Here is a 115,343-nt window from a genome sequence, read left to right as displayed (position 1 = left end):
GTTCCTGGAACGATAGTGTCAAATCCAGCATCTCGCAAAGTTTGAACCAACTCATAACCATACCGCTCTTTTTGACCAATCATATCCAAGACACAACCTTCAAGAACACCTTTTAATAGTTGAGTTTCTTTCATCCCTTCTCCCTTCTAATCTATTTTGTAATACCTACTAGTAGCTTCATCTATAATATACCACTTTCACACTAGTTTGTAAAGCATAATAGTTAATGCTCTTCGAAAATCTCTTCAAACCACGTCAGCATCGCCTTACCGTATGTATGGTTACTGACTTCGTCAGTTCTATCCCCAACCTCAAAACAGTGTTTTGAGCTGACTTCGTCAGTTCTATCCACAACCTCAAAACAGTGTTTTGAGCTGACTTTGTCAGTTTCATCTACAACCTCAAAGCAGTGCTTTGAGCAACCTGCGGCTAGCTTCCTAGTTTACTCTTTGATTTTCATTGAGTGTAAATAAAAAACAGAACTAGCATGAACTAGTCCTGTCTATTTTTACCCAATCACACTTCCGTTTGGTACAGCTGGATCAACTGTAAGAAGGGTTAATTGTCCATCATGTTCAGCTGATAGGATCATACCTTGGCTGACATATTTCTTCATCATTTTACGAGGTTTGAGGTTAGCAACAATTTGGACTTTCTTGCCGACCAATTCTTGTTCATTTGGATAGTATTTTGCAATTCCTGAAAGAATTTGACGATCTTCACCATCACCAGCATCCAAGCGGAATTGAAGTAACTTATCTGAACCTTCCACTTTGGAAACTTCTTTGACTTCTGCAACACGGATTTCAACCTTATCAAAGTCTTCAAACTTGATTTCTTCCTTGTTTAGTTTGAGTTCAACTTCATCTGGATTCCATTCTTTCTCGACTGCTGGTTTGTTACCTTCCATTTGTTCCTTGATATAGGCGATTTCTTCTTCCATATCCAGACGGGGGAAGATTGGTGTCCCTTTGGAAACTACAGTTACACCTGCAGGGAAGTCAGCCAAGCTCAAGTTCTCAAGGCTAGCAACTTCTGCTAAACCAAGTTGAGTCAAAACTGCACGACTGGTTTCCATCATAAATGGCTCAATCAAGTGTGCTACGACGCGAAGGCTAGCTGCCAAGTGGCTCATGACACTTGCTAATTGGTCACGAAGTGCTTCATCCTTGGCCAAGACCCATGGTGCGGTCTCATCGATGTATTTATTAGTACGTGAAATAAGAGTCCATACTGCTTCTAGGGCACGTGGGTAGTCAACTGCTTCCATGTGAGTGTGGTAGTCAGCGATTGATTCAGCAGCTACTTGAGCAAGAGCATTGTCAAACTCTGTTACACCCTCTACATAGGCAGGGACTTGCCCGTCAAAGTATTTATTAATCATAGAAACCGTACGATTAAGGAGGTTCCCAAGGTCATTGGCCAATTCGTAGTTGATACGGCCTACATAGTCTTCTGGAGTGAAGGTTCCATCTGAACCAACTGGAAGGCTACGCATGAGGTAGTAACGAAGTGGATCTAGTCCATAACGCTCTACCAACATTTCAGGGTAAACGACATTCCCTTTAGATTTAGACATTTTGCCGTCTTTCATGACGAACCAACCGTGAGCAATCAAACGATCTGGCAATTTGATATCTAACATCATAAGAAGGATTGGCCAGTAGATTGAGTGGAAACGAAGGATGTCTTTTCCTACCATGTGGAAGACTGTTCCATTCCAGAATTTGTCAAAGTTACCATGTTCATCTTGACCGTAGCCAAGAGCTGTCGCATAGTTAAGAAGGGCATCAATCCAAACATAGACAACGTGTTTTGGATTAGATGGCACTGGCACACCCCATGTAAAGGTTGTACGAGAAACTGCCAAATCTTCCAAACCTGGCTCGATGAAGTTGCGAAGCATTTCATTCAGACGACCATCTGGAGTGATAAATTCAGGATGAGCTTTGAAAAATTCGACCAAGCGGTCTTGGTATTTGCTGAGGCGAAGGAAGTAAGATTCTTCTGAAACCCATTCAACCTCATGACCTGATGGAGCGATACCACCAGTCACATTTCCAGCTTCATCACGGAATACTTCTGCAAGCTGACTTTCTGTAAAGAATTCCTCATCTGAGACTGAATACCAGCCAGAATATTCACCCAAATAGATATCATCTTGAGCAAGCAAGCGCTCAAAGACTTGAGCCACTACTTTTTCATGGTAGTCATCAGTTGTACGGATGAATTTATCGTATGAGATGTCTAGTAATTGCCAGAGTTCTTTGACTCCAACTGCCATCCCATCAACATAGGCTTGAGGGGTGATTCCAGCTTCTTCCGCTTTCTGCTGGATTTTCTGACCATGTTCATCAAGACCTGTCAGATAAAAGACATCATAACCCATCAGGCGTTTGTAACGTGCTAGGACATCACAAGCAATGGTTGTGTAGGCAGATCCGATATGAAGTTTTCCAGATGGATAGTAAATCGGTGTTGTAATATAAAAATTCTTTTCAGACATAATTTTTCCTTTCCAGGCAAATGAAACCTGTTTTTCTAACACTTCATTATATCACATTTTTAAGGATTTTCGATAGGGAAATCCATACAAAAACAAGATGGACGAGTGTCCATCTTGTTGATTTTATTCATAACGAAGGGCTTCGATTGGATCAAGTTTCGATGCCTTGTTGGCTGGCAAGACTCCAAAAACTATACCCACGCTAGCCGAAACTGCGAGACTAAATAGGGCAACTGGAATTGATACTCCAACTTCTATACCCGCAATCAAGCCTTGCAATAGCAAACCTGCTAAGGCAGTTAAACCACTTGCAATTGTCAAGCCAATTAATCCACCTAACAAGGTCAAAATCATGGATTCAATCAAAAACTGGATTAAAATATTGGCACGAGTTGCACCCAAAGCCTTACGGAGACCAATCTCACGGGTACGCTCTGTCACCGAAACCAGCATGATATTCATAACACCAGTTCCTCCAACAAAGAGGGAAATACCTGCAATGGCACTAATAATCGTCGTCATAAAACTAAACGATTGTTGAACTTCTGCAAATGCAGCTGACTCATCTGATACTTGATATTCTCCCTGTTGCAAGCCAGCAAGCTCTGTCATTTTTCGTGCTAATTCTGGACCCAGAGTTTGAGTCAAGCTTGTGTCATTCACTCGAAAGACAATATTAGCTATTTCATCTACATTAAAATTCGCAGCAAGGGAAGTATTTGTAGTAATGGGCAAGCCACCAAAACCATATATTTTTGAACGTTTAGCCTCTGGACTAGTATAAACCCCAATGACCCGGTAACTAAATCCATTGACTTCTACAACCATGTTAATAGCCTCTTGAGGAGAGCCAAATAAACTAATGGACAATTCTTCATCAAGCAAAATAACACTTGCAAATTCTTTGAAATCTTGCTCTCTCAGACTACGACCTGCAATGATTTCATTCTTAACAGCGTCCATATAGGTTCTATTCCCGCCTGTCAAATTGGCATTTTCAACCTTTTTATCTTTATAAGTCAAGATGGCGTTCGTTGAGTTGGTTACATAGTAATTATCCACTCCCTTGAGTTTGGCTGCCTCTTTAACCCAGGATTCTTGCGGTTTTGGCGGTTCAACATGAACTTCCTCTTCTTTTCCAGAAACCGTAAAAGCTGATTGTTTCTGAGTAAAAGACCCATCTTTACTTTTTTTAGAAGAGAAAAAGACACTAATATTCTTCTGAGATTTGGTCATATCTTTGTTGAGTTGACGAGATAGGGAATCACCTAGAGCCATAATCACAACAACTGATGAAACACCGATAATAATCCCAATCATAGTAAGAAAAGAGCGCATCTTATGTGCCATGATAGATGAAAAGGCAAATTTCAGATTCTGCATCTTAGTTTTCCTCCTTTTCTAACTGCGCACTGTCAGATGAAATAACTCCATCGCGAATGACAATCTGGCGTTTGGCATAAGCAGCGATTTCAGGCTCATGCGTTACCATGATAATAGTTTTTCCTTCTTTATTTAGTTCAAGCAATAGTTGCATGATTTGGTTACCTGTTTTGGTATCCAAGGCTCCTGTCGGTTCGTCTGCTAGGATAATAGAAGGATTGTTTACCAAGGCACGCGCAATAGCCACACGTTGCTTTTGACCACCAGATAATTCTGAAGGTAAATGGTGACTACGCTCAGTCAATTCAACCTTATCAAGATATTCCTCAGCTAACTTGCGCCGTTTTGAAGCCGAAACTCCTGCGTAAATCAAGGGCAATTCTACATTTTGCAGAGCATTAAGTTTGGATAGAAGAAAGAACTGCTGAAAGACAAAACCGATTTGTTGGTTGCGGACCTTGGCTAGTTGTTTTTCACCCAATCCAGCCACTTCTTGACCTTCAAGATAATACTCTCCACTACTTGGTGTATCCAACATGCCAATCGTATTCATGAGAGTAGACTTACCCGAACCAGATGGTCCCATGATGGCAACAAATTCACCCTCATTCACTTCTAGGTTGATATTTTTGAGAACCTGCAGTTCTTGGTCACCATTACGGTAACTCCTGCAGATATTTTTTAGACTAATTAGTTGCTTCATCAGCCTTCACCTCTTTTCCTTCCTCTAGAGAAGACGTTGGGTTACTGATGACCTTGACTCCATTTGTCAGACCTGAAGTGATTTCTTGGTTGTCTGCATCAGCATTGCCCAAACCAACTTCCACTTTCTTGGCCTTTTTCTGCTCGTCAAGTACCCAGACATAGTTCTTATCATTTTCAGTCACAACACTTGTTAGAGGAACCAAAATGGCTTTACTCTTATTCTTGACCTCAATACTTACTGAGAATCCTTGTTTCAAATCACCGATTTCACTTGTAACATCGATGGTATATGGATATTTAGAACCAGAATTACCACCTGCTGCGACAGTAGCTGCACTTGCTGCTTCACCATTGTTTTTAGGGTAGTCAGAAATGTAGCTAATCTTACCAGTCCAGCTCTTATCTTGGTAAACTTTAGAAGTAAAGGTTACTTCTTGTCCTACAGAGAGGTTGGCAAGGTTATATTCAGATAGTTCCCCCTTAACTTGCAAGTTTTCATTGCTAACGACATGAACTACCACCTGGCTAGCTCCAGTTGGAGATTTAGAAATATTACGGTTGACTTCGACCACAGTTCCCTCTAAGGTACTGAGAACCGTCATTGCATCCAACTGACTTTGAGCCTTGCTTAATTGCGCTGCTGCATCTGCACGGGCATCACGAGCATCACCCAGTTGTGCATCAATAGATGAAACGGAATTTCCTGAGACTGGAGCTGGAGTTTGCGCTGCAGCTCCTTCGCCTCCTGCTGGTACTGGTAACTGGGGAGCAGAAGCGGCTTCATTTCGCGCTTGGTTGAGTTCGTTGATATGACGATCTGCCTTAGCAACTGCTCGACTCGCTGAATCATAGGCCGCCTGGGCTTCTGAACTACTGTACTTGACTAAAGCCTGCCCTTCACTCACTTTATCACCCACAGAAACAAGGATTTCATCTAAATCTCCCTTACTAGCATCAAAATAAACATATTGTTCATTTTTTGCTGTTACTGTCCCTGATAATAAAACAGAGGATGCCACGCTTCCTTCCTTAGCAACAACAAGATGAGTAGCCTCATCTTTTACAGCAGTCTGAGAAGGTTGTCTAAAGAGCAAAATGCCCCCAGCACCCAATACAACTACACTTGCAGCACCAATTGCTGCATACAATTGCCACTTTTTAGCTTTACCATTCTTTTTCATAATGAAACTCCTTTTTGATTTAAAGTTCTTAACAATATTATACAAAAATTATCAATTTGAAACAATAACATTTCAGAACGAAATAATGACATTTCAGGATTTAATTATTGTTCGGAATTTATTTTACAATCGTTGTACTAGTTATATAATACACTTTATTTTTCTTTTTTGCAAGCCTTTTCTTTAAATTTTTTGAACGTAGCAGATTTTTGCAATCAGATAAAAAAAAAGATAGAATATGACTATCAAAAAATGACACTCTACTATTTAAAAGAGTACAAAGGAGTTTTCAATGAGAGAATACGATATCATTGCTATCGGTGGAGGTAGCGGAGGAATTGCTACCATGAACCGTGCTGGTGAACACGGAGCCAAAGCGGCCGTTATTGAGGAAAAGAAACTAGGTGGAACTTGCGTCAATGTCGGCTGTGTTCCTAAAAAAATCATGTGGTACGGGGCGCAAATCGCTGAGACTTTCCATCAATTTGGAGAAGACTACGGCTTTAAGACTACTGATCTTAACTTTGACTTTGCAACCCTACGTCGCAATCGTGAAGCCTACATTGATCGCGCTCGTTCTTCTTATGATGGCAGTTTTAAACGCAACGGAGTAGACTTGATTAAAGGTCATGCTGAATTTGTAGATTCTCATACTGTTAGCGTAAATGGTGAACTGATTCGTGCTAAACATATTGTGATTGCTACTGGTGCCCATCCAAGTATTCCAAACATTCCTGGTGCTGAACTAGGTGGCTCTTCTGATGATGTATTTGCTTGGGAAGAATTGCCAGAGTCAGTTGCAATTCTAGGCGCTGGTTATATCGCCGTTGAATTGGCTGGCGTACTCCACACTTTTGGTGTCAAGACAGACCTCTTTGTTCGTCGTGATCGTCCTTTACGTGGTTTTGATTCTTACATCGTTGAAGGTCTGGTCAAGGAAATGGAAAGAACAAACTTACCACTTCACACTCACAAAGTCCCTGTTAAGTTAGAAAAAACTGCTGAAGGCATTACCATTCATTTCGAAGATGGTACTAGTCACACAGCTAGCCAAGTTATCTGGGCTACAGGCCGCCGTCCAAACGTTAAGGGCTTGCAACTTGAAAAAGCTGGAGTAACTTTGAACGAACGTGGCTTTATCCAAGTGGATGAATACCAAAATACTGTTGTTGAGGGAATCTACGCTTTAGGTGATGTAACAGGTGAAAAGGAACTGACTCCAGTTGCTATCAAGGCTGGACGTACTTTATCTGAACGTCTCTTTAACGGCAAAACAACTGCAAAAATGGACTACACAACTATTCCAACTGTTGTCTTTTCACACCCTGCTATCGGAACTGTTGGTTTGACAGAAGAACAAGCTATTAAAGAATACGGTCAAGATCAAATCAAGGTTTACAAATCAAGCTTTACGTCTATGTACTCTGCTTGCACTTGCAACCGTCAAGAAACACGTTTCAAATTGATCACAGCTGGTTCTGAAGAAAAAGTTGTCGGACTTCATGGAATTGGCTACGGTGTTGATGAAATGATCCAAGGATTTGCCGTTGCTATCAAAATGGGAGCAACCAAGGCAGACTTTGATGCAACTGTGGCGATTCACCCAACTGCATCTGAAGAATTTGTAACTATGCGTTAATCGAAATAAAAGAAGCAGAGCAAAAAACACTTCTAAATATCAAAAATCGAGTATTGCCGTAGTTGGAGATACTCGTTTTCTTATGTTTTATTTTATAGTATGTTGAAATAAGATATGCAAAAATCAATTAACAAACCATAACAAAATATAAGGATTATAACACAATCATTTATTCTTTTCTTTAAAAGATTCATATATTTTTTTATATAACTCTTTCATATCTTTTTTCTGAGAATTCAACTCTTCACTACCGTAGTCAAAATTTGCTACTACAAATCCCTCGTCAGCATTAGAAAAAGTAAAAAATTCTATTCCAATGAGTTTATTACGCTTAGAGTCCTCAATAGTGTCTCCTAAATTATTATTAAATTGCTTCACTTCTTCTTCACGAACTCCGAACCCCGCAGCAGCTCCATTTGCAATGATGTTTGAAAATACTTCTTCTGAAGACGCTACTTCTTTCACAGTTATGATATATGTAGCTTCTTCCGTTTCTACTTGTTTCACTTTATTCCATTTTTCTGTATCACTAGAAGAAAGCGTATAGACTATTAACTCCAGTGTTGGTTTATTGGTATTTTCTTTTGTGATCATTTGTTTTCCAAAGAAGAAAATGGCAAGCATTCCAGCTACAAAGATCAAAGCAATATAAATTATCTTTTTCATACATTATCCCCTATATCTTTCATATCAATGATCACATCAACTTCGTTATAGACAGCTGGATCATGCGTCGCTATAATGACATATTTATCTTCATCTCTTTCATTCAATAATAAACGAATAATTTCTTTTCCAATCTCACCATCTAAAGCTCCTGTAGGCTCATCTGCTAAGATAATTTTACGTGGTTTCATTAACATTCTGGCAATAGCTACACGTTGAGCCTGCCCTCCAGACAATTCATATATTTTTTGATGTAAATAGTCACTTGACAGTCCTACTTTTTCAAGTACATCAGTTATTGTTTTTTTGTCTTTAGTGATAAGTTTCAAATTATCATATACTGTTTTGTTATCTATTAAAGAATAATTCTGAAATACATATCCAACAGTATTTTTAAAAAAAGTTCTTTCTTTTATCTTCCAAATATCTTGTTTATCAACTAAAACATTCCCACTGTCAATTTTTTCTAATCTTCCTATAATATTAAGAAGGGTACTTTTACCAGAGCCAGAACCTCCAATCAATGCATAACTTTTTCCAGATTCAAATTTTAAATTTAAGTCTGTAAAGATCTTTTTTGAGCCGAAACTTTTTGAAACGTTCAAAAGGTCAATTGTCATGTTTCATCTCCTTTTAAAATTTTAGTGTAGCTTTCAGATAATTTTCTAAAACTCATGATTATTGACAACATCAAAACGAGCAGAGAAGCAAGACCAATATATAGCAACTCTATTTGACCTGTCATAAGAAATGTAAATAGGATAACGATTGTAATAGTCATCATAAAATACTTGAGACTTGAAATTGCTATATATGTTTTTGACAGACCTAAAATGATTTTCTTCACATATTCATTCTGTTTTAGGGTAATATAAAGTTGGACATATTGATAAATGAGTATAAAGACAATACTGTAAATTATCTTCTGCAAAATTTGTGAAAGTAGAATTTGGTGCTCTAAGGACTGGATCTTTAATTTCACAATTTGGTAAACATCTACTGGATTCATTGAAACATTCAACTGGGTAGCCATTTCATTTATTTTATTTACCGCCTCAGGACTAAAAAGAGACTTAGTTGTTATATTACTAGCCAAAGAAAACTTGTTGTTTTCAATCATTTTGTCTGTATCTAACACAACAACAATGTTATCTGTGCTATCTGCTACACTTGCCATTGGTAAAAGCTCTTTCATTTTATGATTATCATCAGCATCTTCATTGAAATAAAAAATTTTATCACCATCAGGAATTATTTGTACTGCAATTTCTTCTTTTGTATAGTTTGTTCCAATAAATTGTTCTGCTACAACTGTATTCTCAATAGATTTCTGATTTTCTTTCCATTTCTCAGGAATATAAATGGTTGCTATCTTATTATCTAAAAGATGATAGTTTGTTCCATTCACTTTATTTTGTAGGTTAGCACCTGTTTGATTGATATAAATCAACTCTTTATTTATTTCTGGATTCGTTATTCCGTCATTTTCTAATTGTTTAGAAAAATTTTCCATAACATGTGAAGTTTTCATGAAATCTGGAACATATGCTGAGGATCGATCTATATATAAATAATCTAAGTTTTTTAAGGAAGCAGCTATCTGTAGATACTGACCATCCGAATCATTAACTTCTCCATTTTTAGTAGAGTTACTTTCAATTCCAAGGAACTCAATCCTTCTCCAGTCTTTTACTGTGTCCCATGGTACTAAATTCTGTATCTGAATGTTAATACTGGATTGACTACTCTTTGTTTCTTGTAAAAAAACTCCTGAGATAAGGATAATAATCGAAATAATGGCAAGCCATACGACAAAAATAAGTTTATTTTTTGCCTTGTTTTTAATAATTTCAATAGGCTTTTCAACCTGAATCGTCAACCAAAATAAAACAAAGGTGATGAGATCAATGATTTGAAATAGTATAAAATTCGTTAAAATCAGAGAGAAAAATAACTTAGAACTATAGGTGAAGAAACCATTTCCCAAAAAAGAACTGTAAGAAATCATCAATAAAGCCATCATAATCAGTTCAAAAATAAGAGAAATACCATAATCTCTTCTTAGATCGTATACAGGCAATCCCAAAGAACGTCGTATCACTCCTTCTTTAATCTGCTTCGTTCTAACAACAAATAACACAACTAATAAAGTTAAGTAAATTGAACCCATTAACAGTATTCTTAAAGTTCCAGTAAATTGTAAGATTCCTCCTATATACCAAGGATAAGCCATATATACTGTTTGCAACCCCGTCATCGTAAGTGGTTTCAAACTATCTATATCCATTTTCCCAAGGGTGTAATACATCCCTATTATTGGTGTTGACTTTAATTGTTCATTATTTACATCATCAAAATTTACATACCTCAACTGACCCGAACTCTGAACGATGGGCTTGTAAATGGTAACCTTTTCCGATTTTGATAAATCACGAACCATTTCGTATATTTCGTTATTTGAAAGATTGCTTTTTCCTTGAATAGAAAAAGCACCATCAATTGGTAAAGGTATGGGCATTTCTGTATCGCTAATAGTGACCCAACCAATTGCAGCAATCAAACAGAAGAAGAATCCAATGATACATAATTTTAATTTCATAAGCAATTACCATATTACAAGAGACCCTATTTTATAATTGGGTCTCTTGTTTTCATAAATTATTTTTAAAATCTATAATAATCCCAATATGCATTTAATCGAACATCGCTCCAAGATTTTGTAGCACTTGAATATGCCCATCCATAATCTTGTTTATCCTGAGCTTTAACTGTTCCCCAAAAATTCGTTACTGAAGATTTTGAACCAATATTATCTGGAGAACTAACAAAGTAATTCGAATAACCAGAGTTATCATTTACACCATATTCCCATACATCAATAATGGGACTTGGAGCAGGGTGTGCTGTAGTTGCACTAACAATACTAGCTACAGTAGCAAAGCTAAAACTTAAAACACTTGCGACTAGAAAAACAGATGCTTTCTTGTTAATTCTTTTTTTCATTTTACTTCTCCTTTAATTAAAATATTTGATGAAGAATAAGCAACAGTCCCCTTTTTAGTCCATCCATATTACTTTAATATGAATTGATTATATTTAGGTTTTTAATCACCGTTATGGTATCTAGAGTCGTTAAAATATCTCATAACTACCCCTCCTTTTAAAATTGAACACATATAAATGTATCCGTTTACATTTATTAATGTAGCACTTATTTTTTAGTTTGTCAAGTATTTATAGTATATTTTTTATGTATAAAATGGGATTATCTATATATAAAACTGATTTACAAATCGATAAAAAACAATTATCAAATTTCTCTTGTCAATCAAATCGGCCGTTACAGTTTTTGTTACCCATGTTACTTAAACAGGTTGACAATAGTGTTGATTTAAGTATAATAGTTACTATATATCAGAAAAGAGGTTAACTATTTTGAAAAAAGCTCACGTTTATGCCATCCCTGCTATTGGGGCTGCTCTCATTGCTGTATTGGCACAAATCACCCTTCCAATTGGACCTGTTCCCTTCACTCTGCAAAACTTTGCAATCGGCTTGATTGCTACTGTCTTTAGACCGAGAGAGGCTGTACTTTCTGTCGGACTCTATCTTCTTCTAGGTGCTATCGGTCTTCCTGTCTTTGCAGGAGGTGGAGCTGGATTGCAGGTGTTGGTTGGTCCTACTGCAGGTTATCTTTGGTTTTATCTTGTCTACTCTGGACTTACTTCTTCCCTAACTAACAGCAAGAGTGGTGTTGTCAAGATTTTTCTTGCAAACCTCTTGGGTGATACACTTGTCTTTGTTGGCGGGATTCTCAGCTTACATTTTCTTGCTGGAATGGCATTTGAAAAAGCTCTTGTTGTGGGAGTTCTTCCCTTTATTATCCCAGACCTTGGTAAACTTCTAGCTATTAGTTTTATTAGCCGTCCACTACTTCAACGCCTTAAAAATCAGGCTTACTTTGCTAACTAAAAAAGGATATCGAGTTGTCATAACTCAGTATCCTTTTCTTTTATTTTGATAACTTAGTTACCTTTAAAAGCATCCACCATTGTTTGAAATTCTTCATTGGAAAGAGTAATCCCTTTGCCCATTTTAGTATGATCTGGACTCCAAGCACGAATATCAAACTTTGCAGGGGCACCATTAAAGCTCACACGGTTGATTTCCTTGGTCCAACCTTTTTCGTTTTCAGAAAGAGTCAACAAGTGCTCTTCAATTTCAAATGTAAATTCTGCCATTTTCTTCTCCTTTTTTAGCTTTCATTTGATTATTCGTAAAATCTTGTAGATTTTAGGAAAATTTTATATAATATTGATATAAAAGAAGGGAGGCCAATATGAGACATAAATTCCAGCAAGTTCTAGATAAAATACATGATTTTTTAAATGGACATGAAGAACCAGACCATACTGAAAGCAACTCCCTTACAGCTACTATTGAAGAGGCTATCCAGAAACAAACCGCTGTTCACCTTATATTGTCTGAGACAAGTTTTACAGGTGACATCATCAAATACGATCAGCAACGCCAGCAAATTATCGTGAAAAATTTTGCCAAAAATGTGACCCGTATTATCCGCATAAGCGATATTCAACGCCTACGATTTGTCCCTTCAACCGTCCAAACAGCCCAAAAAAATAGATTTAAGAAAGAGTGAGATGTAGTTGCTTCATCCCACTCTTTTTTCTTAGCGAATTTGTTCAAAATGTAAATGAACTGCGATATGATCTCCATAACCACTTCTTTCCAAATCACGTTGTAGACGATAGGAAATGTAGTGTTCTGCAATGGTAATGTAACCTGCTCCCAGTAAACGATGTTCAACCATAGACTGAATCATGCTAATGGTAGCACGTTCCACCTTGGCCTCTTCCAAATCCAAAACCACTTTCTTAGTGACTTGTGCAAGGTTTTGACGCAAATCATCTGTCAATACATAGACTGTCTGGGCTGCCTTTAAGATAGCTTGGTAAATCTTGTCTGGATTAAATTCAGCAATTTCTCCATCACGTTTGATTACTTGCATAGGTTTCTCCTTTATTATTTGTTTTCTTTAATTTCTGCCAGCATTTTTTCTTCTTCTGCTGTCAGTTGATAATGTTCAAGCAAATCCGGTCTGCGTTCATAGGTTTTCTTTAAACTCTCATACAGGCGCCACTGACGAATCTTTTCATGGTGCCCGCTCATCAGAACATCTGGGACAACCATGCCTCGATAATCATAGGGACGCGTGTACTGAGGATACTCGAGAAGCCCAGAAGAAAAACTATCATCTTGGTGGCTAGACTCCTTGCCAATCACTTCTGGAATCAGGCGTACTGTAGCATCAATCATGGTCATAGCTGCCAATTCCCCACCAGTCAAGACATAGTCTCCCAGGGAAATCTCATCTGTCACCAAGGTCTTAATACGCTCATCATAGCCCTCATAGTGACCACAGATAAAGATCAGTTCCTCTTCTTGAGCCAAATCCTCAGCATAAGCCTGATCAAACTGCTTTCCAGCTGGATCGAGGAGAATAACGCGCGGATTTTTCTTTTCAATAGCATCAAAGGCATCGAAAATGGGTTGGGCTCGGAGCAACATCCCCTGACCACCTCCGTAGGGCTCATCGTCTACATGGCGGGCCTTTTCAGCATTTTCTCGAAAATTATGATACTGGATATCCAAGAGCCCTTTTTCTCGAGCCTTTCCTACAATTGAGTGCTCCAGTGGAGAAAACATCTCTGGAAAGAGGGTTAAAATATCAATCTTCATCGTCTAACCCTTCTAAGATTTCCACATCGACGCGGTTATTTGGAATATCAACATTGAGAACTACTGGTGGGATATAAGGCAAGAGCAAGTCACGCTTGCCTTTTCGCTTGACCACCCAGACATCGTTGGCACCTGGTTGCAGGATTTCTTTGATGGTTCCAATCAAGTTATCACCCTCATAGACTTCCAAACCGATAATCTCGTGATAATAAAATTCACCATCGTCTAGGTCATTCAAATCTTCCTCAGCAACCTTGAGACTGTATCCCTTATACTTTTCAATAGCATTGATATGGTACATATCTTTGAATTTAATAATGTCAAAGTTCTTCTGTTTACGGTGGCTAGCAATGGTCACTGTTTGAACAAACTGATCTTTTTCATCAAACAAAGCCAGCTCAGCCCCTTTTTTAAACCGTTCTTCTGCAAAATCCGTCACAGACAAGACTCGCATCTCACCCTGCAACCCCTGTGTATTGACGATTTTCCCAACATTAAAGTAGTTCATCTTGTCTCCTGTAGTCTCCTTCTTTCCATCTTATTCTGACAATTCTCGAATAATAGTCGCAATTTTTTCGGCTTCAGACCACTGTAAATAATGGTGATTCCCTCCTAAAATGAGTTTAGTATTGGAAGTCCAATATTTTGATTCTCTGTACTCTTTTTCTCTATAAACCTGACAAAAAATAAATACAGGGGTATAAGCTTCTATCGACAAATTCTCAAAATCTTCCTTAGTAATCTCTCCAGATATCTGAAATCCTGGATCTTGATTTTCCAACTCTGAGCCTTTTTCCTGCATTATTTCCCAGATTTCTTTATTAATTTCAGGGCTAAATGTTGCTTGAGTTAAGTTCTTAAAATAAAGTTCAGGACCATACTCGTCAATCAGTCTCATCTGCTCTTCCATTTCTGGATAAGGATTTTCTGAAAAATCAGCAAACATGACTTTTTTAGTTGTCGGTTCAATTGCTACTAAAGCCTGACACTTAATTGGTTTGTTGAGCAATTTACAAGCTAAAATTCCACTCAAACTATGTACACAAAGTATATATTCAGAAATCCCTAATTCTTCAAATACTTCATAAACCGCATCTGCAAGATTATCTAGATTTTTTCCAGCTTGGTCATGAATCGGACTCCTACCTGTGTTCGGAAAATCAATTGTCAAATAACCAATTGTAGGAGGAAGTTTTTCAAGTATAAGTGAAAAATTTTCATAACTTGGTAGAAAACCTGCGCCACTTAAACAAACTAGTATTTTCTTTTGCTTTTGATAAGTAACAGAGAGACTACCAATCTCTGTAGATACTTCAAACCTCTTCATAAAGAAATCCACTCGTTCTATATAATGAATTATTAAAAATCCTTATCCTTTATTTTATCACGTTCCATGGATTTTCTCAAGTTGGAGTAAGAGTACAATACCTTTACTTCCCTTTCAAAAATCCTTCCAAATCACGTTCATGTTGGTACTTAATGGCTGCAGTTTTATCTTTCTCAAAGATGGTTTTGGTTAGATCAATATCGTTGATAGCCGCGGTTGCGATGGTGTAGTGAATGATATCAGCAAGTTCTTTTGCTAGTTCCTCGTTAGAATCCTGAACGCCCTCTTTTCTACCAGAACGACCATTCAAAACCTCAGCTACTTCCCCGACTTCCTCCACTAACTTCATAAAAAGACCTTCCTCAGTCCGAAACTGCTGGTAATGTTCGAGTAAGTAGTCTTGTAATTGTCTAAACGTTAAATCCTTCATATCCTGCTACTTGCAAAAAAGCGAGACATCCGTCCCGCCCTTCTTATTTTTCGTCAATAACGATTCTTACTTTTTTGTCTTCAGTTGGGACAGAGTAGACAATCGTTCTTATCGCAGAAATAGTGCGACCCTTACGACCGATTACACGACCCACATCACTTTGATCAAGATCCAAATGATATTCCAAAAACTCTGGTGTATCTTCAATCTTGATAGTTAAGGCATCTGGTTGTGAAATCAAGGGTTTCACAATCGCAATAATGAGATTTTCAATCGTATCCATCTGTCAACCTACTTTAAACTTATTTTGAGAATTTAGAATCGTGGAATTTTTTCAATACACCTTCTTTTGAAAGGATGTTGCGAACTGTATCTGAAGGTTGAGCTCCATCAGCCAACCATGCAAGAACGCGGTCTTCTTTCAAAGTTACTTGGTTTTCAGCAACAAGTGGGTTGTAAGTTCCAACTGTTTCGATGAAACGTCCGTCACGTGGTGAACGTGAATCTGCTACGTTGATACGGTAGAAAGGTTTTTTCTTAGAACCCATACGAGTCAAACGGATTTTAACTGCCATTTTTAAAGTCTCTTTTCTTATTTTTTATTTCGGTGAAATAGCTGAGCTATTTAGCACATGTTCTATTATAGCAGATTTCTGGCAGGTGTCAAGAAAAAAACTTGACAGACTATAAAATTTTTAAACCATTTAGAAATTTGTTATATTTTTAAAGAAAAATCAGAAAGAGAATGTCATAAATACTATTTTAGAAACATTTTATAAAGACCATCAACTCAAACCCTTCATCTCTCCTGAACGAGATTTGGATGCTTGGCTCCTAAATTCCCAAACGAAATATCAAGGATTTTAAGAATGATATCTACTAATTAATTTATAAAATATGAATTAATAGATTCTAAATAGGGAAATAATTTAGTTCTGTAAAAATTAACTTCTACACCTATAACTCTTATTCTGACAGACTTTATAACAGTCTAAGAAAAAAAGTAGAGATTCATACAGTATCTAGATTTTTCAAAAATTCTTTATCATCAAATATTATTAACGAAACTATCCAAACCAAATCCGATGCATTGCTTCAAAGAATTCTTAGTTGTTTGACTATCAAGGGCTTTTATTAAAAAATTTTTTCAAATAATTGCCACCTTGGCACATAAATTCTTGCTTTCTAAATTTAAATGTGATATATTTATAACATAAAATTTAAGTGTTATGTATTTATAACACAAAAAAGGAGTCTATCATGAAAAAAAGTCAAAAAATGCGTGGCCTCATTGCAATGATTGCCGTAGCTCTCTTTATTGATTTTATTGTTTTATTTGGTTCTAATCTTAGTTGGGGACCCAAGTTAGTTATTACTGGTATTTCAGTGTTAGGTCAAATTATAGCTATTTGGGGCTGGCTACATATGAAACCATGGCCTCATAAAAGTCAGAAAGGTAAGGGAAAGATTATTTTCGACTTGTCTGTTAAGCTTTACACGATACTTGTGTTTGCAGCAAGCATTTTTTATACAGTAGGGATTTGGGTTGCAACCCCTAGCGTAAGTTCTGGTATTAAAGAATGGAGTTTCGGAATTATCCTCGTTATTGAAGTGATTCTATTTGGTTTTTTCTCTTTAAAAAATGTCAAGGAAACTCCGGACGAACGCTTTTATGCTAATTTAGCAAAGGCAGCTAGCTTGATGTTTGTTTTTATGCTAGGTGCACTGATGATCCTAGCAGTTAGCATTGGATATATAGGGTCTCTCACGCTTTACATGGGCCAGATCTTTATTAGCATAGCTGCCTTGATTCTCATCTTTGCGGTTGTCTATTTTATCTTGGAACGGAGAGGATAAGCATGGCCAAAGAAAGCAAGATTATTACTAATCTCAAATCTGTTCGTGAGTCCACAGGCATGACCCAGCAGGAGTTAGCCGACCTCATCGGCATGCGACGCGAGACAATTCTGCACTTGGAAAATAACCGTTACAACCCTTCGCTGGAAATGGCTCTTAGAATTGCTCAAGTTTTTAATCTGAAAGTAGAAGACCTCTTTGAACTCAGACAGAACGAGGAAGCATAATTCTTTTCGAGACCTAGTATTAAGTTCATTGATTAATTAGGAATTGAATTCAAAAGAAAAATCCTTTGAAAATGTGTTCTTTTAAAATATAGTAATTCTTTCGAATTAACCTTTACTAATTGTGATGCTTTACGAGCTTTCTTAAGATCTGGTTTCCTAAATACTTCGAGTACACTTATGGCATTGATGCCCCTAAACATTTAAAAACTCTGGTGGAAAAACGTTATGCAGTCATTGAAACAGCTTTTGACTCACTTGATCATCTCAATGCTACTATGAAAAAGAATATTCTGAAAAGCAAGGGAATTACAGGACTATCTAAGATGAAGGCTGCAGATCTGTACCAAGCCCTTCATAACAACTTTTCAGAAGAAGAATTAGCAAGTCACTTTACCGTTCGTAGCTACAAATTAACTCCAAAGGGGAGCAGATACTGGAACAATACAAGGGAATTATCGACCGTCATCCAAAGAAGAATCTTTAATCAAGCGACTTTCTGGTTGGCTTCCTCTTAAACTGTCTTGTCACTAACATTTGAAATCCACTTCCTTTTAGGGTACAATGGTAGAAATGAATTTTTGAGAGGAATAGAATGAAAAAACTAGCAACCCTTCTTTTACTATCCACTGTAGCCCTAGCTGGATGTAGCAACATCCAACGTAGTTTGCGTGGTGATGACTATGTAGATTCTAGCTTGGCCGCTGAGGAAAGCTCCAAAGCAGCAGCTCAATCTGCCAAGGAGTTAAACGATGCTTTAACAAACGAAAACGCCAATTTCCCACAACTATCTAAAGAAGTTGCTGAAGACGAGGCTGAAGTGATTCTCCACACAAGTCAAGGCGATATCCGTATCAAACTCTTCCCTAAACTCGCTCCTCTAGCGGTTGAAAACTTCCTCACTCATGCTAAAGAAGGCTACTATAACGGTATTACCTTCCACCGTGTCATCGATGGCTTCATGGTTCAAACTGGAGATCCAAAAGGGGACGGTACAGGTGGTCAGTCCATCTGGCATGACAAGGATAAGGCTAAAGACAAGGGAACTGGTTTCAAAAACGAGATTACTCCTTATCTCTATAACATCCGTGGTGCTCTTTCTATGGCTAATACTGGTCAACCAAACACCAATGGCAGCCAGTTCTTCATCAACCAAAACTCTACAGATACCTCTGCTAAACTCCCTACAAGCAAGTATCCAAAGAAAATCATCGAAGTCTATAAAGAAGGGGGAAACCCTAGTCTAGATGGCAAACACCCAGTCTTTGGCCAAGTGATTGACGGTATGGATGTAGTAGATAAAATTGCTAAAGCCGAAAAAGATGAGAAAGACAAACCAACGACTGCTATTACTATCGATAGCATCGAAGTGGTGAAAGACTACAATTTTAAATCTTAAAAACCAAAAAAATACAGTATCCACATTCGGTACTGTATTTCTTTTATCCTCATTTTTAAGTTAGATTATTAAAATCCCAGATTTGGTCCATCCAGCCTTCATAGAAGTCTGGTTCGTGGCAGACCATAAGAATAGATCCCTTGTATTCTTTGAGGGCACGCTTGAGCTCATCCTTGGCATCCACATCCAGGTGGTTGGTCGGCTCGTCCAACACTAAAACGTTGTTTTCACGATTCATCAAGAGACAGAAACGAACCTTGGCTTGTTCCCCACCTGACAAGACCTGAATTTGGCTTTCAATATGCTTAGTGGTCAAACCACAACGGGCAAGGGCTGCACGGACTTCAGCTTGGTTGAGAGCTGGAAATGCATTCCAAACTGCTTCTAGTGGTGTTTGACGATTACCACCTTCTACTTCTTGTTCAAAATAACCGAGTTCTAGGTAGTCACCGCGTTCCACTTCCCCAGCGATTGGTGGAATAATTCCCAAGAGACTCTTCAAGAGAGTTGTTTTCCCGATACCATTTGCCCCGATAATAGCAACTTTCTGATTACGTTCAAAAGTAAGATTTAGTGGCTTAGTCAGAGGACGTTCATATCCAATCTGCAAATCCTTGGCTTGAAAGATAAAGCGACCTGGTGTACGAGCTGGTTTAAAATCAAAGGATGGCTTTGGTTTCTCACTTTGCAGTTCGATAATATCCATCTTATCCAATTTCTTCTGGCGGGACATGGCCATGTTTCGTGTTGCAACACGCGCTTTGTTTCGAGCGACGAAGTCCTTAAGGTCTGCAATTTCTTTTTGCTGACGTTCGTAGGCTGCCTCTAGCTGAGATTTCTTCATAGCATAGACTTCTTGGAACTGGTAGTAGTCACCAGAATAACGCGTCAGCTGTTGATTTTCCACATGGTAGACAATATTAATCACATCGTTCAGGAATGGGATATCATGTGAAATAAGAACAAAGGCATTCTCATAGTTTTGGAGATAGCGCTTGAGCCAATCAATATGCTCAGCATCCAAGTAGTTGGTCGGCTCATCCAAAAGTAGGATATCAGGCTTTTCAAGGAGAAGTTTAGCCAAAAGCACCTTGGTTCTTTGTCCACCTGACAAAGAGGTTACATCTGTATCCATGCCAAAGTCCATGACACCAAGGGCACGTGCCACTTCATCAATCTTAGCATCCAAGGTATAGAAATCACGACTCTCCAGACGATCTTGCAGTTCGCCAACTTCTTCCATTAGAGCATCAACATCCGCACCGTCTTCAGCCATTTCCATATAAAGGTCATTGATACGAGCTTCAGCTTTGAAAAGCTCATCAAAGGCCGTACGGAGAACATCGCGAACAGACTGACCTTCTTCCAAGACAGAATGTTGGTCCAAGTAACCAGCAGTCACATATTTAGACCACTCAACCTTCCCTTCATCTGGCAACATCTTACCAGTCACGATGCTCATAAAGGTTGATTTCCCTTCACCATTAGCACCGACCAGACCGATATGTTCTCCCTTGAGGAGACGGAAGGACACATCTTCAAAAATTGCACGGTCACCAAAACCGTGACTCAGATTTTTAACTTCTAAAATACTCATTTTAATTCCTTATCTTGTTTTTATGTAATTGTTTATAGAGGAGCCAAGCCAAATAGCCACCCAAGGTATTGGTCCACAAATCATCAACCTCAAAGACGCGATTAAAATCAAAGAAAAAATCCAAGACCAACTGCGTACACTCGATTCCAAGACTCACTAGAAAACTGAAAAAAATCACTTTTCTTGTCTTACGCAAGTTTGGAAGGAGATAAAGGAGTTGGAAAACAAGAGGAAAAAGCAAGAAGACATTGAGGATATTTTGTAGAAAAATCCAACATAATTGTCCAATGTCACTTACTTCACCCAGTTTCCAGAGAGAATTGAAAGGAGTCAAAAGAAAAACCAGGCGTCCAAGATGCTGAATACCTGGAGTTTCCACTCCCACGGGAGATTGTTCTTGAGGAGTAAAGCAAAAATAGACAATGCAAATGCTATAGAAAATGACTCCCCAGACCAAAATATGATTATAAGTCTTCTTCATCATTAAGGATTGACTGCTGCGACTGCTTTCTGGCGGTCACGTTTCATTGTATTGGAACGCAATTGTCCACAAGCTGCATCAATATCTGTTCCGTGCTCTTGACGAACCACACAGTTAACCCCTTTTTTCTTAAGCGTATCATAAAAGGCCAGGACGCGCTCTTTAGGACTACGGCTATATTGGTCATGCTCACTAACTGGGTTATAAGGAATCAAGTTTACATAAGACAATTTCTTGATGTTCTTGAGCAATTCAGCCAATTCCAAGGCTTGTTCTACACCGTCATTGACTTCATTGAGCATGATATACTCAAAGGTCACACGGCGATTGGTTGTTTCGATATAATACTCAATAGCTGCAAAGAGTTTTTCAATCGGAAAGGCACGGTTAATCTTCATGATGCTTGAACGCAACTCATTGTTAGGTGCGTGAAGGGAAACGGCAAGATTGACCTGAACACCTTCATTAGCAAAATCACGAATTTTATGGGCCAAACCTGAGGTTGAAACCGTAATGTGACGAGCACCGATGGCCATTCCCTTGTCATCATTGATAGTACGAACGAAATTCAAGACATTGTTGTAATTATCAAATGGTTCACCAATTCCCATGACAACGATATGGCTGACGCGTTCGTCCTGACCACGCTCATCAAAGTACTTCTGAACCAGCATGATTTGCGCTACAATTTCACCATTATTGAGGTCACGTTGTTTCTTAATCAAACCAGAAGCACAGAAGGTACAACCGATATTACAGCCGACCTGAGTGGTCACACAGACAGACAAACCATAGTGTTGACGCATGAGTACCGTCTCAATCAACATACCATCTGGCAATTCAAAAAGATATTTAACTGTCCCATCAGCAGACTCTTGAACGATACGTTGTTTCAAGGGATTGACCACAAACTGGTCATTAAGCTTAGCAATCAAATCCTTGGAAAGGTTGGTCATCTCTTCAAATGACTGGACACGTTTACGGTAAAGCCATTCCCAGATTTGATCTGCACGGAATTTCTTTTCTCCCTGCTCCAAAACCCATTCCTGCATGGTTTGACGTGTTAAACTATAAATTGACGGTTTCATTTCTTCTCCTTATTCTCTACTCACTTCTGACGAATGACGAAATGACGTTGCCCCTTGTCCTCTTTCTGAGAATGCTGGTCTTTCTGACGACGTCTATTTTTCTTATCTGCATTCGGTTTTCGTTTTGTTTGAGCCGGTTTCTTTCCTTTTTTAGAAGGTGTTTCTTCTTCCTTCTTACGCATTTTCTTGTCAAATGATGCTCGCTTAGGGGCTTCATTTTCTAGGACAAAATAGGCACAACCATAACTACAATATTCTAAAAGGTAGTCTTGTAAACGACTTATTTTTTCAAGTTTTTCTTCTGTTCGATCATCCTTGTAAAAACCACGAAGTCGAAGCTGTTCGTTGCTCCAGTCCCCCACGATATAATCAAACTTGGTTAAGACTTCTGAAAAACGCTGATTAAAAGCCGTCACACCAAAGGCATCCTTGATATTTTCCACCAAGGAAAAAGCTATCCCTTCTGTTTCGACCTTGTCCCCGTGTAAATGGAACTCAGGACCAGGAAACTTGTTATAGTTGTATAATTCAGGTGCAATTTCTTTTCGCATAGATATCCTTTTTCCACGATTACTTAATACTTTATTCTACCATAATTTCTAGCAGTTAGCACGTTTCTCATAAAAATGAAAAAAGTCTGACGATTTTGTCAGACTCGAATCATATGACCTAAAAAAATCATATAACCTAAAAAAGAGAAGAACCATTCTTCCCTCCATATACCATTATTTAGCGGCTGCGTACAATTCATCTACTTTGTTCCAGTTGATCACTGAGAAGAAAGCTTTGATGTAGTCAGGACGCACGTTGCGGTATTTCACATAGTAAGCATGTTCCCAAACGTCCAAGCCCAAGATTGGTTTTTTACCTTCTGAGATTGGTGTGTCTTGATTTGCTGTTGAAGTCACTTCAAGCTTCCCTTCTTTATTGACAACTAACCATGCCCATCCAGAACCGAAACGAGTTGTTGCTGCTGCAGTGAAGGCTGCTTGGAATTCTTCGAATGAACCAAATGTTGCATCGATTGCTGCTGCAAGTTCTGCTGATGGAGCTGTTTTCTCAGGAGTCATCAATTCCCAGAAAAGAGCGTGGTTCAAGTGTCCACCACCATTGTTGATAAGCGCTTGACGGATATCAGCTGGGATAGATTCTACATCAGCAAGCAAGGCTTCAAGATTTTCACCGATTTCAGGGTGTTTTTCAAGAGCTGCATTAGCATTGTTGACATAAGTTTGATGGTGTTTGTCATGGTGCAAGTGCATTGTTTCCGCATCGATGTATGGTTCCAAAGCGTCATATGCATAAGGAAGATCTGGTAAAATAATAGCCATCTGTAATACCTCTTTTTCTTTCTATATGAAAATGATAACGCAAACATTCACTTTTTTCAAGTTTTTTGCTTATAGATGAAGAAATCACTGAAATACTTTCTAATAATACTCTTCAAAAATCTCTTCAAACCGCGTCAACGTCGCCTTGCCGTAGGTATATGTTACTGACTTCGTCAGTTCTATCCACAACCTCAAAACAGTGTTTTGAGCTGACTTCGTCAGTTCTATCCACAACCTCAAAACAGTGTTTTGAGCTGACTTCGTCAGTCTTATCTACAACCTCAAAGCAGTGCTTTGAACAACCTGCGGCTAGTTTCCTAGTTTGCTCTTTGATTTTCATTGAGTATAAAACAAGCAAATCAGCAAGAAACCCACGACAAGATAATCTTGACACTGGTTGTAGTTTCAAAAAAATGTCAATTGATCTGACTAGCAATCTGTAAGAGTGCCTTTTCAAAAAGGAAACCTTTTTCATAAAGACCTGTCTTAATCTGATAGTCTGTCTCAATCAAATAAGAAATAGCTTGCTTCAAAAAGCTAAAGGAAAGTCCTCGCGCATCTCTCAGCGCAAACTTGATTTGATAGGGATTAGGATTGCGTCCGAGAAAACTGCCTAAACTACTTGCAATCTGCGCTTCTGTTTGGCCAGACTCCGACAAAATTTTCACCTGAGTAAAAGTTCGAAATTGTCCTAGCATGACTGCAATCAGTTTAATTTCATCTTCACCTTGCAAGGTCAAGTCTCTAACCAAATCGCACGCCTGGTCCATCTTTTTAGTCAGAATAAACTGAGTTAAATCAAAAATATTATCCTGTAAGGTCTTGGGAATAGCGTTGACAATATCCTCTTCCTCGATAATAGAATCTGCCTTATAGGACTGTAAAAAGAGGAGATTTTTCTGGATTTCGCTAAATTGAAAACCAGACTTGATGAGGAGATTTTCAAAAGAATGATTAGCAAACTGCAGACCTTGTTTCTGGCTCCACTTTTGAAAATACTGGCGCAATTCTTGTTCTTTGGCTTCTACTGCATCAAAGATCTTGGCATCACGCTTAAGTAATTTAACCAACCGTCTTTTGCTATCCAGCTTTCCTTCCGCAAAAATCAACAACTTGGTTGTTGGTGAAGGGTTATCAAGGTATTCCTCAAACGACTTAAGTTCATCATCTGTTAAAAAGCGTTTCTTGCCTGTTGTCATATCGACAAAATGATCCAATATCACGATTTTCTCATCCGCAAAGAAAGGAAGGCTGACCAACTCCAGTTCCACATCCTTGTAAACTACTTCTTTCATATCAAAGTAGGCAAAGTTAAGGTCGGCAGAATCATAACCAATCTGTTTCAATACTTGACTCTTCATAACTTCAAACTGTCCCTGATCTGTCCCTGTAAAAAGGCTCAGGCTCGGTAAATTTGATAAAGTCAACTTCTGGCTCTCTTCAATAGCTAGCATCGTCTCTCCTTTCTTCTGACTTTTTAGTTCATTTAATCAATATAGCGCAATTTCCCACGAAAATCTTCTAGGCTCTCGTATCCTTTTTCTTCCATGATTGCTTTCAATTCATTGGTAATACGATCAAAAGCACCGACGCCTTCTTTGTGAAGGGTGGTTCCCACCTGCACCATACTCGCTCCACAGAGGATATGTTCAAAGGCATCACGACCAGTCAACACGCCACCTGTTCCGATGATTTGGATTTGAGGATTTAAGCGTTGATAAAAGGCATGAACATTAGCTAGAGCAGTCGGTTTGATGTACTCTCCACCAATCCCACCGAAACCATTTTTAGGACAAATAACGACGGACTCATCTTCTATATAAAGGCCGTTTCCGATAGAGTTGACACAGTTGACAAACTTGAGCGGATAATTGTTGAAAATAGCTGCCGCTTGGTCAAAGTGAACAATATCAAAATATGGCGGCAATTTAATTCCCAGAGGTTTGGTAAAGTAGGCAAATACTTCTGCCAAAATCCGGTCTGTTGTCTCAAAATCATAGGCAATCTGAGGTTTTCCTGGAACATTTGGACAGGAAAGGTTTAGCTCAGTCAGACCACAAAACTCACTCTCTTGGACTTTTTTCAAGATAGTATGGGTTTCCTCTGGAGACATGCCGACTAGAGATAAAAAGAAAGTTCGATTCGGCTCTTTTTCCTGCAGATCCAAAAGGTAGTCCAGATAATAGTCTAAGCCATTATTTGGCAAGCCCATAGAGTTGATAGAACCAAGTGGAACATCTTGATAGCGTGGCTCAGGATTTCCCTGACGAAAGTCCAAGGTCGTTGTCTTTGTGACAAAGGTTCCTGCCGCTGAGTTTTTAACGCCCTCTAACTCTGCTATCGTCATACAAGACACACCTGCTGCATTCATCAAGCAATTGGCAAACTCAAAACCAGCAATTTGTGTTTTCGTTGATACCATGATTCTGATCCTCCAGATTCCATTTATTTCTAATATTATACCATATTTTCAGCTTTTCTCTTTGAGAAAGTCATTTATAAGAAAAATGTTCGTTTTTTATCCACTTTCAAAAAAATCCAATTTCAAACAATCCCAAAAATCAAATTGAAAGAATTTTTAGAAAATTTTTGTTTTTCTCTTTACAGTTAAAAAAAATTCTGCTATAATGACACACATAATTAAATTAGAATTTAAGGAGAACGATATGACATCTGCTAAAGAATATATCCAAAGCGTGTTTGAAACTGTAAAAGCTCGTAACGGGCACGAGGCTGAATTCCTCCAAGCTGTTGAAGAATTTTTCAACACTTTGGAACCTGTATTTGAAAAACATCCTGAGTATATCGAAGAAAATATCTTGGCACGTATTACTGAGCCTGAGCGCGTGATTTCTTTCCGTGTTCCTTGGGTTGACCGTGATGGAAACATTCAAGTAAACCGCGGTTACCGTGTTCAATTCAACTCAGCTGTTGGACCATACAAAGGCGGACTTCGTTTCCACCCAACTGTAAACCAAGGGATTTTGAAATTCCTCGGATTTGAACAAATCTTTAAAAACGTCTTGACTGGACTTCCAATCGGTGGAGGTAAAGGTGGATCAGACTTCGATCCTAAAGGTAAAACAGATGCTGAAGTGATGCGCTTCTGCCAAAGCTTCATGACTGAATTGCAAAAACACATCGGACCATCACTTGACGTACCTGCTGGTGATATCGGTGTTGGTGGACGTGAGATTGGTTACCTTTACGGTCAATACAAACGCCTTAACCAATTTGATGCTGGTGTCTTGACTGGTAAACCTCTTGGATTTGGTGGTAGCTTAATTCGTCCAGAAGCAACTGGTTACGGTTTGGTTTACTACACTGAAGAAATGCTTAAAGCTAACGGTAATAGCTTTGCTGGTAAAAAAGTGGTTATTTCAGGTTCTGGTAACGTGGCTCAATACGCTCTTCAAAAAGCGACTGAACTTGGTGCAACTGTTATCTCTGTATCTGATTCAAATGGTTATGTCATCGATGAAAATGGTATCGACTTCGATCTTTTGGTTGACGTTAAAGAAAAACGTCGCGCTCGTTTGACTGAGTATGCAGCTGAGAAAGCAACTGCTACTTATCATGAAGGTTCTGTATGGACTTACGCTGGTAACTACGATATCGCTCTTCCATGTGCGACTCAAAACGAAATCAATGGTGAAGCAGCTAAACGTTTGGTTGCTCAAGGCGTTATCTGTGTATCTGAAGGTGCCAACATGCCAAGCGACCTTGATGCCATCAAAGTTTACAAAGAAAATGGTATCTTCTACGGACCTGCCAAAGCTGCCAACGCTGGTGGTGTAGCCGTTTCAGCCCTTGAAATGAGCCAAAACAGTCTTCGCCTCTCATGGACTCGTGAAGAAGTTGATGGACGTCTTAAAGACATCATGACAAACATCTTTAACACAGCTAAAACAACTTCAGAAACATACGGTCTTGATAAAGACTACCTTGCAGGAGCTAACATTGCTGCCTTTGAAAATGTAGCAAACGCTATGATTGCACAAGGTATTGTTTAAGATTTATTTTCTCAATCCTCAATCACTACGATTGGGGATTTTTTGGTTGAATTAAAAAGTTGGAAAATTACTTACTCGCCCCCTTTTTTACCCCTTCTTGAACAAAAAGAAAAACCACTACTCCTAAGAATAGCGGTTTAATCATGTCTTTAAGCTACTAATGTATTCGCTCTATTATTTGGCGTTTTTTCTTTTAAAGACTTTTTGCCCAGTTTAACTTCTTAAGAAAGCCAAATGATATTCTCCATTCAATTTAACTGCTACTTTCTCATGGATAGACTGATTTTTTAAAGAACAAATTTCTCCATATTTCCAACTTTCGTGCTCCCCTGATAATCTAGTGACTGACTTCACTTGATTATCTAAGTTAGCAACTGTAGCACTAAGCTCTTCTTTGGGAATAATTTCTTCAGTAATTGTAAACGATTGTTCCCCTACCTTCAACTCTCTGGCTTCTTGCTCATTGATAGCAAATCCTCCTACTAAGCGAACATTAAATAAGTCAGAAACTTTTAGTAGTTCTTCTTTAGAAATATTATCAAGTAGTCTACATTTATAGAAAGTACTATCAATTTTTATGGCAAATTCTCTATTCTTGGTCTGATATAAGTCACCAATCTCCAATAAATCATTCTTTATTTCATTATTGGAATCATCGTAAGATATTTCATAAATATCATAATGATTGCTTACTTTACTTTCAATATCTTCATATAAAATTAATTGATTAGTTACACCATAATGCTCTCCTTTATAATCAAATCGATTATAACTTGAGTCGAGAAATTTAACATCATACTTCTCATATGTGCATCCAGTCAATCCAAGTAAACTTAAGAAAAAAATTACGGAAAGATAGATTTTTTTGAATTTCATAGTTCTCCTCCTAATTTTCTATAGTTAAATTATCAAAAATCAATAACGCCTCTCTCCAATATGTCTTTACAGACTTATTTTGGATATGAAGTAAAGTCAAAACAATTCCCAAACTTCCATCCAAAAATTTAACACTCCCTTCATTTCAATCATAGTATATAATTAAACACCTTTTCTGCTTACAACTACTAAATTAGCAACAAACAATAATACAACATAAAAAGTTAAAGCTAATAAATTAGTTGTGCTTCTAAAATTATTTTCTAAAATTATATTAACTGGTAAAATTACTGGAATCCAAAAAATATTAAGAAAAACTTTATTTGTTGCAAATAATATAAATAAACTTTCTACAACAGCAATAAGTAAATTGCCACCTTTCGCAATAAACAATGTCAATAGCATGTGGAAATGATTTAGCAATATTAGTAATAACCAACTAACTATTCCTACGTAAAAATAATATGAAAAGTGTTCTAACTCTATACCTACAACTACCCATAAAGGAATAGTGAGTAAAGATAATAGTAAATCTAACACAAAAAGTTTCGCTCCCCATATACTAGATATATTTCTCCCGCTCCTAATATTCTGATAATTATTAGCATTGATTTCTTGTTCAGATACTAATAAAGTGATTATCGTAGTTATCATACAATAGCCTAACATGGGTAAAAAGATAATATTTTCCAATACAATTGTGTTATTTACAGATAATATGTAAATTGGAATTGTCAATAGTTGTATAGTAGACAAAATCAAAATAATGTATAGTTGATACGAACCTTTAAATTTAATCATTTCACTTTTTAGCAATTGGATCATTACTTAACCTCCAATTTAACATTAACAAAGAAACAATAAATAGAATCAATGATAGAAATACGGTAAATACTACCATTTTAACGTCTGTTACATGATTTGTTAAATCTAAATCTCCTGACGGTTTTATATACATAAGACTATAAGCAATTTTATAATGATATGTAAAAGGAAAGAAGAACCAAAAGCTACTTTGAGCGATAAAAGGTGCAACCAAAAAACAAATCAAGGAGTTAATAGATACTAAGATATAGGGGTTGATCCGTTTCGAAAATAGATACAAGAGTGGCAATACCCATATGGATGTTATCGAAATAAGTACTAAACAAATTAAGTCACCAATTATATTCAATGATATTAAGTCGCCATACAAAAAATTACTTGTAAATAATAATATAGCTAAAAACCATACGTTCGAAATGAGTAAATCTTTTAATTTTAAAAGTATCTTTACGATATATATTTTTATGCTATCATTTCGAAAGTATATATTCTGGAAGTTTCCTGCAGCTTCTTCTGCTTTATAATCATATAAAAATAACAATCCAATAAGCGTGTACAAAAAGACGGCTTCCCACCAATATATTGAAAAACTTTCTAGAATACTCGGTCCAACAAGTAATACAGCTATTAAAATCGACAATCCAGGAGCTATTATCAAGAATTTTTTGGATGTATTTTTTCGCTGTTTTAACCATTCTGATTTAAATATTTTTATCATATTGCGTCACCTCCATGAACAATTCTTATAAATAAAGATTCTAAATCATCACTTTGAACATTCGAACCATCGTAAAAAATTTGACCATCATGTAAAATAACAACTTTATCTGCCACTTTACTAACTTCATACAGTTGATGGCTAGATAAAAGAATTGTCATTCCTGATTTCTTTAAAGAAATCATTAAATTCAACAATTCCTTTATACCATCTGGATCCAATCCATTGGTAGGTTCATCTAAAATGAGCAAATCTGGACTAGTAATTATTGCCATACCTAATCCCAAACGTTGTTTCATACCTAAAGAAAAGCTTCCTGCTTTTTTCTTTCCCGTATTAGATAGCCCAATCAAGTTTAATACTTCATTAATTCGTTCGTCAGAAATGTCATATAACAATGCTCTAGTTTTTAAATTATCAAATGCAGATAAGTTCATATAGATAGCAGGAGTTTCAATAAGCGCTCCAATCTCATATATGCTCGCATTTTTTCCCCCATTAAAAATAACCGTACCACTATCAGCGTTTTCAAGACCAAAAATAATCTTCATAATTGTTGATTTTCCTGCACCATTGATACCTAATAATCCACAAATACTCCCCTCTTTTATTTCAAAAGAAATATTTTTCAGTACTTCTCTATCCTTATATGATTTTCTAAGTTTTTGAACTTGTATATTCATAACTATAATTCCTCCTTGTTTTATACTTATATGTTATACTTTATTTTTCAAAATTTGTTCAGAATTTCCAATTTTACAAAATTAAAAAAATAGACAGTCCTCAATTTAGAAAACCATCTATTTTTATACATAACTGTTATATGGAAGCTATCTAATATATCCTTACAGAATTATTTTTTAATAAGCAACGTCACTTGAGCGCCACCTCTATCTGGATTTGATAAAAACAATTCTCCTAAATGTCTAGTTGCAACTTGTTTAGCAAATGCTAACCCTAAACCATAGTGCTTATTATTCCTACCTTTATTCTCAGTATAAAATAACTTATCTGCATTTAACAAGGACTGTTCAGTAAAAGGCAGACCATTATTCCACACTACGAAATTAATATACTCTGTTTCCTCAATGATAGTAAGCGTAACTTTTTTTTCTCCAGAACTATATCTTGCTGCATTTGCTAAAATGTTAATTAATGCCCGATTTAAATTAAAGCGATTTCCCTTAAAAAATATTAATGTTGTAGTATTAATAATTTTGAAATCAACCTTTGCATTATTCAATACAGATTTCGCTTCTACTGACAGCTCACTTAAAAATTCGGATAAATGTATCTGTTCTCCATAATCTTTATCTTCAATTAGTAATCTTGAATAATCAATCATTGAACTAAAGTATCTTTCAAAAACTACTATACTGTTATTCATTGACTGAGTGTATTCCTTCTGTTGGTCAGTCAAGTTAGTTAATTCAAGCAACTCTAAATTTCCCTTTAGTACTGTTAAAGGAGTTTTTACATCATGAGCTAATGCACCAACTTGAAAAGATAAATCTTCCTTCTCCCTTCTCTCTAATTTGAGTAAATTAGTTAACTCGTCGTCCTTTTGATATAATACAGAAAGAATTTCATCGAACTCTTGTATTTGAGCAGGAATGTATTTATCTTTAAATGTTAACTGTCCCATGTTTAAAGTCTTTTTTTGTATGAGGAGAAAATTATTTGAAAATTCTTTTATTAATCTTGTAAGTGACCAAATGAGTAAAATTATTTCGATAACGAAGAAAAATAAATAAGAAAATAGATTAAATGAAATGTGACGCAAATTCGGATTAACAAACTCAGGTATCATGGGTTGCCTGACAGTAAGTACAATCTCTGAATTAGCGTAATACCCATAATACACTGCATCATTACTTATAGATTCATTTTTAGCAAAAACTTCTCGATAGGCAGGCAAATCCTTTTTTTGATAGTTGCCCTCTTCAATTGTACCTGTCTTGCGATTAAATACAACATAGTCAAATATAGAGCTATTCATTGCTTGGACTACATCACTTAAATTGCTGGTATCACTCACTGAAATTTCCATTTTAGAGCCGTATACATTTAATTGTCCAGTAAAAACAAGTAAATAAGTAAATATAAAAAATAAAAGTATACTCAGTAACGTACCTGTTACTAGTTCTAAAACAGTCCTTATTATTCGCCCTCTAATTGTACTCTTCTTACTCATGCCACTTGTATCCCATACCTCTAACTGTTTTTATAGGATTAATTCCATACGATGAGAATTTTAATCTTATTTGATAGATATACTCAGATATTGAACGAAAGAGGGTTTCAGCATCATCATCATAAACATTTTCATATATATCTTGTACAGTAAAAATTTTTCTTGGATTGCTAGATAATAGCTCTATGATATCATATTCCCTACTTGTAAAAGCAAGACTATCTCCATTAATACAAACAATTTTTTCTTGTAAATAAATCGTTATTGGGGATAATTCTCGAACAATTTGGTTACTTAATTCACCTTGTTTGTATCGTTCTTCTCGTTTGAGATTTGCAGCAACTTTGGCAATTAATTGATTGATGCTGAAAGGTTTTGTAATATAGTCATCTCCTCCTAAATTCAATCCTGATACTATATCATCTTCGGTGTCTTTTGCACTAACAAAAATAATAGGGGAGCTTACTTTATTTCTAATCTGCTTACAAATTTGCATACCATCTATATTAGGCATCATTACATCTAATAAAATCAAATCAAATCCTTTGAAATTATTAATATTGATTGGTACGGTGACTTCTTGATACGTCGTTACCTGATAGTTTTTCATCTCTAAAATAGTTCGCATCAGTTTCAAAATTTCAAAATCGTCATCTACAACTAATATCTTATACATTCTATCACCTCAAAATATTTTAGAGAACTACCTGTAAAGCTCCGTATTCTTGAGAAAGAATAGTCTCAATACATCAATTTGTAATTGTTCTTTATTTTTTAAATTATATTTTTAAAAACTAGTACAAATCTATTCTACACTATCTTGAACAAAATTCGTAATATTTAATAATCTAATTTGAGTGCCGTCAATGTCATTACATATCCAGCAGAAATAACCATAACTTTCCCATCTATATGTGAATAATCCTCCCCCTTAAGTTCTCCAACGTAATGTTTCAATGCTTCTTGATTATTTTAATCTAGACCATCGTCACCTACTGAAACAACAATTATTGAACCTTGACATTTGAGATTGTATCAGAGAAAATTCAGATTTTATTCAGAGAAAAAATCTTCTTTACACTACTAGTGAAATTCAAATTTAAGAAAGAATCAATTTCTAAAATTTTTCATGTCCTAAAAAATAGAATAAGTTTTGAACTTGTTCAGATTATTTTCTATCCCCTCTTCCACTTGTATCCTGTCCAGCATGCTAAGACAAGTAAAGCAAGGTTAAAAATGATAAAGAAATGTAACCTTTTCTACTTTTCTTTTCAAGATAGGTTGAGTATTCCTATCCTCCTCATCCTCAATAAATAAAGAATCAGTCTCACTATATTTAGTCTCACTAACTTCAGTCTCACTAGGGGCTGAATGTGAGACGGGCCCCGTTTCAATTTCAACCTGCCCTAGTCTTTTTTTAACACTAGGCCTGTTTGAATTAGCTACTGGGGTAGAAGATAACTCCCCTAAATAAATCTTATTAGCTAGTCTTCCTTTCTCACTTGAAGACTGTTGAACTTCATCAATTAAGTCATATTCTTTAAGAATTTTTTTGATAGACAGTAATTTTGACTTCGAACAACCTAACAGCCTCATCAGTTTAGAATTAGAAAATACTAAATAAACCGCCCCTTCTTCATCTATCCAACCACGACTAAGAGATAATTCTAAACGATCTTTTAAAATAGAATAAGCCACCTTTACTTCTAATTTCATATCCATATATTTCTCATCCTCAAAAAGAATTTTAGGTAATTTATAATACCGTTCTGAAGTTTGGTATTGATTTGCGATAATTCGTTTCATAGCGCTCCTCCTAGTTCTTTGAGTATTAAATCTCCACTTGATTCCAATCGAACCAAGTCACTTTTTTCTAATTCAGCCATCAGAGAGATGGCTTCAACAATATCAATTCCCATTTCACGTACTAAAAATGAAATGACAATATAGCGTGATGATTGTAATTCTTTTGTCATTTTCCCTCCTGAAAATAAAAAAAGGAGAACAATATTCAATTGTTCTCCACGATAAATTTGTTAAAAAGAAAAACCCTGCCAAATTAATTTTTGGTAGGGTTTTTGGTAGGAAACTAAATTAATTTATCAGTTTCTAAAATGTGTTCACGATTCTAAAAGGCTGATACTATAGTATTCCGATTTCTAATTGGTATATGCCTCTTATTTAAGAGTAACTGAAGCTCCAGCTTCTTCCAATTTAGCTTTGATTTCTTCAGCTTCTGCAGTTGCAACGCCTTCTTTAACAAGTGCTGGTGCACCGTCAACAAGTTCTTTAGCTTCTTTAAGACCAAGACCTGTGATTTCACGTACAACTTTGATAACGCCAACTTTTTTGTCGCCTGCAGATGTCAATTCAACGTCGAATGAATCTTTAGCAGCACCAGCGTCAGCAGCACCAGCTGCAGCAACAGCTACAGGAGCAGCTGCAGTTACACCAAATTCTTCTTCGATAGCTTTTACAAGGTCGTTCAATTCAAGGATTGAAGCTTCTTTAATTTCAGCAATAATGTTTTCAATGTTCAATGCCATTGTTATTTCCTCCAAATATGTTTTAAATTTATAATAGATTTTCGTAGCTAGGCTACGCTGCGTAGCTTAAGATTAAGCTGCGTCTTCTTTGTTGTCTGCAACCGCTTTGACTGCAAGAGCAACGTTGCGCACTGGCGCTTGAAGTACAGAAAGGAGCATAGAAAGAAGTCCTTCGCGGTTTGGAAGAGTTGCAAGTGCAAGAATCTCTTCTTTAGATGCGACAGCGCCTTCGATTGCACCACCTTTGATTTCAAGTGCTTCAGCGTTTTTAGAAAAGTCGTTCAAGATTTTCGCTGGTGCGATAACATCTTCGTTAGAAAATGCTACTGCAGATGGTCCAACAAATACAGATGCAAGATCTTCAAGACCAGCTTTTTCAGCTGCACGACGCAAGATTGAGTTTTTAATGACTTTGTACTCAACTTCGCTTCCACGAAGCTCACGACGAAGAACTGTATCTTGCTCAACTGTCAAACCACGAGCGTCAACAACGACGATAGATGCAGCAGCTTTCATTTTTTCAGCTACTACGTCAACTAGTTCCGCTTTTTTAGCAATAATTGCTTCACTCATTAGTGTGTTCACCTCCGTTATTATTTTGCTTGGGGAATTTTTCCAAAAGAAAAACGCGCCCAAACCTAGACACGAAAGTACAATACGCTTCTTTTTACATGATACGTTTTGTCCTCGGTAGGATACTTATGAGTCGAGCTCCCCTACTGTCTTAGGCAGTTTTTTCAAACCGTATATAAGTATAGCATAGTCAAAAAAAGAATGCAAGATTTTTGCAAACTTTTTTTAAAATTTTTTCGTGATTTTTCTTTTAAAGTTCTACCGTCAAAACTTTACCTTGCTTGACAACCTGTTCTCCAGCGATATAAACATCATCAACATCACTGGATTTAACAGCATAGACGAGGTGAGAAAGCATATTTTCCTGAGGTTGGAGATGAATTTTGCCTTGTGGTTGAATAACGAGAAAATCTGCTTGCTTGCCGACTTCTAGACTTCCTATCTGATTTTCCATTCCTAGAACCTTAGCCCCTTCGATTGTCAGTGCCTTGAGAGCTGTTTCGATTGGAAACTGGCTGGCATCTCCACTCTTCATTTTCTGTAAGAGAGCTGCTGTTCGTCCTTCCTCAAACATATCAAGGTTGTTGTTGGAAGCAACTGAATCTGTCGCAATTCCAACTGCTACTCCTGCTTTTTGCAGTTGGATGATGGGAGCGATTCCTGAGGCCAATTTGAGGTTACTGATAGGGTTGTGAGCAATAGACACTTGAGAAGTTGCCAAGCGTTCAATTTCTTTCTCGTTTAATTCTACCCCGTGAGCAAAGACAGACGGATGCACTAAGTAACCCAGTTCTTCTAAAAAGGCGAGGGGACGTTTGCCGTATCGTTTCAGGATAATGCCTGACTCCTCCTTGGTCTCCGCCACATGGATATGGAGAGGAATATTCAACTCTTTTGCCATATCTAAGCTTTCCGCCAGCAAGTCTCTACTACAGCTGTAGGGAGAATGTGGGGCTACCATCACCTTGAAATTTGGATTTTTATATCCAATAATTTCCTCAATGATTGCTCGAGTTCTGCTTATAGTTTCAGCAGTTGTCTCTGCCTCTGAAGAAAAAAGAGTCGGTGAGAAATAACAACGCATCTTAGAATCTTTCACTACCTGATAAATTTGCTCAATATCTACACCATTAGGATTATACATATCATTAAAGGTTGTTGTTCCTGACTGGAGCATCTCTGTCAGAGCTTCTTTGACCGCCTTAGTAGTCATGTCGGGAGTAAACTCAGCTTCTGCTGGCCAGATATAGTCATTGAGCCATTCATGGAGATTGCTGTCATCCCGAATTCCTCGCAATCCTGTCATAGCAGAATGGGTGTGACAATTGACCAAACCAGGCATAATCCAGGCCCCCTGATAGTCTATAATCTGCTCAGCTTGCTCTAAAATCTCTGAATTCTCTTGACCGACATAGACGATTTGAGAATCTTTAACTGCTAAGATTCCATCCAAATAAACATGGAAATCTTGGTCACAAGTCACGATATTTACATGCTGAAAGACTTTCATTATAGGCTCCTTTTCTAAAAGACAATTTATACTCTCTTCAAACCACTTCAGATTCACCTTGCCGTAGGTATGGTTACAGACTTCGTCAGTTCTATCCACAACCTCAAAACAGTGTTTTGAGCTGACTTCGTCAGTCTTATCTACAACCTCAAAACAGTGTTTTGAGCTGACTTCGTCAGTCTTATCTACAACCTCAAAGCAGTGCTTTGAGCAACCTGCGACTAGCTTCCTAATTTGCTCTTTGATTTTCATTGAGTATTACAGTGAATAATTTTTCTAGCTATTGTAACAAAAAAGTCACCCGAAGGCAACTTTTTTCGTCCATAAACTTTCAAAAGAGAATGGCTTATTCAGAGCTAAAAGCTGTAGCTTGCTGCATTTGATAATACTTGCCCTTTCGAGCCATGAGTTCCTGATGGTTTCCATACTCAACAATGTCGCCATCCACTAAGACTAGAATCATATCCGCATCCTGAATGGTAGACAAGCGGTGGGCAATGATAAAGCTTGTGCGCCCCTTCATGAGTTTGGCAAAGGCATCCTGAACTAGCACTTCTGTCCGTGTATCGATGGAAGAAGTCGCCTCGTCTAAGATGAGAATCTTTGGAATAGCCAGAAAGACTCGGGCAATGGTCAAGAGCTGAGCCTGACCGACAGAGAGAGATTCTCCAGCATTTTCTAGCTTTGTATCATAGCCTTGAGGTAACTGTTGGATGAAAAAGTCGGCATTGGCTGCTTTGGCAGCAGCAATCACTTGCTCCCGACTAGCATCAGGAGTGCCAAAGGCAATATTGTCATGAATGGTCCCTTGCTTGAGCCAGGTTTCTTGGAGCACTATGCCAAACTGCTGTCTCAATGACGCTCGGATATAGTCGTAAATGGAACGACCATCTAACAAGATATCTCCTGAGTTAATCGGATAAAACCGCATGAGGAGATTGATAAGAGTTGACTTGCCAGCACCTGTCGGACCAACGATGGCTACCTTGCTACCAGCTGGAATATCAATAGATAAATCCTTAATCAAAATCTTTTCAGGATTATAACCAAAAGAGACATGTTTAAAGGAAATAGCTCCCTTAACTTGGTCACTGGTCAAGACCGCCTTGCCACTTTCAGCCACCTCAGGACTTTCTAAGACAGCATAGACGCGCTCTGCACAAGCCAGAGCACTTTGCAATTCGGCTAGAACTGAAGAAATATCATTAAAAGGCTTGGTGTATTGCTGAACATAGTTCAAAAAGGTTACTAAACGACCGATGGTCAAGGTTGAACCCATCATGATACGATAAGCTCCTACTCCAGCTAAAAGCGCATAAATGAGTGCATTGACAAAGCGAGTTGAAGGATTAACCGTTGATGAATAAAAGATGGCTGACTGAGAATAGCCTGAGTAGTTGGCATTCGCCTCGTGCAGTCTTTGGATAAACTCTGTCTGAGCATTAAAGGACTGGATAATGGTCTGCTGGCTAAGCGATTCTTCAATCAACTGAGTCTGAATGCCCCTCGTCTCTGTTTGCTTCTGGAAGAGATGATAGGAGCGTTTGGCAATAAAGCGTGAAATCACCATAGACAGTGGCGTCAACAGCAAGACTAAGAGAGTCATGAGGAGATGAATTTGAAGCATGGCTAGAATACTAACCAAAATCATCAAGACGCCGATGAAAAATTGGTTAAAAATCATGGTCAAACCAGCTGATAACTGTTCTATATCCGTAGTTACACGACTAACCATCTCTCCACTTCCTTGTCGATCCACAAAGGCAATCGGTAAACGATGGAGCTTATGGATGATTTGCTCTCGCAAGTCTCTGGTATAAGAGAAGATTAGGCGATTATAGAGAAGAGGATTGACCCACTGTACAAGGGTATTTCCTATGACCACCAAGATCATCTGGAGGAAAATCTGCCAAAAAACTAGCGAAGAACCAGCCACTAGGACCTGGTCAATGACCTGCCCAATCAGAATAGGTAGGTAGATTGATAAGGCAACCTGGACAATAGTTCCTAGAAAGGCTAGGAAAAGGAGGAAGGGATGGCTTGCTAAATCTTTGGCCAAACGTTTGAGCGTCTGGTTTGCAGTTTGTCGTCTCATGCTAGTCCTCCTTTCCATGTTGGGATGCATTGATTTCGCGATAAACTTGACTGGACTTCATCAAGTCCTCGTGCTTGCCGATAGCTAGGAGCTCTCCTTTTTCTAAGAGGAGAATCTGGTCAGCCATCTGTAAAGTCGAGGTTCGTTGAGAGATTAAGATTAAACTTGTATTTGGTAAATTTTCTCGGATAGCTTTCAAGAGCTTGGACTCGGTAATGGTGTCGAGGGCCGAGGTCGCATCATCTAAGATGAGAAACGGAGCCTGGCGCAAGACTGCTCGTGCGATAGACAGCCTTTGTTTTTGTCCACCTGAAAAATTTCGTCCTCCTGCCTCAACTAGAGCATCCAAGAGTCCTTCCTTATCACTGACAAAATCCTTGGCTTGTGCAATTTCCAAGGCCTGCCAAAGCTCTTGGTCTCTTACTTCTTTATGTAAACCTAGAGTCAAGTTGGAACGAATGGTTCCTTTAAAGAGTTCGACTTTTTGGGGCACATAGGCAATCCAAGACCGCCACTGCTCCAAATTAAGAGGACCAGATCCATCTCGATAAAGGTCAATGCTCCCCTTGTCTACTGGATAAAGTCCAAGAATGAGTTGCACCAAACTTGATTTACCAGAACCTGTTCCCCCAATGATACCAAGGATTTGCCCTTGCTGCATAGCAAAGGAAATGTCTCTCAGAGAAGGCTGGGCCGCATCAGGATAGGTAAAGGTCAGTTCTTGAACTTGTAAAACCTGATTGCTGGTAACTTGCTTTTGTTCTAATTCTGAATGGATGTCTTCTGGAGCTTCGGCAAAGACTTCCTCAATTCGCTTAGCTGAGATATAGGACTGGTTGAGAGAATTTATCAGCATGGCTAGCTTGACCAATTCCACCAAAATCTGTAAGAGATAGTTGATAAGGGCAATGAGAGCACCCTGACTTAGCAATCCTCCTTGAATTGAAACATATCCCTGCAAGATAATAATAAGGAGGGTCCCATTAACAATCAGATAGGTCAGAGGTGTTAATAAACTAGACCAAAAACCTGTCTTTTCTTGTAATCTAGCATAGACTAGGTTAAGAGTTTGAAAAATCTGTAACTCTCGTTTTTCTTGTCCAAAAGCACGAATAACCCGTATTCCTTGTAATTGCTGACGTGTTTCCTGAACCAGTTGGTCCGTTTTCTTTCTAAGACTGCTGTAGAGAGGATTGACTAACCGAGAAAGGCCTACAATGACGACGGTCAAAATGACAACCATGACCAAGAACCAGAAAGTCAGCTCAGCTGAGATTCGATAGGCCATAAAAATGGCACCAAAAACGATAATAGGCGCTCGTAAAAAGAGACGCAGGAATTGATTGATCCCAGTCTGAATCTGGTAAGTGTCCGAAGTCAAGCGAGTGACCAAGCTAGAAGTGGTCAAACGATCTCTGCTATCCTTGGGCAATGAAAGAATATGACGATAGAGGTCGTTTGTCAATTCTTTGGCAAATCCAACCGCAGCCTTAGCTGAGTAAAATTGAGCTACCAAAGCCACTACAACACCAATCACTGCAAAGATAAGGAGAAAGCCAATCTGCATCCAGAGATGACCTTGATTTTTCTGGGGCAAGGATTGGTCAACAATCCCAGCAATCACCATAGGAACTAAGAGCTCAAACACAGCTTCTAGTAGCTTGAACAAGGGTGCTAAAATTGATTCCTTGATGTAAGGTTTGAAGTAAGATAATAGGTGTTTCATAAATCCCTTCTATTCTTATTCTGGAAATGAAGAAAGTGGGAAGCTCCCACCCTCTCAATTTTATTTGTTTAAATATGGCAGTAGATAGCCATATCCTGCTTCTTCCATCTCATCCTTGGCCACAAAGCGCAGAGAGGCAGAATTGATACAGTAACGGAGACTACCTAACTCACGCGGTCCATCTGTGAAAACATGACCCAAGTGAGCATTTCCTGATCGAGAACGAACCTCAATTCGCTCCATTCCATGACTCAGGTCCTTGTAATAGTGAATCAACTCTTTTGAAATCGGATGGCTAAAACTTGGCCAACCACAATCTGAGGCAAACTTATCCTTGGCAAAAAATAGTGGCTCACCCGTCGTAATGTCTACATAAATTCCCTCTTCAAAGGTTTGGTCATAGGCATTGGTAAATGGAGCCTCTGTAGCAGCTTCTTGGGTAACACGATAGGATTCTTCAGACAAACTGCCCTTTAACACCTCTTGACTAGGCTTTTCATAGTTAGAGGCATCAATCAATGGTTTATCAGCATCGGTCACATCGATATGACAGTAACCTGAAGGATTTTTCTTAAGATAGTCTTGGTGGTAATCTTCAGCCAAAATGTAGTGGCGAAGTTTCTCCACCTCTACTGCAATCTTTCGACCCAGCATGCGCTCCTGCTCCTGTACCACAGTGTAGATAGCTGGTGAATCTGCTTCATCTTGATAATAAATCCCAGTTCGATATTGGCGACCACTATCATTTCCCTGCTGGTTAACAGACAGGGGATCGATGACTCGGAAATAATAGAGCAGAATTCCTCTGAGTGAGACTGCCTTCTCATCGTAAATCACTTGAACCGTTTCTGCATGGTCTGTTTCCTTGAGCAGTTGGTAATTGGTCGTTTCGACTTGTCCATTAGCGTAGCCGACACTGGTTGCTAGAACTCCAGAAATGCGTGAAAAATATTCCTCTAGGCCCCAAAAACAACCACCTGCTAGATAAATTTCTGCCATCTTTATTTCTCCTTTATCAAGTTTTTAATTAGGCTTCTTTTCAAAAAAAAGGATAGGAAGCCCTCCGGTCGAGAGTTTCCCCATCCTATCTTCTATTCTTTATTTTGCTTCGACACGGACACCTTGGGTATCAACTTTCAAGTCATGCAGTTTTCCTTTGAAAGGTTGCTTTTCTAATTCTGCCTTAATCGCTGGTATCTTGTCATGAGAAGCTAAGACCATAACTGTCGGCCCGGCACCAGAGAGGTAGGTTGCATAGGCACCATTATCTTTGGCCACTTGCTTAATCGTCGCAAATTCTCTCACCAAGTCCTGACGATAGCGCTCGTGAAAGAGGTCTCCCTCGATTGCTTGCCCAGCGGTCACCATGTCTCCTGCCAACAAGGCTGCAACTGCCACATTGGCGATAGAACTAGCTGCAACAGCTTCCTTATAGGACAATTTCTTAGGCAAGACACCACGGCTGTCTCGAGTACGCAATTCATAGTTTGGAATGTAGGCTAGGAAATCACACTCTGGGAAGTCTGCTACGATAGCAGAGACTTGACCTTCAACGGAACTTGCAATAACGAGATTACCATAAATGGCTGGAGCCACATTGTCTGGATGCCCTTCAATCTTGGTCGCTAACTGCAATTTTTCATGGTCTGACAAGTTGAGATTCCCTAGTTGGTTGGCTAGTTCAATCCCAGCAACAATAACCGAGCTGGAAGAACCCAAACCACGTGCCAAGGGAACATCACTGGTCATTTTCAAGCGTCTTGGCTGCAAGTCTGGTACAATTTGCAAAGCGATTTTGAGTAAGAGATTACGCTCGTCATGAGGAATCCATTTGCCAATCTGGTGTTCAATCAACCACTCATCTCGTTCTTCACAGACCTCGATTTGAAGATACTTGGTTACAGCTACACCGACCGAGTCAAAACCTGGCCCGATATTGGCACTGGTTGCAGGTACAATAATCTTCATCTTATTCTCCTAGCACCTTGAAGGTATTCAAGAGGTCGAATTCTGAAACCTTCTTCAATTCAGCTGAGACATTTTCAAGCTGGGCTTTATTAATCTTGTGTGTAATGATAACGACACGCGCCTTGTCACCATCTTTGCCATCTTGGAGGATTTGCTTGAAGGAAATATCTTGAGCATTAAAGATTTCAGCAAGTTTCAAGACCTGACCTTTTGAGTCTGGAGCCAAGATTGAGAAGTAGTAATTTGCTTTGACATCTTCTGGATTAGCCAAGACCAAGTCACGGCTGTATTCATTGAAGTCTTTGCCAATGGTACCATCATTCAGGCGACGAACGATACGGACAATATCCGCCACCACACTTGTAGCAGTTGGTTTTTGACCAGCACCTGGTCCATAGTACATAGACTCACCAATACCGATAGATTCTACAAAGACAGCGTTCATTACTCCATTCACACTGGCAAGTGGGTGCGCTTTAGGAAGGAAGGTTGGAGTCACTTCTGCAGCAATTCCTGAAGGAGTTTCCTCGATAGAACCAACCAATTTCACTACATAACCAAGCTCTTGAGCTACAGCTACATCTTCTGGTGTGATGTTGCGAATTCCCTTGTGGGCTACATCATCAAAAGCAATCTTCATGCCAAAGGCAAATTGGCTCAAAATCACCATCTTGTAGGCTGCATCAATTCCATCTACATCATTTGTAGGGTCGCTTTCTGCAAATCCAAGTCTTTGTGCTTCCGCAAGAGCATCATCGTAAGACCAGCCTTCTTCCACCATCTTGGTCATCATGAAGTTGGAAGTTCCATTAACTACACCAAGCACTCGCGTGATTTTATCAGAAGCCAATGAATTTGCCAAGGTACGAAGAATTGGAATCCCACCAGCTACTGCTGCTTCATAGTAAAGTGCTACCTTGTTAGCTTTAGCGATTTCTAACAATTCTGCACCATGGACAGCCAAAAGGTCCTTATTAGCAGTAACAACGTGTTTGCCAGCCTCCAAGGCACGAGTGATAAAGGTTTTAGCAGGTTCGATACGTCCCATCAATTCCACTACAATCGTAATGTCTTGGTCTGATAAAATGTCATCCACATTGGTTACAAAGTTAAAGTCATTCCCTGCTGCAAGCAAGCGATTCTTTTCATCTTCATCCTTGACCAATACCTTGGCAACTTCAATATCTGAATGCGCTGATTGATTGATTTTTTCTCCATTTTCCTTTAGGAGGAAGGGCACACCACTTGCAACGGTACCAAATCCTAGTAAAGCAATTTTAACTGTCATGTTTGTCTCCTCGAAATTTTCTAATATAGCCATTATAACAGAATTTTGTGAAAATTCCTATTATAGTAATTCACTATTTCAGTCTAGAAAAGAAAAAAACGAATCAGACGATTCGCTCTTCTTAAAATCTATAAATAACTTTCCAGAAAGGATTAGCCAATCTTTTGCAGATTGATCACTGCATCGTGATTCATCAAGACTTGGCCATACTCTTGTAAGACTGAACGACTGATATCACTATCGTCTGCAAACTCGCGCATACGAGCCAACAGCCAAGCTGGATATGGACTTGGATGATTTTCAATATCCACTAAAATGGTCAAATAATAGCGCTCATTCATCTTGTAGAGTTCAGAAGTTTCCATCTCAAAAGTCACTGTCTTTGAAAAAGCCACCAAATCAGCTAACTTAGAAAAAGAAAGGATGTAGTAGATGTAAGGCTCTTTCTTGCTTTCAACTTCTTGTTCAGCCTGCTCCTGCTCTTCTTCCCTGGCTTCGACTTGCTCTAGAGATTGAATCGCTTCGATATCATCCTTAGTCTTTTCTGAGATGCTTTTTTCTAAGGTTTTAATAAACTCATCAGGCGACATTTGAGCCAATTCTTCCATATCTGGTAAATCCGATAAGTCTTCAAAATCTAGATTTTGATCAATCTTTGATTTGGTTACAAAGACATCGACCTTATCAGGTTTTGGAGTTACACGGAAACTCAACATGCCTGTATCCAGAAAGCTATCAGGCATCTCTAACTCATCCAAGATAGCATAAAAGAATTCTTCCGTTTTTTCTTGAGGAACGAGAAAGTCAGCAATCTCCATGCCACGATCCATCAAATCCTCTAAAGACATCGTAATTTTCAAAGTTGTATCACTAATTTGTTTCATTTTCATTGCTAGTAACCTCATACTTTCAGTTCTATCTATTATACTAGATTTTTACCATTTTATCAAAAGAATGAAGCGAGAATGTGATATAATACTAGAGACCATTTTACAATACAAGAAAGTACAATGAAAAATATAAAAATTAATGCACTGGCTAGCTTACTAGTCAATGTTCTCAATATCGTTTTTCCTCTGATAACCAATCCTTATCTGACACGGATTCTCAGCAAATCCAATTACGGTTATTTCAATACCGCCAATACCTGGGCTAGCTTTGTCATTCCTTTAGCCGCATTTGGAATCTACAACTACGGGATTCGAGCTATCAGTAAGGTCAAGGATGATAAAAATAAAATCAACTATGTTTTCTCTAAGTTATTCTATATCTCCATTATTACATCTGTTCCAACAACAAGTATCTATTTCCTATTTATTTATCTGGATAATAGTATTGAAAATTTGAAAGAACTCTACTATATACTTGGTGTCCAGGCTCTCTTCCAATTCCTTTATATCGAGTGGATGAATGAAGCTTATGAAAATTATGCATTCATCTTATACAAAACATTGGTTATTCGTATTGCCATGTTGGTCGCTATCTTCACCTTTGTAAAAACTCCAAATGATATCGTACCTTATGCAATCATTATGAGTGCAACGACGATTCTCAACTATCTACTCAGCTTTCTCTGGATTAAGCGAGAAGTTTCCTTTGTTAAGATTGGTCTTGTCGAATTAGTCAAAGCATCTAAACCGCTCTTGACCATGTTGCTTCTAGCTAATGCCAATATGCTCTACACATTGCTTGATAGAATGTTTATCACCAAAGGGCCTGATGAAAACTATATTTCTTATTACACCATTGCTTCCAGCATCGTCATGTTGATTGCCAGTGTCCTGAGTGGAGCTATCAATGTCAGTATTCCACGTCTCGGCTACTATCTCGGTAAGAAAGACTACGAGTCCTATAAGAATCTTCTAAATCAAGGCGCTGCCCTCTTTTACTTCCTCATCATTCAAACCAGTATTGGGATTATGGTATTAGGGAACTACGCAACTGTCATCTACTCTTCTGAAAAATACCTTGAAGCTGGTATTGTGACTAGTGTCTTCGCTTTTCGGACTATCATTTGGGCCATTGAGTTAATCCTTGGTAAACAAATTATCTTCATCAACGACCACGAAAATCGTTTAACAGCCTTTTACTTTATTGGTGGCGGTGCCAATATCCTACTCAACAGTCTCTTGTATTTCAATAATATTTTTGCACCAGAGTATTACATTGCTACTACTATTATTGCAGAAACCGTAGTTGTTCTACTAGAAATTTACTTTATCAAGAAACATCATCTACTTGACTTAAAAGAAATCTTTACTACTTTAACACGCTATACTATTGTATCGCTCGGATTCATTCCCATCTATTTCACATTTAAATTCCTTTTTCAAATCAACTCTTATACAGTCAACCTCAATATAATCCTCATGGTTCTCTCGACTATTGCAACTTGTGGAATCTACTATCTCTTGATACTTTTTATCACAAAAGATAAAACATTCCACTATGCACTCAATCTTGTACTTACTAATATAAAAATGTCTCTATAATATTCGTAGTGGGTAAATCCCCTATAGATATTATGGAGCCTATTTTGTTGTAGAAAAAAAGTCCCATAAGATCTATAATGAAAAGCGACAAAACCATCATTAGAAAGAATCATATGGAACAATTACATTTTATCACAAAACTACTCGATATTAAAGACCCTAATATCCAAATTATAGACATCATCAATAGGGATACCCACAAAGAAATCATCGCTAAACTGGATTATGAGGCTCCATCTTGCCCTGATTGTGGAAGTCTAATGAAGAAATATGACTTTCAAAAACCGTCTAAGATCCCTTACCTCGAAACAACTGGTATGCCTACTAGAATTCTCCTTAGAAAACGCCACTACAATCTCTATCAACTCTTGCTTTTTCACTTTCAGAACAAGGAACCTGACAAATTCTTCGGACTTATTGAGGACAATCTAAAGCAGGTTCATCCTCTTTTTCAGACTGTCTTTAAAACCTTCCTAAAGGATAAAGAGAAGATTGCCAACGCCCTTCAACTACTCTATTCCAACGCCAAACTGGAAGCCACCAATAATCTCATCAAACTTATCAAGCGCAATGCCTTTGGATTTCGGAATTTTGAAAACTTCAAAAAACGGATTTTTATCGCCCTAAATATCAAAAAAGAAAGGACGAAATGTGTCCTTTCTCGAGCTTAGCTTTTCTTCAACCCACTACAGTTGACAAAGAGCCAAACTAAAAGGACTTAGTCCTGTGCAATACAGAACTAAATCCTTTCAATAATTATTTTTCCAACTTTTTGGGGTAGTACACAACGTTCTCTCTTAAACTTAAATCGTAACAGAATCTTTATCCTTGAGCATATAGCGTTTTAAACAAGTTAAGCTAGCTAACCAGTACAATAGACCTCCAAAAATTGCAGTGAAGCCACTACCAGTTGTGAGCAGGAACATAGGACTCTGGATGTGCTTTGTTACAGGGTTATAAACAAATAGTACCGCAACTAACAAGGAAATGATTACACAAGATAATCCTACCAGATTAAAGCCATTTGTAAACTCATAAGCTTTATGTCCCTCAAGGAAATAGGCTGAACGCAAATCGACTTTTCGTTTTCTCAAGATAAAGTAGTCGACAACGATCATTCCGATAATGGGGCCTTGAATATAAGCGGCTAGTGAGATGAAGGAACCGAAGTACTCTTCTACTCCTCCCCAAATTGTAAGTAGGCTCACGTATACCATGGCAATCCAAACCATTAGTTTATAGCTTACTTTGGGCATCCCGCTTTTTACAATCATACAGTTCACGTATGATCCTGTCCCTTGGGTTCCAATATTGGCAAAGGCTACTAGTAGTAAACTTAAAAGGGCAAAGGCAGGTGTGCTTAGAGTTGATAGCATGGTTGTTGGATCACTTTCATAAACACCTGTTTTGACAAACATGGCTAGAGCCATGACTCCACCTGTCGCAGCAAAGAATGGCGCAACAACCCCATATGACAAAGCTGTAGCCCAATAGCCACTGCGTTCTGATTTTGCCAAACGTGGTAAGACAAAGGCTTGTGTAGACCAAGAAAAGGCTACGGCCACATTTCCTTCCCCTGACATCATAAAACGTTCAATCGGTGTCAAATTTTCTTGGATGGCAGGTTGGACATTAATAATATCCCTAATCGGAACCGCAACAAAACAGATTCCAACGATGATTAGCCCAACAAATAACAAGGCAACCACCAGAAAGCGATTAGTACCTTTAATCACATCTGGGCCCCCAAGAGCAATCAGCGTTCCAAGGAGAACACAGAGGGTGCCTAGAATCGGTGCCCATACTCCCTTGTCTAAACCAAGCCCAAAATTATTTGCCAAATGAATCATGGAGCTGGCAAAAAGATTAGCGGTAACGGCGTACCAACCAAAATTCGCCAGACTAATCACGGTTGATAGAATGGCCACCCCTTTTTTACCTAGAACGGCTCTCAACCAAATCCATAAATCAATTCCATATTTAACTGCAAACAAGATTGGGAGACATTCAATAAAGACCCAGATAATGTTAAAACTAAAAATATTAATCAACATTTGATTAAAGGTCAAATATTGAGCCACATAGGCTCCTTGGGTATAACACCAGGTTGCGATGGCAAAACCACTTGTCGATAGGAAGAGATCCCAGAAAGAATACTGACGATCCTTGTTGGTCATGGGAACGATTCCCGTTATGGTCTCCTGTTGAATGAAGTCATTCATCTTGGACATTTTATTGAATACCTCCTGTCATGGCTAGGATAATCAGAATAAGGTTAATTAGAACTAAGACGATGACTATAGTAAAATCACTTTTTAGAAATGGCTGGGCAAACACATAGTTTGGTGATTCCATTTCTTCTAGCCTTCTTTTCGTTTCATTTGCTATTAATTCTTCAATTTCTGATGTCGGTTTCATCTTAATTATCCTCTAAGTATAAATCTAATGCAAGTTTTCCATACTGCTTGGTATAACGATACCAGATATAAAGAAATTCACCTACTGGTTTTCCAACGCTTTCTTGGAACAGGGCCCACAAGAACCAATAATATGAAGTCACTGATACATAGGCAAAATAGTGACGTTTGGTTTTCTTGTCTGGAACTTCTTGTAGATAGATTTCAAGTACCTTTTCAGCTTCTTCCACTGTATAATTTGAACATCCAATAAAGGTCCCTAAATCTCCCGCTGGATCTCCCATACCAGAATATTCCCAATCAATCAAGCTCATTTCGCCATCTTCATTCAACAAGAAATTTGGGCTATAAGAATCTCCATGGCAGAGAACCTTTTTCGCTTGATCTTCTTGTAAAAGCTTCTCGAGAACTGAGACATTCTTATCCAACTCTTCAAGCCCATCAAATTCAAAACGATTGCTGGCTTTTAATTTTTGTCTAAAATCATCAATTCCCTCAAATTGATCAAAAGAATGATCCGTTTTTTCTCCAGATTGGTGCAAGCGTCTCAAGAGCTCCATTGCTTTTGCTACATCATCCCAATTATCATAATCTAGTTGCTTGGCGTTAGGAATAAATTCTGAAATTTTCCAGCCCTCATCCTTGTTCATAGCAACAAAAGTACGGTCAATCTTCAATTTTGTAGCAATTTCCATGGAAGCTGCCTCGCTAGCACGATCGATATAATTCTCCGTTCCTCTACCTGGATGACGGTAAACATATTTCTTTCCTAGGAAGTCAAATGAAAACGAAGTGTTGGTTAAACCGTCTTTTAGGGGTTTAATATTGACAATATCTGAAGCTATACATCCTAATATCTTACAGATGTTATCAATGATTTCCGAATTAGTATTCACCAAATAGTGTTCATCAAACTGACGCAACTCATCTAGTGAATCAAACTCCTTAACAATGTCTGCTGAATAATGCCGAGCTTCCAAAGGAAGTTCTTTGACGTGACGACTATAATAATCTTCCCAGAGCTGTTCGCGATACGGCTCATGTTTAAATTCAGTTTCCAAAATATCTACGAATTTTTCACTAAATGCACGATCAAAATAAACGTGCCCCACCATAGCCCAAGTATTCGTCCCACCGATTTGAATATCGATAATCGTGTGATTGGAATCTTCCTTAGAGCAGTATTCGTCTGTGTCCCCTTCTGCAAATATAGTCGAATAATAACCTCTGTAAATGTATCGTTCAAACGGATTTTCTACAAAATAATTATCCGAAGAGCAGATATAAGTGTTGGAAAGTTGATCTCTGACTAGCATGAGAGAAGAACAGTTATTGTATTTGTAGTAATCATTATTCACAACGATTTTAACGCCAAACTTTTCTTCCAGATAGAACATTTTTTCTTGTAGATAACCTACAATAACGGTTATATCTTCTATTCCTGCTTCTTGCAGTTGTCTGATTTGCCTCTCTATCAAGCGTTCCCCCTTGACTTGAAGCAATCCTTTGGGAATTTCATAAGACAAAGGAGCAAAACGACTACTCATTCCAGCAGCCATTATAATAGCATTTTCTACTCGATAGGGTTCTAAAACGTTCTTGCCTAGTTCATTTAAGTGATGTTCCTCATCAATCCACTTCTCTTCTTTAAGTTTTCCAACCAATGCATTGACTGTTCCTAAAGATAAATCTAGCTGTTCAGCCAATTGTCTCTGCGTAAAGTTTTCGTCTTTGTGAATCAACAAAAAACGTAAAAGTTTAAATTGTTTTTCTGATAGCATATCCTTAACCTCTTTCGTTCAATATTTCTATCCATTCGATTATACAATGAACATTTGTTTTTGTCAAGTTAGATTCTATATTAAGAAAATAGGGAACTATAATATTTGCAGTGGGTAAATTCCCTATAGATATTATGAAGCCTATTTGTTGTAGAAAAAGTTCCGTAATATCTAGAATGAAAAATGAACAAACCATCATTAGAAAGAATCGTATGGAACAATTAAATTAACAGGGATACCCACAAGGAAATCATCGCTAAACTGGATAATGATGCTCTATCTCGTCCTAATTGCGCTAGCCAAATTAAGAAATATGAGTTTCAAAAATTGTCTAAAATTCCTTACCTTGAAACAATTGGTATCCCCAATAGAACCCCTTCTTAGAAAAGCTGTTTCAAGTGCTATCATTGCTCGAAAATGACCCTCTCCAAAACTTCTCTCATCAATAAAAATTGAGCAAAAGTTGATTGAAAAGACTTCTATGACTGATATTGCACATCAGCTGTCCATTTCAACTTCAACTGTCATTCGAAAACTCAATGACTTTCACTTTAATCATGATTTTTCTCGTCTTCCTGAGATTATGTCTTGGGATGAGTACTCCTTTACCAAGGGAAAGATGAGTTTCATTGCACAAGATTTTGATAATCTTAATATCATCACTGTTCTTGAGGAAAGAACACAAGCTGTCATCCGAAATCACTTTCTTCGATACGATAGAGTCGTTCGTTGTCAGGTGAAAATCATTACTATGGATATGTTTAGTCCTTACTATGACTTGGCTAAACAGCTTTTTCCGTGTGCTAAAATCGTTCTGGATCGCTTTCATATTGTCCAACATCTCAGCTGTGCTATGAGTCGTGTGCGTGTCCAAATCATGAATCAGTTTGAACGAAAATCTCATGAATACAAGGCTATCAAGCGATACTGGAAACTCATCCAACAGGATAGTCGGAAAATTAGCGATAAACGTTTTTATCGCCCTACTTTTCGCATGCACTTAACCAATAAAGAGATTCTAGGCAAGCTTTTGAGCTATTCAGAAGACTTGAGACACCACTACAATGTCTATCAGCCACCCAGTCAATACGTGACAGAGTCCAGTTCTATAAAACTGCTCGTTTTACAGACACAAGTGAAGTAGGATTACTTCGATTAGTTGGTCACCCCTTCGCTCCACTTCCATTACAGAAGCTTCCTCACTACTATGGGCTCGGCTGACTTCTCATAATTCGTTGTTACTACGCTTTCAGCGCTCATGAGACCTCACGGGATAAGTCGTACATCTTTCCTCGTTTATACAAGATACGAGGACGTTAAAAGGTTACAGTGAAAATAGGAAATCTGACGCAGAGTCTTTAGACTCTAGGAAGATTTATCTTTTTCACACAAACCTTAGTCCGAATTCAATTACTCTCGTGATTTACGCATATAGATTACGACTACCTTTTTGTACTTTAGAGTTTTAAGCCCCCTTATCCACTATATACGCCTTACTATCACGTTCCTGTTCGTAGAGCCACGATTTCGCTATCCCTTCCTTATTTCTAGCGTCAGACTTAAAACGGTCTATCCCCAGACCGTTTTAATCCGCTACCTCACGATAGTCAGGCTTGGGAATCGCTATTGGGTTCACCAGTAGCGGGTGCCCACGGAGGACTTACACCTCAGATGCACGACATGCCCGTCGTACTTAAAAAAGAAAGGACAAAATGTGTCCTTTCTCGATCTTAGCTTTTCTTAAACCCACTACAGTTTACAAAGAGTTGACATATGTACATAATCTAACTGATAATTTCAACTTCCTTATAACTACACAAGCGATGAAATACTTCGCTTAAACTACTTCGATATTGATTATAGACTACTTTTCGTCTATATAAGATGTGATACTTACAGCGCCACTTTGTGTACGATAAACTATGAGACTTTTGTACCATATTTTTTCACTTTTCGATTTACAGAAACAACTTTATTGTATCGCATTTGAAGTTTTTAGGCTATAACCTTCGACGCGCACCTAACGGAGCGAGAAGGATCAATAGTCACATAATTAAAACAAAGTACCCTTAGCTTTCTAAAAGAATAGTATAACTCCCTGACTTAGATTTTACATTAATAAAGTGGATGCGGATAATTTGGCAGCCATATTTAAAGGACATACAAGAAAACTAAATAATATTAAATTTCTTATCATTATATTCTTCATGTATATCACACTTTCCTTTACCATCTATACAGACTACAATTTGCAATATTTTCTGCTGATGTATAAAAAATTGGTCTTAGTAAACTAGAACTCCTTTTTGTGTCCAAGCTTGTATAAGAATATCAATGTCCTAATCTCCTCAATAGACACTCACAAGATTTGTTCTCTCATAAAACAGAATTACTTCTCCACCTTGCGAAAAGCTTTTATACTATGACTATACCACTCCTGCATTTTTTTTGAAGGAAAAGTCATGTAATCGCCATACATTTGGGTTAAAAAGACATCATAATTTTTAGGAATTGGTAACATTCTTCCCTCAAACTCTGTTAAGATTAACTCTTTGAAAGTATTTATTTGGAAAACACCCTTCATTCCCTCTTTATCAACTCCAACCATTCCCTCATATTTCGGCTGTTCTACAACACTATTCTTAACTAACTTATCTATTTTCTTATAGAAGTATCTCGGATTGACAAATCTGAGAGCGTACCAGCTACATAATCTAAGAAAATCTTTTAGTTTGCTGTCACCGTGAACTGCGCGTGATTTTTTGATATAAGCCAGTTGACGAAGAGCCACATACTTATAGCTCTTGTCGACAATGCTCAAATCTGTAAAGCGATCAATTGGGAAGACATCGATAAAGAGACTGGTGTCATGGCGCTTGTACTTAACATGGTCTTCGATAACAGTAGAAGTGTCCAAAATCGATGCGAAATTATGGAAGTACCAAGAAGAGGTATCGTAGGAAAGAACCTTGTAGCGAGGGTGATTTTCTTCCTCAATAATCTTCAATAAGCGCTCATAATCTTCACGATAAAGGGAAATATCAATATCATCGTCCCAGGGAATCATACCTTTGTGGCGGATAGCTCCAAGCATGGTTCCATAACTTAGAAAATAAGGAATATCATGTTTCTTACAAGTCTCATCAATATAGTCTAGCAGGGCTAGTTGAATTTCTTTAATTTCTTCTTTTTCTAAATATTGCATCCTAATCCTCCAATTTATAAGCGTGAAATTCATGACTGTAGAAGCGTTTTTCTTCTGGTGGTAGGGTCATATAATCTCCATAAAATTGTGTCAAAATAGTATCAAATTTTTCAGGTGCTGGAAGGATTAAATTCTCAAATGGGAGATTGATTGTTTTATCAAAGGTACCACTTGGGAAGACTTCCTTTTCCTTAGATTTAGAAGGGATAAAAGCCATATACTGCCCATTATCACGACTATATTTTTGAATTTCTTTCTCGATTTTATTTGCAAAATAACGAGGAGAAACAGGTCGAAGGAGCAACCAAAAGGCTGTTCGTATCCAATCTTTTAAAAGGCTATCTTTATAGACAATATTTTTATGTTTGCTGAAAGACAGAAGTTTGAAGCTTTCCAGCTTATAACAAATATCAATGACCTTAGGATCATCAAAGCGATCCATAGGGAAAATATCGATAAAAACACCAGACTCATAGGTTTTTGTATTCCGAGTATCAATAATTTTAGTTGTACTGTCTGTTATTTTGATAAAGTTGTTAAAGTAGTTCTTATCTGTTTCTAAGGATAAAAGTTTGTATTTACTTTTTTCCTTTTGAAAAATGTTTATAAATCGTTGGTAGTCTTCTCGAGGCATGGACAGATCAATATCGTCGTCCCAAGGAATAAAGCCCTGATGTCGAACTGCCCCAATCAGAGTACCGTAGTTAATAATATAGTTGATATTGTGCTTTTTACAGAGAGTATCAATATAATCCAAAATTTCTAATTCAATCTGTTTGGCATCTTCAATGGTTAGTTGTTTCATTCTAAACTCCTATGATCTTTTGAATTTATTTTTTAAGGCTAGGACATGGTTTAAAAATTCATAGAAAATGCTATCTTTGGTGAAGGCAAGTAGACCAATATAAGAGATGGCTGATAGCAAGACAATCAAACCAGTATTAATCAAAAATGGCAAATTAATGACCATATCCACGGGATATAAGAAATTAATCAGGAAATAAATTCCTACAAAGGAAAGTGAAAAGAGCGAGTATCGAACAGTATAGCTAAAGATATGTCCTAAGTGGATGAGTTGTTTTCTATGGATGAAAATGATATAGAAAACAAGTAGAGAGGTCTCTGATAGCATAGTTGTCAGTAAGTAGTATTCAGGAGCCACGATGTGGTTGAAAAAGAGGAGACTATTTAAGCCCAAATTGAGTAATCCTGCAAAGACTGTATAGACTGTGATTCGTTTTTCATAGCCATTTGTAAAGAGAATTTGGGAACCAAGAATGGTATCCAGTGCCAGGATAATCGTGCGAAAAGCGAAGAGAGAGGTTAAGATACCGCCTCCGATATATTTTTCACTACCATAAAGTAGGATAGCATTTGGTCCTAAAACCATGAGTCCGAAACTGAGTGGAATGATAAAGAAGTTAAAGATTCGACTTCCTCTGTTAACCAGAGAAACATAGGCTTCTTTGTCTCCTTTACCCAAATAGTAACTGAGACGAGGCACACTCACTCCGATAGCTCCTGTTACAACACCAGCTATAACGGTCACAATTCGTTGAGCCATGGTATAGTAACTAACGTTGACATCAATCCCTGTTTTAACGAGGAAGAGACGATCCAAAAAAGTGAAGAGCATATTGGCATTTGCAAAGACTAACATGGCTGTTAGAGGGAGAAAGAGCGGTTTAAAATCACTTATGTGAATCTTAACAAGCTTAATGTCTCTTTTAATCCAAAAATAACTAATCAGATAGTTAATCAGTGTTGATAAACTCATCACAAGTGTATAGACAACAATATCATGTTCATTTTTGACAAACAGGAAAATAGAGACCAGCATCAGGATACGGATGAAGGCAGTCTTGTAAAAGAGAAAACTGTAATTTTCCAGAGCTTCATTGACCCACTCGATTGAAAAAATCTGGGCAATAAGCTGAATCCCCATAACAAGGTAGACTTTTTTGACGATTGGATTATCAGTAAAGAAGAGAGGATAAGCTAGGATATAGACAGCAGTAGTCAAAATTGTACAAGCTATGCACAAATAAAAAAGACTAGAGAAGGTTCTATTCAGATCTTTTTTGTTATCCTTGACATTACTGATGGCCCGTAAACCGTAGTTATAGACCCCATAAGTCGCAAAGGGCAAGAAAAATGACAAAATAGTGTCAACTGAGTTGAAGTAACCATAGTCAGTTCGGTCCAAGAGACGCGCGACGTAGGTACCAGTTAAGATGGGAAAAATAATATTCAAGACACGAATTCCCATGTAAGATAGAGCATTTAATTTTATACTTTTCATTCAATTTACCTCGTTTTTCATTATATCATAAAGTTAGTTAAAATAACTCTTTTGTTTTCAACAACTAGTCTTTAATTATTTTAAAAAATTTTTAGGAACTCAAATCCTCAAAAATTTAAGATTAAAAACTAACTTTTTGAGGATTTTAAATAAAATTTATTGAACTTTAACCAAGGACAAATATATCGTTAAAAAAGCAAAAACTCCAATTGGGATTGAAAATACAAAAATTATTAAGTCTTAATTATTTAGTTACAGTACGATAATTATAATAAGATTTAAAGTTTATGATTTATATCTTTCATAGAAGTCTTTTCAATTAACTTTTAAGTAATCTTTGAATTGAGAATCTAACGGATTTGTTGATATTCTTTACTAGAGGACTCTCCGTGACTACCATCTTCTAACAAGACAACAAAATAGACTCCATAATATCTATAGGGAGGGTACCCACTACAAATATTATGGAGCCTCAAAATCGACTCTTCGCCAACTTTAAAGACACGATGTATCAGGATGCTTATAATTTAAAGGTTGCTACACCGAGGATAGAACGATTTAAGTTTCGAAGAATTTGAAGACTTTGTTCAAATTTCTTATAACGAGTCACTCCGTATTCTTCAACAAGAAGGACTGTATCTCTTTCTAAAAGAGATGGTACATCTTGTAAATCTACAAAATGCATTCCTTTCAAAATCTCTTGATTTTGTTTTAATTTATCTAGAATAGCTTTATTTGAGCTAACAATAGTCAATTCTTGTCCAGCATTTTTGTATGACAAGACATCTGCTAGGTTGGCAATTGTTGTGATCTCTGTTACAAAATCAATTTGATATTGAGAAAAATCACCTGCTCTATTGATTGTTGGGTTAAAGAGATAAACCAATACATTTCCCATCACAACCAAAATCACACAGACTACTCCAATAACAGCTAAACGGAGAATCAAATTCTTCACATTCAATCCAAGCGCTGTCTCACCATTTGCATTCAATTCTTTAGAGTTGATGGTTTCCAATTTTTCAATTTTTACATTTGCAAAAGTGTGTTTAAATTTCTCAATCAATCCATCAATTTTTCGCTCCAACAAGTCATTAGCATCTTTACTTGGTGTCAAAATTTTCACACCAACCCCTGCATCGTCAATCATATAATAGACGGTCAATTTTTTCCACCAATAGTCACTTGTAGAATTTTTCAAGGTTGTTTCTGTCGTATCTAATTCACTGGCAATTTTTTTCAACTCACTAGAATCTACATCATTGAAAAGATAAGCTCCATTCAAATTCCCATCAATCAATTTCCCATAAAAATCACTATAACCACCAATTTGATGATTCAAAATCGTTTTGGCTGAATCTTCTGGAGGAGTGATTTTATAGCTAAGATAAGTTGAATAACTTGTTGTGTCTTTGACAGTATTTTTATTCTTAACAGCTTTAATTGTAAATGGTACAGCAATAAGAGCAAATAAAGCTATGAGAGCTAAAATATTTGCTTTTCGTTTTTTGTAAAGATTTGCAAACAAATCAGCTACTGAATAATGTTCAAACATGATTTTTTTCTCCTTTGTTTAGTAGATACTGGTTTTCTTTTGTAAGCATTTTTGCTACAAATATAATCACAAGAACAATTCCCCAGAATTGCATTGTAAATAAATTGAAGAAACTTTCTGAAAAGCTACTTCTTGGCATAAAGAATAGATTATTCAAGATGAGTAGGGACAAGGCAAATAGGATTGTTCTTGAACGATAGGCTACTTGCAGCATGGCTATGAATAACATACCTAGCAAGAGACTAAGTAGAAAGACTCCTATCATACCATAGTCTGTATATAACTCCATGATATAACTACTTCCGATACCATGTCCTTTCAAATATTCCTTGTTCAAAACAAGATAGGATAGATTGTGGGCATAACTATTACTATCAATAGCCAATTCCACACTATTGGTTGTATGCTCAAAGGCTTTTCCTCCGAAAATTGCCCCCAAACTCCCCCTTGCAAAATAATCAAGAACAGGACCAAAAGTAAAATTACGGAAATCTCGATAAGGTAGGCTACTGTTAAATAGAAAACCTCGAGCCAAGACACCAAAACTAGTCCCTTGTTTATAGATAAAGTCAAGTAAGATATCCCAGAAACCTGTATGGGAAACTTGGACATTATCCCGTACATAATTGAGTACTCCCATCGCTAACATGAGAATAGGAGATCCTACAAAAATCGCTAACTTTTCTTTAAATCCAATCCATTTTCCTTTTTCAGTTTGCTCCCGCATAAAGTAATAAACAAAAGCAAATAAAATACTTAAAATAAAAGGATTTCGTGTTCCAATTGCCAAATGAATGGTATTAGCTGCAATGAAGGATACTAACACTGCTGTTGCCTGCAATTTCTTAGGCTTGGTTGCCAGATACATACACATTGCATAGACCGTAAAGGTAGACAAGATGTAGGTAATATAAGGCAGTTTACTTTCAAAATTTGCATAGTAGGCATAGTAGGAAGTCTGCAAGCGATACAGGAGTCGTTCAAATAATCTAATGAAATAGAAAGGATAGGTTAGAAGAAAAACTCCGAGTGATACAAAGCGTAACCGCTTGATATAAATCTCTTTTAGAGAACTTCCTATCTTGGGTACTTTAATTTGCTTCCTAGCTATAAAATAACGAGCCAGGATGCCTCCTGTGGTCAAGCCCAGAATCGAAACCATGACGACTATAAAGGCAAAACGATAAGCTATCGGATGATAGGTATCCAGGGCGCCATCCCTAAAATAATCAATGGTCGGTCTTGATACCAGAAAGACAAAAATAGTTAAATAGAAAATAAAATGGATTAAGTAATACTTGATATCATTCCAACAAGCAATTAAGCTACTAACCAGTAAGAACAATAAAGTAGAAAGCAAGCTAACATTGTTATTATTAAAAAGATACACAATTCCACTTACTAGCGTCAAGGCATAGCTGACTATGGTTAAACTAAATAATAGTCGTTTTCCATCAATCACTTGCTCACCCCCGTTCTAATGTAATTTTTTAGATTTTTCAATATTTTTCAGTAATAAGAATCGGTATAAAGAAATATTTATGAATAGAGCCAAAGCACTAATTCTTCTCCCCTTACGGAAAATTGGATTCCTAGCAATAGCAAAGGCATGGCTTTTTAAAAAACGATGAATCTGAGAATAGGCTTCAAATTGTTTATACTGATCATCTAGTAACATCTTATCCAGAATAAAAAAGTAGGCATAGGCCAATCTGAAAAAAGCAACCTCTTTCAAATCCGGATAGTTTTTCACAACTTCATTGTAAAACTTTTGGTAGATATCAATATAGGCTAAATCCTTCTCTGCATAGGGTTTAGTCGTAATACTATCCCCTCTATGGAAATAGTAATAATAGGGTTTGGTATTAACAACGTACTTCTTAGCCAACTTGATTAAATCAAAATGATAATAAGCATCTTCATAAATCAATCCCTTCGGAAAGGATAGGGCAGTTGCAATCTGTCTCTTGATTAGCTTATTGCAAATCGTTCCAGGGATTTTTTCACCTATGAGGTATTCCTTTAGAAATGTTTGAGAATCACAGACAAAATAGTCATCCTGATTGGCTGATTGTGGACTTTCATCATTAGCATAGACATTCATGACACCACAGCTTGAGACATCCGCATCTTCTTGAACTAATTGCTCATATAAGCTCTGAATCATTTCCGGATGGATATAATCATCTGAGTCAATAAAAATCAGATAATCTCCGTGAGCCTGCTTCATTCCATCATTTCGTGCTTGCGACAATCCTTCGTTCTTTTTATGAAGCACTGACATCCTATCATCTTGTTCAGCGATTGCATCACACAAGCGACCGCTCTCATCTGTTGCACCATCATCAACAAGAATAATTTCCAGATTTTGATAGGTCTGCTCCTGAATGGAAGCTATCGATTTTTCTAGGTACTGTGCTACATTATAGACTGGCACAATCACACTAATTAATGCAGTTTCCATGCTACTCCTCTAATAGTTTTTCTACTTGTTCGATTTGTTTGGCAATTGTGAATTGTTGAATAAATTGGCTAGCCTCATTAACATCGAAGTTTGAGGCAGAAGTCATGTAGTTCGTAATTGCCTGAGCTGCCTCTTGGTTTCTTTCAATGATTTGCCCAAATCGTCCTTCTTGGGATAATTCCTCAGCCCCTCCAACATCCGTAGAGACAAAAGGAAGTCCTAGACTCAAGGCCTCCACATACACTCCAGGAAAGCCTTCTTGTTTAGACATAGACAAGAGAACTTTCATCTGAGACAAATACTGATAAGGATTTTTTTGATAACCAAGGAAATGTACATAGTCTTCAAGCTCATACTCTTTGACTCGTTTTTTCAGTTCCTCTTCCATATCACCAGCCCCTATGAAGTAGAGATGATAGTTTTTTCCCTCTTGGTGTAATAGCTTTATCACTTCCACCACACGGTCAGAACCCTTATTTTCCTCAATCCGTCCGATAGTACAGATACTTTGAGGTGAAATCTCGATATCTATCTTCTCTTGAGATTTTTCTAGAATACTCTTAAAATCATATCCATTGTAAACTGTCCGTAATTTCGAAGCATAATCTGGATAGACTTCCTTGATAGAATGACTGGTCTTTTTTGAAATTCCTACAATGGTATCCGCAGCATCCAACTGGCGTCTATGTGATTCTCTTTTTGAGCTATCCTTAATAAATTCTTCGATACTTCCATGAATCCAAGAGATTTTCTTGACTTCTTTTCTTTTAGAGAACAAAAGTGGAGGATTCATAATGGTAAAGGAAACTTCAACATCATAGTCATCTTTCACCAGTAAGCGACGTGTCAATCTTGGAAAATAAATTCTCATTCTCCACAAAAGAGCTCGAATCCATCTGGCTTGGCGATAATCCTGAAGGGATTTTAAAATGCGTACATGCTTGGGAACAGATTCGTATCCCTTGTCAAAATGTTCCATTTCCAGAATATCAATATCATACTTTTCTGGATCTAGATTTGAAACAATGGTAGATAGAATCTTCTCTGCGCCACCCCCGAGAGAAAAAGACCACATAAAAAATAATATTTTTTTCTTAGCCACCATATTCTCCCTTGTATTCAGTATAAGACTTATCCATATCAGCGATGACAGCATCATGATGTGGTAGCTGCTTGTCTGCTGGTGGAGGCGTCATATAATCCCCAAAAGCAGTGCTGAGATAGGCATCGTAGCCAACTGGAATAGGCATCTCTGTCCCTTCAAATGGCAAGAAGAGGTTATCTTCAAAAGATTCAATTAGGTACTTGTTTCTCATGTAACCAGGACCCGAGCATAATTCCGTGATTCCATCGCTCTCAGCTAGACTGTACTTGGTCATTTCTTTTTCAGCTTTTTTCCAAATGCGATAACGGAGAGATTTTGGAGTCAACCCCAGTAAAATACGGCTTCCCCATTTCATAAGTGCGCCATGTTTTTCTGGAATAGTTTGCGCACAAAAAAGAGAATAAATCAAGGCCCAACGAACCTGTTTTTTCCGCTCAGCTGGATTTTTCGGATAATAATCCAAAGGCAACACATCCAAGGCCAGACCATGTGGCAAATCCAAATCCTGCTGATAAGGTTTGATACAGGTGGTTTCCTTGTCACGAATGGTAATAAAAAGATTGCGGTCGACAAAATCCTTGTTACTCTTTGACAAGAAATAACGTTCATCTGCATAACGAGGCCATAATTCTGCTAATTTCTCATAATCTTTACGAGGCATAAAAAAGTCTAGGTCGTCATCCCAAGGAATAAATCCCTTGTTTCGAAGGGCACCAATAGCACCTCCCCCACAGAGATAACAAAGCAAATCATGTTCTTTACAAAAGGCCACAAAATATTCAGCCATCTCCAGACTACGAGCCTGAATTGCTTTTAAATCAGTCATATTATTCATTATTCTTTCTATCGTATCGTTCCATTATACCACAAATAGGGGGTGAAAATCTATTGAAGACTGTAAAAAATCAAAGCCTGACTACTATCCAAATAGCTATCAAACTTTGATTTTTCTGTCTTATCTTATCTCAAGCCCATCTGAGACAATTTATTCTGATATTTGTTTTGATCGACAAGCAAGCCCAAGCCTCCATAAACATCGTAGGCATCTACCCAGTCACCAAGTTCTGGAATCGTCAATTTTTCAATGCCATTTTGAGCTCCGTCTAGGAAAGACAAGCCATTTGTTAACAGGAAGGTATAAGGAACATTCGTTGAGGTCATTGCGAATACCTTGCCAAGTGCCTCCGAGCCTGTAAAGAGCTTGGTTGGATCTTTGAGTTGCTGAAGAACTGCTGTCAGTACTTGTTGCTGTCTTTTGGTACGGCCGTAATCCGCCTCATCATCATCACGGAAACGAGCATAATTGAGCAGGGTCGATCCATTCATCTGCTGTTTTCCGACTTTGATGGTTTGGGTTGGAGACTCAGTCTCAGTAGCGTGTAAATCATCTCCGACTGTAGCTTCTGTTAGTGGGCGCCCATTCAATGTTGAAAATTGAGCATCAATTGTCACCCCATCAGGGAAAAGTGTGTCAATCGCTGTGGCAAAGGCCTGAAAATCGACCAAGGCATAGTACTTAATATCCAAGTCAAAATTATCTTTCAAGACTTGGCGAACCATTTCTGCCCCTTTTTGCCCCTCTTGTTCTCCTAACTCATAGGCTACGTTTAACTTGTTATCCGTCTGTTTTCTACCGTTAATCACTTGACTGTAACCGTCTATATAAACCAAATTATCACGCATGAAGCTGACCAGCTTAATTTTCTTATCTGAGCCGCCAACATTTAATACCATAATAGAGTCCGTCCGCGTCTCAGCACTATTTTGACCGATTCGCCCATCTGTACCCATGATCAAAATATTAACTCCATCTCTGGTATCTTGACCATTAAAGACTTCTACTTGAGCTGCCCGGGCATTGACATTTTTATCTGGATTAGCATTGGTGTAACCTTTTAAGAACATAAAAATCATACCCAATGCTAGACAAGCTAAGAGAGTAAGTAAACCTGCGAAAATGCGCCCCCACCGTAGCTTCCGCTTTTTAGTTTTTTTCTTTGGAAGAGAATTGATTTTCTGGTATCTCTCAGAACGACTACGGCTATTATAAGAAGGAATCGAAGTGTTAGCACTTGACTTTCTATAATCCTCGGTCAATTCCTGATTTTCTGAGGTGGCGTCATTACTTGCCCTGTTTAATTTATCTTGCAAGTAAGCAAACTCTTTTTTTTCTCGCTCATTGAGGTAATGAATATTCTTAAAGAGATAGTCATAACGTAACTGCTCGTGGTGGCTTAAGGGATTTTCTTTACTCATCTTCTCTCCTTTCCATGGTCTGATATTGGATAAATAGGATAGGCACCCAGAACCTTATACTGGATTCCGATGGCTTCTAATTCTTTTTGGGCAAAGTGGACCAAGTCCTTATCAGTATAGTCCACATCGATAATGAAAAAGTATTCGCCCAACGCTGTCTTGAGTGGACGACTTTCAATTTTTGTCAGGTCAATTCCTCTCCAAGCAAAGGTCGAAAGAGCCTTATAAAGTGCACCTGGAAGGTTGTCAGGTAAGGTCAAGGCCAAACTCATTTTCTCAGTTTGTGCTTGCAAGGGAATAGCTGCACCTTCAGCTCCCAGAACCCAGAAACGTGTGAAATTGGCTTCCATTTCCTGAATATCCTCAGCAATCAGTTCTAAACCATATTCTTCTGCAGAACTTCTAGGAGCAATGGCTGCATAAGGCTGGTCTGGATGTTCGGAAATAAAACGGGCCGCATAAGCTGTACTAGCTGTTACCTCGATTTGGGCCTCTGGATATTGTTCATCGATGAATTTCTTTCCTTGAGCCAAGGCCTGTGGATGAGAAAAAATCTTTTCAATCTTAGTATGACCTGGAACCACCATCAACTGCTGATGAATAGGCTGAACGATTTCTGCCACTGCTTGGATGCGAGCCTGATGAAAAAGGTAGTCCAAGGTTTCATGAACACTACCCTCGATAGAATTTTCAACTGGCACCACAGAATAGTCCACCAAACCTTGCTCATAGGCCTTGATGACATCTGTAATGTTGGCAAAGGCCTGCAATTCCTCATGAGGAAAAGCTGTCTGCACTACGTGGTGTGAAAATGATCCCTTGGGACCTAGATAAGCAATTTTCATCTCAGTTCCTCTATAATTTCCTCTGGGCTTAACTTGGTCACGTCCAAAACCCGACTGGCCACTTCCTCATACCAAGCCTGTCTTTCTTGAAAAATAGATGTTAGTTCTTCCTTGCTATTATTTAGAAAAAGCGGGCGCTGATTGTCCTTATCAGCTGCGATACGATGGTAGAGGGTTTCAAAATCTGCTTTCAGGTAGATGTTATCAGAATTGGTCTTTAGTAAGTCACGATTTCGTTGAGAAATAACCACTCCTCCACCAGTTGACACAACTTGGTCTGTTTGTAGTAACTCCGCTAGAATTTCTGACTCTATCTGACGAAAGGCCACTTCGCCCTTTTCAGCGAAAAATTCCGCAATGGACATACCTAAGCGTTTCTCAATCAGGGCATCCATATCGAGGTAATCTGAGTCTAAACCTCTTGCAATAGTGGACTTGCCAGCCCCCATAAATCCTAGTAATACCTTAGCCATGAATCAAGCACTCCAAATCATCAAAGAAGCTAGGATAGCTGGTATTTATGGCTTCAGCACGGTCAAGCTCCACTTCTCCATCTGCAACCAAGAGAGCTGCGATAGCTGTCATCATACCGATACGGTGGTCTCCAAAAGTATTGACTCTAGAACCGTGAAGGGCTGATTTTCCTTTGATAATCATTCCATCTGCTGTAGGTGTGATATCCGCACCCATGCTATTTAAAGCGTCTGCCACAACCTGAATGCGGTCTGTTTCCTTAACCTTAAGTTCCTCAGCATCCTTGATAACTGTTACACCATGTGCTTGGGTAGCCAGAAGAGCAATAATGGGCAATTCATCAATCAAGCGTGGAATCAAAGCGCCACCAATCTCTGTTCCTTTGAGGTCTGAAGACTCAACAGTTAAGGTAGCAGATTTAGCGACTGGGTCAATATCAGTCATTTCCAATTTTCCACCCATGGCGCGAATGACATCAATGATACCTGTACGCGTTTCGTTAATACCAACATTCTTCAGCACTAGACGAGAATTTGGAACAATCAAACCTGCAACTAACCAAAAGGCTGCACTGGAAATATCTCCTGGAACAACCACCTTTTGTCCATTCAGTTTTTGTGGCCCTTGGACTGCGATTTTCTTACCGTCCACACTTAAATGACCACCAAATTGTTGCAACATATCTTCAGTATGATTACGGGTGCACTCTTTTTCGATAATAACAGACTCCCCCTGAGCCTGCAAGGCTGCAAACATCAAGGCTGACTTGACTTGGGCAGAGGCAATTGGCAACTCATATTGAATAGGTCTTAGGTTTTTCGTCCCTTTTAAGTGAAGGGGAGGCAGATCTCGATCAGTTTGCCCTGAAATACTAACGCCCATTTTTTTCAATGGAATAGTCACACGGTCCATAGGACGTTTGGAAAGACTGTCGTCTCCGAACATCTCTACTTCGAAGTCGGCCCCTGCAAGGACACCTGAAATCAGGCGAATAGAGGTGCCAGAATTTCCCATATCAAGGGCATTTTGCGAAGCTTTTAGGCCGTCCATACCGACACCTTGAATGGTAATAACCCCATCTTTATCCTCAATCTCAACACCAAGGTCACGAAAAACTTGAATAGTTGAGAGCACGTCCTCGCCCCTTAAAATATCATAAACCTTTGTCTCACCCTCAGCCAAACTTCCAAAGATAATGGAACGGTGACTGATAGACTTGTCACCTGGAACGCGGATACTGCCATGTAAGTGGCTAATGTTTGTTTTTAGTTTCATACTGGACCTCATACTTGCAATACTTTTACCTATTTTATCATAAAAAGCCAGAAATTCCTTAAAAATTCCTGACTTTAGGATTGTTATTTTCTTATTTTAGCAATTCTGAAACTGGTTCGAAAACAATTTTTTCAATGTCAGAAAGGTAAATTGCCAATTGTTGTTGCTTGGTAAAGAATTCTGATAAGAGGCTATTCCCCTGAATCTGCTTGCCAAAGCCTTCCATCTTATCTTGGAAGGAAGCATCTGGCATTTGACCTGTCTGTGCTAGTTTTTGAATTTCCTCTTGAAAGGCAACATATTCTGTAAAAATTTTGCTTGCCTCAGCATCTGCTGCAATCGCATCTTTAGCTGCTTTAACAGCCTTGTATTCTGGTAATTCGCGCAGACCGCGACTGAGTTCGTTTGCACTATCGTAAATATTTGACATAATTTTCTCCTTATTTATTTCTTTTAAAATTACTAGTCACTCTGTGGTCATTATTATTGTGCAATCACTTTTATATGACCTCTTGAATATCCATTGCTTAATTCCTTATCTGGTATATACTCGATCTTCAAAGTTCCTAAATTAGAACTTGTTTTTATTTCATTTGACATAAGATTATCAAAATAGTTATCTATTTCATCATCAGATAAGGATGATTCAATTGATTTAACAATATCATGAAATACTTCTTTCAGTCCTGCAACACCAGATTCACTATTTTCATTTGTCTGATTTATTGTTACATTGAGTTTATCAGTATCATTTGCATGTAAAAATTCCAAGTAGTATCCGTAGCTTGATGCGAAATATTTTATTTTTATATTTCCTTTTTTGATATTTTCTAATGGGCTATTAGAATTTTGATTATAGCTATTAATGAAATCATTAATAATCCTATCGTCTACATACTTTGAATTAATTTTCTCTGAACTTGTTTCTTTCTTGGATGGTTCATTTTTTGTCTCGACACTTGCTTCTGAATTAGTTTTCACATCTTTTTTAACAGCGTAAGCTCTAAGTAAGATAAAAGAAATAAAGATAATACCAAATATGAATTTAGGCTCTATTTTAGGCATATTTTTCTCCTTATTTGATGACGACTGTGTAGTCGGTATTTTCTGTTATGAGGTGCTCGGCTCGTTCCAAGTCTTGAGCATTTTTAAATGAAATTTGTAGGATCCCGTGAATATCCTCACGGTTTTCCTCATTGATGTGAATATTAACCAAGGAAGTTCCACGAAGCAATTCCAAAATCCTCAAGATGACATCTTCTTCATCGGGAACATCGACATAGAGGTCGTAAGAACTGTCCACACCACCACGCTTATGGATTTCCATGGCCTGGCGTTGTTCACGCGCTTGGTTGAAAAAGTTCCAGATTTGCTCTTCATCTCCCTTGCTGATGGCTTGTCCAACCTCATCTAAACGTTCCTTGAAATCCTCAATACGGTCTAGAATAGTCTCACGATTGGACAAGAGAATGGAGGTCCACATACCCGGCTCGCTTTCCGCAATTCGGGTCATATCTCGAAAACCACCTGCCGCAAAGCGCCTTGCCATCTCATGTTCTTGAGCATAGACTGCCGTCTGCTCCATAAGACTAGAAGCCAGAATATGAGGAAAATGGCTAATCTGAGAAGTGACACAATCATGCTCCTTGGCATCAATTTCGATAAAACGAGCATGAAGACCTGAAAGCAAGTCCCTCATTTCCTCAAGCGTGTCCTGACCTGTCAGACTCGAAGGTGTAAAGATATAATAGGCATTTTCAAAGAGATTAACATCCGCAGAAGCAGCCCCTGTCTTGTGACTACCAGCCATGGGATGGGCCCCGACAAAACGAACAGGTTTGCCAGCCAAATATTGCTCCGCCGCATCCACAATGGCTGACTTGGTCGAACCAGCATCTGAGATAATGACGCCTTCTTTCAAGTCCAAGTCGGCCAACTCCTTAATGAAAGCAATGGTTTGTTTGATTGGCAAGCTGAGAATGATGATATCTGCCATAGGAGCAAAACTGGCAAAATCATCCGTTGCACGGTCAATCATACCTTCTTTCAAAGCGATATCTCTCGAAGCTTGACTGCGATTATAACCTAAAATTTCATAATCTGGATGATCGCGCTTGATACCGAGAGCCATTGAGGCACCAATCAAACCAAAACCTGCGATATAGACTGTTTTTGCCATAGGAACTCCTTAATAGTTCTTTGTATAGTCTCGGTGTTTAGCTACCGCTTCTTTTAATTCCTCTAGATTGTCTGATGAGAATTTTTCGAGGATTTCTTGTGCCAGAACCGTTGCCACAACGGCTTCCATGACCACTCCTGCAGCTGAAAGGGCGGTCGGATCACTTCTTTCAACAGTTGCCTTGTAAGGTTCGTGGGTTTCGATATCCACACTCATAAGAGGCTTATAAAGAGTAGGAATAGGCTTCATAACTCCACGAACAACGATAGGCTGGCCATTGGTCATACCACCTTCAAAGCCACCCAGATTGTTGGTGCGACGGGTATAGCCCTCTTCTTTAGACCAGAGAATTTCATCCATAACTTGGCTGCCTTTACGATAACCAGCTTCAAATCCAAGACCAAATTCCACCCCTTTAAAGGCATTGATAGAGACAACTGCTTGGGCAAGTCTGGCATCCAATTTTCTGTCCCATTGAACATAGGAACCAAGACCAACTGGAACACCTCCAACGACTGTCTCGACAACTCCACCAATGGTATCACCGTCACGCTTTATTTGGTCAATATAATCCTTGATTTCCTGTTCCCGGTCTTGGTTGACAATAGAAACTTCAGACTGGGCAGCTCTTTCCTTAATCTCAGCAACTGTGAGATTCTCAGGAACATCGATTTCCTTGCCACCAAAGACTACGACATGGTTGGCAATCTCCATATCCAGCTCAGCCAAGAGGCGTTTGGCTACTGCCCCAACTGCCACCCGCATGGTGGTTTCACGAGCTGACGAACGCTCCAAAGAATTTCGCAAATCATCAAAACGGTACTTGATGCCCCCAACCAAGTCGGCATGACCTGGCCGAGGATGGGTGATTTTTCGTTTGCTTTTAAGGCGATCTTCAATGTCCTCTGCAGACATGATGTCCAGCCATTTTTGGTGATCTTTATTGACGACATCCATGGTAATGGGAGCCCCTGTCGTCTTCCCGTGGCGAACGCCCGAAGTAAAGACAACCTGGTCGCTCTCAATCTTCATACGACCGCCACGACCGTAGCCACCCTGACGGCGTTTAAGGTCGCCATTGATGTCCTCTACTGTCAAAGGAAGTCCTGCTGGAATTCCTTCAATAATAGCCGTCAGACGGGGACCGTGTGATTCTCCTGCAGTTAAATATCTCATACGTTCTCCTTATTTTACCAAATAGTCTTTCATCTCTTCTAGAGAAACTGGGTGAATGGTCGCTGAACCAAGCTCTGGCACCAAGACCAACTTCAAGGTATTGCCACGCGATTTCTTGTCATGAGTCAAAGCTTGATAAAGCTTATCTACATCCCAGTTTTCATAGTCGATAGGTAGGCCAAATTTCTGACACATATCTGTAATGGACTGGGTAATGCCAGTTGGCATAAGGCCTTTTTCCTCAGCAACCTTGGCAATCTGTACCATTCCCATGGCCACAGCTTCTCCATGCATGACTTTTCCATACCCGGCAGTAGCTTCAATGGCATGGCCAATAGTATGGCCAAAATTGAGGTAAAGACGAACACCATTGTCTAACTCATCCTCAACCACCATCTTGCGCTTAACCTGGCAAGAATGTTCAATCAAGGTCTCTGCGTATTTCAAAATGCTCTCCACAGAACCATCCAGCTCCGTCAAAAGAGCCCATAATTCTGGATCCTCAATCAAGCCATACTTGATGACCTCACCCATTCCTTCAATCAACTCTCTTTTTCCGAGGGTTTCAAGAACAAGTGGGTCAATCAGAACCCCATCTGGTTGGGCAAAGGTCCCCACCATATTTTTAGCAAATGGAGTGTTAACGCCTGTCTTTCCACCGATAGAAGAATCAACCTGGGCTGTCAAACTAGTCGGAATCTGAACAAAATGAATGCCCCGCATATAGGTAGAGGCTACAAAACCTGCCAGATCCCCAACGACACCGCCACCAAGAGCCACGATTCCATCGCTACGAGTCAGCCCCTGCTTAACTAGGAATTCATAGACTTTCTGAACAGTGGTTAAATTCTTTCTTTCTTCGCCTTCTAAAAAGTCAAATACAGCTACCTGAAAACCAGCATCTTCTAGGCTGAGTTTGACCTTCTCTGCATAAAGAGAAGCTACATGGTTGTCTGTTACGATGACCACTTTTTGTGGTTGCCAGAGTTCTCGCAACCATTGACCAGCCTGAGCCAGACAACCTTTTTCAATCTGAATATCATAAGGATGATGAGGAATATCGATTCTGATTTTCATAGGAGAATCTCCTTTTCTTTATTGGTATTTTTCTGTTAAAGACTGCCAAATTTCTTCTGTCGGCATTTCCTTGCCTGTCCACAGTTGAAAAGCTTCTGCAGCTTGATAGAGCAACATTCCCAGACCATTAACCGCTGGATTGCCCTGACTTCTAGCCCATTTCAAAAATGGTGTTTCAAAGGGTTGGTAAATGATATCAGCTACTAAGAGAGTTTCTGGTAAATTGATGCTTTCAGGAACTGGAGATGATTTACCGTCCATTCCTACACTTGTCGCATTGACAAGTAAATCCGACTCAGCAATCCTTGCTTGCAGTTCAGAAACATCTTCTAAAGCATACAAGTCCACCTTAAAGCCTGTCTGCTCCTGTAACTTGTCTAGGTAAGGTCTTGTTTTTTCCATAGAAACTGAACGAACAAAGACCGAAATCTGACTGACGCCATCCAAAATAGCTTGCGCCAAGATAGACTTGGCCGCACCACCTGCACCCAGCAGGGTCATCTTCTTACCTGTAATTGTAAAAGAAGGCAAGCTCTTAAAAAATCCCTTGCCATCTGTATTATATCCGATTAAATTGCCATTCTCATTAACAACCGTATTAACCGCACCAATCAAGCGCGCCTCATCGCTCAGCTCATCCAAGTAAGGAATCACCTGCTCCTTATAGGGCATGGAAAGATTGATGCCAAACATCTGGTAGCGACGAATATTGGCCACTGTTTCTGCCAAATCACCCGCTTCAATCTCCCAAGCCACATAAGCACCATTGGTATCTGTCGCCTCAAAGGCACTATTGTGAATAAAGGGGGAAATAGAATGCTTAATAGGATTGGCAACAACTGCAGCTAAACGTGTATAGCCATCAAGCTTCATCCAAAATCTCCCTGATTTTTTTCATGCTAGCTAGAGAAATCTGACCTGGGGCACTAGCCTCATCCAGACTGGCAAAAGACCAACTAGAACCCGTCACATCCGCAGTGATACGAGAGACCTTGCCCACCTTGCCCATAGAAATGGTCACATATTCCTGTTCAGGATTGAGAGTTTTAAAACCTCGTGTATAGTTCATCAAGTCTAAGACATCCTGCTCCGTGTGAGCCATCACTGCAACCTTAACAAGTTTTGGATTTAGGCTCGTCAACTCTGACAAGATTTCCATCATATTTTCAGGTGTTTCTTGAAAATTATGGTAACTCAAAACGAGATTTGGGAAGTCCAACATTTCCTCAAAAACATCCTTGTAGCTATAGTACTCAAAATCAATATAGTCTGGTTGATAGAGTTGTGCCACTTCCTTGATTAGATGGATATATTCTTCTGGAGAAAGGTCGATTTCTCCCCCTTCAGAGCGAGTTCTCAGCGTGAAAACCAACTCACGGCCAGCGAATTTTTCAAAAATAGCTGGAGCTACCTGCAAAATCGCTTCTTTAGGCAGATAGTCGGCACGCCATTCAATGATGTCGGCATCTAGGTACCTCGTGGCATCCAGAACCTGAGCCTCCTCTAAACTTCTTGGCATTACTGAAACAATTAATTTCATTTACTAACCTTCATACTAATCACCTTGAGGTAATTACTACTTTCATCTTTTTTATTATAGGCAAAATCTGCTGAAAGACCGTATTTGTTTAAAATCTGGTAACTTCTTCCTGCAAAGCCTTTATCAATTTGTTCTGTAAATTTCTGGCGGGATACATTGGCAGCATTGGTACTAGCAATGATAATCCCTCCCGGATTTAAAATCTCAAGACTCTGGGAAATCAACTTGTGATAATCCTTGGCCACAGAAAATGTTTGTTTTTTGTTCCGAGCAAAGCTAGGCGGATCTAGGACAATGACATCGTAGGTCAAACCTTTTCGTTTAGCATATTTGAAATACTCAAAAACATCCATGACTATAAAACGATGGGCCTCTGTGCTGAGCCCATTTGCCTGAAAATGCGCTTCCGACAATTCTCGTGAACGTTTAGCTAGGTCAACAGAAGTAGTCTGGCTTGCTCCCCCCATGGCCGCAGCTACTGAAAAGGCTGCTGTGTAGGAAAACATATTGAGCAAGGATTTGCCCATAGCCAAACCGTCAACTAAGCTACCTCGAACCTCGTGCTGGTCAAGGAAAATCCCTGTCATCAAGCCATCATTCATAAAGACTTGATACAAGACACCATTTTCCAGAACAGTGAAAAAGTCAGGTGCTTCTTGACCATAAACATGAGCAGATTCATAGTCTAGACCCTTAAAGCGGATTTTCTCATAGGCCCCTAAGACCTCAGGAAAAACCTGTCTAAAGGCTTCTGAGATGGTCTGACGAATCTGATAAACATAAGAGTTATACCAAGAAAAGACAGCATAGTCGCCATAAAGGTCCACTGTCAGACCGCCAAAGCCATCTCCCTCTTGGTTGAAGAGACGAAAGGCAGTTGTCAAATCATCTTGATAATAGGATTTTCTCTTTTCTTTAGCTTGTCTAAACAGCGTTTCAAAGAAAGCTTGATTGAAGGCCACCTTGTCCTTACTAACAAACCAGCCCAAGCCCTTGTTTTGCTGCGAAAGGTAGGCAGTTCCAAGAAAGGTTCCTTCCTGACTCTGCACTTCTACTTCCTGATCCTTAAGATTGACATTCTCAAGATCACTGGCTTCTAGTAAAACTAGCCCCTTAGCGAGCTTCTTTTCAACCCTTTTGCTAACTCTTATTCTATTCATAACTACCATTATATCAAACTTTTAGACAATTCTCAAAAAAGAAACTACCCTTGCTTTTTTACTCTTCTTTTAAAAAATGGTATACTAATACTAATAAAAAATTAGGAAGTAAATGTGTGAGAAGCAATTTTAACAAAATCCAAAAAGCCGTCGGTACCAGACTGGGTTTTGTCCTAACCCTTTTAATCCTCTATTGGCTCAAAACCTTATTAGCCTATGCCGTTGACTTTAATTTAGATATTCAAGTGGGCAAGTTGCAGGGAAATTACCTTGCCTTTATCGCCTTTTTCAATCCCCTTCCTTTGGGACTACTTCTGCTGGCTCTAGCCCTCTATGCTCGGTCAACCAAGATCTTTTATGGTCTGAGTATAGCTATTTATAGCCTTTTATTCATTTGGCTCTATTCCAACGTCTTTTACTATCGAGAATTTAGCGACTTTATCACGACCAATACCATGAAGGTGGTCAGCAAGGTGTCTGTTGGTACTGCAGAACTAGAGTTACTGCGCTTTTGGGATTTCATCTATTTTATGGATTTCCCATTGCTGGCTTTCCTTTTCTATAAAAAATTCATCCAGCTGGATAGGAGACCTTTCAAATTCCGCTCAAGTGTTGCTATCACTGCACTCTCAGCCCTGCTCTTTTCTGCTAATCTTTTCTTGGCTGAAATTGAGCGTCCCGATCTCCTGTCGCGAGGATTTTCTAATTATTATATTGTTCGTGCCCTTAGTTTGCCAGCCTTTTTAGGTTATAGTGCCAATCAATCCTATAGCGCCAACAAAGAACGTGCTAAGGCCTCTGAGACCGACCTTCAACCTATTACAGATTATATTCAAGAACATTCGGCTAAGCCCAATCCAGACTATTTTGGCTTGGCCAAAGGAAAAAATGTGATTTATCTCCACTTGGAGAGTTTCCAACAGTTCCTACTTGACTATAAACTCAACATAGATGGAACTGAGCATGAAGTCACTCCCTTCCTTAATTCCCTCTACCATTCGCAATCAACCCTAGCCTTTTCGAATATCTTTAACCAAGTCAAGGCTGGTAAAACCTCAGATGCGGAAACCATGCTGGAGACCGGTTTGTTTGGACTTGACCAAGGTTCCTTTATGGTCAATTACGGTGGTACCAATACCCAGCAGGCAGCTCCTTTTATCCTATCAAAAAACGGCTACCAATCAAGCGCTGTCTTTCACGGCAATATCGGGACCTTCTGGAACCGAAATACGACCTATAAACAATGGGGCTACCAATACTTCTTTGACGCATCCTATTTTACTAAGCAAGACAGTAGCAATTCTTTCCAATATGGTTTAAATGATAAAATCATGATGAAAGATTCTATCCAATATCTGGAGCACTTGCAGCAGCCTTTTTATGCTAAGTATATCACGGTATCCAATCACTATCCCTATGCTAGCAATCTGACTGGCGATGAACTTGGTTTCCCACTGGCTAAGACCAAAGATGAAACAATCAATGGCTACTTCCAAACAGCCAACTATCTGGATAGTGCCATCAAGGCTTTCTTTGACTATCTCAAAGAAAGTGGCCTCTATGAAAAATCCATCATCGTCATTTACGGAGACCATTATGGAATTTCCAACTCCCGAAATCCTGAGCTGGCACCCTTGATTGGAAAGACTTCTGAGAACTGGTCTAATTACGACAATGCCATGTTGCAACGAGTGCCTTTTATGGTGGTCATGCCTGGCTATGAAAAAGGACAAATCATCAATACCTACGGTGGACAAATCGATATCTTACCGACTCTTGAACACCTCCTTGGTATTGAGGCCAATTCCTTCCTTCAAGTCGGCCAAGACCTCCTATCTCCAGACCATCAAGAAATCGTTGCCTTTCGAACTGCCAATTCCTTCGTCACACCAAAATATACTAGTTATGACGGACGAACCTACTATACTGAGAGCGGTCTTGAAATCAGCAATCTTGATGAACAAGCTCAGACTGAACTAGAAATTGTTCGTCAAGCAGCTAGCCAACAGCTGAAAATCAGCGACCAGATTCAAACTGGCGATTTGATCCGTTTCTACCAAGCAGATCATCTTGGAAAAGTTGATACAGAAAGTATTTCTTATCTCAATTCTTTACCAATTCTTCAAAAGATTGAGCAGGAAAAAGGTGGTCAATCAACCAGTCTCTTTAGCCAACGACAAGGTAAAACCAGTGCTGACCTTTTCAAGGCACCAAGTTACCAAGAACTCCATCCAGAGTCGGCAGAAACCGAATCAAAATCACAATAAAAAATGCTCTTCCGTCTTGGAGGAGCATTTCTTTTTATCAATGAAAATCAAAGAGCAAACTAAGAAACTAACCTCAGATTAACTGTAAGATTGTAGGTAGAGAGGTTGTATCAGTAATATATGTCTGTCAAATTTAGTGACGAAGATAGTAGAAGATAAATCAGCTTCAGTAGATATCTGGAAAATTTGATTTTATAGAAAAGCCTTTTGTTACAAACTCAATATACTATCAATAAATAATATCATAGAAGCAACAATAATTATAATTTCACCTATTTGAATAATCCTATTTCGAACTCTAAATATATTTTCTATCCAAAATACTTGTATCACACACATTATAGGAATTAAAGTTTTTGAAATTGAAAAATATCCAAATAAATAAACTATAAACAACAAAAATAGAAACTTGTTATATTTCTTATTCATGACATTCCCCTCTTTATTTTTTGATTACCAATCTTAATCATTTACAACCACATTATAACAAACTACGAAATCCTTGTTAACAAATATTGCCATTTTTTAAAATTTTTTGTGATTCTTACTTCGATATTGATTTCAGATGACTTTTCGTCTATACTTAGGGGTGAGCACAAAGTGATACTTTGTGTGCGGTAAACTATGAGCCTTTTGTGCCATATTTTTCTCCTTTCGCTTTACAATTGGCTTGAACACCTTTATTGTATCGCGTTTGGAGTTTTTTTGGTATAACCTTCGACGCACACCCGCATAGCGGGTGGTTTTTTGTCTCGCACCTAACGAAGCGAGACGGACTGAAAGTCACATAATTAAAAAAAGTTGGAGCTCAGCACTCCAACAATTACTATTAAAATGTTTGGCGTTTTGCTTTACGCTCTGCACGACCGCGAGCACGATTTTCAGCACGCTTGGTTTTGCGGCGCTTTTCATCAACCGCCCATTGAATTTTCTTCTTATAACCTGGTTTGACTTTTTTCTTTTTCTTTTTAACCAAACCAATCATTTCGATATCAAGCTTATCCTGCTTCTTTTCACGGTTGGCACGACGATCACGGTCATAAGTATCTTGAAATTCCCCGTCTTTGACCATCTTAGGAGTAAACTTGATTCCCAATTTCTCCAACTCACGAATATCCGAGTCATCACTTGGCTGATAAAGAGTAATAGCTGTACCTGGTAGGCCATTGCGTCCGGTACGACCAACACGGTGCACGAAGAAGGATAAGTCTTGCGGAATGGCATCATTGATGACATGGCTGACACCTTCAATGTCAATTCCACGCGCTGCCAAGTCTGTTGCGACAATGTACTCAAAATCCAGATTTTTCACCTGATTCATGATACGCTTGCGTTCACGAGGGGCAATATCCCCATGGATTTTTGCCACCTTCAAGCCTTGAGCAGTCAGATATGAATGCAATTCATCAGCACGCGTTTTAGTGTTAACAAAAATCATTGCCAAATACGGTTGCATCAACTGAGTCAACTGATAAATTTGAGCATTCTTGTCACGTCCCTTAGTAGAAATCAACCAATTATCAATGGTATCAGAAATGACCGTTTTGGTCTTGATTTTCTCCATAACTGGATTTGATAAGTATTTTTTCAAGAATGGTTGCAGTTTTTGTGGAATAGTCGCTGAGAAGACCATGAATTGCAGATCTTTTGGAAGGCTTCCAGCAATCTTATCAACAGTTTCTAAGAATCCCATATCCAAGGTCATATCTGCCTCATCGACCACAAAGGTCTTAGCCTTGTGAATAGCTAGGTCACCAGACTTAACCAAGTCATAGATGCGGCCTGGTGTTCCAATAACAATATGAGGCTGATTGCTTGCTAATTTCTCAATCTGGCGAGCCTTATCCGTACCACCCACATAATTAACCACACGAACTTCGACATCTGAGTGAGCTGCAATCTGACGCGCTGCTTGGTAAATTTGAGTAGCCAACTCACGACTCGGTGCAGTAATCACTGCTTGTACACTATCGCTAGCTTCATCTAATTGCTGGAAAATAGGTAACAAGAAAGTGTGAGTCTTACCTGAACCTGTTTTTGATTCTCCAACCAAATCTCGGCCTGCCAAGACAATGGGAATCAACTTATCTTGTACCTCTGTTGGAGTTGTAAATTTCAACTCCTCCAAGGCTTCTCTAATATAGTTTTTAAATTGAAATTTCGTAAATGACATAATATCCTCGATTCTATCTATCTTACCAATTATACCATATTTTATTCCATTTCAGTATCCTCACTTATTTATACTCAATGAAAATCAAAGATCAAACTAGGAAGCTAGCCGCAGGTTGCTCAAAACACTGTTTTGAGGTTGCAGATAGAACTGACGAAGTCAGTAACATCTATACAGCAAGGTGAAGCTGACGTGGTTTGAATTTGATTTTCGAAGAGTATTAGGCTATTTCCAGTACCTTTTCTAGTCAGAAAAAGGCTGGAACTTCATGATTCCAACCTCTTTTCATACTCAATGAAAATTAAAGAGCAAACTAGGAAACTAGCCGCAGGCTGTACTTGAGTACGGCAAGGCGACGTTGACGTGGTTTGAATTTGATTTTCGAAGAGTATCAGTTATTATTTCCAGTTTAAAAGAGCATTCAAGCCATAGTGATCACTCACTTGTGGACTCTTGTGACCATCAAATACGACATGTAAATTTTCCACCGCTAACTCTTTGGTAGTAAAAACATAGTCGATTCGAAGGGGTTCAGTGTTCCCTTTCCAGCCATCAATTTCTGGTGGAACAGTATAGCTACCACTTTTCTCTTGAGCAACTACAAATGCGTCTTGTAAGCCTAATGGACTTGCTAAAATAGCTTGGTATCCTTCCTGACCTGCTGGATTGTTGAAATCTCCAGCAAGCAAAAGTGGCTTGTTCAATTCTTTCAAGACAGCCTCAAATCGTGCCCATTCTTCTTGGAAACCTTTATCCCACCAAGAAAGGTGGACACTGGCAACTGCAAGTTCATTACCATCGACTACAGTTTCAGCCAAGGCAACACGGCGAGTATGATAGTCTGTTGGATCATCCACATCTGAAACCAAAATTTCTCTGGCTTCAATAGGTGTTTTAGACAAGATAGCCACACCTTCGTGGTAGCGATCATAACCGATATGGTTATAGGCCCAAGTCCAGTAGTAATTTTTCCCTTGCTCAGACAACTTTTCAACCAAAAGTCTAACATAGTGATCTTGGTGAATAGGCTCAGCTGCTGGCAAAGGTTGATAGAGATCATTAACCTCCACCACTGGCGAAGTGATTTCCTGATTGATTTCTTGGAAACAAATCAAATCATAGTCTTTTTCAAGAATATCCTCAAGCAAAATCTGGAATTTTTCCTCAGCTTCTTTTTCCATCCAACTATGAGTATTGAGTGTTAAAAATTTCATTCTTTTCTCCCAAAATAAGAGGTTGGAATACAGCTTCCAACCTCAAGTATATTACAATTCTACTTTAGCAACTGCTGTTTTAGCTGCAAGAGAACCTGTTTTTTCTAATTTAACTGATTTAATTGCATCACCATTTGTGAAGACAACTACTGTTGAAGTTTCACGTCCTGCTGCACGGATAGCATCCAAGTCAGCTGTGACAAGAAGATCACCTGCTGCAACTTTTTGTCCTTCAGCAACATGAACTGTAAATGGTTTACCTTCAAGACTTACTGTGTCCAAACCAATGTGAACCAATACTTCAAGACCTGCTTCAGTCACAATACCAAGAGCATGTTTTGTTGGGAAGATGCTTGATACAGTACCTGAAACTGGAGATACAATGTTTCCATTTGTAGGTTCTACTGCAAATCCATCACCCATCATTTTTTGAGCAAATACTGGATCTTTTACTTGTTCCAAAGCAATAACTTGACCGTCTGCTACTGAGTAAACTTCCTCAGTAAGACCTTTGAAGTGAACAGTGTTTTGTTGTGCTTCAGTCATTTGGCTTGGAAGAGTTTCAGGAATGATTTCACCTGAATCAAGGATATCTTGGATATCAGATTTCAATACGTCAGCTTTTGGACCGTAGATAGCTTGAACCCCTTGTCCTTTCATGACAAGACCCATAGCTCCTTCTGCTTTCCATTGCTCTGCATTTCCTACTTTATCTGCATCTTTAACAGTTACACGAAGACGAGTCATACATGCGTCAACATCAACGATGTTTGCACGTCCACCAAGAAGGTTGATAATGTTTACAGCTTGAGAACCTGCTGCAACTTTCACTTCGCTGCTAGATTCTTCTGAACCTTCAGCAGTTTCGTAGTTTCCGTTACGCCCTGGAGTTGCGTAGTTGAATTTTTGAATCATGAAGTTTGCGATAAAGTACATGATTACAGCAAAGAGAACAGTTACCCAAATGAAGTTAATGATATCCATACCGATACCAGCACTGATTGCAATAGGTGTACGAGTCAAGAACTCGATTGAACCGAATGAGTGCATACGTAGGTTCACAACGTCAGCCATAGCGAAGGCAGCACCTTGAACAAGTGAGTAAACAAGATACATAGGTGTTGCTACAAACATGAACATGTATTCGATTGGTTCAGTAACCCCTGTCAAGAATGTTGCAAGAGCTGTTGCAATCATCATACCTTTGTATTTATGTTTCTTGTCAGCATCAACATTACGGTAGATAGCCACAACCACACCCATCAAGATACCGAATGAACCAATCATTTGTCCAACTTTGAAACGAGCTGGGTGAACAGTATCTAACAAGTGTTGGTATTGACTAGCATCAGTACCTTTAAGGTTTACAAGGTCTGTTACCCATGCAAGCCAAAGTGGGTCTTGACCAAATACTTGAGTACCTTTAGCTGCACCTGTCAAAATCTCATAAGTACCACCAAGAGCTGTGTAGTTCATTGGGATTGTCAACATGTGGTGAAGACCAAATGGCAAGAGCAAACGTTCCAAAGTACCATACAAGAATGGTGCAAGGATTGGAGCAGTTTCTTGTGAGTTAGCAATCCAGATACCAAAGCTATTGATACCTGTTTGGACTACTGGCCAGAATGCAGCAAGTAGAATTGCAGCGATTGCTGAACGAAGAATAACTACAAATGGTACGAAACGTTTCCCGTTGAAGAATGAAAGTGCATCAGGAAGTTTACGGAAATTATAGTATTTGTTGTAAGCAGTTGCCCCTACAAAACCTGAGATAATCCCTACGAATACACCCATGTTCAAGGCTGGAGCTTCAAGAACACTGATAAAGTAATCAGCAACTTTGATTGAACCACCGAATAGAGTAGTTACCATAGCATCTGGATTTTTTAACATATCTCCTGATACACCAAAGATTGTACCAGTGATACGGTTAATCAAGATGAAGGCAAGACCAGCGGCGAAAGCACCACCAGCACGTTCTTTAGCCCAGCTACCTCCAATGGCTAGGGCAAACAAAATGTGAAGGTTACCGATAACCCCCCAACCAATTTGCTCAAGAATTCCACCAGTGATTACAAGTGGTGCAAAGGTTGGGTTAATCATCACGATAGACTTACCGATTGAAATCATCAAACCAGCAGCCGGCATAACGGCAATAACCACCATCAAAGCCTTACCGAATTTTTGCCAAAATTCGAAAGACAAGACATTTTTGAATGTATCTTTCATCATTCAAATCTCCTTTATTTTTATTTAGGCAAACGTTTTACGAAAACGTTTGCACCTTTTATGATTTAATTATACCACTTTAATTTTTTTTGTAAAGGCTTTTATAAAAAAAAGTACACTTTTTTCTAAAATTTTTGTAGCAAAAAAGGAGATATTAAAATCTCCTCAAATATACTTCTATTTTATTTTAGATTTTCAGGAATCGGCGCATTGAAATTCCTGATCCGATTGAACCGATAAAAATTCCAATCACAAATAATAAGGCAATCATCAGTGGACTGAATACTTCTGGTGATATCATTGAAAGGTTCTGACCAACCAATGACTTATTAACCGATTGGTAAACCATTTTATAGACAATAAATACCAGAACTGACGGAAGGGTTGCTCCAAGCAAACCAATGAAGGCTCCTTCAAGCAAGAAAGGTCCACGGATATAGCCGTTCTTAGCACCTACTAAACGCATGATTTGAATTTCACGGCTTCGTGAAATAATGGTGATACGAATCGTATTAGAAATCAAGAACACCGCAATGAAAATCAATAATCCCGCGATAACTAATCCCCAGACACGAATAAATGAGGCTAACTTAAACAAGCGTTCTGTATTGGCACCACCATCTTGAACTTCTGATACACCTTCAATTTTCTTAGCCTCTTCTGCTACTGTCTTTACATCGCTTGGCGTGTTGGTGTCAACAATATATGCATCATAGAGAGGATTGGCATCCCCTTCAAAGATTTTCCAGTTGTCCCCCATTGTTTCGGTCAACTTTTCATATTGTTCTTCTTTACTTGAAAAGGTAACACTTTTAACAGTTGACATACCTTTCAAAGCATCGTATACCTTATGGTAGTCATTATTTGTAACAGTTTGACCTTCTTTTTCAATGGTCTCACTATTGTCAGCTACGTCCTTACGAATATATACCATTACTCGGACATTGTTTTCAATATCTGTAGCGAGTTTAGCCGTATTAAAGATAACAGATGCAAATATTGCAACTAAAGTCAAAGTAATCATAACCGAACTGACAGCTGCTACTGTCATCCAGCCATTTCGTTTCAAACTTTTTAATGATTCAAATAAATGACGAAAAAATCTACTAATCATCGTATCCATATTCTCCTTTAGCTTCGTCACGAACGACACGGCCATTTTCAATGGCAATGACACGGTGGCGCAAGGTATTTACAATCTGACTGTTGTGGGTCGCCATCAAGACAGTTGTACCTTGGAGATTGATGCGTTCCAACAAATTCATAATTTCCCATGAATTATCTGGGTCCAAGTTTCCTGTTGGTTCGTCCGCAATCAATACTTTTGGATTATTTACAATAGCACGCGCTATCGCAATACGCTGTTGTTCTCCCCCCGAAAGTTCATTTGGGAAAGAACGAACCTTATGCTTCAATCCAACCAAGTCTAAAACTTCCATAACACGTTTTTTGATATTACGGCGACTTTCTCCAATTACCTCCATTGCATAAGCAATATTTTCATAAACGGTTTTCTTTGGTAACAGTTTATAATCTTGGAAGACAACCCCAACACTACGACGTAGGAGAGGAACATCTTTCTTTTTAATTTTAACCAGATTAAAACCAGCAACAGATAAGCTTCCTTTTTCGATTTTTACTTCGCGATACAAAGAACGAATAAAGGTTGATTTCCCAGCTCCTGAAGGTCCTACGATGTAAACAAATTCCCCTGGTTGAACGCTTACCGAAACACCACGTAGGGCAGTCGTTCCGTTATCGTATTTTTTGACGACATCTCTCATTTCAATAATTGACATGTGAGTTCCTTTCTATCTTAGCTGATTCTCCACTTGAGATAGGCATCAATAAAACCATCTAGGTCTCCATCCATAACCTTATCTACTTGTGCAACTTCAAAGCTAGTTCGGTGATCTTTTACCATAGTATATGGCGTAAAAACATATGAACGGATTTGGCTTCCCCATGTGATTTCCTTTTTCTCACCCTTGAGGGAATCAACTTCCGCTGCTTTCTTTTCTTGCTCCATTTGATAGAGCTTAGCCTGCAACATCTTCATGGCACGATCTCTATTTCCATACTGGGTACGATCGACCGTTGACTGGACAACAGTCCCAGTTGGAATGTGTGTTAAACGTACACCTGTTGAAACCTTATTGACGTTTTGTCCACCAGCACCACCTGAACGGAAGGTGTCCATCTTGATATCATCTTCACGGATTTCCACTTCAATGGTATCATCCAACTCTGGCATCACTTCTACAGATGTGAAAGAGGTATGGCGACGTTTAGCAGAGTCAAATGGTGAAATTCGCACCAAACGGTGTACCCCCATTTCTGACTTGAGAAGACCATAGGCATTAGGTCCTTCAAATGATAAGGTTACTGACTTGATACCAGCTTCATCTCCTGCTTGGTAATCCAGTACTTCCACTTTAAAGCCTTTAGCATTTCCATAGCGAGTGTACATACGAAGCAACATATCACCCCAGTCCTGAGCTTCAGTACCACCTGATCCTGGATGAATTTCCAAAATCGCATTATTATGGTCATAAGGTTCTGACAAGAGCAAGGTCATCTCGTAACTGGTCATCATCTTATCCAGTTCTGACAACTGTTCAACCAATTCTTCATGCACCGACTCATCTTCAGCTAAAAAGTCTAATAAAATTTCAACTTCATCCTGCAACTCTTCCATTTTGTGGAAGGTGTTGTAGGTGTTTTTTAATTCATTTAATTCTTGCGACGTTTTTTGGGCCGCGATATTATCGTTCCAAAAATCAGGTTCTGTCATCTTGTTTTCCAAGATGGCAATCTCTTCCTCTAAACCTTCGAGGTCAAAGAGACCCCCTGAAAGAAGCTAATTTTTCACGATTTGCGTCAATTTTCTGACGAATTTCTGAAATGTCCATAAATACTCCTTTTTTGTATCATTTTATTATACCATAATCTATCATTTCTTTCCATCTTTTGCTCTAATCCCTTATTGCACGTAAAAAGAAGCCTTTCGGCTTCCCTTCTTACAAGACTTTTGCTGAAGTACGAGTGATTTCTTCTACTTGAATATTCTCTGATTCAAATTTTTCTTTCAAGGCTGGTAAATCGATTGATCCATCGATTTGAACTTCGATAATGACCTTACCATCCTTACGCGGAATATTTACTGTATGGGAGATATTCAAATTTTCTTCTACAATCAAAGAAACAATCTTTCCGAGAACACCGACTTCATCTTCTGTAACAAAGCGCACACGAATTCCTTCTTCACCGTAACCAGCAATTTCAAGAAAGGCTTGGAAAACGTCACGATCAGTAATAACCCCATATACTTGATGGTTATCAACAACAGGAAGAATACCAATCTTGTTTTTCAGCATCAGATAAGTTGCATCTTCTAGACTAGCATAGCCTGACACAGTAACAACATCGCGAATCATGACATCTTTTACTTTGGTCTTATTCAGAAGATAGTTCATCTCATAGATAGAAAGACTTGTTGCTTTTGAGGGGCTAGCTTGCGCAATGGTTCCCTCAGTTACCAAACCAACCAATTGATCATTTTCGATAACAGGCAAGCGGTGCAAACCTTGCTCTCTCATCAAATCTGCTGCATGAGATACTGTTGTATCTGGACTAATATACACTACCTTGCGGGTCATAAAATCTTTAACTGCCATGAGACTTCTCCTTTTCTATTCTTATCCCTATTATACAATCTTTTTGTAAATCTATCAAACGCTTACATTTCTTTTTCAAAATTCAGAAAAGTATGAATAAGCTAGCAAAAAGAGCTCTGAAATCGAGCTCTATGAATGAAGGTAAGATACCTTTCATTCGATTTTTCAATTATTAGAAATTAACCTTTCAATGTAGGTACAGATTTGTTTGCAATCTCAATCTACCGACTAAAAAGGTCCCCCGGACAATAGTGATGATTGCTTCGTAATCCTTATCCACCGATTAAAACAATCCAGTGGATTGTTTTAGCCACCTAGGTATGCTTTTCTGACTTCTTCTGATGAAGCGAGTTCTTTTCCTGTTCCTGATAGAACGATTTTCCCTGTTTCCAATACATAGCCTCGGTCAGAGATTGCGAGTGCTTTATTGGCATTTTGTTCAATCAAGAGGACGGTTGTTCCTTGTTTCTGGATGTCTTGAATGATATCAAAAATCTCTTGGATAAAGATTGGGGCAAGTCCCATTGATGGTTCATCTAAAAGAAGAAGTTTTGGTGTTGACATGAGGGCGCGTCCCATGGCAAGCATTTGCTGTTCTCCCCCTGAAAGAGTAGCTGCATCTTGGTTCTTCCGTTCTTCAAGACGTGGGAAGCGTGAGAAAACTTTCTTCAAATTAGCTTGATTTTCTTCACGATTTTTCTTTAAGAAAGCTCCCATTTCTAGATTTTCCATAACAGTCAAGCCAGGGAAGACGTGGCGTCCTTCTGGTACTTGTGAAAGACCACCTGCTACGATTTTCTGAGCTGGCATTTTTTGGATTTCTTGACCTAAAAATTCAATCTTTCCTGAACTCGGTCTAACCAAACCAGACAAGGTACGGAGAATGGTTGTTTTACCAGCACCATTGGCACCGATAAGGGAAACAACTTCTCCTTCATTCACTTCAAAGCTTACATCACGGACTGCTTGGATCATGCCGTAATGCACAGAAAGATTATCAACTTTTAACATAGACATTAGGCTTCACCTCCTAGATAAGCTTCGATAACGCGTTTATTGGTCTTAATTTCGTCAGGAGTTCCTTGTGCAATCAAGCGACCATATTCAAGTACGTAGATACGTTCTGTTACTTCCATGACCAGATTCATATCGTGTTCAATCAGCATGATCGTAATCTTAAATTCATCTTTGATACGACGAATTAACTCAGTCAATTCGGCTGTTTCCTGTGGGTTCATACCTGCTGCTGGTTCATCTAAAAAGAGAATTTTAGGTTCCGTAGCGAGGGCACGAACAATTTCCAAACGACGTTGTTGTCCGTAGGCAAGATTTTTAGCAAGAGTCTCTGCATCACCATCCAAATCAAAGATTTTAAGCAATTCCAAGGCTTTAGCCTTTAATTCTTTTTCACTCTTGTAAAAAGCTGGTAAGCGCAAAAAACTAGCAAAAACATGTTGTTTGTGATGGTTGCCAAAAGCAATCAAAACATTGTCCAAAACTGTTAAATCTTTAAAGAGACGGATATTTTGGAATGTACGTCCAAGTCCCAAAGAAGCAATCTTATAAGGTGACTTTCCATTCAAAAGGTGACCATCTAGGGTTACTGTTCCCTCGCTTGGTTCATAAACACCCGTCAAGAGGTTGAAAAGGGTGGTTTTCCCAGCTCCATTTGGACCGATTAGTCCAACCAGTTCCCCTTCGTTCAATTCAAGAGTCACATCTCCAACAGCTGTTAGACCGCCAAAATGTTTGGTTAACTGTTTTACTTCAAGTAATGCCATTAGTTTTGTTCCTCCTTCTTAGATTTTTTAAAGAAACGTGATAGGCTCAATTCCCATGTTCCAAGGAGTCCACCTGGTCTGAAAATCATTACCAATACCAAGGCCAAAGCGTAGATAATCATACGCACGCTAGCAACATCTTGGAGAAGCATATTCAAAATTCCCAGAACAATAGCTGAAACGATTGCACCTGTAATGGAACCAAGTCCACCAAATACAACAATAATCAAAACATTGATTGAGTTGATGAAAGTGTAATCTTTCGGTACAACTGAACCGATAAATCCTGCCTGAAGTGACCCTGCAATACTTGCAGTAATGGCACCAAAGACAAAGGCGATGATTTTAATTTTAGTCGTATTAACCCCAACTGACTCAGCAGCGATTTCATCCTCACGAACAGAAAGGGTTGAACGACCAATTGGACTACGCAAGAAGTTCAAGGTTGCAATAGTTGTAATCACGACAAAGAAGTAAACCATTTGCCAAGTTGTAAAGTTAGGAATTCCCAAGATACCTGCCGCACCATTTGTAAGGCTTCCGCCATTGATGATAAAGATACGGATAATTTCAGAAACACCTAGAGTCGCCACCGCAAGGTAATCCCCCTTCAAGCGCAAGGTTGGAATTCCGACAAGCAAGGCAACTGCTCCTGAAAGCAAAGCCCCTATCAGCATAGCTCCAAAGAAGGCACCGTAGGTTGGTGATTTAGATCCAATAATAGCAGCGGCATAGGCACCAATCGCCATGAAACCAGCATGCCCAAGTGAAAATTGTCCTGAAAAACCAACGATTAAGTTGAGACCAACAGCCAAAATAATATTAATTCCAATTTGTTGTAAAATCTGTACATAGAATAGGTTGAGTACTCCGACTGAAACCAGTACACTAATCAAGCCATAGCCAGCTAATAAAAGGAGTAACCATAGAATATTAACTTTTAAATTTTCCTTCATCGTTTACACCTTCTCTTTCACATTTTTACCAAGAATACCTGCTGGGCGGACAATCAAGATCAACAACAGGATTCCATAAACAATGGCATCACGGAAGTCTGACATTCCAAAGGCTGTCGCAAAAGTTTCCAATAAACCAATCACAAAACCACCAAGAGCCGCACCAGGAATAATCCCGATACCACCAAGTACTGCGGCAACGAAAGACTTAAGACCTGGAGTAACCCCCATCAAAGGCTCAAGAGAGTTATAATAGAGGGCAATCAGAACACCAGCTGCACCAGCAAGAGCTGAACCCAAAGCAAAGGTAAAGCTGATAGTACGGTTTACATTGATCCCCATCAATTGCGCCGCATCGCTATCTACAGATACAGCACGCATGGCTTTCCCCATCTTAGTCTTTTGGACAATGACCTGTAACAAAATCATCAAAATCAAGGAAATGGCCAAGATCATTAACTGCACATTTGTTAAGCTGATTGGTCCCAAATCATAGCGAACTGTTTGAATCGCTTGAGGGAAGGCACGGGTATTGGCACCAACCAGATAGACCATCCCATACTCCAATAGGAAAGAAACCCCAATAGCCGTAATCAAAACAGCAATACGAGTAGAGTGACGCAAAGGTCGGTAAGCAAGGAACTCAATCACGACACCAAGAATGGCTGTCGCTAACATAGCTACAATAAGAGCTACAAAGAAATTCATTTGGAAAGAATTAATCAAGAAATAACCGATAAAGGCTCCCATCATATAAATATCACCGTGGGCGAAGTTGATGAGCTTGATAATTCCGTAAACCATGGTATATCCTAGGGCTAACAGCGCATAAACACTACCTAGAATCAAACCATTTACTAGTTGTTGGAGCATAAGATTCACTCTTTCTATTTATAATTTTGAGGGTTTCCCCTCACTTTTTGATAGGTTCTTAAACATCGAAACAGGGAGTGAGTCAGAGGCTCATTCCCTATTTCAACATTTTTCTATTATGGTTTTACAACTTCTGCTGCTTCAACCTTACCATTGTTCATGGTCATCATGTAAGCAGTTTTGACTGTGTTGTGGTCTGCATCAAAGCTTGTTTGACCAGTCACACCTTCAAAATCTTTTGTTTTAGCAAGGTTATCCTTGATTTCACCAGAGTTTTTAGCACCTTTTGCTGCGTTTGCTACAAGGTGAACTGAGTCATAAGCCAAGGCTGCAAATGTTGAAGGCTCTTCGTTGTACTTAGCACGGTAAGCATCAAGGAAAGCTTTTGCTTTAGCTGAAACTTCTACAGTAGTTGAGAAGCCTGAGATAAAGTAGATGTTTGATGCTTTTTCAGGAGTTGCTTGTTGTACAAACTCTTCACCGTTGAATCCATCACCACCAACGATTGGTTTGTCAATTCCCATACCACGCGCTTGGTTTACAATTTTACCAGCTTCAGTGTAGTAACCAGGAACGATGATAGCATCAAAATCTTTCCCTTTCATTTTTGTAAGGGCTGCTTGGAAGTCTGTGTCACCTGCTACGAAAGTTTCATCTGCAACGATTTCACCTTTGTAAGCTTCACGGAAGGCTTTGGCAATACCTTTAGCATAGTCGCTAGCATTATCAGTGTAAAGAACAACTTTCTTAGCTTGCAATTTTTCAGAAACATAGTTTGAGATAATTTTTCCTTGGAAGCTATCTTGGAAAGTTCCGATAAAGAGGTAATCTTGACCTTTAGTCAATCCATCTTGAGTCGCACTTGGCGAAATCAATGGAACACCTGCTTTTGTAGCGTTAGCTACCGCAGCTGCAGTTGCACCAGATGTCGCAGGTCCTACGATTGCTGATACTTTAGATTGGGTTACAAGGTTAGTTGTTACTGAAGCCGCCTCAGCTGTTTCAGACTTGTTATCTTTATCGACTACTTCGATTTGTTTTCCATCGATACCACCTGCAGCATTGATTTCATCAACGGCAAGTTGGGCACCTTTTTGTTCAGATGTACCGTAGGCTGCTACGGCACCAGTTTCTTCAAAGTTAAATCCGATTTTGATTGTCTTTTCATCTACTGAGTTACCAGCAGCGTTTGACGCTCCAGACTTCACTTCTCCACAGGCTGCAAGAAGTGCTACACTTGCAAGCGCCACAAACGATAGGGCAAATTTTTTCTTCATCTTTTTTTGTCTCCTTATTTCTTAAATAGCATGTTAAGAATATACCGAATTATCAGAAAATTGTCAACACTTTTCTTGAACTTTTTCGATGATAACGTTTTCCTCTCGATGAAGATTGCCCACAAAGGGTGTTTCCAGCTCTTGGATATGACAAACCCTGACTTTTTTTATAAACTTTTCCTTGCCCAAGCGCCCGACCAATTGCTCCATTTCTTGAGTTGGAACATAGAGTTGTAAGTAACGATGTTTCTTGGAATGATAGGTAATATCTCCATAATCCTGCAATTTTTTGGCATCACGATTATAGTAAAGATAGATAATCAAGCCAGATCGTTTGACTTTTTCAAACATGATAAATCCTCTTTCTAAGAAATCTCTCACTATTATACCAAAAAAAGCAAACCCAGTCGAGTTTGCCTTCTTTCATCATTAATTCAATGAATTGTTGGCCATGATTTCATCAATAAAGCCATATTCAAGTGTTTCTTGGGCGCTCATCCAGTTATCTCGTTCTGCATCTGCATGGACTTTTTCGATTGACTGACCTGAATTTTCAGCCAATATTTTTTCCAAGATGTTACGAGTTTTAAGCAAGTGTTCTGCAGCGATCGCCATATCAGTTTGTTGGGTACCACCACCTGTACCACCCATCGGTTGGTGAATCATATACTCTGCATTTGGAAGCATGAAACGTTTACCTTTTGCTCCACTTGACGCGATGACAGTCCCCATAGATGCAGCCATCCCCATAACGATAGTTTGGACATCTGCCTTGATAAAGTTCATGGTATCAACGATTGCCAAACCAGCTGAAACAGAACCACCAGGTGTATTGACATAAAGGTAAATATCTTTTGTACTATCTTGGGCATCTAAGAAAAGCAATTGGGCAATAACAGAGTTAGCCATATTGTCTTCAACGGGACCTGTCAGCATAATGATGCGGTCTTTGAGAAGACGTGAGTAAATATCGTAGGAACGTTCTCCACGGCTTGTTTGTTCAATAACTACAGGAATCATTTATTTCTCCTTTTGAGTTTTAATTTTGTTGGTCAAATGACTGAAGATAAGACTATTATAATATCTTGGTCAAAAAAGGTCAAATTTTTGCTCTGTTTTCATTAGACAGAAACAAAAATTCAACCTCCTTTCGTGACTGGAAATCCTTTTCCAAGTCAATCTCTTTTTAATTCTATTTTGTACCGAACAAGCGGTCCCCAGCATCTCCAAGACCTGGAACGATATAACCGTGTTCGTTCAAACGTTCATCCAAGGCTGCTGTAAAGATTTCTACATCTGGATGAGCTTCTTGAAGAGCTTTTACACCTTCTGGTGCTGATACAAGGCAGACAAATTTGATATTTGATGCGCCACGTTTTTTAAGAGAATCAACAGCCAAGATTGCTGAACCACCTGTTGCCAACATTGGGTCTACCACAAAAATTTGACGTTGGTCAATATCTTCAGGCAATTTCACCAAGTACTCAACTGGTTGAAGCGTTTCTTCATCACGGTACATACCGATGTGGCCAACTTTAGCAGCTGGAACCAAGCTCAAAAGTCCATCAACCATCCCGATACCTGCACGCAAGATTGGAACGATAGCCAATTTCTTACCTGCCAATTGTTTTTGAACTGTTTTTGTGATTGGTGTTTCGATTTCCACATCTTCTAGTGGAAGATCACGAAGTACTTCATATCCCATCAACATTGCAATCTCATCTACTAGCTCACGGAAAGCTTTTGTAGAAGTATCTGTACGACGTAAGATTGACAATTTGTGTTGAATCAGTGGATGATTAATAACTTCAATTTTTCCCATTTTTGGAATTCCTTCTTTCAATTTATTCTTCTTATTATACCAAAAAACGGTTTAAAAATCTTTCTAAACCATTTATTTTTGATATTTTTTACATTAGATCAGCCTCTTTAAGAGCTGTCTGTACTGTCTCAAGTGGTAAATGAGTCAATTCTGTCCCTTTTTCTTGATAAAGGTATTGGGCGTAGTCGTCCATTCTGTACTGGTTGATATAAACCACACGCTTGCAACCAACCTGAAGCAATTGTTTTGTACAGTTTAGACATGGAAAATGGGTCACATAGGCTGTAAAGCCTTTGGGAACCCCACGTTCTGCACCTTGGAGAATGGCATTAACCTCTGCGTGAAGAGTGCGAACACAGTGACCTTCGATGACCAGACATTCGTGATCAATACAATGCTCAGTCCCTGACACCGAACCATTATAACCAGTGGAAATAACTTTATTATCCTTTACCAAAATTGCGCCCACTTTGGCACGTTTACAAGTGGAACGATTGGCAATTAGTAAGGCTTGGGCTGCAAAATACTCATCCCATGCTAGTCTTTTTTCAGTCATATCTCTTCTCCTTTTTCTCTATTTTTTAAAAAATGGTAAACCTAAATCTGCAATCTTTTCAGCTGGTACCTTCATGCCATCCTTGATCCATTTTAGAAGGACAGAAACGATGGCCGAGCTCCAAAAGGAATGAAGATAAGAGCTGACACCTTTTGATTTCCCATGGTATTTTTCTAAAAATTCCTGCATGGCTTGGACAAAGATTTTTTCCAGATGGTAATCCAAGGCCAATTGAATCACTCTGGCTTCCTTTCTGGCCTCTCGGAAAAGGTGAACCCAGACCAGATAAAGGTCTGTCTTTAAATCATAATGATGCAACTGTTCCATAATATTGTGGACAGTTCGTTTAAAGACGCTTTCTAAAATCTCCTCTTTGGAATCATAATTACGGTAAAAGGCTGCACGAGAAACGCCTGCACGTTTGACCAATTCAGAAATACTAATCTTGGTCAGGTCCTTTTTTTCCAAGAGCTGCAAGAGGGCTGTTTCGATGGCTTCTCTAGTTAATAAATTGGATTCTTGGTTTGATTTTCTGAGATTTTCAAGAGACTTTTCAGAGATTCTACGTTCAGACATAACATTTTCTTTCTACTTGTCACAACAGACGGATGAGGCTTTTGTTTCAAGGGCTTTCATGATATAATTGTAAAAAAAGACAGAACCTTTGTCAATGTATAACTGACAAAGATGGAGAATTTCTATGACTTGGAAGATTATTGCTGACTCTGGTTGTGATTATCGTCAGCTGGCAAGACCAGCTATTGACACGACCTTTGTAAGTGTGCCCTTAACCATTCAAGTAGCTGATCAGGTCTTTGTTGATGATGCCAGTCTTGACATTGACCAAATGATGGAAACCATGTATGCAACTGCAGAAGCTTCAAAATCAGCTTGTCCAAGCCCAGATGATTATTTGCGAGCATTTGAAGGAGCCAAAAACATTTTCCTAGTAACCATCACTGGTACTCTTTCTGGAAGCCACAATAGTGCTCAACTAGCAAAAAATATTTATCTGGAAGAACATCCTGATACTAAAATTCATATAATTGATAGTTTGTCTGCTGGTGGGGAAGTTGACTTGCTCGTAGAAAAAGTGAATGACTTGATCGACCAGGGCTTATCTTTTGAAGAAGTGGTTGAAGCTATCACCGCCTATCAAGAAAAAACCAAGTTACTTTTTGTCCTAGCTAAAGTCGATAACTTGGTGAAGAACGGCCGTTTGAGCAAGCTTATCGGTACGGTCGTTGGCCTTCTCAATATCCGTATGGTCGGAGAAGCTAGTGAAACTGGAACTCTCGAATTGCTACAAAAAGCACGAGGACCAAAGAAATCAGTTCAAGCTGCCTATGATGAAATCATTAAAGCTGGATATGCTGGTGGCCGTATTGTCATGGCCCAACGTAATAACGAGAAATGTTGCCAACAGCTTTCAGACCGAATACGTGAAACCTTCCCACAGGCGGATATTAAAATTCTCCCAACATCTGGTCTCTGCAGTTTTTATGCAGAAGATGGTGGTTTGCTGATGGGGTATGAAATTGATTAATTGCATTCTTGACAAGAGGTGACTTCATCTCTTGTTTTTTTGTGGTACAATAGAGCTATGAAACATTTTGATACTATCGTCATTGGTGGAGGTCCTGCTGGTATGATGGCTACGATTTCCAGTAGCTTTTATGGACAGAAAACCCTCCTCATCGAAAAAAATCGGAAACTTGGAAAAAAATTAGCTGGTACTGGTGGGGGACGTTGCAATGTAACCAACAACGGAACTCTAGATGACCTACTAGCTGGCATCCCTGGAAATGGGCGCTTTCTCTACAGTGTCTTCTCCCAATTTGATAACCATGATATCATTAATTTTTTTACAGAAAATGGTGTTAAACTTAAGGTCGAAGACCACGGACGCGTCTTTCCTGCTAGTGACAAGTCTCGGACCATTATCGAGGCCTTGGAAAAGAAAATCACTGAACTCGGTGGTCGAGTTGCTACTCAAACGGAGATTGTTTCGGTTAAAAAGATAGACGACCAGTTTGTCCTTAAGTCCGCAGACCAAACCTTCACTTGTGAGAAACTCATTGTCACAACAGGTGGTAAATCCTATCCTTCGACTGGTTCAACTGGGTTTGGTCACGAGATCGCCCGTCATTTTAAGCACACCATCACCGAACTTGAGGCCGCTGAGAGTCCTTTGTTGACAGATTTTCCACACAAGGTCTTGCAGGGTATTTCGCTGGACGATGTGACCCTAAGCTATGGTAAGCATGTCATCACTCACGATTTGCTCTTTACCCACTTTGGTTTGTCTGGCCCTGCTGCCCTACGTATGTCTAGTTTTGTCAAGGGTGGTGAAATCCTTTCACTGGATGTCTTGCCTCATCTTTCTGAAAATGACTTGACTACATTTCTAGAAGAAAATCGGGAAAAATCCTTGAAAAATGCCTTAAAAACTTTGCTTCCAGAACGCTTGGCAGATTTTTTTGTGCAAGGCTATCCTGACAAAGTCAAACAGTTGAGTGAAAAGGAACAAGAACAACTTCTCCAGTCTATTAAGACCCTCAAAATCCCTGTGACTGGTAAAATGTCTCTCGCCAAATCCTTTGTTACCAAGGGTGGTGTCAGTCTTAAGGAAATCAACCCTAAAACCCTTGAAAGTAAGCTGGTACCTGGCCTTCACTTTGCTGGCGAAGTCATGGATATCAATGCCCACACGGGTGGCTTTAATATCACTTCAGCCCTCTGTACCGGTTGGGTGGCAGGCTCAAATCAAATATATAAATAATTGAATGACTAAAATACAAAATAAGAAAGGAAGTCCTTTGGAACATATTATTTTACTAAGAGGTGTTACTCCTAATGGAAAAAATGCTATCCCGAAAATGTCTTATTTGGTAGATATTTTAACAGAAGCTGGTTTTCAACACGTTCGAACCTATATTCAAAGTGGGAATATCATTCTTGAAAGTGATTTAGATTTAGAAGAAATACGAGAATGTGTTCATACTCTGATAAAGGAAAAAATTGGGGCCGACTTAAAAATGGTTATCAAGAACAAAAGTGATTTTAAAAAAATTGTCCAAGAAAACCCGTTTGGAGAACACTATCTTTATGACCGTATACATGTGATTTTTTATCAAGAATCTATTCAAAGTCTCCCTTTAGAAAAATTGAAAATTGATTACGGTGAAGAAGAAATTTGTATCGGTAACCATTGTCTTTACCTCTATCTCCCTAGAACTGCTAAACAAAAGAAACTCCATACCAACTATCTTGAAAAGCTTTTTAATGTAGATTTGACCATGCGAAAACTAAATGTGGTAGAAAAATTATTAAGCAAATAGTGCTTGAATTTAGTAAAAATCGGAAGAATGCTCCTCCGATTTTATTTTGTCTGAGTTTGGACATAATAGGCAATGACATCTGATGTGTACTGGGCTGTTCCAGGTCCAAATTTGTCAATGTTTTCCTTAAATTCTGGGTTGTAGACGTAGCCTTTACCGATATAACCGAATACCTCAATAGAGCAGTCAAATCCATAAGTACGAATAGCTTGCAAGAGTTTGGCTGCTTCTTCTTGATTTTCGGATGCTGTTACAGGTAGACCAGCTTGAAGATTTTGTGACAAGGCTCGAAAGACTTGATTGAAGGCAGCCGTAGCTTCGTCTTCGTGACCTTTCTGGCGCTCCAGCGCTTGGTCCATGACTTCTTGTCCATATTTCTCTACCGCCTCTTGGTGGTATTTTTGATGGTCTTGGTAGTTAAATCCAGCGAATTTCTCTTGAATGCTCATTTCTCTTTCTCCTTTTTGTTCTTGAATGGTTTTTTGCAAGGTGGAAATCAAGGTATCCAGATGCTGCCTTTCTCGAGTCAAATAGTCCAACTGTCTGGTCAAATGAGGCAACAAATCTGATCTATCTTCCTTTAACAGCTCTGCTATTTTTTCTAGAGAAAAGTCTAGATATTTATAGTAAAGTATGACCTGAAGGCGTTCCAAATCCTTTTGACTGTAGGTTCGATAGCCGTTTTCCGACTTTACGGGGACTAAGAGTCCTATCTTGTCGTAGTAGTGCAGGGTCTTGACAGAGACACCCGAAAGCTGCGCAGCTTCTTTTATATGGTACATGATTTCCTCCTTACATTGATAGTATAACCCCTCCCCTTAGGTCAGAGTCAAGCGTTTTTGCGAAATTTTTAAAAATTTTTGAGAAAGGTGTGAAAACTTGAAAATGGTTTTCTTGACAGACCTTAGAAAACATGATAGGATAGTCAAGTCTATCAATCAAAAGAAACGCTCATTTTGAGTACTGATGAGGCTAGTTGCCAAGGGCAGTAGCTTTTTCTTTTGTAACACTAATTTTAGGAGTTTAACTATGTCTGAAAAATCGCAATGGGGTTCTAAACTGGGCTTTATCCTAGCGTCTGCTGGTTCAGCCATCGGACTTGGTGCCGTTTGGAAATTCCCCTACATGACTGCTGCTAACGGTGGAGGTGGCTTTTTACTGGTCTTTCTCGTTTCCACTATTTTAATCGGTTTCCCTCTTTTGCTAGCTGAATTTGCCCTCGGCCGAAGCGCTGGTGTCTCTGGGATTAAAACCTTTGGAAAACTTGGTAAGAATAGTAAGTACAACTTTATCGGTTGGATTGGTGCCTTTGCCCTCTTTATCCTCTTATCGTTTTACAGTGTTATCGGAGGATGGATTTTAGTCTATCTAGGCATTGAGTTTGGGAAATTGTTCCAAATTGGTGGAACAGGTGATTATGCTCAGTTATTTACTTCGATCATCTCAAATCCAGTAATTGCCTTAGGAGCTCAAGCAGCCTTTATCCTATTGAATATCTTTATTGTATCACGTGGAGTTCAAAAAGGGATTGAAAAAGCTTCAAAGGTCATGATGCCTCTCCTCTTTATCATCTTTGTCGTCATCATCGGGCGCTCTCTCAGCTTGCCAAATGCCATGGTAGGGGTTCTCTACTTCCTCAAACCAGACTTTTCAAAATTGACGAGCGCTGGTCTCCTCTATGCTCTGGGACAATCTTTCTTCGCCCTCTCACTAGGGGTTACAGCCATGCTGACCTATGCTTCCTACTTGGACAAGAAAACCAACCTGGTCCAGTCAGGGATTTCCATTGTAGCCATGAACATCTCAGTATCCATCATGGCAGGTCTAGCCATTTTCCCAGCCATGTCAGCCTTCAATATCCAGTCTGAAGGGGGACCGAGCTTGCTCTTTATCGTCTTGCCTCAACTCTTTGACAAGATGCCCTTTGGAACCATTTTCTACATCCTCTTCCTCTTGCTCTTCCTCTTTGCGACAGTCACTTCTTCTGTCGTGATGCTGGAAATCAATGTAGGTAATATCACCAATCAGGACAACAGCAAACGTGCCAAATGGAGTGTGATTTTGGGAATCTTGACCTTTGTCTTTGGAATTCCTTCAGCCCTTTCTTACGGTGTCATGGCAGATGTTCACATTTTTGGGAAGACCTTCTTTGACGCTATGGATTTCTTGGTTTCCAATCTTCTCATGCCATTTGGAGCTCTCTGCCTTTCACTCTTTACAGGCTACATCTTCAAAAAAGCTCTTGCCATGGAGGAACTACACCTTGATGAAACAGCATGGAAACAGGGACTTTTCCAAGTCTGGCTCTTCCTTCTTCGTTTCGTCATTCCAATCATCATCATTGTGGTCTTTATCGCCCAATTTATGTAATCAAAAAGGACTTGAGTAGTGAACTCAGGCCCTTTCTTTTTTATGGATGGCTAACAATCAATTCCAAACCTTGCCCTCCCAGAGTCCAAGCTTCAACATCACTTGGTAGGATAAAGTGGCTGCCTTTTTGGATTGGATAGTTTTTTCCATCAACAGTAAGCTGACCTTGACCAGCTAAGACACTCAACAAGCTGTAGTCAGCTGTCTTTTCGAAGTCAACTTTTCCAGTAATTTCCCACTTGTAAACTGCAAAGAAATCATTGGATACAAGGAGAGTGGAACGCAAATCATCTGCTTTAACAGTTACAGGACGGCTATTTGCAGGCTCACCAATGTTTAAAACATCAATAGATTTTTCAAGGTGAAGTTCACGCAAATTGCCCTTGTCATCCTTGCGGTCAAAGTCATAGACACGATAGGTGGTGTCACTAGACTGCTGGGTTTCAAGAATCAAGATGCCCGCACCAATAGCATGCATAGTGCCACTTGGAACATAGAAGAAATCTCCAGCCTTAACTGGCACTTTTGTCAACAAATCATCCCAGTTCTTGTCCTCAATTTGCTGACGGAGTTCTTCTTTTGACTTAGCATTGTGACCGTAGATAATCTCTGATCCTTCATCCGCTGCGATAATGTACCAGCACATTGAGCGTTACGATTGGGATATCCATCCTGTCTGTCCTCTTATCCATGATGTTCGGAACAGTCATGGGAATCATCATGACCTCCCATTCTAGAATCGTACGATTTTTAACACGATTGTATCTGGAATTTATCCGTATCATGCCCCAGTTGGTGCTACTCTTCATCGTCTACTTTGGCTTAGCTCGAAACTTTAATATCAATATCTCAGGTGAGACTTCTGCTATTATCGTTTTCACCCTCTGGGGAACAGCTGAAATGGGGGACTTGGTACGTGGAGCTATCACTTCCCTCCCTAAGCATCAGTTTGAAAGTGGACAGGCGCTAGGTTTGACCAATGTTCAACTTTACTACCACATCATCATCCCACAGGTTTTGAGAAGACTGCTACCGCAGGCCATTAACCTTGTCACTCGGATGATTAAAACCACTTCCTTAGTTGTCTTGATTGGGGTTGTTGAAGTTACCAAGGTTGGACAACAAATCATCGATAGCAATCGCCTGACTATCCCAACTGCTTCATTTTGGATTTATGGAACCATTCTAGTCTTATATTTCGCAGTCTGCTTTCCTATTTCCAAACTATCCACTCACTTAGAAAAACATTGGAGGAACTAAATGTCTGAAACTATTTTAGAAATCAAGGAACTAAAAAAATCCTTCGGAGACAATCCCATCCTCCAAGGACTTTCTTTAGATATTAAAAAGGGGGAAGTTGTGGTTATTCTTGGGCCATCTGGTTGTGGGAAAAGTACCCTCCTTCGTTGCCTCAATGGCCTAGAAAGTATTCAAGGTGGAGATATTCTGCTAGATGGTCAGTCTATCGTTGAAAATAAAAAAGATTTTCACCTAGTTCGCCAAAAGATTGGCATGGTCTTTCAAAGCTATGAACTCTTTCCCCATCTGGATGTCCTACAAAACCTCATCCTAGGCCCTATCAAGGCTCAAGGAAGGGACAAGAAAGAAGTAACGGAAGAAGCTTTGCAATTACTAGAGCGTGTCGGTTTGCTGGATAAACAGCATAGCTTTGCGCGTCAATTATCTGGTGGACAGAAGCAACGGGTTGCAATTGTCCGTGCCCTCCTCATGCATCCAGAAATCATCCTCTTTGATGAAGTGACTGCTTCGCTGGATCCAGAAATGGTGCGTGAGGTGCTGGAACTGATCAATGACTTGGCCCAAGAAGGCCGTACCATGATTTTAGTAACCCACGAAATGCAGTTTGCTCAAGCTATTGCCAATCGGATTATCTTCCTAGACCAAGGGAAAATTGCTGAAGAAGGAACAGCTCAAGCCTTCTTTACCAATCCGCAAACCAAACGAGCCCAGGAATTTTTAAACGTCTTTGACTTTAGCCAATTTGGCTCATATCTATAAAGGAGATTCTTATGAAACTATTCAAACCACTCTTAACTGTTTTGGCACTTGCCTTCGCCCTTATCTTTGTCACAGCTTGTAGCTCAGGTAGAAACGCTGGTTCATCGTCAGGTAAAACCACTGCCAAGGCTCGCACAATCGATGAAATCAAAAAAAGCGGTGAACTGCGAATCGCCGTGTTTGGAGATAAGAAACCTTTTGGTTACGTTGACAATGACGGTTCTTACCAAGGTTACGATATTGAGCTTGGGAACCAACTGGCACAAGATCTTGGCGTGAAGGTTAAATACGTTTCCGTCGATGCTGCTAACCGTGCTGAATACTTGATTTCAAACAAGGTAGATATTACTCTTGCCAACTTTACGGTGACTGACGAACGCAAGAAACAAGTTGATTTTGCCCTTCCTTACATGAAAGTTTCTCTTGGTGTCGTATCACCTAAGACGGGTCTCATTACAGATGTCAAACAATTGGAAGGTAAAACCTTGATTGTTACAAAAGGAACAACTGCTGAGACTTATTTTGAAAAGAATCATCCAGAAATCAAGCTCCAAAAATATGACCAATACAGTGACTCTTACCAAGCCCTTCTTGACGGACGTGGGGATGCCTTCTCTACTGACAATACGGAAGTCCTAGCTTGGGCACTTGAAAACAAAGGATTTGAAGTCGGAATTACTTCCCTCGGTGACCCAGATACCATCGCAGCAGCAGTTCAAAAAGGTAACCAAGAATTGCTAGACTTCATCAATAAAGATATTGAAAAATTAGGCAAGGAAAACTTCTTCCACAAGGCCTATGAAAAAACACTTCACCCAACCTACGGTGACGCTGCTAAAGCAGATGACCTAGTTGTTGAAGGCGGAAAAGTTGACTAATACTCAATAAAATCACAAAAAGAAATCAGGTAATCCTAGTGACTACCTGATTTTCTATTTTTTAGGCATTTTGCCAATTTTCTTGGTCTTCTTTAAAGCGTTTTAGAAGATCAAGGCCCTCTGGCGTGATGTAACCTTCTTCTTGGGCTAGATGAATCAATTCACTGTAGTTAGAAAGCGTCACAAGTTTGACACCTGCATCTGAGAAGTTCTTATCTGCTTTTGGCAATTGGTAGCTGAAAATCGCAACAACTCCAAGCACATCTGCTCCTTCTCGCTTGGCTGCTGCCACGGCCTCGAGAACAGAACCACCTGTTGAAATAAGATCTTCCACCACTACCATTTTTTGACCCTGAGCTACGCGACCTTCGATTTGGTTACCAGCACCGTGGTCTTTTGGTTTGCTACGGATGTAGGCAAATGGCAAGTTCATCTTATCAGCAATGATAGCTCCGTGTGGAATCCCAGCTGTCGCAGTTCCTGCAATCACTTCAACCTCAGGAAAGGCTTCTTTAATAGCATCCACAAAACCATTTTCAATGAGAGTACGAGTTTCTGGATAGGCTAATGTCACACGATTATCCGTGTAAATCGGCGACTTGATACCAGATGCCCAAGTGAAAGGCTCCTCTGGTTTGAGATAAACGGCTTGAATTTTCAAGAGGTGGCTAGCGATATCTTTAGCAAGTGTCATGGTATTCTCCTTTTATTTTTATAATCTATTCTTTAATTCCAGTCCTGTGTCCATTCATCCTTGATGGCATGATAAGCTACAACAGGATCCTCAGCTTGGGTAATGGGACGTCCCACTACGATATAGTCACTGCCGATTTGATAGGCATCAGCAGGTGTCATAACGCGTTTTTGATCTCCTACTGCAGCACCTGCAGGACGAATGCCCGGTGTCAGACAGATAAAATCTGGATTGGTGGCCTGCTTGATGAGCTGCACTTCCTGAGCCGAGCAGACAACACCATCTAATCCAGCTTCAGCTGTCTTCTTAGCATAATGAATCACAGACTCTTGCAGGCTAGTTTGGATATTTTGGAACTCCTGCATCTGGGCTTCTGACGTTGATGTAAGTTGCGTTACAGCGATCAATTTGGCTTGGTTTCCAAGACCTTCACGCGCAGCCTTCATCATCTCTACACCTCCAGCAGCATGAACATTGGTCATATCCACACCAAGCTGAGACAGGACCCTCATAGCTGATTTGACTGTATTGGGAATGTCATGCAACTTGAGATCCAAAAAGACACTGTGCCCCAGGCCTTTCAAGTAAGACACAATCTCAGGCCCCGTTGCGTAATAAAGCTCCATCCCTACCTTTAGATAAAGGCTTTCTTCCTCTGGAAAAAGAGCTAAGAATTCCTTGACCGCCTCAAAACTAGGAAAATCAAGAGCAATGACTGGACGATGTTCTCGCATAGGTTTCTCCTTTTACCTTTGCTAGTGAGAGAGTCTGGGCAACAGAAGCCACGAAAAAAGGAACCTGCCAACAGCAAGGTTCCACGAAAAATGGGTAGTCTTCACCCTTTCACCGTCTAACCTTAGCTGCCTCTCTGGACTGCTTTAAAGGTTTTCTATTATTCTATTATTTCTACTAGCACTTGTCAAGTAAAAACTTGGCAACTAAAGAGCTATAGAAGAAAAGCTAAACCTAGCGACGCGATGAGCGCTGGGTCGTTTGATTTCGATTGCTCTGTTCCTCTTGTTTTTTCTGTTCTTCTTCTAAACGTTTACGTTCTTCTTCCTGCTTTTTCTCAGCTTCTTCGGCCTCTTTTTTAGCTTTTTCTTCTGCTTCCATAATTAATTTATCCGCTACAGTGTAGCTGTAAATTCCAGCTTCCATGTCAATCACACTCGGTTCTGACAATTGAGGCTTAATCTTACTGTAATAAGGCAGTTTCTTACTCATTTCAGATAGAGGAACCAAGACTTCGTCCGAATCATTCATAGTCAATCGAATTAAATCGGAAGTCACCTTGCTTGGGGCTAGTTCCACTTTTTGGATATCCGCCTTGAGTTCTGGGCTAATTTGAGCAAGTTCTGAGACAAAAACCTTGATTTGTTCACTATCATTAAAGAGAACTGATAAATAAGTTTCTGGTAGACTGACCAAGCTCACAGAACTGGTCTCAAGCTGACCGCTGGAAAGAATAGGATAATGATTTTCACCAGAAACATAGTAGGCAACAATATCGTATTCCTTGACCTTGATAGTGAACTTAGTTGGAAATTGATAAACAAGCTGAGCTGATTCCACCCAATAATTAGACTTGATCCGCTCTTCATATTTTGCCTTGTCTAGCAGAAGGTTAATCGTATAATCCGAATCCTGAATGCCTGAAGCCTGTCGAATATCATCATCCGTAGTTTGCACCGTTCCCTCAACACGAATATCCTTCATAGTCGCATAAGGACTGAGTAGGTAGGCAGAGACAATCAATAAAAGCAGACTTGGAAATAAAATCGTTAAGGCCCGTAAGATATGGAGGCCAGGAATCTTTGCTTTGGCTGCTTTTTCTTTTGTAGCCTTTTTATCCTGTTCCTCGCCCTCTTTAGACCCTGATTCTTCTATCTCTTCTTCCTCTTTGTCACCCTCTGAGGATTCTACTTTTTCTTCAGACTCTTCCTTAGCTGATTCTTCATCTTCCTGGTCTGTTTCACTCTCCTGATCCTCTGACTTCTCAGATTCTTCTCCCATTCGAGCTTGTCTTTCCTTTTCCTTCTCCTCAGCTAGGGCCGCCTCTTCTTCAGCCTTCTTTTTTAGATATTCTTGGTTTCGTTTCTGCCATTCTGATAACTCTTTCAATTCTTCGAGGATTTCTTTGCCCTCATTTTTCTTATCTTTTGACATTTACTTTCCTTATGATAAATCTTTTTTCAACAATTGATAAAAATCTGCTAGAGATTTCAATTCCTTAGAAGCCTTCATATTAGTTTTGTATTCTTCCTTGTGGCTTAGTAAATGAGAAATCTTCTCTTCCAAATTATCCAAGGTCAAATCGCTTTCTTGAAGCTCTTCTGCATAGCCTTTTTTTACAAAGTAAGCCGCATTTTCAATCTGGTCACCACGACTAGCTTCACGACCAAGTGGCACAATGACATGTAATTTTGCCATGGCCAAGAGCTCAAAAATCGTATTGGCACCACCACGTGTCACAACAATATCAGCCAATTCCATCAAAGGTTGATAGAGATTGGTCACATAGTCAACACGAAAAAGATTTTGGCTCAACTCGTTCAGGCTAGAATCTCCAGTTAGATTGATAATATTGTAGCGCTCTGTCAGCTCTTTCTTATGGTCTGTCACCAATTGGTTAAAAACACGAGCTCCTGCAGAACCACCGACAAACAATACAGTTGGCAATTTTGGATTAAAGTGGGTTTGAATATCCACCAATTCATCTGGTTCCGGAGTGTTTTGGTCTGAAACCTTTGTCACTGCTCCCACATGCTCGACCTTAGACAAACTTGAAGATTGCTCAAAGGTTGAATACATCTTCGTCGCAAACTTATAGGCGATTTTATTGGCCAAGCCCATAGACAGGTCAGATTCGTGAATAAAGACTGGCACTCCCGACACACGCGCAGCGATAACAGGCGGTACTGAGACAAAGCCACCCTTTGAAAAAAGAGCCTGTGGACGAAGTCGCAACATGATAAAGAGCGATTGGACAATTCCCCAACCAACTTTGAAGACGTCCAACATATTTTGCCAAGAGAAATAGCGACGCAATTTCCCAGTCGCAATAGAATGGAAGGTGACATCTAGACCTGACTTAAGGATTTCTTGGTGTTCGATACCACGTTTATCTCCGATATAGTGGACTTCCCAACCATCTTCGATGAATTTGGGCATTAACAAAAGGTTGAGGGTCACGTGTCCAACCGTCCCCCCACCTGTAAAGACAATTTTTTTCATATTATTCCTTTAACTCCGCTACTGTGTCGATAAAGAGGTCGCCACGTACTTCAAAGTTAGCATACATATCCCAGCTGGCATTGGCAGGACTGAGAAGGACTACATCTCCTTGAGTCGTAAGCTCGTAGGCCTTGCGGGTCGCATCTGCAATATCAGTCGCATCCACATAAGACACACCAGCCTTGTCTGCTGCCCGTTTGACACGTTCTGCAGATTGACCCAGGATGACCATCTTCTTGAGTCCAGTAATGTCTGGCACCAATTCGTCAAACTCATTACCACGGTCCAAACCACCTGCAATCAAAATGACCTTGCTGTTGTCAAATCCTGACAAGGCTTTTTGAGTAGCCAAGATATTGGTTGACTTGCTATCATTATAGAATTTGACACCCTTGATTTCATCCACAAATTGGAGACGGTGTTTGACACCACCAAAGGCTGAGAGAGTTTCCTTGATGGTTTGGTTATCCACACCACGAAGCTTGGCTACAGCAATCGTCGCAAGGGCATTTTCTACATTGTGGCTACCTGGAACTCCGATTTCATTCGCTGCCATGACCACTTCCCCACGGAAGTAGAGTTGACCATCTTCCAGATAAGCTCCATCAACCTTTTCCTGTGTTGAAAATGGTACAACAGTAGCTTGTGTTTTGCTAGCCAATTCTTTTGCCAAGTCTTGGTTAAAGTTCAAGACAAGGAAATCAGACGCTGTCATCTTGTTCTGGATATTCCACTTGGCTGCTACATATTCCTCAAATGATCCATGATAATCGATATGAGTTGGCATGAGGTTGGTAATAACCGCAATCTCAGGATGGAATTCTTGAACGCCCATGAGTTGGAAAGAAGAAAGTTCCATGACAAGCGTGTCCTTGTCTGACGCAGTTTGGGCCACTTGACTAGCTGGATAGCCGATATTTCCTGATAAAAGACCATGTTGCCCAGCAGCAGTCAAAACGTCCCCAATCATCGTCGTTGTGGTTGTTTTACCATTTGAACCAGTAATACCAACAATCGGTGCTTCTGAAATCAAGTAAGCCAATTCCACCTCAGTTAAGACTGGAATACCCTTTGCCAAAGCCTTTTCAATCATGGGATTGCTGTAGGGGATACCTGGATTTTTCACCATAAGGGCGAACTCTTCATCCAAGAGTTCCAAAGGATGGCCACCTGTGATAACCTTGATCCCTTCTTCCAGCAAACTTTGGGCAGCTGGATTGTCCTCGAATGGTTTCCCGTCATTTACTGTCACAATGGCACCTAGTTTGTCCAACAAACGAGCTGCAGATTCACCAGACTTGGCCAAACCTAAAACAAGGACTTTCTTATTTTTAAATTGTTCTATTACTTTCATGTCTCAAACTCCATTTCTACTCCTACTATTTTACCATTTTTATGGAAATAATTCTAAATGAAAATGCTCAGATTCAGCATTCTAACAAGCAAAAAGAGAGCCAAAACTCTCTTTTTATCTTCTTTTGTTTTTACTGACCGACATGAGGGTAATATCTCGTAAGCTAAAGTATGCTAGGAAGAGCATAGCGATTGCGATAAAGAATTCTGTCGGTAGCTGAAAGATTTGCAGAACAGACAGCATGAGTAAAATCAAGAGTGCTACAAAAGCAAAGACGACAAGGACAATATTGACTGTCCCTTTAATGCTTTCTGGTGTCGCAAATACATAGAGTAGTAATAAGAGGAGTCCTATGATTAAATAAACCATCTTTATCTCTTTCTAGCTCTTATTCAGCTGATTTTTTCTTCTTGTTAGCTTTCTCACGCTCTGCCTTGTTAAGGATTTGTTTACGCAAACGGATAGACTCAGGAGTTACTTCCATGTACTCATCGTCGTTCAAGAACTCAAGAGACTCTTCAAGTGTCAAGATACGAGGTGTCTTGATAACAGCTGTTTGGTCCTTAGTAGCTGAACGAACGTTGGTCATTTGTTTCGCCTTAGTGATGTTAACTGTCAAATCGTTTTCACGAGAGTTTTCACCGATGATCATTCCTTCGTAAACCTCAGTACCTGGGTTGACAAAGATTGTACCACGTTCTTCGATAGACATGATTGAGTAAGTTGTAGCCTTACCAGCATCGATAGAAACAAGGGCACCGCGGTGACGACCACCAATTTCCCCTGGAATCAATGGCAGGTATTGGTCGAAGGTATGGTTCATGATACCGTAACCACGAGTCATTGACAAGAATTCAGTTGAGTATCCGATCAAACCACGCGCTGGAACAAGGAAGACCAAACGAGTTTGACCATTACCAGTTGAAATCATATCCAACATTTCACCCTTACGTTCAGAAAGGCTTTGGATAACAGACCCTTGGTATTCTTCTGGAGTGTCGATTTGAACACGTTCAAATGGTTCGCATTTCACACCATCGATTTCTTTTACGATAACCTCTGGACGAGATACTTGAAGTTCATATCCCTCACGACGCATTGTTTCGATAAGGATTGACAAGTGCAATTCTCCACGTCCTGAAACAGTCCATTTATCTGGTGAATCAGTTGGGTCAACACGAAGGGAAACGTCTGTTTGCAATTCTGCCTGCAAGCGTTCTTCCACCTTACGAGAAGTTACCCATTTACCTTCTTTACCAGCAAATGGTGAGTTGTTGACCAAGAAAGTCATTTGAAGAGTTGGTTCATCGATGTGTAGGATTGGAAGAGCTTCTACTGCATCTGTCGGAGTAATGGTTTCACCGACAAAGATATCTTCCATACCTGAAACGGCAATCAAGTCACCTGCTTTTGCTTCTTGGATTTCACGACGTTCCAAACCAAAGAAACCGAAGAGTTTTGTAACACGGAAGTTTTTAGTTGTGCCGTCAAGTTTAGAAAGGGTAACTTGATCCCCAACCTTAACAGTACCACGGAAGACACGACCGATACCGATACGTCCAACGAAGTCGTTGTAGTCCAAAAGTGATACTTGGAACTGTAAAGGCTCATCTGAGTTATCTACTGGAGCTGGGATGTGGTCAATAATCGTGTCAAAGATTGGTGCCATAGTCGCTTCTTGGTCAGCTGGGTCATCTGACAATGAAGAAGTTCCGTTGATTGCTGAAGCATACACCACTGGGAAGTCAAGCTGGTCGTCATCTGCACCAAGCTCGATGAAAAGTTCCAAGACTTCGTCCACTACTTCTGCTGGACGAGCTGATGGTTTATCGATTTTGTTAACAACAACGATTGGGACAAGGTCTTGTTCCAAAGCTTTTTTCAATACGAAACGAGTCTGTGGCATTGTTCCTTCGTAGGCATCTACGACCAAAACAACACCGTCAACCATTTTCATGATACGCTCAACTTCTCCACCAAAGTCCGCGTGTCCTGGTGTGTCCATGATGTTGATACGAGTTCCGTTGTAGGCAACGGCTGTATTTTTAGCAAGGATGGTAATTCCACGCTCTTTTTCGATATCGTTTGAGTCCATAGCACGCTCTGCCAATTCAGTACGTGCATCAAGCGTTTCTGATTGTTTCAATAATTCGTCAACGAGGGTTGTTTTACCGTGGTCAACGTGGGCGATAATCGCAATGTTACGGATATCTTCTCTTAATTTTGTCATGATTTCCTCTATAATATTCAAAATTTATTTTCTAACTGAGCAATTATACCATATTTTCAAGTAAATAACATAACTCAAGCAAGTGTAAATGTTTTCACTCTGCTTTTCTTTTCACGTCAAGCCTTTTCAAAGCAAGCGACTTATGATAAGATAAGCACAGTATGCGTTTAGATAATTTATTAGCTCAAGAAAAAATCAGCCGAAAGGCCATGAAACAAGCCTTACTCAAAGGGGACATTCTCGTCGATGGTCGCCCAGCCCACTCCCTAGCTCAAAATATCGATACAGGTCTACAGGAGCTCCTCTTTCGGGGCCAAATCATTCAAGGCTATGAGCACACCTATCTTATGCTTCATAAACCTGCTGGTGTCGTTACAGCCAACAAAGACAAGAAACTTCCAACCGTCATGGACCTCCTTCCGCCTGACATCCAGTCTGACAAGCTCTATGCTATCGGCCGACTGGACCGAGATACGACAGGACTCCTCCTCTTGACCGACAACGGACCTTTGGGCTTTCAGCTCCTCCATCCCCAATATCATGTCGATAAAACCTACCAAGTTGAGGTTAATGGACTTCTGACACCTGACCATATCCAAGCCTTTCAAAAAGGAATTGTCTTTTTAGATGGCACTATCTGTAAACCTGCAAGACTAGAGATTCTATCTGCAAGTCCTTCCCTCAGTCAAGCCTCCATCACCATTTCAGAAGGAAAATTTCATCAGGTCAAGAAAATGTTCCTATCAGTTGGTGTCAAGGTGACATCCCTCAAACGCACCCATTTTGGACCTTGGAGCTTGGATGAGAATCTTCAAGCAGGAGACTATCGTCCCCTAAACTCAGAAGAATTGGCAAGCATTCGTGACTTTCTCAGAAAAAGTGGTTAAAAAATGAGATCGGAAACATCCAAGCTCGTTTTCTTATTTCTCAACTTTAACTTTCCCTTTCCAAGAATCCAAACCATAAGAAAGGATATAAATCTCAGAAAAACCTTGTTTTTTCAAGTAAAGGGCCGCATTTGTCACACGTTGCGCACGTTGATTTTCGTAAAGAAGGACAGGTTTATCTTTACGAAGGGCTGCAAGACTAGTCTTCAACTGACTTGAAGGAATATTGCGAGCACCAAGGATATGTTTTCTGTGGAATTCTGCTGGATCGCGCAAATCAATCAATTGACCCGTACGAATCAAGGCTTCAAACTCCTCATTGTCTACAATTTTAGCCGCACGGCGAATACGAAGATAGTTAAAGCCCATCCACGCCAACATTGCTAGTATAAGTGCCCACAAAATCCAAGTAACCATTAGTTCTTTTCTCCATTTTTCTCAATATAATCCAATTCTACCTTGTGCTCCCTGCGAAGAACCGCTTCTGCTTCTAGATAGTCTAGTTTATCCATCAACCCTGCATCGTAAATTCGAGAGAGTTCCAACTTCATCAGTTCAATATCATATAAGCGTTTTCCCATGTAAACAATAATACCAAATCGTTTGAGGAATTGCTGCACATCATAGAATGTTTTCATAAGACTCATTCTAGCAAATTTTTGTGTTTTTTTCAAGAAGAGACCCACACACTCCCCTGATTTCCCTATCTTCCTTGGCGATTCTGACGCAAGTGTGGTACAATAAAAACATGAGAATTCAACAATTACACTATATTATCAAAATCGTCGAAACTGGCTCCATGAATGAGGCAGCCAAGCAACTCTTTATCACTCAACCGAGTCTTTCCAATGCTGTGAGAGATTTGGAAAATGAAATGGGCATTGAAATCTTTATCCGCAATCCCAAGGGTATCACCTTGACCCGTGATGGCATGGAGTTTCTCTCCTATGCCCGTCAAGTTGTCGAGCAAACCCAGCTTCTGGAAGAACGCTATAAAAATCCTGTCGCCCACCGCGAACTCTTTAGCGTTTCCTCCCAGCACTATGCCTTTGTGGTCAATGCCTTTGTTTCTCTACTCAAGAAAAGTGATATGGAGAAATACGAGCTCTTCCTTCGTGAAACTCGTACTTGGGAGATTATTGACGACGTCAAGAACTTCCGTAGTGAGGTCGGTGTCCTATTTTTTAACAGCTACAACCGTGATGTTTTAACCAAAATGCTGGATGACAACCACCTGCTGGCTCACCATCTCTTCACAGCCCAGCCCCATATCTTTGTCAGCAAGACCAATCCTCTGGCAAAAAAAGACAAGGTGAAACTATCTGATTTAGAAAACTTCCCTTATCTCAGCTATGACCAAGGGACGCACAACTCCTTCTACTTCTCAGAGGAGATCCTTTCCCAAGAACACCACAAGAAATCCATCGTTGTCAGCGACCGTGCTACCCTCTTTAATCTCTTGATTGGTTTGGATGGTTATACCATTGCGACAGGGATTTTGAACAGCAACCTCAACGGAGACAATATCGTTTCCATCCCATTGGATATTGATGACCCCATTGAGCTGGTCTATATCCAGCATGAGAAAACCAGCCTATCTAAGATGGGCGAACGCTTTATCGACTATCTCCTAGAAGAAGTCCAGTTTGATAGTTGAGAAATGATAAGAACCAATATGTAGGCTAGCAACAACCTTCATATTGGTTCTTTTTACTTATAATTAAAAGTTTCCCCTGCCAGCTTATCAGCTAGCTTGGGAAAGAGGGTATAAAATTTATGGGCTAGATTCAACAACATCGGGAGATTGAGTTCCCGTTTGTTTTTTCCTATAATCTTGACAATCTTTTTAGCCACTGCATCTGCTTCCAACAGGAAGCGTTCAACAGATTTGAGATAGGTTCCATCTGGGTCGGCCTGGTCGAAAAATCCTGTACGGATTGGACCTGGATTGACTGTTGTCACATAGACTCCATAGGGCATAAGTTCGAGGCGTAAGGCATTTGAAAAACCAATGGCCGCAAACTTGGTCGCTGAGTAGAGACTGGACTTGCCAGTAGCAATCAAACCTGCCATGCTAACGATATTGATGATATGGCCTTTTCGACTTTCCTTCATTCGAGCCGCAAGGCGACGAGACAGATTCATCAAAGCAAAGGTATTGACCTCGAACATCTGATGAATATCTTGGTCGGAAATCTGGTCAAATTCCTCCAGAATCCCGTAACCAGCATTATTAATCAAAACATCAATCTTGCCATAGCGGACATAGAGGTCTGCTACCAGAGTTTCTAGAGCTAAGTCATCGGTAATATCGATTTCAATCAATTCTGCTTGTGGGTGGTTTCCATAGAGTTGAGCTAATTTTTCCTTATTTCTACCAAGCAAGATGAGTTGGTCATTGGGCAGGAGTTTGACCATTTCTTGGGCTAGACCACCGCTAGCTCCGGTAATGAGAATAGTAGGCATACTGTTCCTTTCTCAGTCTTTTAGATTTCTACTTCTTCCAAGTCTTTGACGACATGGACATTTTCAAAAACACTAGCCGCATCTTTCTTGAGCTTGCTGATATCTTTTGAGAGGAAACGAGCACTGATGTGGTTGAGTAAGAGGCGTTTGGCACCTGCTTCTACCGCTACTTGTGCAGCTTGCATGTTAGTTGAGTGACCATGATTTCGAGCAATCTTTTCATCACCCTTGCCATAAGTCGATTCATGGACCAGGACATCTGCATTAACAGCTAGACGCACACTGGCATTGGTTTTTCGGGTATCACCCAGAATGGTGATAATCTTACCAGGACGTGGCGCTGAGATATAGTCAGCTGCCTTGATTTCAGTACCGTCTTCGAGAACAACGTCCTGACCGTTTTTAATTTTTCCAAAAAGTGGACCAAATGGGACACCTGCCGCCTTGAGTTTTTCAGCATCCAGCGTTCCTTCCAAGTCCTTTTGAATGATACGATAGCCAACACAGAAAATAGTGTGGTCCAATTCCTCTGCATAGACAGTGAATTTATCGGTTTCAAGGATTTTCCCAAGGGAATCTTGGTCAAACTCATGGAAATGAATGCGATAGGGCAAACGAGAACCTGACACACGAAGACTGGTTAAGACAAAGGACTTGATTCCTTGAGGTCCATAGATTTCCAAATCTGTCTGCTCTTCATTGGCCTGAAAGGCACGACTAGAAAGGAAACCTGGCAAACCAAAGATGTGGTCTCCATGTAGGTGGGTGATAAAGATTTTGCTGACCTTCCGTGGTCGAATTGTGGTTTCCAGAATACGATTTTGCGTACCTTCTCCACAGTCAAAGAGCCAAACTTCGTTAATCTCGTCCAAGAGTTTCAGGGCGAGACTTGAAACGTTGCGGGCTTTAGAGGGCTGACCTGCCCCCGTTCCTAAAAATTGAATATCCATTCGATACTTTCTAATTAATCAATATATAACATGGCTGTGCGGTTTTCCGATCGGAAATAGCGCTTGCCAGAAAAAGCAGTGGCTTCTTGCAGTAAATCCTCTTGGCTGTAGCCTTTGAGACGCTTACGACCATCAGCCAAGCTTTCCAAATCAGTCAAAGCTGTGAGATTCTCCACGTTCACAATTTCCTCGTCCTCGACAGCCTTCATGTAAATCGTGCCAGACTCCTCAAAGACCAGTTGATGGGGGAAAATTTGTGCAATCTCAAAGAGCAAGTCTTCTGAAATAACCTCTTCATTTTCAGAGAAAATCCGACCCAGACCCTCACTCTCATAACAAAAACCAAAGGATTTGCCAGACAGATTAAGCCGAATAAAAGGCTTGTTTTCTAGGGTGAAACTAGGTTCAGCATTGTAAAGATTCAATTCCTGACTGAGTTCTGCAAAATAATCGGTCGCAGCTTGAGGACTCTTTTTCTGGTAGAGTTCTGCAAAGTAAGCATTGACAACGCTAGGCGGAGGGGTGATAAGAGCCAACTGCTCCTGCTCTGTTTTATCCGCTAGAAGCTGATCCAGATAGACCTTGTCTAGACTTGTATAGCCCCCATATTTTAGAGCCAATATTTTGATATCAGTCATAAAATTCTTCTAACCTCCATTTGTTTTTCTCGGAAATGTAACCTCTAATCACTTCGCTGTCTTCCTGATAATCGCGTTCTTCCAGAATCGCAACACTTTCTAAATCATGAAGCTTGTAGGACTTAGAAAAAGGCACGCGCAGGGTAAAGGATTCAAAAATATCCTTGATTTTCTCTAGAAATAGAGCCTGCAAGTTCTCACGACTGTCCTCAGACTTAGCAGAAATCAGAGCATAAGGTGTTTGGGTCGGCGTAAAATCCTCCACCAAATCTGCTTTATTATACAGGGTCAGGCGAGGAATGTCCTCCATGTTCAAATCTTTCATGATGGACAGAACTGTTTTTTCATGCTCTTCGTGGTAAGGGTTGCTGGCATCGATAACATGAACCAGAAGGTCTACATGTTTGCTTTCTTCCAAGGTTGACTTGAAACTGGATACCAACTCTGTCGGCAAATCCTGGATAAAGCCCACGGTATCTGTCAAGGTCACTTGGAGATTGCCCCCTAGATGGATATTCTTAGTCGTCGCATCCAGAGTCGCAAAGAGCTCGTCTGCCTCATACTGGGTCTTACTGGTCAAGGTGTTCATGATGGTTGACTTCCCAGCATTGGTATAACCGATCAAACCAATCTTAAAGGTGCTCGACTCCAAACGTTTTTCTCTGACTGTCGCCCGATTTTTCTCAACCACCTTGAGCTGACGCTCGATATCCGTGATTTGATTGCGAACACTACGACGGTTCAATTCCAGCTGGCTTTCACCAGGACCACGGGAACCAATTCCCCCTGCCTGACGACTGAGCATAATCCCCTGACCAACCAAGCGAGGCAAGAGATATTTTAGTTGTGCTAGATGGACTTGGAGCTTCCCTTCATGGCTTCGAGCCCGCATGGCAAAGATATCCAGAATCAACTGCATACGGTCAATGACCTTAACACCCAGAACTTCTTCTAGATTGACATTTTGCCTTGGGGTCAGACGGTTGTTGACGATGACAGTGGTGATTTCTTCTGCATCCACCATGAGCGCAATTTCTTCTAACTTACCAGAGCCGACGAAGGTCTTGGAATCATATTTTTCACGTTTTTGTCTGTAGCTATCTACAACGACTGCCCCAGCAGTCTTAGCTAGACTGGCCAATTCTTCTATGGAGAGGTCAAAATTGTCCATACCCTGTAATTCCACACCGATGAGCAGGACGCGTTCCTCTTTTTTCTCCGTTTCAATCATCTAAAAACTCCTCTATCTGGCTTAAAATGCGGTCTTGTACACCAGATTCTCCAATCTGATAAAAGGTGACCTGCATGCGATTACGGAACCAGGTCAACTGACGCTTGGCAAAACGACGAGTCGCCTGTTTGAGACTCTCACTAGCTTCCTCCAAGGATTGCTCTCCACGAAAATAGGGAAAGAGTTCCTTGTAACCAATGCCTTTAGCAGCTTGAACATCTGGATAATGTTCAAACAGCCACTTAGCTTCATCCAAAAGCCCAGCCTCAAACATCAGATCCACGCGGCGGTTAATACGCTCGTAAAGTTGACTACGTTCATCATCCAAGCAGATAATCAGTGGTTCATACAAGGTCTCTTGATTTTCCAAATCCTGACCAAAATGGGCAATTTCCAAGGCACGCATAGCACGACGACGATTAAACTGAGGAATTTCAAGGCCTGCTTGCGCCACAAGATGAGCTAATTCCTCATCTGTATAAGGCTCCAAGCTAGCCCTATAGGCCAAAATTTCCTCATGGGGAGTCTCCCCACCTAGGTGGTAGCCTTCAAGCAAGCTCTGGATATACAGTCCAGTCCCACCAGCGATAATGGCTAGCTTGCCACGACTGTGAATATCCTCAATAGCCATCTTAGCTTCTGAAACAAAATCAAAAGCCGAGTAAGACTCGGTTACCTCTCTAACATCGATTAAATGATGGGGAACAGCTGCCTGCTCTTCTGGACTAGCCTTAGCCGTCCCAATATCTAGACCTCGGTAAACCTGCTGACTATCGCCACTAACAACTTCACCATTAAAACGCTTTGCAACCTCAATGGCAAGGGCTGTCTTTCCAACTGCAGTCGGTCCAACGATTACAATTATTTTTGTTTTCATCTTTTTTCCTTGAAAAATTCCCATTTTTTCGTTACTATTATTATAACACAAAAAGGTCAGTCAGAAAAATGTGACCTCTTGAGGAGGCTGGCTGATTGAGAATATAAAGGAGGAAGACTCATGGCTAAAGGATTCGCTAA

116 protein-coding genes, 5 pseudogenes and 1 other annotated feature (2 of these 122 cut by a window edge) are annotated in these 115,343 nt (G+C 39.4%); of the genes and pseudogenes, 22 read left to right on the top strand and 99 right to left on the bottom strand.

Going from position 1 to position 115,343, the window contains the following annotated elements; translation table 11 throughout:
- The 5 genes from ACAM22_RS03570 to ACAM22_RS03550 form a co-directional block, all read right to left on the bottom strand.
- Window positions 1-134, bottom strand: the start of a protein-coding gene (locus ACAM22_RS03570) for a PadR family transcriptional regulator (RefSeq protein ID WP_049495225.1). Its footprint begins 187 nt before the window's first position; only the first 134 of its 321 coding nucleotides appear in the window; its start codon is at window positions 132-134; its stop codon lies beyond the left edge, outside the window.
- Between the two features lie 374 nt (window positions 135-508).
- Window positions 509-2,506: a methionine--tRNA ligase gene (metG, locus tag ACAM22_RS03565; RefSeq protein WP_261024922.1), complete on the bottom strand. Its 1,998-nt coding sequence runs from the start codon at window positions 2,504-2,506 to the stop codon at window positions 509-511.
- A 123-nt stretch (window positions 2,507-2,629) separates the two neighbouring features.
- Window positions 2,630-3,889 (bottom strand): ABC transporter permease, encoded by a 1,260-nt coding sequence (locus tag ACAM22_RS03560; RefSeq protein ID WP_261076861.1) that lies wholly within the window; start codon window positions 3,887-3,889, stop codon window positions 2,630-2,632.
- Window position 3,890: 1 nt separating this feature from the next.
- Window positions 3,891-4,592: an ABC transporter ATP-binding protein gene (locus ACAM22_RS03555; RefSeq protein WP_261076859.1), complete on the bottom strand. Its 702-nt coding sequence runs from the start codon at window positions 4,590-4,592 to the stop codon at window positions 3,891-3,893.
- Window positions 4,576-5,778, bottom strand: a complete 1,203-nt coding sequence (locus ACAM22_RS03550) for an efflux RND transporter periplasmic adaptor subunit (RefSeq protein ID WP_369607014.1) — start codon at window positions 5,776-5,778, stop codon at window positions 4,576-4,578. The genes ACAM22_RS03555 and ACAM22_RS03550 overlap by 17 nt, the downstream gene beginning before the upstream one ends.
- 289 nt (window positions 5,779-6,067) lie before the next feature.
- Between ACAM22_RS03550 and gor the strand changes: the two genes are divergently transcribed.
- A complete protein-coding gene (gene gor, locus ACAM22_RS03545; RefSeq protein ID WP_369606953.1) occupies window positions 6,068-7,414 on the top strand; it encodes a glutathione-disulfide reductase in 1,347 nt (448 codons plus the stop codon).
- A 165-nt stretch (window positions 7,415-7,579) separates the two neighbouring features.
- On the opposite strand, the gene ACAM22_RS03540 is transcribed toward gor, so the two are convergent.
- The 4 genes from ACAM22_RS03540 to ACAM22_RS03525 all read right to left on the bottom strand — a co-directional run bounded on the left by ACAM22_RS03540 (window position 7,580) and on the right by ACAM22_RS03525 (window position 11,083).
- Entirely contained in the window at window positions 7,580-8,080 is a 501-nt protein-coding gene (locus ACAM22_RS03540) for a hypothetical protein (RefSeq protein ID WP_369606952.1), read from the bottom strand.
- Window positions 8,077-8,700, bottom strand: a complete 624-nt coding sequence (locus tag ACAM22_RS03535) for an ATP-binding cassette domain-containing protein (RefSeq protein WP_000151033.1) — start codon at window positions 8,698-8,700, stop codon at window positions 8,077-8,079. Before ACAM22_RS03535 ends, ACAM22_RS03540 begins: the two co-directional genes overlap by 4 nt.
- Window positions 8,697-10,679 (bottom strand): ABC transporter permease, encoded by a 1,983-nt coding sequence (locus ACAM22_RS03530; protein WP_033677480.1) that lies wholly within the window; start codon window positions 10,677-10,679, stop codon window positions 8,697-8,699. Before ACAM22_RS03530 ends, ACAM22_RS03535 begins: the two co-directional genes overlap by 4 nt.
- 65 nt (window positions 10,680-10,744) lie before the next feature.
- On the bottom strand, window positions 10,745-11,083 hold the full coding sequence (locus tag ACAM22_RS03525) for a hypothetical protein (RefSeq protein WP_000746106.1): 339 nt from the start codon (window positions 11,081-11,083) through the stop codon (window positions 10,745-10,747).
- A 432-nt stretch (window positions 11,084-11,515) separates the two neighbouring features.
- Here ACAM22_RS03525 and ACAM22_RS03520 point away from each other — a divergent pair, with 432 nt between their 5' ends.
- Window positions 11,516-12,052 (top strand): biotin transporter BioY, encoded by a 537-nt coding sequence (locus ACAM22_RS03520; protein ID WP_000709048.1) that lies wholly within the window; start codon window positions 11,516-11,518, stop codon window positions 12,050-12,052.
- Window positions 12,053-12,105: 53 nt separating this feature from the next.
- Here ACAM22_RS03520 and ACAM22_RS03515 read toward each other — a convergent pair whose 3' ends face one another.
- The gene (locus tag ACAM22_RS03515; protein ID WP_000807422.1) at window positions 12,106-12,321 is read right to left on the bottom strand and encodes a YdbC family protein; all 216 of its coding nucleotides are present in this window, start codon (window positions 12,319-12,321) and stop codon (window positions 12,106-12,108) included.
- Window positions 12,322-12,419: 98 nt separating this feature from the next.
- Here ACAM22_RS03515 and ACAM22_RS03510 point away from each other — a divergent pair, with 98 nt between their 5' ends.
- Window positions 12,420-12,740, top strand: coding sequence for a hypothetical protein (locus ACAM22_RS03510; RefSeq protein ID WP_023943050.1), 321 nt, complete (start codon window positions 12,420-12,422; stop codon window positions 12,738-12,740).
- Between the two features lie 30 nt (window positions 12,741-12,770).
- Here ACAM22_RS03510 and ACAM22_RS03505 read toward each other — a convergent pair whose 3' ends face one another.
- From ACAM22_RS03505 to rpsP, 7 genes are all read right to left on the bottom strand, one after another.
- A complete protein-coding gene (locus ACAM22_RS03505; protein WP_001196040.1) occupies window positions 12,771-13,109 on the bottom strand; it encodes an ATP cone domain-containing protein in 339 nt (112 codons plus the stop codon).
- A gap of 14 nt (window positions 13,110-13,123) precedes the next feature.
- Window positions 13,124-13,840 carry a tRNA (guanosine(37)-N1)-methyltransferase TrmD gene (trmD, locus tag ACAM22_RS03500; protein WP_049551870.1) on the bottom strand — a complete coding sequence of 239 codons (717 nt, stop codon included), beginning with the start codon at window positions 13,838-13,840 and terminating at the stop codon, window positions 13,124-13,126.
- Complete coding sequence (rimM, locus tag ACAM22_RS03495; RefSeq protein ID WP_001105892.1) at window positions 13,830-14,348, bottom strand: ribosome maturation factor RimM; 519 nt, start codon at window positions 14,346-14,348, stop codon at window positions 13,830-13,832. The genes trmD and rimM overlap by 11 nt, the downstream gene beginning before the upstream one ends.
- A gap of 30 nt (window positions 14,349-14,378) precedes the next feature.
- Window positions 14,379-15,167 (bottom strand): alpha/beta hydrolase, encoded by a 789-nt coding sequence (locus tag ACAM22_RS03490; protein ID WP_265471745.1) that lies wholly within the window; start codon window positions 15,165-15,167, stop codon window positions 14,379-14,381.
- Window positions 15,168-15,270: 103 nt separating this feature from the next.
- Window positions 15,271-15,597 (bottom strand): MazG nucleotide pyrophosphohydrolase domain-containing protein, encoded by a 327-nt coding sequence (locus ACAM22_RS03485; protein WP_265471746.1) that lies wholly within the window; start codon window positions 15,595-15,597, stop codon window positions 15,271-15,273.
- Window positions 15,598-15,640: 43 nt separating this feature from the next.
- A complete protein-coding gene (kphA, locus tag ACAM22_RS03480) occupies window positions 15,641-15,880 on the bottom strand; it encodes an RNA-binding protein KphA (RefSeq protein ID WP_000379617.1) in 240 nt (79 codons plus the stop codon).
- Window positions 15,881-15,899: 19 nt separating this feature from the next.
- Complete coding sequence (gene rpsP / locus ACAM22_RS03475) at window positions 15,900-16,172, bottom strand: 30S ribosomal protein S16 (RefSeq protein ID WP_000268760.1); 273 nt, start codon at window positions 16,170-16,172, stop codon at window positions 15,900-15,902.
- 685 nt (window positions 16,173-16,857) lie between these two features.
- Between rpsP and ACAM22_RS03470 the strand changes: the two genes are divergently transcribed.
- The 4 genes from ACAM22_RS03470 (at window position 16,858) to ACAM22_RS03455 (ending at window position 19,077) form a co-directional block, all read left to right on the top strand.
- Complete coding sequence (locus tag ACAM22_RS03470) at window positions 16,858-17,454, top strand: DUF3796 domain-containing protein (RefSeq protein WP_369606951.1); 597 nt, start codon at window positions 16,858-16,860, stop codon at window positions 17,452-17,454.
- Window positions 17,455-17,456: 2 nt separating this feature from the next.
- Window positions 17,457-17,681, top strand: coding sequence for a helix-turn-helix transcriptional regulator (locus tag ACAM22_RS03465; protein WP_261052822.1), 225 nt, complete (start codon window positions 17,457-17,459; stop codon window positions 17,679-17,681).
- Window positions 17,682-17,893: 212 nt separating this feature from the next.
- Window positions 17,894-18,196: a hypothetical protein gene (locus ACAM22_RS03460; RefSeq protein ID WP_261052821.1), complete on the top strand. Its 303-nt coding sequence runs from the start codon at window positions 17,894-17,896 to the stop codon at window positions 18,194-18,196.
- A 77-nt stretch (window positions 18,197-18,273) separates the two neighbouring features.
- A complete protein-coding gene (locus ACAM22_RS03455) occupies window positions 18,274-19,077 on the top strand; it encodes a peptidylprolyl isomerase (protein WP_261052818.1) in 804 nt (267 codons plus the stop codon).
- 55 nt (window positions 19,078-19,132) lie between these two features.
- Here ACAM22_RS03455 and ACAM22_RS03450 read toward each other — a convergent pair whose 3' ends face one another.
- From ACAM22_RS03450 to ACAM22_RS03420, 7 genes are all read right to left on the bottom strand, one after another.
- Window positions 19,133-20,674: an ABC-F family ATP-binding cassette domain-containing protein gene (locus ACAM22_RS03450; RefSeq protein WP_261052816.1), complete on the bottom strand. Its 1,542-nt coding sequence runs from the start codon at window positions 20,672-20,674 to the stop codon at window positions 19,133-19,135.
- A 1-nt stretch (window position 20,675) separates the two neighbouring features.
- Window positions 20,676-21,158, bottom strand: a complete 483-nt coding sequence (locus tag ACAM22_RS03445; protein WP_261052814.1) for a VanZ family protein — start codon at window positions 21,156-21,158, stop codon at window positions 20,676-20,678.
- Window positions 21,158-22,243 carry a 23S rRNA (adenine(2503)-C(2))-methyltransferase RlmN gene (rlmN, locus tag ACAM22_RS03440; RefSeq protein WP_000804760.1) on the bottom strand — a complete coding sequence of 362 codons (1,086 nt, stop codon included), beginning with the start codon at window positions 22,241-22,243 and terminating at the stop codon, window positions 21,158-21,160. The genes ACAM22_RS03445 and rlmN overlap by 1 nt, the downstream gene beginning before the upstream one ends.
- A gap of 20 nt (window positions 22,244-22,263) precedes the next feature.
- Window positions 22,264-22,794 carry a YutD family protein gene (locus ACAM22_RS03435; RefSeq protein ID WP_261052812.1) on the bottom strand — a complete coding sequence of 177 codons (531 nt, stop codon included), beginning with the start codon at window positions 22,792-22,794 and terminating at the stop codon, window positions 22,264-22,266.
- Window positions 22,795-22,968: 174 nt separating this feature from the next.
- A complete protein-coding gene (gene sodA / locus ACAM22_RS03430; protein ID WP_140833659.1) occupies window positions 22,969-23,574 on the bottom strand; it encodes a superoxide dismutase SodA in 606 nt (201 codons plus the stop codon).
- A gap of 416 nt (window positions 23,575-23,990) precedes the next feature.
- Entirely contained in the window at window positions 23,991-25,028 is a 1,038-nt protein-coding gene (gene holA, locus ACAM22_RS03425; RefSeq protein WP_140833660.1) for a DNA polymerase III subunit delta, read from the bottom strand.
- Between the two features lie 32 nt (window positions 25,029-25,060).
- Window positions 25,061-25,996: a dihydroorotate oxidase gene (locus ACAM22_RS03420; RefSeq protein WP_140833662.1), complete on the bottom strand. Its 936-nt coding sequence runs from the start codon at window positions 25,994-25,996 to the stop codon at window positions 25,061-25,063.
- A 244-nt stretch (window positions 25,997-26,240) separates the two neighbouring features.
- On the opposite strand from ACAM22_RS03420, the gene gdhA reads away from it, so the two are divergent.
- Window positions 26,241-27,587 (top strand): NADP-specific glutamate dehydrogenase, encoded by a 1,347-nt coding sequence (gene gdhA, locus ACAM22_RS03415; protein ID WP_070842577.1) that lies wholly within the window; start codon window positions 26,241-26,243, stop codon window positions 27,585-27,587.
- 213 nt (window positions 27,588-27,800) lie between these two features.
- Here the strand turns inward: gdhA and ACAM22_RS03410 are convergent, their stop codons facing one another.
- The 17 genes and pseudogenes from ACAM22_RS03410 to mecA form a co-directional block, all read right to left on the bottom strand.
- On the bottom strand, window positions 27,801-28,463 hold the full coding sequence (locus tag ACAM22_RS03410; protein WP_203180565.1) for a NisI/SpaI family lantibiotic immunity lipoprotein: 663 nt from the start codon (window positions 28,461-28,463) through the stop codon (window positions 27,801-27,803).
- Window positions 28,464-28,625: 162 nt separating this feature from the next.
- The gene (locus tag ACAM22_RS03405) at window positions 28,626-29,288 is read right to left on the bottom strand and encodes an ABC transporter permease (protein WP_265471748.1); all 663 of its coding nucleotides are present in this window, start codon (window positions 29,286-29,288) and stop codon (window positions 28,626-28,628) included.
- Window positions 29,266-30,006, bottom strand: a complete 741-nt coding sequence (locus ACAM22_RS03400) for a hypothetical protein (protein ID WP_000590350.1) — start codon at window positions 30,004-30,006, stop codon at window positions 29,266-29,268. Before ACAM22_RS03400 ends, ACAM22_RS03405 begins: the two co-directional genes overlap by 23 nt.
- The gene (locus ACAM22_RS03395) at window positions 30,003-30,689 is read right to left on the bottom strand and encodes an ABC transporter ATP-binding protein (RefSeq protein ID WP_265471749.1); all 687 of its coding nucleotides are present in this window, start codon (window positions 30,687-30,689) and stop codon (window positions 30,003-30,005) included. The genes ACAM22_RS03400 and ACAM22_RS03395 overlap by 4 nt, the downstream gene beginning before the upstream one ends.
- A 170-nt stretch (window positions 30,690-30,859) precedes the next feature.
- Window positions 30,860-32,200: a sensor histidine kinase gene (locus ACAM22_RS03390; RefSeq protein WP_369606950.1), complete on the bottom strand. Its 1,341-nt coding sequence runs from the start codon at window positions 32,198-32,200 to the stop codon at window positions 30,860-30,862.
- On the bottom strand, window positions 32,193-32,876 hold the full coding sequence (locus tag ACAM22_RS03385) for a response regulator transcription factor (protein ID WP_369606949.1): 684 nt from the start codon (window positions 32,874-32,876) through the stop codon (window positions 32,193-32,195). The genes ACAM22_RS03390 and ACAM22_RS03385 overlap by 8 nt, the downstream gene beginning before the upstream one ends.
- 572 nt (window positions 32,877-33,448) lie before the next feature.
- Window positions 33,449-34,006 (bottom strand): annotated as a pseudogene (locus ACAM22_RS03380) (replication initiator protein A); the annotation flags it as partial.
- Window positions 34,003-34,176 (bottom strand): hypothetical protein, encoded by a 174-nt coding sequence (locus ACAM22_RS03375; RefSeq protein ID WP_078934316.1) that lies wholly within the window; start codon window positions 34,174-34,176, stop codon window positions 34,003-34,005. The gene ACAM22_RS03375 and the pseudogene ACAM22_RS03380, both read right to left, overlap by 4 nt.
- Before the next feature lie 201 nt (window positions 34,177-34,377).
- A complete protein-coding gene (gene rplL / locus ACAM22_RS03370; RefSeq protein ID WP_001196965.1) occupies window positions 34,378-34,746 on the bottom strand; it encodes a 50S ribosomal protein L7/L12 in 369 nt (122 codons plus the stop codon).
- Window positions 34,747-34,818: 72 nt separating this feature from the next.
- Window positions 34,819-35,319, bottom strand: a complete 501-nt coding sequence (gene rplJ, locus ACAM22_RS03365) for a 50S ribosomal protein L10 (RefSeq protein ID WP_001287277.1) — start codon at window positions 35,317-35,319, stop codon at window positions 34,819-34,821.
- A gap of 38 nt (window positions 35,320-35,357) precedes the next feature.
- Window positions 35,358-35,493: a sequence feature (ribosomal protein L10 leader region), on the bottom strand.
- Window positions 35,494-35,569: 76 nt separating this feature from the next.
- Window positions 35,570-36,829, bottom strand: a complete 1,260-nt coding sequence (locus tag ACAM22_RS03360) for a TRZ/ATZ family protein (protein WP_261054138.1) — start codon at window positions 36,827-36,829, stop codon at window positions 35,570-35,572.
- A 346-nt stretch (window positions 36,830-37,175) separates the two neighbouring features.
- The gene (locus tag ACAM22_RS03355) at window positions 37,176-38,924 is read right to left on the bottom strand and encodes an ABC transporter ATP-binding protein (protein WP_261052188.1); all 1,749 of its coding nucleotides are present in this window, start codon (window positions 38,922-38,924) and stop codon (window positions 37,176-37,178) included.
- A 1-nt stretch (window position 38,925) separates the two neighbouring features.
- A complete protein-coding gene (locus ACAM22_RS03350) occupies window positions 38,926-40,650 on the bottom strand; it encodes an ABC transporter ATP-binding protein (RefSeq protein WP_265471752.1) in 1,725 nt (574 codons plus the stop codon).
- Window positions 40,651-40,710: 60 nt separating this feature from the next.
- Entirely contained in the window at window positions 40,711-41,649 is a 939-nt protein-coding gene (gene msrB / locus ACAM22_RS03345; RefSeq protein ID WP_369606948.1) for a peptide-methionine (R)-S-oxide reductase MsrB, read from the bottom strand.
- A 99-nt stretch (window positions 41,650-41,748) separates the two neighbouring features.
- Entirely contained in the window at window positions 41,749-42,618 is an 870-nt protein-coding gene (gene thrB, locus ACAM22_RS03340; RefSeq protein WP_369606947.1) for a homoserine kinase, read from the bottom strand.
- Between the two features lies 1 nt (window position 42,619).
- Window positions 42,620-43,906 (bottom strand): homoserine dehydrogenase, encoded by a 1,287-nt coding sequence (locus tag ACAM22_RS03335; protein ID WP_369606946.1) that lies wholly within the window; start codon window positions 43,904-43,906, stop codon window positions 42,620-42,622.
- 152 nt (window positions 43,907-44,058) lie between these two features.
- Complete coding sequence (mecA, locus tag ACAM22_RS03330; RefSeq protein WP_049550643.1) at window positions 44,059-44,796, bottom strand: adaptor protein MecA; 738 nt, start codon at window positions 44,794-44,796, stop codon at window positions 44,059-44,061.
- Between the two features lie 120 nt (window positions 44,797-44,916).
- Here mecA and ACAM22_RS03325 point away from each other — a divergent pair, with 120 nt between their 5' ends.
- Both ACAM22_RS03325 and ACAM22_RS03320 read left to right on the top strand, forming a co-directional pair.
- Window positions 44,917-46,398: an oligosaccharide flippase family protein gene (locus tag ACAM22_RS03325; RefSeq protein WP_261052172.1), complete on the top strand. Its 1,482-nt coding sequence runs from the start codon at window positions 44,917-44,919 to the stop codon at window positions 46,396-46,398.
- A 113-nt stretch (window positions 46,399-46,511) separates the two neighbouring features.
- Window positions 46,512-47,069: a transposase gene (locus ACAM22_RS03320; protein ID WP_261052166.1), complete on the top strand. Its 558-nt coding sequence runs from the start codon at window positions 46,512-46,514 to the stop codon at window positions 47,067-47,069.
- Window positions 47,070-47,201: 132 nt separating this feature from the next.
- Here the strand turns inward: ACAM22_RS03320 and ACAM22_RS03315 are convergent, their stop codons facing one another.
- Genes ACAM22_RS03315 through ACAM22_RS03305 form a run of 3 tightly spaced genes read right to left on the bottom strand, consistent with a single transcriptional unit; the run spans window position 47,202 to window position 50,596 of the window.
- Window positions 47,202-48,629, bottom strand: coding sequence for a cytosine permease (locus tag ACAM22_RS03315; protein ID WP_261052162.1), 1,428 nt, complete (start codon window positions 48,627-48,629; stop codon window positions 47,202-47,204).
- Between the two features lies 1 nt (window position 48,630).
- On the bottom strand, window positions 48,631-48,816 hold the full coding sequence (locus ACAM22_RS03310) for a hypothetical protein (protein WP_060805305.1): 186 nt from the start codon (window positions 48,814-48,816) through the stop codon (window positions 48,631-48,633).
- A 1-nt stretch (window position 48,817) separates the two neighbouring features.
- Window positions 48,818-50,596: a phosphotransferase gene (locus tag ACAM22_RS03305; protein WP_369606945.1), complete on the bottom strand. Its 1,779-nt coding sequence runs from the start codon at window positions 50,594-50,596 to the stop codon at window positions 48,818-48,820.
- A gap of 183 nt (window positions 50,597-50,779) precedes the next feature.
- Between ACAM22_RS03305 and ACAM22_RS03300 the strand changes: the two are divergent.
- A pseudogene (locus tag ACAM22_RS03300) lies at window positions 50,780-51,671 on the top strand (transposase); the annotation flags it as partial.
- A gap of 715 nt (window positions 51,672-52,386) precedes the next feature.
- Here ACAM22_RS03300 and ACAM22_RS03295 read toward each other — a convergent pair.
- The 21 genes and pseudogenes from ACAM22_RS03295 to ACAM22_RS03195 form a co-directional block, all read right to left on the bottom strand.
- A pseudogene (locus ACAM22_RS03295) lies at window positions 52,387-52,536 on the bottom strand (IS200/IS605 family transposase); the annotation flags it as partial.
- Between the two features lie 449 nt (window positions 52,537-52,985).
- Window positions 52,986-53,801 (bottom strand): phosphorylcholine transferase LicD, encoded by an 816-nt coding sequence (locus ACAM22_RS03290; RefSeq protein WP_261052152.1) that lies wholly within the window; start codon window positions 53,799-53,801, stop codon window positions 52,986-52,988.
- 1 nt (window position 53,802) lies between these two features.
- Window positions 53,803-54,606 carry a phosphorylcholine transferase LicD gene (locus ACAM22_RS03285; protein WP_261052150.1) on the bottom strand — a complete coding sequence of 268 codons (804 nt, stop codon included), beginning with the start codon at window positions 54,604-54,606 and terminating at the stop codon, window positions 53,803-53,805.
- Window positions 54,607-54,615: 9 nt separating this feature from the next.
- Window positions 54,616-56,103, bottom strand: a complete 1,488-nt coding sequence (tacF, locus tag ACAM22_RS03280; protein WP_261052148.1) for a type IV teichoic acid flippase TacF — start codon at window positions 56,101-56,103, stop codon at window positions 54,616-54,618.
- Window positions 56,104-56,623: 520 nt separating this feature from the next.
- On the bottom strand, window positions 56,624-57,658 hold the full coding sequence (locus ACAM22_RS03275; RefSeq protein WP_261052142.1) for a prephenate dehydratase: 1,035 nt from the start codon (window positions 57,656-57,658) through the stop codon (window positions 56,624-56,626).
- Window positions 57,651-59,120: an O-antigen polysaccharide polymerase Wzy family protein gene (locus tag ACAM22_RS03270; protein ID WP_261052141.1), complete on the bottom strand. Its 1,470-nt coding sequence runs from the start codon at window positions 59,118-59,120 to the stop codon at window positions 57,651-57,653. Before ACAM22_RS03270 ends, ACAM22_RS03275 begins: the two co-directional genes overlap by 8 nt.
- Window positions 59,121-59,135: 15 nt before the next feature.
- Window positions 59,136-60,122, bottom strand: a complete 987-nt coding sequence (locus ACAM22_RS03265) for a glycosyltransferase family 2 protein (RefSeq protein ID WP_265471696.1) — start codon at window positions 60,120-60,122, stop codon at window positions 59,136-59,138.
- Window position 60,123: 1 nt separating this feature from the next.
- On the bottom strand, window positions 60,124-61,227 hold the full coding sequence (locus tag ACAM22_RS03260) for a glycosyltransferase (protein ID WP_265471695.1): 1,104 nt from the start codon (window positions 61,225-61,227) through the stop codon (window positions 60,124-60,126).
- On the bottom strand, window positions 61,217-62,062 hold the full coding sequence (locus ACAM22_RS03255; protein ID WP_261052135.1) for a phosphorylcholine transferase LicD: 846 nt from the start codon (window positions 62,060-62,062) through the stop codon (window positions 61,217-61,219). The genes ACAM22_RS03260 and ACAM22_RS03255 overlap by 11 nt, the downstream gene beginning before the upstream one ends.
- Window positions 62,063-62,187: 125 nt before the next feature.
- Entirely contained in the window at window positions 62,188-63,483 is a 1,296-nt protein-coding gene (locus tag ACAM22_RS03250; protein ID WP_261052134.1) for an LCP family protein, read from the bottom strand.
- Complete coding sequence (gene pheA / locus ACAM22_RS03245) at window positions 63,480-64,328, bottom strand: prephenate dehydratase (protein WP_261052132.1); 849 nt, start codon at window positions 64,326-64,328, stop codon at window positions 63,480-63,482. The genes ACAM22_RS03250 and pheA overlap by 4 nt, the downstream gene beginning before the upstream one ends.
- Entirely contained in the window at window positions 64,325-64,801 is a 477-nt protein-coding gene (locus ACAM22_RS03240) for a shikimate kinase (protein WP_261052122.1), read from the bottom strand. The genes pheA and ACAM22_RS03240 overlap by 4 nt, the downstream gene beginning before the upstream one ends.
- Entirely contained in the window at window positions 64,794-66,077 is a 1,284-nt protein-coding gene (gene aroA, locus ACAM22_RS03235; protein WP_369606944.1) for a 3-phosphoshikimate 1-carboxyvinyltransferase, read from the bottom strand. The genes ACAM22_RS03240 and aroA overlap by 8 nt, the downstream gene beginning before the upstream one ends.
- A gap of 91 nt (window positions 66,078-66,168) precedes the next feature.
- Window positions 66,169-66,507, bottom strand: a complete 339-nt coding sequence (locus tag ACAM22_RS03230; RefSeq protein WP_261052118.1) for a YlbF/YmcA family competence regulator — start codon at window positions 66,505-66,507, stop codon at window positions 66,169-66,171.
- A 53-nt stretch (window positions 66,508-66,560) separates the two neighbouring features.
- Window positions 66,561-67,142 (bottom strand): hypothetical protein, encoded by a 582-nt coding sequence (locus ACAM22_RS03225; protein WP_265471694.1) that lies wholly within the window; start codon window positions 67,140-67,142, stop codon window positions 66,561-66,563.
- 10 nt (window positions 67,143-67,152) lie between these two features.
- On the bottom strand, window positions 67,153-68,256 hold the full coding sequence (locus tag ACAM22_RS03220) for a prephenate dehydrogenase (protein ID WP_265471693.1): 1,104 nt from the start codon (window positions 68,254-68,256) through the stop codon (window positions 67,153-67,155).
- 9 nt (window positions 68,257-68,265) lie between these two features.
- Window positions 68,266-69,432 (bottom strand): chorismate synthase, encoded by a 1,167-nt coding sequence (gene aroC / locus ACAM22_RS03215; protein ID WP_265471692.1) that lies wholly within the window; start codon window positions 69,430-69,432, stop codon window positions 68,266-68,268.
- Window positions 69,433-69,441: 9 nt separating this feature from the next.
- A complete protein-coding gene (aroB, locus tag ACAM22_RS03210) occupies window positions 69,442-70,509 on the bottom strand; it encodes a 3-dehydroquinate synthase (RefSeq protein ID WP_265471691.1) in 1,068 nt (355 codons plus the stop codon).
- 18 nt (window positions 70,510-70,527) lie between these two features.
- Window positions 70,528-71,382, bottom strand: coding sequence for a shikimate dehydrogenase (locus ACAM22_RS03205; RefSeq protein ID WP_261052109.1), 855 nt, complete (start codon window positions 71,380-71,382; stop codon window positions 70,528-70,530).
- Window positions 71,372-72,049, bottom strand: a complete 678-nt coding sequence (gene aroD, locus ACAM22_RS03200) for a type I 3-dehydroquinate dehydratase (protein WP_261052107.1) — start codon at window positions 72,047-72,049, stop codon at window positions 71,372-71,374. The genes ACAM22_RS03205 and aroD overlap by 11 nt, the downstream gene beginning before the upstream one ends.
- The gene (locus ACAM22_RS03195) at window positions 72,046-73,209 is read right to left on the bottom strand and encodes a class I SAM-dependent rRNA methyltransferase (RefSeq protein ID WP_261052105.1); all 1,164 of its coding nucleotides are present in this window, start codon (window positions 73,207-73,209) and stop codon (window positions 72,046-72,048) included. Before ACAM22_RS03195 ends, aroD begins: the two co-directional genes overlap by 4 nt.
- 116 nt (window positions 73,210-73,325) lie before the next feature.
- On the opposite strand from ACAM22_RS03195, the gene ACAM22_RS03190 reads away from it, so the two are divergent.
- Window positions 73,326-75,476, top strand: coding sequence for an LTA synthase family protein (locus ACAM22_RS03190; protein ID WP_261052102.1), 2,151 nt, complete (start codon window positions 73,326-73,328; stop codon window positions 75,474-75,476).
- Between the two features lie 564 nt (window positions 75,477-76,040).
- Here ACAM22_RS03190 and ACAM22_RS03185 read toward each other — a convergent pair.
- The 18 genes and pseudogenes from ACAM22_RS03185 to ACAM22_RS03100 form a co-directional block, all read right to left on the bottom strand.
- Window positions 76,041-76,118, bottom strand: a pseudogene (locus ACAM22_RS03185) (IS200/IS605 family transposase); the annotation flags it as partial.
- Window positions 76,119-76,305: 187 nt separating this feature from the next.
- Window positions 76,306-77,649, bottom strand: coding sequence for a DEAD/DEAH box helicase (locus ACAM22_RS03180; protein WP_049522019.1), 1,344 nt, complete (start codon window positions 77,647-77,649; stop codon window positions 76,306-76,308).
- Window positions 77,650-78,047: 398 nt separating this feature from the next.
- Entirely contained in the window at window positions 78,048-78,863 is an 816-nt protein-coding gene (locus tag ACAM22_RS03175; protein ID WP_265471690.1) for an endonuclease/exonuclease/phosphatase family protein, read from the bottom strand.
- Window positions 78,864-78,914: 51 nt separating this feature from the next.
- Complete coding sequence (locus ACAM22_RS03170) at window positions 78,915-81,095, bottom strand: PTS transporter subunit IIBC (RefSeq protein ID WP_369606943.1); 2,181 nt, start codon at window positions 81,093-81,095, stop codon at window positions 78,915-78,917.
- A gap of 184 nt (window positions 81,096-81,279) precedes the next feature.
- A complete protein-coding gene (gene ftsX, locus ACAM22_RS03165; protein ID WP_000625545.1) occupies window positions 81,280-82,206 on the bottom strand; it encodes a permease-like cell division protein FtsX in 927 nt (308 codons plus the stop codon).
- Window positions 82,199-82,891, bottom strand: coding sequence for a cell division ATP-binding protein FtsE (gene ftsE, locus ACAM22_RS03160; RefSeq protein ID WP_000022269.1), 693 nt, complete (start codon window positions 82,889-82,891; stop codon window positions 82,199-82,201). The genes ftsX and ftsE overlap by 8 nt, the downstream gene beginning before the upstream one ends.
- A gap of 17 nt (window positions 82,892-82,908) precedes the next feature.
- Window positions 82,909-84,004, bottom strand: a protein-coding gene (gene prfB / locus ACAM22_RS03155) for a peptide chain release factor 2 (RefSeq protein WP_100198837.1) whose coding sequence is annotated in 2 segments (ribosomal slippage) — window positions 82,909-83,931 and window positions 83,933-84,004 — 1,095 coding nt in all. Because the reading frame shifts where the segments join, the coding sequence is not laid out codon by codon here.
- A 108-nt stretch (window positions 84,005-84,112) separates the two neighbouring features.
- Window positions 84,113-84,769 carry a CBS domain-containing protein gene (locus tag ACAM22_RS03150; protein ID WP_000268666.1) on the bottom strand — a complete coding sequence of 219 codons (657 nt, stop codon included), beginning with the start codon at window positions 84,767-84,769 and terminating at the stop codon, window positions 84,113-84,115.
- A 306-nt stretch (window positions 84,770-85,075) separates the two neighbouring features.
- On the bottom strand, window positions 85,076-85,786 hold the full coding sequence (locus tag ACAM22_RS03145; RefSeq protein WP_000062200.1) for an ABC transporter ATP-binding protein: 711 nt from the start codon (window positions 85,784-85,786) through the stop codon (window positions 85,076-85,078).
- Window positions 85,786-86,550, bottom strand: coding sequence for an ABC transporter ATP-binding protein (locus ACAM22_RS03140; protein ID WP_001185997.1), 765 nt, complete (start codon window positions 86,548-86,550; stop codon window positions 85,786-85,788). Before ACAM22_RS03140 ends, ACAM22_RS03145 begins: the two co-directional genes overlap by 1 nt.
- Window positions 86,550-87,506, bottom strand: coding sequence for a branched-chain amino acid ABC transporter permease (locus ACAM22_RS03135; protein ID WP_000662286.1), 957 nt, complete (start codon window positions 87,504-87,506; stop codon window positions 86,550-86,552). The genes ACAM22_RS03140 and ACAM22_RS03135 overlap by 1 nt, the downstream gene beginning before the upstream one ends.
- 3 nt (window positions 87,507-87,509) lie before the next feature.
- The gene (locus ACAM22_RS03130; protein WP_000941421.1) at window positions 87,510-88,379 is read right to left on the bottom strand and encodes a branched-chain amino acid ABC transporter permease; all 870 of its coding nucleotides are present in this window, start codon (window positions 88,377-88,379) and stop codon (window positions 87,510-87,512) included.
- Window positions 88,380-88,495: 116 nt separating this feature from the next.
- On the bottom strand, window positions 88,496-89,656 hold the full coding sequence (locus ACAM22_RS03125; protein WP_000726117.1) for an ABC transporter substrate-binding protein: 1,161 nt from the start codon (window positions 89,654-89,656) through the stop codon (window positions 88,496-88,498).
- Window positions 89,657-89,719: 63 nt separating this feature from the next.
- Window positions 89,720-90,007, bottom strand: a complete 288-nt coding sequence (locus ACAM22_RS03120; RefSeq protein ID WP_084926910.1) for a YlbG family protein — start codon at window positions 90,005-90,007, stop codon at window positions 89,720-89,722.
- A gap of 78 nt (window positions 90,008-90,085) precedes the next feature.
- Window positions 90,086-90,676, bottom strand: coding sequence for an ATP-dependent Clp protease proteolytic subunit ClpP (clpP, locus tag ACAM22_RS03115; RefSeq protein ID WP_000613471.1), 591 nt, complete (start codon window positions 90,674-90,676; stop codon window positions 90,086-90,088).
- 172 nt (window positions 90,677-90,848) lie between these two features.
- On the bottom strand, window positions 90,849-91,478 hold the full coding sequence (gene upp, locus ACAM22_RS03110; RefSeq protein WP_000515974.1) for a uracil phosphoribosyltransferase: 630 nt from the start codon (window positions 91,476-91,478) through the stop codon (window positions 90,849-90,851).
- A gap of 88 nt (window positions 91,479-91,566) precedes the next feature.
- Window positions 91,567-92,034, bottom strand: coding sequence for a cytidine/deoxycytidylate deaminase family protein (locus ACAM22_RS03105; protein WP_000136976.1), 468 nt, complete (start codon window positions 92,032-92,034; stop codon window positions 91,567-91,569).
- Window positions 92,035-92,052: 18 nt separating this feature from the next.
- Entirely contained in the window at window positions 92,053-92,610 is a 558-nt protein-coding gene (locus tag ACAM22_RS03100; RefSeq protein ID WP_000004135.1) for a TetR/AcrR family transcriptional regulator, read from the bottom strand.
- 124 nt (window positions 92,611-92,734) lie between these two features.
- On the opposite strand from ACAM22_RS03100, the gene ACAM22_RS03095 reads away from it, so the two are divergent.
- Genes ACAM22_RS03095 through ACAM22_RS03085 form a run of 3 tightly spaced genes read left to right on the top strand, consistent with a single transcriptional unit; the run spans window position 92,735 to window position 95,375 of the window.
- On the top strand, window positions 92,735-93,580 hold the full coding sequence (locus tag ACAM22_RS03095; protein WP_024057020.1) for a DegV family protein: 846 nt from the start codon (window positions 92,735-92,737) through the stop codon (window positions 93,578-93,580).
- 57 nt (window positions 93,581-93,637) lie between these two features.
- Window positions 93,638-94,816 (top strand): NAD(P)/FAD-dependent oxidoreductase, encoded by a 1,179-nt coding sequence (locus tag ACAM22_RS03090; RefSeq protein ID WP_064276978.1) that lies wholly within the window; start codon window positions 93,638-93,640, stop codon window positions 94,814-94,816.
- A 37-nt stretch (window positions 94,817-94,853) separates the two neighbouring features.
- Window positions 94,854-95,375 carry a DUF1697 domain-containing protein gene (locus ACAM22_RS03085; protein WP_000400044.1) on the top strand — a complete coding sequence of 174 codons (522 nt, stop codon included), beginning with the start codon at window positions 94,854-94,856 and terminating at the stop codon, window positions 95,373-95,375.
- 41 nt (window positions 95,376-95,416) lie between these two features.
- On the opposite strand, the gene ACAM22_RS03080 is transcribed toward ACAM22_RS03085, so the two are convergent.
- On the bottom strand, window positions 95,417-96,157 hold the full coding sequence (locus tag ACAM22_RS03080; protein ID WP_369606942.1) for a MerR family transcriptional regulator: 741 nt from the start codon (window positions 96,155-96,157) through the stop codon (window positions 95,417-95,419).
- Between the two features lie 247 nt (window positions 96,158-96,404).
- On the opposite strand from ACAM22_RS03080, the gene ACAM22_RS03075 reads away from it, so the two are divergent.
- On the top strand, window positions 96,405-97,745 hold the full coding sequence (locus tag ACAM22_RS03075) for a sodium-dependent transporter (protein WP_369606941.1): 1,341 nt from the start codon (window positions 96,405-96,407) through the stop codon (window positions 97,743-97,745).
- Between the two features lie 40 nt (window positions 97,746-97,785).
- On the opposite strand, the pseudogene manA reads toward ACAM22_RS03075, so the two are convergent.
- Window positions 97,786-98,397 (bottom strand): annotated as a pseudogene (gene manA, locus ACAM22_RS03070) (mannose-6-phosphate isomerase, class I); the annotation flags it as partial.
- Between manA and ACAM22_RS03065 the strand changes: the two are divergent.
- Genes ACAM22_RS03065 through ACAM22_RS03055 form a run of 3 tightly spaced genes read left to right on the top strand, consistent with a single transcriptional unit; the run spans window position 98,391 to window position 100,642 of the window.
- Window positions 98,391-99,005 (top strand): amino acid ABC transporter permease, encoded by a 615-nt coding sequence (locus ACAM22_RS03065; protein WP_369606940.1) that lies wholly within the window; start codon window positions 98,391-98,393, stop codon window positions 99,003-99,005. The pseudogene manA and the gene ACAM22_RS03065 sit on opposite strands and share 7 nt — an antisense overlap.
- Complete coding sequence (locus ACAM22_RS03060) at window positions 99,006-99,764, top strand: amino acid ABC transporter ATP-binding protein (RefSeq protein WP_261052064.1); 759 nt, start codon at window positions 99,006-99,008, stop codon at window positions 99,762-99,764.
- Between the two features lie 11 nt (window positions 99,765-99,775).
- On the top strand, window positions 99,776-100,642 hold the full coding sequence (locus ACAM22_RS03055; RefSeq protein ID WP_261052062.1) for a cysteine ABC transporter substrate-binding protein: 867 nt from the start codon (window positions 99,776-99,778) through the stop codon (window positions 100,640-100,642).
- A gap of 61 nt (window positions 100,643-100,703) precedes the next feature.
- On the opposite strand, the gene pyrE is transcribed toward ACAM22_RS03055, so the two are convergent.
- The 7 genes from pyrE to typA all read right to left on the bottom strand — a co-directional run bounded on the left by pyrE (window position 100,704) and on the right by typA (window position 108,154).
- Window positions 100,704-101,336, bottom strand: coding sequence for an orotate phosphoribosyltransferase (pyrE, locus tag ACAM22_RS03050; protein WP_004261667.1), 633 nt, complete (start codon window positions 101,334-101,336; stop codon window positions 100,704-100,706).
- A gap of 32 nt (window positions 101,337-101,368) precedes the next feature.
- Window positions 101,369-102,070 carry an orotidine-5'-phosphate decarboxylase gene (gene pyrF, locus ACAM22_RS03045; protein ID WP_261052060.1) on the bottom strand — a complete coding sequence of 234 codons (702 nt, stop codon included), beginning with the start codon at window positions 102,068-102,070 and terminating at the stop codon, window positions 101,369-101,371.
- Window positions 102,071-102,302: 232 nt separating this feature from the next.
- Window positions 102,303-103,502 (bottom strand): cell division protein FtsQ/DivIB, encoded by a 1,200-nt coding sequence (locus ACAM22_RS03040; protein WP_261052058.1) that lies wholly within the window; start codon window positions 103,500-103,502, stop codon window positions 102,303-102,305.
- Window positions 103,503-103,511: 9 nt separating this feature from the next.
- Window positions 103,512-104,570 carry a UDP-N-acetylglucosamine--N-acetylmuramyl-(pentapeptide) pyrophosphoryl-undecaprenol N-acetylglucosamine transferase gene (locus ACAM22_RS03035; protein WP_261052056.1) on the bottom strand — a complete coding sequence of 353 codons (1,059 nt, stop codon included), beginning with the start codon at window positions 104,568-104,570 and terminating at the stop codon, window positions 103,512-103,514.
- A 1-nt stretch (window position 104,571) separates the two neighbouring features.
- Window positions 104,572-105,924: a UDP-N-acetylmuramoyl-L-alanine--D-glutamate ligase gene (gene murD, locus ACAM22_RS03030; protein ID WP_261052054.1), complete on the bottom strand. Its 1,353-nt coding sequence runs from the start codon at window positions 105,922-105,924 to the stop codon at window positions 104,572-104,574.
- Between the two features lie 114 nt (window positions 105,925-106,038).
- A complete protein-coding gene (locus tag ACAM22_RS03025; RefSeq protein ID WP_000262672.1) occupies window positions 106,039-106,293 on the bottom strand; it encodes a DUF3165 family protein in 255 nt (84 codons plus the stop codon).
- Between the two features lie 19 nt (window positions 106,294-106,312).
- The gene (gene typA / locus ACAM22_RS03020) at window positions 106,313-108,154 is read right to left on the bottom strand and encodes a translational GTPase TypA (protein WP_000164111.1); all 1,842 of its coding nucleotides are present in this window, start codon (window positions 108,152-108,154) and stop codon (window positions 106,313-106,315) included.
- 161 nt (window positions 108,155-108,315) lie between these two features.
- Here typA and ACAM22_RS03015 point away from each other — a divergent pair, with 161 nt between their 5' ends.
- Complete coding sequence (locus tag ACAM22_RS03015; RefSeq protein WP_261052049.1) at window positions 108,316-109,041, top strand: pseudouridine synthase; 726 nt, start codon at window positions 108,316-108,318, stop codon at window positions 109,039-109,041.
- A gap of 33 nt (window positions 109,042-109,074) precedes the next feature.
- Here ACAM22_RS03015 and ACAM22_RS03010 read toward each other — a convergent pair whose 3' ends face one another.
- Together ACAM22_RS03010 and ACAM22_RS03005 are read right to left on the bottom strand one after the other, a co-directional pair.
- Window positions 109,075-109,458, bottom strand: coding sequence for a rhodanese-like domain-containing protein (locus ACAM22_RS03010; protein WP_000259257.1), 384 nt, complete (start codon window positions 109,456-109,458; stop codon window positions 109,075-109,077).
- A complete protein-coding gene (locus tag ACAM22_RS03005; RefSeq protein WP_181897307.1) occupies window positions 109,458-109,727 on the bottom strand; it encodes a YqgQ family protein in 270 nt (89 codons plus the stop codon). Before ACAM22_RS03005 ends, ACAM22_RS03010 begins: the two co-directional genes overlap by 1 nt.
- Before the next feature lie 62 nt (window positions 109,728-109,789).
- Here ACAM22_RS03005 and ACAM22_RS03000 point away from each other — a divergent pair, with 62 nt between their 5' ends.
- A complete protein-coding gene (locus ACAM22_RS03000) occupies window positions 109,790-110,698 on the top strand; it encodes a LysR family transcriptional regulator (protein WP_049501939.1) in 909 nt (302 codons plus the stop codon).
- Between the two features lie 53 nt (window positions 110,699-110,751).
- Here the strand turns inward: ACAM22_RS03000 and ACAM22_RS02995 are convergent, their stop codons facing one another.
- From ACAM22_RS02995 to miaA, 5 genes are read right to left on the bottom strand one after another with little or no spacing between them, the layout of a single operon-like run.
- On the bottom strand, window positions 110,752-111,507 hold the full coding sequence (locus ACAM22_RS02995) for an SDR family oxidoreductase (RefSeq protein ID WP_261052047.1): 756 nt from the start codon (window positions 111,505-111,507) through the stop codon (window positions 110,752-110,754).
- Window positions 111,508-111,527: 20 nt separating this feature from the next.
- A complete protein-coding gene (gene rnz / locus ACAM22_RS02990) occupies window positions 111,528-112,457 on the bottom strand; it encodes a ribonuclease Z (RefSeq protein ID WP_369606939.1) in 930 nt (309 codons plus the stop codon).
- 14 nt (window positions 112,458-112,471) lie between these two features.
- Entirely contained in the window at window positions 112,472-113,095 is a 624-nt protein-coding gene (locus ACAM22_RS02985; protein WP_261052046.1) for a cystathionine beta-lyase, read from the bottom strand.
- Window positions 113,088-114,326, bottom strand: coding sequence for a GTPase HflX (gene hflX / locus ACAM22_RS02980; RefSeq protein WP_261052045.1), 1,239 nt, complete (start codon window positions 114,324-114,326; stop codon window positions 113,088-113,090). The genes ACAM22_RS02985 and hflX overlap by 8 nt, the downstream gene beginning before the upstream one ends.
- Window positions 114,319-115,203 (bottom strand): tRNA (adenosine(37)-N6)-dimethylallyltransferase MiaA, encoded by an 885-nt coding sequence (gene miaA / locus ACAM22_RS02975; RefSeq protein WP_261052043.1) that lies wholly within the window; start codon window positions 115,201-115,203, stop codon window positions 114,319-114,321. The genes hflX and miaA overlap by 8 nt, the downstream gene beginning before the upstream one ends.
- Window positions 115,204-115,323: 120 nt before the next feature.
- Here miaA and ACAM22_RS02970 point away from each other — a divergent pair, with 120 nt between their 5' ends.
- Window positions 115,324-115,343 carry the 5' end (the start) of a DUF3042 family protein gene (locus ACAM22_RS02970; RefSeq protein WP_001051777.1) on the top strand. Its footprint extends 151 nt past the window's final position, so the window shows 20 of its 171 coding nt (coding positions 1-20); it begins with the start codon at window positions 115,324-115,326; the stop codon falls past the right edge of the window.

The sequence above is a fragment of the Streptococcus sp. SN-1 genome (assembly GCF_041154385.1).
Classification (GTDB): domain Bacteria; phylum Bacillota; class Bacilli; order Lactobacillales; family Streptococcaceae; genus Streptococcus; species Streptococcus mitis_CT.
The sequence above is the reverse complement of the archived record's forward strand: the minus strand, read 5'-3'. Positions and strand labels throughout refer to the sequence as shown.

Bases quoted from the DNA above. Each gene is read 5' to 3' on its own strand.
- metG (WP_261024922.1), bottom strand. From the start codon at position 2,506: ATGTCTGAAAAGAATTTTTATATTACAACACCGATTTACTATCCATCT.
- ACAM22_RS03560 (WP_261076861.1), bottom strand. From the start codon at position 3,889: ATGCAGAATCTGAAATTTGCCTTTTCATCTATCATGGCACATAAGATG.
- ACAM22_RS03555 (WP_261076859.1), bottom strand. From the start codon at position 4,592: ATGAAGCAACTAATTAGTCTAAAAAATATCTGCAGGAGTTACCGTAAT.
- gor (WP_369606953.1), top strand. From the start codon at position 6,068: ATGAGAGAATACGATATCATTGCTATCGGTGGAGGTAGCGGAGGAATT.
- ACAM22_RS03540 (WP_369606952.1), bottom strand. From the start codon at position 8,080: ATGAAAAAGATAATTTATATTGCTTTGATCTTTGTAGCTGGAATGCTT.
- ACAM22_RS03535 (WP_000151033.1), bottom strand. From the start codon at position 8,700: ATGACAATTGACCTTTTGAACGTTTCAAAAAGTTTCGGCTCAAAAAAG.
- ACAM22_RS03530 (WP_033677480.1), bottom strand. From the start codon at position 10,679: ATGAAATTAAAATTATGTATCATTGGATTCTTCTTCTGTTTGATTGCT.
- ACAM22_RS03525 (WP_000746106.1), bottom strand. From the start codon at position 11,083: ATGAAAAAAAGAATTAACAAGAAAGCATCTGTTTTTCTAGTCGCAAGT.
- ACAM22_RS03515 (WP_000807422.1), bottom strand. From the start codon at position 12,321: ATGGCAGAATTTACATTTGAAATTGAAGAGCACTTGTTGACTCTTTCT.
- ACAM22_RS03510 (WP_023943050.1), top strand. From the start codon at position 12,420: ATGAGACATAAATTCCAGCAAGTTCTAGATAAAATACATGATTTTTTA.
- ACAM22_RS03505 (WP_001196040.1), bottom strand. From the start codon at position 13,109: ATGCAAGTAATCAAACGTGATGGAGAAATTGCTGAATTTAATCCAGAC.
- trmD (WP_049551870.1), bottom strand. From the start codon at position 13,840: ATGAAGATTGATATTTTAACCCTCTTTCCAGAGATGTTTTCTCCACTG.
- rimM (WP_001105892.1), bottom strand. From the start codon at position 14,348: ATGAACTACTTTAATGTTGGGAAAATCGTCAATACACAGGGGTTGCAG.
- ACAM22_RS03490 (WP_265471745.1), bottom strand. From the start codon at position 15,167: ATGAAGAGGTTTGAAGTATCTACAGAGATTGGTAGTCTCTCTGTTACT.
- ACAM22_RS03485 (WP_265471746.1), bottom strand. From the start codon at position 15,597: ATGAAGGATTTAACGTTTAGACAATTACAAGACTACTTACTCGAACAT.
- kphA (WP_000379617.1), bottom strand. From the start codon at position 15,880: ATGGATACGATTGAAAATCTCATTATTGCGATTGTGAAACCCTTGATT.
- rpsP (WP_000268760.1), bottom strand. From the start codon at position 16,172: ATGGCAGTTAAAATCCGTTTGACTCGTATGGGTTCTAAGAAAAAACCT.
- ACAM22_RS03470 (WP_369606951.1), top strand. From the start codon at position 16,858: ATGAAAAAAAGTCAAAAAATGCGTGGCCTCATTGCAATGATTGCCGTA.
- ACAM22_RS03465 (WP_261052822.1), top strand. From the start codon at position 17,457: ATGGCCAAAGAAAGCAAGATTATTACTAATCTCAAATCTGTTCGTGAG.
- ACAM22_RS03455 (WP_261052818.1), top strand. From the start codon at position 18,274: ATGAAAAAACTAGCAACCCTTCTTTTACTATCCACTGTAGCCCTAGCT.
- ACAM22_RS03450 (WP_261052816.1), bottom strand. From the start codon at position 20,674: ATGAGTATTTTAGAAGTTAAAAATCTGAGTCACGGTTTTGGTGACCGT.
- ACAM22_RS03445 (WP_261052814.1), bottom strand. From the start codon at position 21,158: ATGATGAAGAAGACTTATAATCATATTTTGGTCTGGGGAGTCATTTTC.
- rlmN (WP_000804760.1), bottom strand. From the start codon at position 22,243: ATGAAACCGTCAATTTATAGTTTAACACGTCAAACCATGCAGGAATGG.
- ACAM22_RS03435 (WP_261052812.1), bottom strand. From the start codon at position 22,794: ATGCGAAAAGAAATTGCACCTGAATTATACAACTATAACAAGTTTCCT.
- sodA (WP_140833659.1), bottom strand. From the start codon at position 23,574: ATGGCTATTATTTTACCAGATCTTCCTTATGCATATGACGCTTTGGAA.
- holA (WP_140833660.1), bottom strand. From the start codon at position 25,028: ATGCTAGCTATTGAAGAGAGCCAGAAGTTGACTTTATCAAATTTACCG.
- ACAM22_RS03420 (WP_140833662.1), bottom strand. From the start codon at position 25,996: ATGGTATCAACGAAAACACAAATTGCTGGTTTTGAGTTTGCCAATTGC.
- gdhA (WP_070842577.1), top strand. From the start codon at position 26,241: ATGACATCTGCTAAAGAATATATCCAAAGCGTGTTTGAAACTGTAAAA.
- ACAM22_RS03410 (WP_203180565.1), bottom strand. From the start codon at position 28,463: ATGAAATTCAAAAAAATCTATCTTTCCGTAATTTTTTTCTTAAGTTTA.
- ACAM22_RS03405 (WP_265471748.1), bottom strand. From the start codon at position 29,288: ATGATCCAATTGCTAAAAAGTGAAATGATTAAATTTAAAGGTTCGTAT.
- ACAM22_RS03400 (WP_000590350.1), bottom strand. From the start codon at position 30,006: ATGATAAAAATATTTAAATCAGAATGGTTAAAACAGCGAAAAAATACA.
- ACAM22_RS03395 (WP_265471749.1), bottom strand. From the start codon at position 30,689: ATGAATATACAAGTTCAAAAACTTAGAAAATCATATAAGGATAGAGAA.
- ACAM22_RS03390 (WP_369606950.1), bottom strand. From the start codon at position 32,200: ATGAGTAAGAAGAGTACAATTAGAGGGCGAATAATAAGGACTGTTTTA.
- ACAM22_RS03385 (WP_369606949.1), bottom strand. From the start codon at position 32,876: ATGTATAAGATATTAGTTGTAGATGACGATTTTGAAATTTTGAAACTG.
- ACAM22_RS03375 (WP_078934316.1), bottom strand. From the start codon at position 34,176: ATGACAAAAGAATTACAATCATCACGCTATATTGTCATTTCATTTTTA.
- rplL (WP_001196965.1), bottom strand. From the start codon at position 34,746: ATGGCATTGAACATTGAAAACATTATTGCTGAAATTAAAGAAGCTTCA.
- rplJ (WP_001287277.1), bottom strand. From the start codon at position 35,319: ATGAGTGAAGCAATTATTGCTAAAAAAGCGGAACTAGTTGACGTAGTA.
- ACAM22_RS03360 (WP_261054138.1), bottom strand. From the start codon at position 36,829: ATGAAAGTCTTTCAGCATGTAAATATCGTGACTTGTGACCAAGATTTC.
- ACAM22_RS03355 (WP_261052188.1), bottom strand. From the start codon at position 38,924: ATGAGACGACAAACTGCAAACCAGACGCTCAAACGTTTGGCCAAAGAT.
- ACAM22_RS03350 (WP_265471752.1), bottom strand. From the start codon at position 40,650: ATGAAACACCTATTATCTTACTTCAAACCTTACATCAAGGAATCAATT.
- msrB (WP_369606948.1), bottom strand. From the start codon at position 41,649: ATGGCAGAAATTTATCTAGCAGGTGGTTGTTTTTGGGGCCTAGAGGAA.
- thrB (WP_369606947.1), bottom strand. From the start codon at position 42,618: ATGAAGATTATTGTACCTGCAACCAGTGCCAATATCGGGCCAGGTTTT.
- ACAM22_RS03335 (WP_369606946.1), bottom strand. From the start codon at position 43,906: ATGACAGTTAAAATTGCTTTACTAGGATTTGGTACCGTTGCAAGTGGT.
- mecA (WP_049550643.1), bottom strand. From the start codon at position 44,796: ATGAAAATGAAACAAATTAGTGATACAACTTTGAAAATTACGATGTCT.
- ACAM22_RS03325 (WP_261052172.1), top strand. From the start codon at position 44,917: ATGAAAAATATAAAAATTAATGCACTGGCTAGCTTACTAGTCAATGTT.
- ACAM22_RS03320 (WP_261052166.1), top strand. From the start codon at position 46,512: ATGGAACAATTACATTTTATCACAAAACTACTCGATATTAAAGACCCT.
- ACAM22_RS03315 (WP_261052162.1), bottom strand. From the start codon at position 48,629: ATGTCCAAGATGAATGACTTCATTCAACAGGAGACCATAACGGGAATC.
- ACAM22_RS03310 (WP_060805305.1), bottom strand. From the start codon at position 48,816: ATGAAACCGACATCAGAAATTGAAGAATTAATAGCAAATGAAACGAAA.
- ACAM22_RS03305 (WP_369606945.1), bottom strand. From the start codon at position 50,596: ATGCTATCAGAAAAACAATTTAAACTTTTACGTTTTTTGTTGATTCAC.
- ACAM22_RS03290 (WP_261052152.1), bottom strand. From the start codon at position 53,801: ATGCAATATTTAGAAAAAGAAGAAATTAAAGAAATTCAACTAGCCCTG.
- ACAM22_RS03285 (WP_261052150.1), bottom strand. From the start codon at position 54,606: ATGAAACAACTAACCATTGAAGATGCCAAACAGATTGAATTAGAAATT.
- tacF (WP_261052148.1), bottom strand. From the start codon at position 56,103: ATGAAAAGTATAAAATTAAATGCTCTATCTTACATGGGAATTCGTGTC.
- ACAM22_RS03275 (WP_261052142.1), bottom strand. From the start codon at position 57,658: ATGTTTGAACATTATTCAGTAGCTGATTTGTTTGCAAATCTTTACAAA.
- ACAM22_RS03265 (WP_265471696.1), bottom strand. From the start codon at position 60,122: ATGGAAACTGCATTAATTAGTGTGATTGTGCCAGTCTATAATGTAGCA.
- ACAM22_RS03260 (WP_265471695.1), bottom strand. From the start codon at position 61,227: ATGGTGGCTAAGAAAAAAATATTATTTTTTATGTGGTCTTTTTCTCTC.
- ACAM22_RS03255 (WP_261052135.1), bottom strand. From the start codon at position 62,062: ATGAATAATATGACTGATTTAAAAGCAATTCAGGCTCGTAGTCTGGAG.
- ACAM22_RS03250 (WP_261052134.1), bottom strand. From the start codon at position 63,483: ATGAGTAAAGAAAATCCCTTAAGCCACCACGAGCAGTTACGTTATGAC.
- pheA (WP_261052132.1), bottom strand. From the start codon at position 64,328: ATGAAAATTGCTTATCTAGGTCCCAAGGGATCATTTTCACACCACGTA.
- ACAM22_RS03240 (WP_261052122.1), bottom strand. From the start codon at position 64,801: ATGGCTAAGGTATTACTAGGATTTATGGGGGCTGGCAAGTCCACTATT.
- aroA (WP_369606944.1), bottom strand. From the start codon at position 66,077: ATGAAACTAAAAACAAACATTAGCCACTTACATGGCAGTATCCGCGTT.
- ACAM22_RS03230 (WP_261052118.1), bottom strand. From the start codon at position 66,507: ATGTCAAATATTTACGATAGTGCAAACGAACTCAGTCGCGGTCTGCGC.
- ACAM22_RS03225 (WP_265471694.1), bottom strand. From the start codon at position 67,142: ATGCCTAAAATAGAGCCTAAATTCATATTTGGTATTATCTTTATTTCT.
- ACAM22_RS03220 (WP_265471693.1), bottom strand. From the start codon at position 68,256: ATGGCAAAAACAGTCTATATCGCAGGTTTTGGTTTGATTGGTGCCTCA.
- aroC (WP_265471692.1), bottom strand. From the start codon at position 69,432: ATGAGATATTTAACTGCAGGAGAATCACACGGTCCCCGTCTGACGGCT.
- aroB (WP_265471691.1), bottom strand. From the start codon at position 70,509: ATGAAAATCAGAATCGATATTCCTCATCATCCTTATGATATTCAGATT.
- ACAM22_RS03205 (WP_261052109.1), bottom strand. From the start codon at position 71,382: ATGAAGCTTGATGGCTATACACGTTTAGCTGCAGTTGTTGCCAATCCT.
- aroD (WP_261052107.1), bottom strand. From the start codon at position 72,049: ATGAAATTAATTGTTTCAGTAATGCCAAGAAGTTTAGAGGAGGCTCAG.
- ACAM22_RS03195 (WP_261052105.1), bottom strand. From the start codon at position 73,209: ATGAATAGAATAAGAGTTAGCAAAAGGGTTGAAAAGAAGCTCGCTAAG.
- ACAM22_RS03180 (WP_049522019.1), bottom strand. From the start codon at position 77,649: ATGTCATTTACGAAATTTCAATTTAAAAACTATATTAGAGAAGCCTTG.
- ACAM22_RS03175 (WP_265471690.1), bottom strand. From the start codon at position 78,863: ATGAAATTTTTAACACTCAATACTCATAGTTGGATGGAAAAAGAAGCT.
- ACAM22_RS03170 (WP_369606943.1), bottom strand. From the start codon at position 81,095: ATGATGAAAGATACATTCAAAAATGTCTTGTCTTTCGAATTTTGGCAA.
- ftsX (WP_000625545.1), bottom strand. From the start codon at position 82,206: ATGATTAGTAGATTTTTTCGTCATTTATTTGAATCATTAAAAAGTTTG.
- ftsE (WP_000022269.1), bottom strand. From the start codon at position 82,891: ATGTCAATTATTGAAATGAGAGATGTCGTCAAAAAATACGATAACGGA.
- ACAM22_RS03150 (WP_000268666.1), bottom strand. From the start codon at position 84,769: ATGGCAGTTAAAGATTTTATGACCCGCAAGGTAGTGTATATTAGTCCA.
- ACAM22_RS03145 (WP_000062200.1), bottom strand. From the start codon at position 85,786: ATGTCTATGTTAAAAGTTGATAATCTTTCTGTGCATTACGGCATGATC.
- ACAM22_RS03140 (WP_001185997.1), bottom strand. From the start codon at position 86,550: ATGGCATTACTTGAAGTAAAACAGTTAACCAAACATTTTGGCGGTCTA.
- ACAM22_RS03135 (WP_000662286.1), bottom strand. From the start codon at position 87,506: ATGAAGGAAAATTTAAAAGTTAATATTCTATGGTTACTCCTTTTATTA.
- ACAM22_RS03130 (WP_000941421.1), bottom strand. From the start codon at position 88,379: ATGCTCCAACAACTAGTAAATGGTTTGATTCTAGGTAGTGTTTATGCG.
- ACAM22_RS03125 (WP_000726117.1), bottom strand. From the start codon at position 89,656: ATGAAGAAAAAATTTGCCCTATCGTTTGTGGCGCTTGCAAGTGTAGCA.
- ACAM22_RS03120 (WP_084926910.1), bottom strand. From the start codon at position 90,007: ATGTTTGAAAAAGTCAAACGATCTGGCTTGATTATCTATCTTTACTAT.
- clpP (WP_000613471.1), bottom strand. From the start codon at position 90,676: ATGATTCCTGTAGTTATTGAACAAACAAGCCGTGGAGAACGTTCCTAC.
- upp (WP_000515974.1), bottom strand. From the start codon at position 91,478: ATGGGAAAAATTGAAGTTATTAATCATCCACTGATTCAACACAAATTG.
- ACAM22_RS03105 (WP_000136976.1), bottom strand. From the start codon at position 92,034: ATGACTGAAAAAAGACTAGCATGGGATGAGTATTTTGCAGCCCAAGCC.
- ACAM22_RS03100 (WP_000004135.1), bottom strand. From the start codon at position 92,610: ATGTCTGAACGTAGAATCTCTGAAAAGTCTCTTGAAAATCTCAGAAAA.
- ACAM22_RS03095 (WP_024057020.1), top strand. From the start codon at position 92,735: ATGACTTGGAAGATTATTGCTGACTCTGGTTGTGATTATCGTCAGCTG.
- ACAM22_RS03090 (WP_064276978.1), top strand. From the start codon at position 93,638: ATGAAACATTTTGATACTATCGTCATTGGTGGAGGTCCTGCTGGTATG.
- ACAM22_RS03080 (WP_369606942.1), bottom strand. From the start codon at position 96,157: ATGTACCATATAAAAGAAGCTGCGCAGCTTTCGGGTGTCTCTGTCAAG.
- ACAM22_RS03075 (WP_369606941.1), top strand. From the start codon at position 96,405: ATGTCTGAAAAATCGCAATGGGGTTCTAAACTGGGCTTTATCCTAGCG.
- ACAM22_RS03060 (WP_261052064.1), top strand. From the start codon at position 99,006: ATGTCTGAAACTATTTTAGAAATCAAGGAACTAAAAAAATCCTTCGGA.
- ACAM22_RS03055 (WP_261052062.1), top strand. From the start codon at position 99,776: ATGAAACTATTCAAACCACTCTTAACTGTTTTGGCACTTGCCTTCGCC.
- pyrE (WP_004261667.1), bottom strand. From the start codon at position 101,336: ATGACACTTGCTAAAGATATCGCTAGCCACCTCTTGAAAATTCAAGCC.
- pyrF (WP_261052060.1), bottom strand. From the start codon at position 102,070: ATGCGAGAACATCGTCCAGTCATTGCTCTTGATTTTCCTAGTTTTGAG.
- ACAM22_RS03040 (WP_261052058.1), bottom strand. From the start codon at position 103,502: ATGTCAAAAGATAAGAAAAATGAGGGCAAAGAAATCCTCGAAGAATTG.
- ACAM22_RS03035 (WP_261052056.1), bottom strand. From the start codon at position 104,570: ATGAAAAAAATTGTCTTTACAGGTGGGGGGACGGTTGGACACGTGACC.
- murD (WP_261052054.1), bottom strand. From the start codon at position 105,924: ATGAAAGTAATAGAACAATTTAAAAATAAGAAAGTCCTTGTTTTAGGT.
- ACAM22_RS03025 (WP_000262672.1), bottom strand. From the start codon at position 106,293: ATGGTTTATTTAATCATAGGACTCCTCTTATTACTACTCTATGTATTT.
- typA (WP_000164111.1), bottom strand. From the start codon at position 108,154: ATGACAAAATTAAGAGAAGATATCCGTAACATTGCGATTATCGCCCAC.
- ACAM22_RS03015 (WP_261052049.1), top strand. From the start codon at position 108,316: ATGCGTTTAGATAATTTATTAGCTCAAGAAAAAATCAGCCGAAAGGCC.
- ACAM22_RS03010 (WP_000259257.1), bottom strand. From the start codon at position 109,458: ATGGTTACTTGGATTTTGTGGGCACTTATACTAGCAATGTTGGCGTGG.
- ACAM22_RS03000 (WP_049501939.1), top strand. From the start codon at position 109,790: ATGAGAATTCAACAATTACACTATATTATCAAAATCGTCGAAACTGGC.
- ACAM22_RS02995 (WP_261052047.1), bottom strand. From the start codon at position 111,507: ATGCCTACTATTCTCATTACCGGAGCTAGCGGTGGTCTAGCCCAAGAA.
- rnz (WP_369606939.1), bottom strand. From the start codon at position 112,457: ATGGATATTCAATTTTTAGGAACGGGGGCAGGTCAGCCCTCTAAAGCC.
- ACAM22_RS02985 (WP_261052046.1), bottom strand. From the start codon at position 113,095: ATGACTGATATCAAAATATTGGCTCTAAAATATGGGGGCTATACAAGT.
- hflX (WP_261052045.1), bottom strand. From the start codon at position 114,326: ATGATTGAAACGGAGAAAAAAGAGGAACGCGTCCTGCTCATCGGTGTG.
- miaA (WP_261052043.1), bottom strand. From the start codon at position 115,203: ATGAAAACAAAAATAATTGTAATCGTTGGACCGACTGCAGTTGGAAAG.